Raw genomic sequence first — 108944 nt, 5'->3', positions numbered from 1 at the left:
TACCGTCTCCCGACCACCGGCAGGGGCACGATCTGTCAATAGGACTGCCACGCGTCCTGCAACCGAGAGTGCTCACCCGCCAGCGGCTACCGAACCCGAGTCTGCCGCAACCGACCCGGTAGCTCTCATTAGCAACCGTTGACAGCCGATCGGCAACGCCGAAGCGCTGCTCACTGGTCGTAGACCGCTCCCGATTGCTTCCGAGAGCAGGCGGAAGTAGAGAGTGGAGTTCGGTGCGGGCAAGAACCACGTCCCGTTGACCGACCCCGGATATCACCGACAGCACAGGCGCGGCCCGGCTCCAGCGGATCCTGAAGCGGGCTCCTACGGCCCGGTTTGACGCGCGCCCCGCTAGGGAAGGTTCGCGGACACCTCAATGAAGGAGGCTGTATGGAGACGTCCGCTAGCGTCGGGCGCAGTTACCGACAGTCGACACGTCCATCCGGGGCGGCGCATGTTGCAGGGCCGCCCGCGAGGGGGCGAGCCTGATGGCTCGCGTCGGTCGCTACGGAATCCCAGGGTTCGTGTGGTTCCTGATCTGGCTCGTCGTCTGCATCTTGATCGTCATCCTGTTGGCGATGCTCATTCACCACTTCGGAGGCGCCTCGCTATCCCTCAAGCTCGGCCACTTCTACCTGAACATCGGGGTCACCTGACCCGCCAGATCGTCGACACTTCAGCGCCGGTATTGCACCAAGCCGGGTTAGCCGTCACCTTCGGTGACGGCTAACCCGGCTTGGAGGCGAGCAAGCGTTGGGGCCCTGTCTCGCGGACCGATTCGGCCGGTCCCGCCGCGGCTATGGGTCACATGATCAACGCCGTCCGGTCGTACAGCCATCCGCACAGCGAACGACAGCCGCAGCCATCGACGACGCCCGACAACCACGCACGGACTGACCAGAGGCGCGACCGCCTGACTGGTCTTCCGCGATCTTCTTCTGATCCGGCGGACGACCGGTGGTCAGGGATTCGACGACTGCGATGGTGTCCGGCGATCCGCCGTCTTCCGCTGGTGAACGGGCGGCAGGCTTAACCGGGCCTTGTCGCCTCGCCCACCACCACTTTGCCGACCGACGGAAGCGGCGGTCGGCCGAGACCGGTACGCGAGCATGCGGGAGTGGGAGGAAGCCCAGCACGCGGACTTCCTCGAAGAAGCCCAGTGGCGGTTCGGACGGTAACCCGCACTCGACTCGCTCTGCCTGGTACTCGCCATCGTGTCGGGCCCGGTCGCGGCGAGCGCCACGGCAGGCAGCGCGCCCGCCAGCACGAGGCGGCGCAGCCATGACCGAGGTCAGCGCGGCAGGAGCCGGCCGCGCCCTGGACGAGCACCTGGCCGCTCAGGCAGCCCAGATCCCCCGCGGACGGGTGGACTCACCGCACGATGTGGCCCGAGCCGCCCGGTTCTTCATCGCCGAGGACGCGGACTTCGTCACCGGCCAGGTCCGCTACGTCACCGGAGGCCCGCACGGCTGACCGCGCACGCTGCTCAGGACGCACGGCAGGCTCCGGGCGGGGCCGGGTGGCGATGGCGTAGCCCGTGGTGGTGACGCCCAGTGCCACTCCCCAGCAGAGGAACACCAGCAGGGTGCCGGTCACCGCCCACCCCTCACGCACGTCGGACCAGTGCGTCTCGCCGCGGAGAACCTGCCGCACGAGCACCGCGACGCTCAGGATGCCGTAGGTGACCAGCGCCAGCGCCACCACCCCGGCGGGGACCATCGCGAGGAGCGGGGGAACCGGCCTGTCGCGCAGCCGCGGCAGCCAGTGCGGGAACCGCTGCCCCCAGCGTTGTACCAACCCGAGTACGAGCAGGCCGGCCAGCGGCGGGACGAGGGTGATCGCCACGCCTGTCCCTGTCGAAAGGCTCCGGTGGATGTCGTCCAACTCCCGCTGCGAGATCCCGAACGGAACGCCGAGCACCCACAGCCCGTGCGGGACCGCCCAGCCGGCCACCGGCAGGGCCACCGTCACGTACGCCCAGCGGCGGGTCCACCGCGGCACCGGCTGGTAGCCGGTGGCCCGCGCGCCGCGGTGCGGAGCGCAGGCGTTCGTGAGTCCGGCGAACAGCAGACCGCCGGTCGCCAGCACGAGCCGCGCGCCGAGATCGCGCCAGTCCGAGGGGCGTCCCACCAACGCCGCAGGGATCTCGAAGAGCAGATGCAGCGGGAAGGACAGGACCAGGAGCAGCGCGGCCGCCGCCCCGCCACCGGCGACCGAGTAGCGGCCGGGGAACCTGACCAGGCACACGACCAGCACCGCGAGGGCGACACCGACTCCCACCGCTCCCCACCCCGCCCAGAACGGCAGTGTCTCGACCAGATCCGCGCCGCATCCGCCGGTCGGGTCGACCAGATGGGTGCGGTCGCAGGCCGTGTACCCCCACCGGCCACCCGAAATCCAGTACGCCCGCACGGTCACCTCGAAGACGACGAACACGACGCAGGCCACCGCCCACCGCCGGACCTGAACAGCGGCAGCCGGTCGGGGGGAACGACTCGAAAGACCGGACATGTCGACCCCCTGCGGAGCATCGCGGCAACGTGCCGGACCGGTTGCCATGCCATCAGGGACCCGCACCCGCCCGGGCCGTTGCCGCCCCGTCATCGCGTGGCCCGCTCGGCCACGGCCGGTGTGCGCGGCCCGGGACGGACAGGACAAGGATTTCTGGTCATGAGGCCATGCTCCGTGCCGACCGGCGCGGCTGTCCTCCCACCGCGGCGGGACCCGCTCCCTCCAGCGGGGGAGTGCACACCGGGGGAGATTCCTGGCCCGCCGTGTCGTGCTTCCGCAGGGGGCCGACGGCGCGCGTGGCTACGATCAGGCCCGTCGAGGCCGGGGGTCACCGGCACGAGGGAGGCCACGTTGAGCCCGAGCACCGCGCCGCGGACGGTGGCGGACGCGCGCCGCGCCGGCCGGGACTGGCGACGCCAGGTGCCCCGGGCCTTCGCCACGCTGCTCTGGGTGGTCGCGGTGGTCTGCGCGCTGGCCGCGCTGAGCAGCGCCGTCCGTTCCGACATCCAGCCGGTCCGCACCGCCATCGACGCCCTGCTGCTGCCTGCGCCGGCGAACCTGGCGTACGCGGTCTTTCTCGGCACCCTCGCCTCGGCGGTGCTGCGCCGTAAGCGGCTGGCCTACTGGGTGCTGGTCGTCTACTTCACCCTCACCCTGGTCGTCGGCGTGCTGGCCGGCGTGCTGCTGCTGGTGGTCGGCAGCAACGATCTCACCGACGACGCCGGCGAGCGGCTGTTCACCTCGCTGGAGACGGTCGGGGTCTGGGTCGGCATCGCCTTCGCCGCCGGAGCGCTGGCCCTGCTACTGGCCGCCCGGCGGGAGTTCTACGCCCGGGTGCGCGGCGGCAGCGTCTGGCGCGCCCTCGGGGTCTTCCTCGGGCTGGCGGCGGTCGCGGTCGGGCTCGGCTACCTGCTGCTCCTCGTCGAGCCGGGCAGCCTGCGCACCTTGGTGGACCGGCTCGGCTACGCCGTCGAGAAGGTGTTCGGCGGGGCTGTCACCCTGGACGTCACCCGGCAGGGACAGGCGCCCGGCTGGGTCAACCTGCTGCTCGGCGGCTTCGGCGGGATCGCCTTCGTCGCCGGCCTGTTCACCCTGCTCCGGTCGCAGCGGGCCGCCGCCGTGCTGCACCCCGACGAGGAGGAGCGAATCCGGGAACTGCTCGCCCGCCACGGCGGGCGCGACTCGCTCGGCTACTTCGCCACCCGCCGGGACAAGGCGGCGATCTTCTCGGCCAGCGGCAAGGCGGCCATCACCTACCGGGTGGTCAACGGTGTCAGCCTGGCCAGCGGCGACCCGGTGGGGGACCCGGAGGCGTGGGGGCCCGCCATCGAGGCATGGCTCGAACAGACCGGCGCGTACGCCTGGACCCCGGCGGTGATGGGCGCCAGCGAGGCGGGCGCCGGGGCGTACCACCGGCACGGGCTCAAGGTGCTGCACCTGGGCGACGAGGCGATCCTGCTGGCCCGCGAGTTCGATCTGGACGGGCGGGACATGCGCCCGGTCCGCCAGGCCGTGCACCGGGTGCAGCGGGCCGGCTACGTGGCACGGGTGCGCCGGCACGCCGAGATTCCGGCGGGGGAGCTGTCCGAGCTGGCCAGGCTGGCCACGGCCTGGCGGGACACCGAACACGAGCGAGGCTTCTCGATGGCGCTGGGCCGGCTCGGCGACCCGGCGGACGGCGACTGCGTGCTGGTCGAGGCGCGGGACGCGGACGGTCGGGTGCGGGCGTTGCTGTCGCTGAGCCCGTGGGGCGCCGACGGGCTCTCCCTGGACCTGATGCGCCGGGACCGGTCCGCCGAGAACGGGATCACGGAGTTCCTGGTGGCAGCACTGATGGGCGAGGCGCCCCGGCTCGGCGTCGAGCGGGTGTCGCTGAACTTCGCGGTGTTCCGGTCGGTCTTCGAACAGGGCGCGAGGATCGGCGCCGGCCCGGTCATCCGGCTCTGGCGGCACACCCTGCTCTTCTTCTCCCGCTGGTGGCAGCTGGAGTCGCTGTACCTGTCCAACGCCAAGTACCAGCCGCACTGGACGCCGCGCTACCTGTGCTTCGGGGAGCGCCGGGAGCTGGCCCGGGTGGGCCTCGCCGCGGCGGTCGCCGAGGGCTTCCTCGCCCTGCCGGGCGGCCGCCCCACCCCGCTGCACGGCGTGCCGCCGGCCGGCGGCGCAGTGGGCTACGTGCCGCCGGCCGCCGCGACGGTCCGCGCCGTGCCGCCGGAGCCGGCCGCGACGCAGCTGCCCGAGCAGACCCGGGTACGCCTGGCGAAGCTCGACCGGCTGCGCGCCGAGGGCGTCGACCCGTACCCGGTGGGCTTCGCGCGTACCGACGACTGCGCGGCGGTGCGGGCGCGGCACGCCGGGCTGGCGCCGGACACCGGGACCGGGGAGACCGTGTCGGTGGCCGGCCGGGTGCTGCTGGTCCGCGACCACGGGCGGATCTGTTTCGTGACCATCCGGGACGGCAGCGGCGACCTCCAGCTGGTGCTGGAGCACGACCTGCAGCGGTGGCGCGCCACCGTCGACATCGGCGACCACGTCGGGGCCACCGGCGAGGTGTACGCGACCCGGCGCGGCGAGGTGTCGGTGCGGGTGACCGGCTGGCGGCTGACCGCCAAGTGCCTGCGCCCGCTGCCGGACAAGCACCACGGGCTGGCCGATCCGGAGGCCCGGGTCCGGCAGCGCTACCTGGACCTCGCCATCGATCCGGCGGCGCGGGACCTGCTGCGGGCCCGCGGCACCCTCCTGCACAGCCTGCGGCGCTCCCTGGCCGACCGGGACTTCCTGGAGGTGGAGACCCCGATCCTTCAGCGGGTGCACGGCGGCGCGAACGCCCGCCCGTTCGTCACCCACAGCAACGCCTACGACCTGCGGCTGAGCCTGCGCATCGCGCCGGAGCTCTATCTGAAGCGGCTGGCCGTCGGCGGGATGGAGCGGGTGTACGAGCTGGGCCGAGCGTTCCGCAACGAGGGCGTCGACCACAGCCACAACCCGGAGTTCACGGTGCTGGAGGCGTACCAGGCGTATGCGGACTACCACGTGATGCGCGAGCTGGCCCGGGAGCTGATCGTCGCGGCGGCGGTCGCGGTGCACGGGTCGCCGATGGTGCGCCGCCCCGGGACGCGCGACACCGTGGACATCGGCGGCGAGTGGCCGGTCCGTACGGTCAACGAGGCGGTCTCCGCGGCGCTCGGCGAGGAGGTTTCCGCCGACACCGACCTGGCCGCCCTACGCAGCCTCTGCGACACCGGCGGGGTCGCGTACGACCCGCGCTGGGAGCGCGGCGCGGTGCTGCTCGAGCTGTACGAGCGGCTGGTCGAGGCGCGCACCGACGCGCCGACGTTCTACCGGGACTTCCCGGCCGACGTCTCGCCCTTGACCCGGCAGCACCGGGACGACCCGCGGCTGGCGGAGCGGTGGGACCTGGTGGCGTTCGGGATGGAGCTGGGGACCGCGTACTCGGAGCTGGTCGATCCGACGGAGCAGCGGCGCCGGCTCACCGCGCAGTCGTTGCACGCGGCCGGCGGCGACCCCGAGGCGATGGAGCTGGACGAGGACTTCCTCACCGCGCTGGAGTACGCCATGCCGCCCACCGGCGGCCTGGGAATCGGCGTGGATCGGCTGCTCATGCTGCTCACCGGCCGATCGATCCGGGAGACGCTGCCCTTCCCGCTGGTCCGGGACTCCTCGTGAGCCGGGCCCGGGCGCTGCCGGGGCTGGCGCTCGCACTGACCGGAGTCCTCTACTCGTCGTGGCTGATCGGGCCCCTGCTGAACCCGGCGTTCGGTCTCTTCGACGGGTACGCCAGCGAACTGGCCGCCCGGGACCAGCCGTACCACCTGGTGTTCGGCCTGGGCGACCTGGTCGCCGGCGCGCTCGCGTCGGCGACCGGGCTGGCGCTGGCCCGGCGGGCCCGCGGCGGGCTGCGGCGGGCGTGGTGGGCGCTGGTCGCCTTCGGCGTGGCCACCGCACTGGACGGCACGGTGAGCTCGATGGACTGCGCGCCCTCGGTCGACGTGCGGTGCGCCCGGCTGGCGGAGGTGGGCGCGCTGTCGTGGCGGGACCAGTGGCACTCCGTCAGCTCGGCGCTGGCGATCACCGCCGCGCTGGCCTCCCTGCTCGCGCTGCTGGTGAGCCGGCGCGGTCGCCCCGCCTCGTTCCGCTGGGGGCTCGCGGTGGCCGGGGTGCTGCTGGTGGGCACGGCGGGCACGCTGGTCGAGCTGGTCCACCCGGACGCGGCGCTGGGCGCCTGGCAGCGGGTGCAGCTCCTCGGCCTCTCCGGCTGGCTGCTCTACGCCGGCGCCATCGTCGTCACGCAGGGTGACTCCGCGTCCTCGGCTGGCGCCCGGCCATCGAGCGCCGAGCCCGGTCGGCACGAGTACTGATCGCTCATGGTGTGGTGACAACAGCCCTGATCCGGTCATGGGCGCATGACCGGGCCGAGCCGCCAGGCACGGCTACGCCGGTGGCGCGGCGGTCGTCCGGCGGACGACCAGGGCGGGGGAGAGCTTGATCTGGGCCGTGGGCCGGGCCCGGTGGGCGATGCGGTCGAGCAGGAGCCGGGCCGCGTCGGCGCCGATCTCGTGACCGGCCTGGCCGACGCTCGTCAGTGAGATCGGCCGGAGTGCGGCGAAGGTGGTGTTGTCGTAACCGGCTACGGAGATGTCCTCGGGCACGCGGAGGCCGGCCTCGGCGATGGCGTCGAGCCCCATGGCGACGATGTCGGCGCCGGCGAAGATGGCGGTGGGCCGGACCGTTCGGGCGAGTAGCTGCCGGGCGCCGAGGTAACCGCCTGCATGGTTGTAGCGGCTGGAGGCGATGTCGATCGCGTCGGTCAGCCCGCGACGCGCATCGCCTGCCGGTAGCCCTCGGCGCGGATGGCATTGGGCATCTCGGCGAGGCAGTCGGCGCTGGTCTCGTGGTGTTCGATGTGCGCGATTCGGCGGTGTCCGAGGTCGGCGGGGTGGTTGACGACCAGCGCTGCCCCGCTGAGGTCGTCGTCGGCCACCGTGTCGTAGGCATGGGAGCGGCCGTGCCGGGACGACGACGGTGGGCACGACGCCGGCGACATGTTCGAGGTGGGCCCGCGTGGAGACGGCGCGATGAGGATCATGCCGTCCATGCCACGGTCGATCATGGCGTGGATGACGCGGGCCTCGGCGTCCTCGCCGTTGCAGCCGGGGCAGAGGAGCACCTGGTATCTGGCGCCCGCGATCCGGTCGCTGAGGCCGTCCAGGATCTCGGCGAAGAACGGGTTACGGATGTCGGGCAGCATGACGCCGATGGTGAAGGTCTGCCCCGGCTACTTGTCCCGTGGTGCAGCCGGTTCGAATGGCGAATTCTGTGCCAGTCGAGGTAGTGGTTCCAGGCTGGCTCGAAGAACCAGTCACGGGATTCAGGCACTAGCGAACGACGGCATCTCCTTCGTCGTCCTGGTCGACGATGCTGTTTCCGGCGTCCCAGAACCAGGCCGGGAGCCTGCTATCTGCGCTCGTCCGAAGGCTGCTCTTTCGTCAAGTGGAGCAGCCACCCCTCGCCGGTGCGGATGAGCGCGTATCGCCGGCGGCCGGTGCGGCCGTGCAACGTAAACAGCATGCGGCGCTCGGTGCGGTCGTGCTCCTCCCACGTGCCGATGTCGGCGATCGACTTGTCGGCGTCTTCGTAGGTGAGGTGATCAAGGTGGTGGCCGGGCACGGCGATCGCGAGCCGGTTGTCACTGGGATCGTCCGGCAGGCCGCGAGGCACCGCCCATGAGCGCAGCACTCCATTCTCCTCGAGCCGCAGGTCAAAGTGCGGTCGTGGTTTGCGGTGGTGGTGCAGGACGAAGGCGAGTGGCACCTTTGCCATTGTGGGCGCCCGCCGACTCTGCCGCCCGTCGAATGCGCACGCTGAGTGCGTTACCGCTCAACGGTAGAGGCGACCTTTGCGCCGACGAGGTCCTGGTACAACGCCCAGTCCGGCTCGGTCTCGGCTGCGGCGTGCACACCGACGTTCCCGCCGCCGGCGGTGACGTGCCGTTCGAACGCGGCCCTCCTGACGGGGGTTGAGGACGTCGCCGGCGGTGTTGAGGAACAGGCCTGCTCCTCGTCGCCGCCCTCGACGGCCCGCAGGACTCCGACCTGAGGTGACGATGCCCCTCAGGCGAGGGGGACGGTGGTCGCGATGAAGCGGTCGGGGCGCACGATCGTCGCTTTCCCTTTTGCGAACCTATCCACGTCGGCGAAAACGGCGCCGTGCGCGGTGAGCCACGCCCTGGTGCTGGAGTCGAGGCTGCCGGCCTCGCCGGAGATAACGCCCCACCGGTTTCCCAGCAGCGCGTCGAGGTTGGTGCTCCGGCCGTCAACGACGAGCGGGGCATCGGGCAGCTGCCGGGTGCCGTCGGGGAGTCGCTCAGGCGCTGCGGCTGCCCTGGCTACGCGCGCGTCAAGGCCTGGGAGCAACCCTGCGGTCCGCACGAACCCGCGCAGCGCGGCGGCCGTGAAACGGTTGCGGCCGAGCATGACCCGGCCGGTGAGTAACGCCGTGCGGGTCATCCGTGCCACGGCCGGCCGCCGCTCGCGCTCGTAGCGGTCCACGTCGCCGGGCGCGTCGGCCAGCAGCCAGGACAGGGTCGCGACGTCGCGTAGGCCGGCGCCGAGGCCCTGACCGGTGAACGGCGGCATCGAGTGCGCGGCATCGCCGGCGAGCAGCACTCTGCCGCGGCGCCATGCCGAGGCGGTACGGGCGTGGAACGTGAACACCGCGGCCCGCTCGACGCACAGCGCCGCGGGATCCGCCCATGGCTGGATCAGCTCGTCAATCCGCGCCACCATGCCGACCGGGTCCTCGTCGGGCAGCAGCATCCACTCCCACCTCCGAACGCCGGGTCGCTCGAACGTCACCATCGGCCGGGCCGGGTCGAGCACGTGGGAGAACGTCGGCTCGCCAGTGTTGGGCTCATCGGTGCGGGCGTCGACCACCAGCCACGGCTCCGGGTAGCTGACGCCGTCGTAGGAGGCGCCGATCAGGCCCCGCACGGTGCTCGACGCCCCGTCGCAGCCGACGAGCCACGAGGCGGTCAGCGTCGAGCCGTCGTCGAGCGTGACGGCGACGATGTCGTCCGACTGCTCGAGCGCCGTCACCGACCGACCGGTGTGGAGGTGCACCGTGGGCATCTGCGCCAGTCGGTCGCGTAGTGCCCGCTCCAGGCGGGGCTGGTCGAGCATGACGCCAGCCGGGACGCCATCCGCCAGGCGAAGCGTGAGCAGCGGGCGGAGATCGGGGCCGAGCAGTTGCGAACGGCGCAGCGGGGTCGCCCACTCGTCCCAGCCGTCTAGGCCGTCAATGCGGCGGAGGATTCGCTGCACGTGCGAATCGAGGACCGCCGCCCGCGGGTGGGCGTGCGGCCCAGACCGAGCGTCGGACGCCGGATCCACGACGACGACGCGGATACCACGGTCGCCGAGCAATGCGACGAGCACCGCTCCGACCGGTCCACATCCGGCAATCACCACATCCGCGTCCACGGGTTAATGTTCATTGCCAACGCTCATGTTGGGCAAGGCCAGGGCGTGTAGTAGTCACTTGCCGATCCGTTTGCACAAGCCGGCGGGCCGCCCACGGGCCGGTGTGACTTCAGAGTGAACCAGGCCAACCGGGGCTGTGCCGACCCGGCGAAACGCGGTACCAGAGCCCGATCTGTGCGATTCCCGAGCTGACCGCCTGCGAGCCACACGTGGGAGCCGCCGGGGCGAACCGGGCCGGACGCACAGGAACGGATCGAGTTGCCGAGCGTCGGAGGACCAGGACCAGCGGACCGGACCGGACGGCTGGTCTTGGGAGTCTAAGGATCAGATGGCTACCAAGGGGCGCTGTCAGGACGGAGTACATGACCCTCCGAACCGCCCAAGACGTCATCGAAGCCCTCAGCGCCAAGCAAACCTGAATACCGGAGACCTCGTGGCCAGCCTAGCGGCGGCGGAGCGGCATGACCTGAGCGACATCCAGTGGCAGCACCTGCATCCGTTGCTGCCGGCGGAATCGTCGCGGGGAAGACCGTGCAAGTGGACCAGACGACAGATCATCGACGGCATACGGTGGCGGGTACGCACCGGTGCACCTTGGCCCGCGTCCTGGCCGGGCTGCAAGCGAGCCGGTCGTGTACGTCGAGATCGGTCTTGACGATCTTGCTCGCGAGCGAGCCGAGGCTGCAGCCGGCCTCGAACGGACGCCCCGAGAGGACTTAGAAGTCCGTCCAGTCCTGGAACGCCTCGACGGTGTCGAAGCTGGCAAAGCGTTCGCTGCGATGGAAGCCGAGGACGCTGTCGGCCTGCCAGTCGATGACCGCCAGGACGAGGCTCTCGTTGGTGGGGAAGTAGTGACTCAGCTGCGATCCACTCACGCCTGCAGCAGCGGACGAGCTCGTTGTTGGTTGCGTGGGCCCCTTTGCCGTAGATCAACGCCGCCGCCTGCTCCAGTATCCGCTCGCGCGTGGCCTGGCCCTTGGGAGTGAGCTTCTGGGCCGCCTCCGCCCCGTTGTTCACCTACATGTAATCAACGTAACTCGAACTGGGCTTGAAAACCCACTTTCGATGGTGTTCACTCAAGCGGGTGGACTAAATAGTCCAATAAGTCACGCGTTGGCCCACGAGTGCCGGAATCCGCTCGCGCGTGGCCTGGCCCTTGGGAGTGAGCTTCTGGGCTGCCTACACCCGGTTGGCTCCCTGCTTGTAATCAACGTAACACGAACTGGGCTTGGAAACCCATTTTCGATGGTGTTCACTCAAGCAAGTGGACCAAACAGTCCAGTGGCGTCATCCCCGGAGGTTCATCACCATGTCTCGCCTGACCGCTCCCGCGCGCGCCGACATCGACGCAAAGACGCAGGGCGCCCTCGACGCCATCGCGAAGCAGTTCGGCTTCGCGCCCAGCATGTTCACCACGCTCGCCGCGAACCCGACCGTGCTCGAGATCGTGATGGGCCTGCAGGGCAGCATCGCGAAGCTCCTGGACGCGAAGACGCGCCACACGATCGCCCTCGCGGTCTCTCAGTCGAACGGCTGCCACTACTGCCAGGCACTCCACGGTTTCATCTCGTCGAACCTCGGCGGTATGTCGGCGGAGGAGATTGAGCTCGCCCGCATGGGCACGTCCAGCGACCCGAAGCGCGCCGCCGTCGCGAAGTTCGCGCAGCACGTGATCGAGACGCGCGGCCAGGTCAGCGACCAGGACCTCGCAGCGATCCGCGAGGTCGGGTATATCGACCCGGAGATCCAGGCGATCGTCACGATCGTGGTCGTCACCCTGCTCACGAACTACCTCAACAACGTCAGCGACGCCGTCGTCGACGTCCCCGGCGCCGACCACCAGTCGGCCTGAACTTCCTCTCCGCCCGCCGTTCAAACGAAGGAAAGCACGATGTTGAATCTCGACAAGCTGATCACGAAGCACCTCACCCGCTACTTCGACCCGAGCAAGAGGATCCCGGAGGAGACGTTCCAGCAGCTGCTGCGTTACCTGCGCACCTCGCCGACGACGATCAACATCCAGCCGAACCGTTTCCACGTGCTGGAGACGCAGGATGGCAAGGACAAGCTCGCGGACGCACTGATCGGCCGCTTCGCGGACAACGCGGAGAAGGTGCGCAACGCGTCGCACGCCATCGTCTTCACGACGCGCAAGGACATCCCCGACACGCACCTGCAGGAGATCTTCGAGAAGGAGCGCGCCGACGGGCGCTTCGCCGACCCGGAGATCCAGAAGGGATGGGAGGCGGGCGCCTCCAACTTCGTTGAGATCCAGACAAAGAACTATGGCGGGAACGTGCTCCACTGGCTTGAGAAGAACACCTACCTCGTCGTCGGCGCCACGATGATGGCCGCCGCATCCCTCGGGGTGGACGCGACGCCGATGGAGGGCTTCGACCGCAAGACCGTGGACGCGGCCTTCGACCTGACTGACACCGACTACACGACCACGCTGCTTCTGGTGCTCGGCTACCCCGACGAGGCTCGGATCTCCCGCCAGCCGGTCTCGCGGTTCGACGCGGAGAAGATCTTCACGCACATGTGACGGACGGGGCGGACATCGGACCGCGGTGCCGGCCCCGTTCACTTCGACTCGGTTGCCCGGCGTCCGCACCTCCTCGACGGAGGCTGGGCAGTCGACCCCCTGAGGACTTCGAGGAGGTCAAGATGCAGATTGATAAGGCAGCGCAGGATCGAGCCGCGGCCCGCGCTGCCGAGCTTCCCGGCTCCGAGCACACACACCAGTTCGCCGGCGACTGGGAGGTATGGAAAGTCGGCGGCAAGGTGTTCATGCTGCAGACGTCCATGCCCGGCGAGCCCGTCGTGATCCTGAAAGCGGATCCAACCGACGCGGAGGCGCTCCGCGCAGCTCACGCGAGCATCTCGCCCGGCTACCACATGAACAAGAAGCACTGGATCACGGTGCGGGCGGGCGCGGACGTCGAGCCCGCGCTTGTCGACAATCTCGTGACCGAGTCGTACCTCCTCGTCGTTGCCGGCCTACCGAAGCAGAGCCGTCCCGTCAATCCGGCTTCGTTCCGCGTCCCGCCCTCCGCCGACTGATCACGCTGGCGCCGACCGCGCCCAGAGCGCTGTTGCCCCTCATCCGAGCAGCGCCCGCACCGGCGCATGGCGCCCTTACGTGGCCGGCCGCAACGACGAGGACCTCGCCGTCGGCGTCCTCATCGAGGCACACGTCCTTCGACGACCGCCCGATCGAAGCCCACCTGCCGATGAAATACCCTGGTCAAACGCACGCCGTGTTCCGATCTTCGGTTCCTGACCTTCGAGAAGCCAGAAACCTTTGCTGATCTTGGGACTTCGCCCAACATCAGTGGCCCCTTCGGGGCAGCCTCCCCTGGCGGGTAGGTGCGGTGCCGGCCGGGCGGTCCGTACGGTGTGAGAGTGATCGATGATTTCAGTGCGCGGTACGCGGAGCTGGTAACGGGTTCCTACGACTGTGTGGACCGGCAGAATCTGGCGAAGCCGCAGGTACAGCAACGACGCGCTCATGGGCACGAGCATGCGGCTGCGCAGGGCTCCGGCTCGCACAGAACCGCACTTCAGACAGCCGAACCGAGTATTCGAGCCCCGCACGCCCGCTGCAGCGGCACCCCCCGGCGAGGGCGGTGCGCAGCCGGTCGATGTCCAGCCGCCCGCAGGCGAGGGCGTCATACAACGCCCCGTGACCCCGACGGTGCTCACCCACCAGCGACAACTCCACCAACGACCGGACCGGCCCATCGGCGCACAACGCGGCGTCCGTCAGGTCGAACAACGCGTCAGCACGCACGGTCAAGCAGCGGTAAAACTCCCGCCGGAACTTCTCCAGGCCTCTCGGAGGTTAGATCAAGTTGGGGCTGTGCGAACGGCCCGACTCACCGCAGCGGGCCGTCGCCGGGGCCGTTGGGGTCGTCGACCAGGTGAATCGCGGCTTCTTCGGCGCTCGCGGCACCCGCGTCGATTCCGGCGTCCCACGCCACTAACTCGGCCTCCTCGTCCGCGCCCAGACCCTCGTCGTAGGCGACGAGGCGCCCCGCGCGCGTCTCCCGCTCGTACCCCCGCCGGGCCAACTCATCCTCGTCGTCGGCCACCTCGGCGTACGGATCGAGGTCCGGCTCCTCCTGGCCCAGCAGTTGATCGAGGGACTCGCCCGCCCGCTGCTCGGCGATGGTGGTGCCGAAGCGGTTCGCGCCCGTCCAGTGATCTGCGGCTACGATGCCGGTATCGAGGGGATCACTGACGCGATCGTCGTCCAGCGTGTCCGAGGCGTCCAGGACCCCGTCGTCCTCGATCGCGTCCCACTCCTCGACGGGCTCGATGCTCTCGGTCTGGCTCACGGCCGTCTCTCCTTCGTAAGACTCCAGCGATGGTGGAAACTGGGATGTTTCCTGCCGATCTTGAAACTGGTTGGGTTAGTGAGGTCTGCCGCGGGTGTCAGGCGGCCTCGGGGCGGATGTTCCGGTACCGGCCGTCGCCTGTTTTGCCGATCAAGGAAACCTCACGTGACGAGAGCGACCGCCTGCCCGGGATTGGCCGGCGGACCGGCCCGTCTTCGCGGCTACGGCCCTACCCCCTGCCGAAGCCGATGATCAAAACGTCGGCGTGAAAAGTGCTGTTCGCAGTACCCATGTCTCCGGTTTCTACCGAAGCTTATTCGGCAGTAATGGGCACCCGTACCTGCCCTCTTGCAGGGCGTACGCGCATCAGGTCGGCTGCCGTCGCGATGATCCGAGACCTCGTCTTCGCGCCACGCGCCGTCAACCGCGGGGCCGTGGCCTGGCTTGAGCGCTCCTCCACGCGGCCCTTCTACTGACCGCCCTCCCGCTGACAGGCCTCGTCATGCGGACGAGGAGAGTGCCCTGAGCCAGGCGTCGCGCAACCTCACACGAGGTAACCGAACGAATCGTAACTCGACGTATGGCTGCAATCTCGTCCAGTCACACGTACCGGCCGTCGTAGCGGACTCCGCTCTGGGTATCCGTGAAGCTGACGCCCACCCGCACTCCGTTCTCGACGATCCACCGAATTGTGTACGCCGCCCGGTACGTCGGCGGCCAGAATGAAGAGAAGGTACCGTCACCGGTAACAGACCACTCGCCAGTTGATGGTGTGCCCCTGTCGACGTAAGTCGTTCGACCATCCGCCGTGAACGATTGAGTTGCACCGTCGTGGAACACAAGCTGTGCAGCGGTCAGGGCGGCGATCATGTCCACCGCATCGACCGGCTGGCCATCGACAACGTCCCCACCGGAGGGAACCGGGTCCATCGAACTCTCCTGACATCGGGCAAGACACTGGCCGCCGCCATCTCGCAGCGGCGACGACATGTCGAACGACCAACTCGCAACAATCTCTAGCCGCACCGTATGGACGCTATAGTCCACTATATGCTCGCTGCGGAGGCATCCGCCAGGTGGGGGACGCACCGTCACAACCGTCCGGCTGCTGCTGCAGGCCGCCGGTCAGCGGGGCTTGCAGACCGGTGCCACGCCAGCCTACCCTGGACGCGATGGTCCAGTTAATATATCCCGGAATGCGGGCGACCACGTTCCTACCGGGGAGAATTTCATCACCGGGACACTCGCTGGCGATGACGTCATGGGCGGGTACCACATCGACATCGACCGGCCGAGTGGAAGCACGGGTGGCAGCGGGATCACGGCCGCTCCGCCGCTTGGGGAGGGGCGCATGGCAGTGATCACCCGCGGCTTCGGCGGCCGCAGACGCGACGACACCGACCTCCCGCCCGGCCAGTACCGCACGGACGACTTCCCGGTGCTGTCGGCGGGACCGACACCGCGCATCGGCCTCGACGAGTGGCAGCTCGCCGTGGTGACCGAGACTGGCGAGCGGAGCACGTGGTCATGGGCGGAGTTCACCGCCCTTCCCGCCGACGAGCCGACCGTGGACATCCATTGCGTCACGCGCTGGTCGAAGTTCGGCACGAGTTGGCGAGGCGTCTCGGTGGACACGTTGCTGGCCGACGTCGAGACTGCGGCCGAGTACGTCGTCGCCCACTCCTACGGCGGCTACACCACGAACGTCCCGCTCGAGGATCTTCTCGACGGACAGGCCTGGGTGGCGTACGAGTTCGACGGCGAGCCGTTGGCGCCGGTGCACGGCGGGCCAGCTCGTCTCCTCATTCCTCATCTGTACTTCTGGAAGAGCGCGAAATGGCTGCGCGCACTGGAACTGCGTCTCGACGACGAGCCCGGGTTCTGGGAGACGGCCGGCTACCACAATGACGGGGACCCATGGCGCGAGCAGCGGTACCGGGAAGACTGACCTGGCAGCCGGCGACCATCGCCGCCACCCGCGCGGAGAACGCGACGGCGCGGACCCTGATCCTCGACGTTGACGGCTGGACAGGCCACGTGCCGGGCCAGCACGTCGACGTCCGGTTGACGGCTCCCGACGGCTACACGGCGTACCGCAGCTACTCGATCTCGTCCGCCCCGGGGCCCGACCGCTTCGAGGTGACCGTCCAGGCGGTGACCGACGGTGAGGTCTCGCCGTACCTCGTCGACGTTGCAGAGCCGGGTGACCAACTCGAGATCCGTGGACCGCTCGGCGGCTGGTTCGTACGCCGACCCGCCGATCCGCGCCCGGCGTTGCTGATCGGCGGCGGGTCCGGCGTGGCGCCCCTGATGTCGATGGTGCCTGCGGCAACGAATCCCACCAGGCTGCTCTACTCGACCCGATCCCCGTCCGATGCGCTGTTCACCGCGGATCTTGCAACTGCACGAGCCGCAGCCGATGGGCGCGTCGCCGTCACACACGTCTATACCAGGGTCGCGCCCCCCGGCTGGCCGGCCCCACCCCGACGACTGGACGCGGACGCCCTCGCCCGCGTCGCCTGGCCCCGCGACGCCGACGCTGTGGCGTTCGTCTGCGGGCCCACCGGATTCGTCGCGACCGTTGCCGACCTCCTCGTCGACATCGGCCACGATTCCGCGAACATCCGCACCGAACGTTTCGGACCCACCGGAGGATGACCATGTCTGTGAGCGCTGTCTGACGACAGGCGAGCGGCCTCTGCGATCAACGCAGCCATTCCCAGCCTAATATCAGCAGGTCGACGAGTTTGTTGGCGGCCTTGCACCACACGCCACTGGCACCGTCAACGACTGCGCGGCGTGGCCTCACCCCAACAGCGTGCCGGAATGTGGTCACACGGTGGCGCGCCGGCGGTAGCGGGCCATCTTGTCGCGGCTGCCGCAGACCTCCATGGAGCACCAACGGCGGCTGCCCGCCCGCGAGGTGTCCAGGTAGAGCAGCGTGCACGTGTCGCTGGAGCATTCGCGCAGGCGGTTGGCGCGGGAGCCGCCCAGCAGGTCAACGCCGTCGCGAGCCACGACCGCCAGCAGCCCGCCGGCGGTGGGTTTCACGAGGCGCTTCGCCGAACCGTCCGCCGTGAGCCGGACCGCGGGTGCCGTCTTGGCCGCCCAGCGGTTCACCACATCGATGGCTCGTCGGTCAAGCGGTTCCTGGAAGACCCGGCCACGCATCAGCCGGGAGAGGGCTTCGCGCAGCTCATGGGCGCTGCGGAGGGTCGAGGCGGAAACCGGCACGGTGATGTCGGTCAGACCCGCCTCGATGAACCAGCGCGCGAGATCGGCCGGGGCAGGGATGCGTTCGACGCTGGGGCCGCGCCAGCGCAGGCCGTGCGTCGCGGTGAAGTCGACCGAAAGCCGCCCGCCGACGAACCGGAAGGCCGCCTCATCCTGAAACACCGCTCGATGATACCGGTTCAACCGGTAACCCAGATCACTCCGCACATGCTGTTGTGTTACCGGATCGACCAGTAACGTCTCGGCGCATGAGGATTCTTGTCGTCGGGGCGGGCGCGACCGGAGGCTACTTCGGCGCTCAGCTCCAGCAGGCCGGCCGGGACGTCACCTTCCTCGTCCGGCCCAGGCGCGCCGCCGTGCTCCGCGAGCGCGGGCTGCGGATCACCGGCCTGGGGACCGAGACCGTGCTCACGCCACGGCTGCTCACCGCCGCCGAGATCGACGGGCATTACGACGTCGTGCTCGTTTCGGTGAAGGCCACCGCGCTGCCGGCGGCGATCGACGACATCACCGCTGCGGTCGGCCCGCGTACCACGGTGATCCCGTTCCTGAACGGCATGGCGCACTTGGACGCGCTGAACGAGCGGTTCGATGCGGACGCCGTGCTCGGCGGCGTGGTCCGCGTCCTGACCATGCTCGACGCCGAGGGTGACATCGTCCGGCTGGGCGCCCTTGCCGAGATCGTCATCGGCGAGCAGCAGGGTGGCGCGTCGCAGCGCGTCGAGGAGATCGCGGAAGTGCTGTCCGGCGCGGGATTCGACTTGTCCGTCTCGCCGGACATCCGCAGAGCCATGTGGCACAAGTGGGTCTTCATCAGCACACTCGGCGCCCTCAACACCCTGGTACGCGGTTCGGTGGGCGACGCCGAGGCAGTCCCCGGAGGTGACCGCCTCGGCGCGCAGATCGCCGCCGAGGCCGCGGCCATCGCCGCAGCTGCCGGGTACCCGGTGCCGAAGCAGGTCCTCGACAACGTCCAGGCCTTCGTCACCCGGCCCGGCTCGGCCGACACCGCCTCGCTCTACCGGGACCTGATCGCCCGGCAGCCGACCGAGGCCGAGCACATCTTCGGCGACCTCACGGCGCAGGCCCGTGCGCTCGGCGTACCCACTCCTCTGCTGGACGCCACGACGGTGGCTCTGCGCGTGCACGAAGAGCGCCTCAGCTGCGGATAGTCTGCTGTCACCCAGGCTCAGCCGCCGCCTGGCCCACGTCTGTCGTCCCTAGCTGATTAATGCCCTGAAGATTCAGCGGTCGTAGGCGATGAGTGATCGCTTCACGGGTGCGTCGATGGTCCAGTTGTGCCAGATGACAGTGGCATCGGCGCGTGCGGCGAGCTGATCGTGGTCTCAGTCGGGTGGGTGGCGGCTTGCCGAGGACTCGCCGGGCACGCGGCGCAGGCGGAGCAGCGTGGCGCCGGCGGTCAGGACGAGCAGCGCGAGGGCCGTCGCCGCGACCGTCCACGGGCCGAGGCCGGCAAGCCAGCCACTGGCCCCAGCGCGTACGCCACGAACAGTCCGACGCCGGAGAAGGCGGAGCCGGCGCGGAAGCCGCCGACCACGACGGCCAGGAACGGGCCGATGGTGCAGCCGAGCGAGGCGACCGCGTACGCCGCCGGCGCGGCGAGCGGCCCGAACGTGCCGAACACCGCGACGAAGCCGACGGTCATCGCGCCGGTGAGCGCGAGCGCCCGGCCGATCGGCGGGAACGGCCCCGATCGGCCGCCGGTTCATCGCTCAGCACCAGCATCGACAGGTATGCGGGCAGCAGCGGCGAAGCCGCACGGGTTGACCGCGGCTAGCAGCCCGGCGCCCAACGCCCAGCGAGTGGACGACCGTCCCGGCGGAGCCCAGCAGCATATAGTGCTCCTGACCGGTCACCTTGAACCGGCGCCACACCTGGCCGTCGTCGTCGGCCAGGTTGGGGAAGCGGCCGATGCCGGTATCCTGCGCGAACCGCCGCATCGCCTCGTCGCCGCTACCGAGTCCGCCGACACCGGCAAGGTTGACCCTGCCGGCGTTGTCCCGCTGCACGACTGCCACCTTGTCGGCCACCGCACGACGGCGGGTGCACCAGGCCGCCCAGAACCACACCACCGCGGGCTTGCCGGCATGGCTGCCGCCCGCGAAGGTGCCGCCGTCGAGCGTCCGGGCACTGAACGAGATCGTCTCGGGCGGTGCGGTGGCGTTCCACCGGACGGCATGGCGGCCGGCGTGGTCGTGGTGGTCGGCTTCGCGGCGGTGCTCGCGCCGCGGGGGCGCTGTTCGGCGGCTCCCTGGCGCCGCCGCGGGCGCGGCAACGATGGGGTGTCTGTGCGCGCACTCCAGCATGGCCGGCCGCGGCGGGGCCATGGTGTCAGGCGTGGGAGCGCAGGTAGCGCACCAGCCCGGCGACGTCCTCCGGTACGAGGCGGCCGATGGCGCCGCTGGAGTAGACGGCGTTGAGTACGGAGCCGTCCGGGCCGAGGACGAAGCCGGTCGACTGCAGGTGACGGCGGTCGTCGTTGAGGTACGCGCCGGTCAGGGCGGCGACCTGCTCGGCGTCCGCGCTGTGGCCGACGGGGAACGCGAGGTGGTGCTTATCGACCAGCGCCTTGGTGGTTGGTTCTTCGTCGACGGAGAGCGCGGCGACCCGCACGTCGAGTGCGGTGAGGGTGTCGGTGGCGCGCTGGAACGCCGCGAGCTGGGCGGTGCAGTAGGGGCACCAGGAGCCCCGGTAGATCAGTACGACGCCGTAGTGCCCGGCGAACTCGTCGGGTAGCCGGAGGGTGCCCCCGCCGGTACGGGGCACCTCGAGGGTCGGAAGGTCTGGCCGTTGTCGAGTCGAGCCATGGTGTGTCTCCTTGTCAGCCGGTCCACGATCACCTTGAGTCAACGCCGCGAAAACTGGACCGACAAGTCCAGTTAAGCTATCGTGACGGACACGACGGCGACGAGGTCGACCGGGCTGACCGCCCGCGGTGCCCGGACCCGGGAGCGGATCATCGAGGTGACAGCCACCCTGGTTTTCCGCCGGGGTGCCGCCGGAACCAGCCTGGACGAGGTCATGGCCGAGGCGGCGGTCAGCAAATCGCAGCTCTACCACTACTTCGCCGACAAGGACGACCTGCTGCGGGCGGTGATCGACCGACAGACCAGCCGTATTCTGGAGGCGCAGCGCGCCCAGCTTGACGACCTCGACTCGATCGAGGGTCTCCGGCGCTGGCGGGATCTGGTCGTCGCGACCCAGGAGGCCGCTGGCTGGGTCGGGGGGTGCCCGCTCGGTTCGTTGGCCAACGAGTTGGCCGACCGGGACGAGAACACCCGCGGTGTCCTCGATTCCTCGTTCGGGCGGTGGGAGGCGCGGCTGGCCGATGGGCTGGCCGCAATGCGGGCCGACGGGCAACTGGTGTCCGAGGCGGATCCCGCGGCCCTCGCCGAGGCGCTCATCGCCGCCCTGCAGGGCGGCCTGCTCCTGGCCAAGACCCGGCGGACCGCCCGACCGCTGGCCCGGGCCCTTGACATGGCCATCGCGCACATCAACACCCTCACGCCCAGCGGGCGGCGACACGGATGACGGACAGGGGCCATCGCGGACGGCTGTCCCGAACCGGTGGCGACACCGAGCAAGGCGCGTCGTGACGGCGTCCCGTGCCTGCGCCGATGCGTGGGCGGTTCGGCCGCGGAGTCGTCAGTGGACGCGGTGGTCCTGAATCGTGATACGCGGGCCGAATCGGGGTTTGCGCAATCCGCTGGCGCCGATGAGCCGCACGATTCGTTGCCGGTGCCCACGCCACGGCTCGAGCAGCTCGAGCATGCCGTCATCGTCGACGGGGCTGCCGGTGAACGCCCAGCCGACCTCCTTTGCAAGGTTGTAGTCGCCGACGCTCACCGAATCCGGATCGCCGTGGGACCGCTGGGTGGTTTCGGCCGCCGTCCACACGCCGACGCCGGGGATGCTGCGCAGACCGGCGCCGACGCGCTCGTCGCCGGCGTCGAGACTTGCCAGACGATCCACGGAGGCGGCGACTCTGCTCGCGGCGATGGCTGTGCGGGACTGCGACGGCTGTACACCGGCGCGGTGCCAGGCCCAGGATGGGATGGGGCTCCACTCCTGCGCGCTCGGCGTGACTCGCAGCCGTGCGGCGCCGGTCCCGGCGCGGCAGTGCCGTAGCGGGCGACGAGGTGGCGCCAGGAATGGTGCGCCTGCCGAGCGGTCGTCTTCTGCCCGAAGATGGCAGCGACGAGCGCGGAGAACACGAGTCCAGTTCGAGTGAGGTGCAGGCCGGAACACCGGCGGCGTACCTCAGCGAGCCGCGCGTGACCGGAGAGGTCGAGCCCACTCCAGTCGTCGTGAGCGCCAAGCAAATCCGGCACGGATTTTCGCGCCCACTCGGCGCCGTCTCCCCACGCCCGGATCCGGAACGCACCCCGATCCGCACCCGCCCCCATCTGGACGTGCAGCGTCGCGGGGCCGTCGGGGGTGCGCACCGCGCGCCAGAACCCATCCGGCGTCGAGAGGAACGTGGGGTCGCCGTCACCGGAGAAGATCGGCCGCACCGTCGCCCGCAGGTCCACCTCGTGGCGAGGCCGGTACACGTCCTCGTGGACGAACTCGGGGTCCGCGTCGAGGGGCATGATGTGAGCGTAGAGCCGGGGAGAGTAGCTCAGCCGAGGTCGCGTTCGGGCGCGGTGAGCTGCTCGTCGTCCTGGCCTCCCACGGGTTCGTGCTTGGGGTACGCGCCGGAGCCGGGATGGATCTTGTCGATGAGGTCGGTGTACTCCGGGTTGCGGGCAATGAACTCACCCACGACCGGGCAGATGATGGTGATTTTCTTCCCGCTCCCGCGGATCTCGTTCAGGACGCGAGAGACGAGTTCCGTGGCTACCCGATGGTTGCGGTAGGCGGGATCGACCCAGGTCGTCAGCAGAACGACACGGCCGCCCACGAACCGGTACGAGAGCTCGGCGATCGCTTCGGCACCGAGGGTGGCGATCCATCGCCCGTGCTCCGCGTCGTTGATGACATCGAGCTCCCAGCTGGACTCCACCTCGCTGAGGCCTGACTTGTCCAGAGCGGCGATGATCAACGCGTTGTTCTCTTCACGGGCGACCGCCTCGGCCTCGGGATTGATCGTCATCGTTACACTTTCTGTCGGGGAGCTAATGGGTGGGTCTAGGACCGGTGTCAACCTTTGGTCACTCCCGGGTGCTCAGGGTCGACGAGGTCGGCGTACTCGGGGTTGCGCTCGATGAAGGTGCGCACGATCGGGCACAGGATGGTAACGGTCTTGCCTTGCGCGCGCACGTCGTCCAAAACGCGTCGGATCAGTTCGGTGGCGATTCCCTGTTTGCGGAACTCGGGGTACACCAAGGCGGCCAACAGCACGAGTCGGTCGTCGCCGGCGACATTGTAGGTCAGCCCGCCGACCTCGCGGTCGCCGACGATGGCGTCGTAGATGCCGGTTTTCTCGTCGTTGACGACGGCGAAGTCGAATGCGGGGGCATGGGGAGCATCGAGGACCTCGTCGATGAGGACGGCCCGCTCCTGACTGACGGTGCCTTTCTCGTCGGGGTGTCCGGCCTCGTCGGGGTACTCGACGGCGTGGCGGGTCGGCTCGGCTGGGCCGGTCATGTGGGTGTCCCTTCGTTAATGGTCATCAGATCGGTCCCGGCACGCGGCGGCAGTCGTACTCGTCCAGCCGCATGCCGTCGACGAGGGCGTAGGCGCTGGGCGCACGCGGATCATCGTCTTCCCCTTGACGCGCTCGGTCGCCGCAAGGGTCCGCAACGTCCTTCTACCGCGGACGTCGGAACTCGAGGACGTACTTGACCCCACCAGAGCGGCCGCCCGCGACCTGGTCCGCGATCGCGGTGCCGTCCTTGATTGGCGTCGTCTGGACATCAATTCTCAGTTTGCCGGAAGCGGCGAGTGCCGCGAGTTCGCCGAGTGCATGTCCGTCGGGCTGCACGTAGAGGTTCGAGGTGGTGATTCCGCGAATCGGATCGGGTGCGTCCGAGGTGATGGAGGTGAGGCGGCCTCCGTCGGTGAGCAGTCCGATCGCGTCCTCGGCGGTGCCTGTCGCGGCGATGAGGACGGCGTCGAATCGGCGATCGATCTTCTGCGCCCAACCGTCAGCGTGGGTGTCGATGACCTCGCTGGCACCGAGGGCGCGGAGCTGATCGGCGCGGGCCGGCCCGGCACCGGCGACGATGTCGGCGCCCCGAAGGTGGGCGAGTTGCACGGCCAGTGACGCGGTGGGGCCGGACGCTCCGACGACGAGCAGGCGGGTGGTGGCGTCGACCCGGAGCTCGTCGAGGGCCTGCTGGGCGGTGAGCCCGGCGACCGGGAGTGCCGCCGCAATCTCCGGAGCCAGGTTCTCGGGCAGTCGTGCGACGTGCGCGGAACGGACCAGGACGCGCTCTGCCCAGGTGCCGCTGCCGCCTGGCAGGGGCGCCTCGTGGACCAGCACGAAGTCTCCCGCGCGGAATTCGGTCTCGTCCGGGCCGGTCGCGGTGACGCGGCCGACGGCTTCGACGCCCAGAGCTGCGGGCGGAACGAGGCCGACGTCCCATCCGCCCGTGTGAAGCAGGGCGTCCCACGGCCCGATCCCTGCCGCGACCACCTCCAGGACGAGCTCGCCCGCGTCAGGCTGGCGGGGGTTCGGAAGGTCGAGGATCTCCAGAGCGCCGTTGGCGGCTCGAACACCGAGTCCGATCATGATTTGTCCTTCTGTGTTGATTCTGTTCGTTCGTGTTTCGGGTTTCAGGCGGCCGGGTTCGTGCTCGGGTCCACGGGCCGCTTGGATTTCGGGAGTTTGTCGACCACGAGCCGGTAGGAGTCGGTGACGAGTTCCTTCACCAGGTTCTCGTCGAGGCTGGGCCCACCTGCTGCCGTGATCCAGTGCTTCTTGTCCATGTGGTAGCCGGTCGTGATCTCCGCGTACTGCTCGCGCAGCCCAACGGCCTCGTCCGGATCGGCCTTCAGGATCACGACGGGGTGTCCCGGCATGTCGGTCATGAGCATGAAGACCTTGCCGCCCACCTTGTACAGCTCCCAATTCGGGCCGACACGGTGCTCGAACGTCACGTCCGGCAGCCCTGTCGCGTACTCGTTCGCGACCTTCTGTAGTTCCTGTCCGTCCATAGCTGATCAACTCCTCTAGCAATCGGTTCGCCCGGGCCGGGCCGCTCAGGCGAAGGTGAACAGACGCTCGGGCTCGAACCGCGACACCGGGGTCTTGTACTGCTTCGCCTCGTCGGGGTAGCCGAGCGCGAGCAGCACGGTGGTGGTGTATCCGGTCGCGCGGATGTTGAAGGCCTTGTCCACGCTGATCGGGTCGAAGCCTTCGAGCGGCATGGCCTCGACGCCGAGCTCGGCGGCTGCCATCATCGTCAGACCCATCACCATGTAGGTCTGCTTCTCCATCCAGTGGTAGGTGTCCTTGTAGCTGTACCTGCGCAGGCTCACGAAGTCACGGGTCATCGATTCCCACCGCTCCTGCTTAGCCTCATCCGCGAACCGGCCGTCGGCCCGCTCCTTGGCGAAAACCGCTTCGAGGTGGTGCTCGGGCACATCGGCCCGAGTGGTGAGGATAATGGTGTGCGAGGCGTTGAGGATCTTCTCGGCGTTGTCCTGGAATCGCTCGCCGAGGCTGGCCGCCAGCCGCTCCTTGCCCTCCTGAGTGGACACGACGTAGAAGTGATTCGGCTGGATGTTCGTCGACGTGGGAGCCGAGCGCAGGAACCTCAGCAGCTGCTGAAGAGTCTCATCCGGGATCGTCTTGCTGCCGTCGAAATACCGGCTGAGGTGCTTGCTCATGAGCTTGTCGAGATCCATGTCATCGCGCTTTCTGTGCGTTGTGCGTGATGAGTTGAGGGGTTGTTGTGGTGAAAGTCGGATACGGCTAGGGCTTGCGGGCGAGGAGTTCGTTCACCCGGTCGAAGCTGATGCCTGTCGTGGCCGAGGCGATGTCGCCGGCCTTGAGCGCCGTGGCCGCCTGTTCGAGAGCACCCATCGCATGCGTGTAGAGCGCAGGGCCCAGGCTGATGCGCTTGACCCCGGCCTTCTGCAGTTCAGAGACGGTCAGCACCTGGTCCGCCGGTGAGATGAGAACGTTCACGGGTGTCGGCGCGACGGCGGTGACGATAGCGACCAGGGACTCGAGGTCGGGCGGGAACGGCGCGTAGAGCACGTCGGCGCCGACCTCGGCGAAGGCCGTCAGCCGTCGGATGGTGTCATCGAGGTCAGGCCGCCCCTGGATGAAGTTGTCGGTGCGAGCGGTGACGACGATGCGTCGCTTCGCCGCGGCGACCGCACTGCGAACCCGGCCTACCGCGTCGTCGAAGTCGCGGATCGGGTCATCGGGATTCCCGGTGGTGTCCTCGATCCCGATGCCGGCCAGCGCGTGCGCGACGGCACTGTCCACAGTCACTGCGACGTCCTCGGCGGTGACGCCGTAGCCGTCCTCGAAGTCACCGTTGACGGGCAACCCCGTGAGCCGGCCGAGCAGCTGTGCGTGGTCGAGATGCTCGTCGCGGGAGATGCTGTGGCGTCCGTCGATGCGGCCGAGCGCGGCCGCCAGGGCCGCCGACGACGTGCCGATGGCCTCGAAGCCGGCATCCGCCAGGACCAATGCCGACACGCCATCCCAGGCATTCGGCATGACGAGGCCCCCTTCTCGGGTGTGCAGCGCCATGAACTTCTCATATAGCTCAGAACCGGGCATGTCGTTCCTTTCCAGTGCAGCCGATCAGGGCGAGGGTTCGACCGGTCAGGCCGCTGTGCTCGTGAGTTTGGTAAGCGCTCATGGGAGGTCGGGGGCCGGGATGTCGACGTCGGTCAGGTTCACGTTGTTGAGGTAGTTCGTCAGCAGTGCTTCGCCGCCGCCCCGCCAGCTCGATGTCCTCCGCGGACATGCCGCCCTTCAGGGACCCGGCCGTGTGCGGCGCCAGGCAGTAGGTCGCAGCCATCGGCTTCGGACACGGCCAGCGCGATCGTGTGGCGCGTCCTCGCGTCCAGGAGGCTGCTCGCCTTCGTCTGCACCGTCATGACGAGATCGAGGACGGTCGGGCTCGAATCGAGCATGGTGAACATATTCGGTACGAAGCCGAACTGCGCTCCGACCTCGTCAAGAGTGCCCCGCACGTCGGCGGAGGGCTCATCGGCGGGAAGAACGTTCAGGCGTGGCACGGGAGATCCACTCCGGTTCGTGTGGGTGGTGGTCGGTAACCGACCCAGGTCAAGTTTTGGGCTGCGTAGCCCACTCCGTAGATGCAACACTACACATGACTGGGCTGTCAAGCCCACTTTTGCTAAGATGTGAATCATGAAGTCCACGACGGCAGCGCCAGCGCCTCGCCAGCTCACCGAGAAGGGGCAGGCGACGCGTGCCCGGATACTGGAGCACGCCGCCGCGCTCATCTACGCCGAGGGCGTCCACGCCACGAACAACGACAAGCTCCGGCGCGCCGCCGGCGTCAGCGGGTCGCAGATCAACCACTACTTCCCGACCAAGGAGAGCCTCGTCCTGGCGGTGATCGAATGGCAGGCTGAACGCGTCCTCGGGTTCCATCGCGGCGAACAGTTCGACGGCTTCGAGAGCCTCGAGGGGTTTCGGAAGTGGGCGGCGTTCTATATCGGGTATGAACGCTCCTACCAGGAAGGCTGCAGCCTCGGGTCGCTCGCCAGCGAGATCATCAAGACCGACCTCGACGTTCACGATGAGCTTGCGGATGCGTTCGCCCAGTGGCGAGAGATCTTCCGCGACGCGCTCCTCCGCCTGCAGCGGCAGGGCCGTCTGAGCGACGAGGCCGACCCCGAGCAGCTCGCGAGCCTGCTCCTCGCCGCGTTCCAGGGCGGCATGCTCCTCGCACAAGTCGCCCGGGACATCTCGCCCCTCAGGGACGCCCTGGAAGCCGCTCTCGACTACATCGAGACCTTCGCGATCCCACACGACGCATAGGCAGTTGGAACCGAATCCGCCGCTCGACTTCCCTAGATCGGCCGTCCATCATCGGCGCATCCCGACACCGATGCCGAGAGCGACGTGCGGCTCCGGTGCATTCGCCCGGGCGTCGATGATGACCGGCCGGATCTCGGGGGGTTAAGACCAAGCTAGCTGGCGCCCCCGGCGTCCCGATCACTGAGCCGCGCTCGATGATCGGCTGGTGGAAGCGGCGGCGTCAACAGGGTTCACACCCTCTGAAGCGGCCATCGCGTTCTTCCCTCCTTCTCTGACTTGGTCGTCTTGAAGGATCGACGCGATGGCCGTCGCTCATCTACGCAACAAGCCCATCACGGGCCAGTCGTGCACCACTTCTGCGCCACCGCGACCAGTGGGCTGCGCTTCTGCGCCATCACACTGCCGCGACCTCGAGCACGGTCGCCTGCGGTTCGACCACCGGCGGCTTAAGGTGCTCCTTCGGCAGCAGGTCGGCCACCGTACGCCCCTCGGCGCCGCGCAGGAACACGTCTGCCGACGGCTCGTCGATCATCCGCGCCAGGGTCGGATCCTCCCGGCAGTAGCCCGGAATCACCAGGCGCAGCACCGGCGTGCCGGGCAGCACGGTCACCGGGCAGCCGCGCCCGTCGACCACGATCAGACCGGGGAGATTGTGCGCGGCCAACACCCGGGCCGCCTCCAGCACCGGAGCGTCAACGGTGATGGACGGGATCGGAACGGCCAGATCTCGGGCTCGTGCTCGTCGACCTGATGCTGCCCGGCCGCGACGGCCTCGAGTGCATCCGGCAACTGCGCCGCGAGGATGATGTGCCGGTCGTGGTGGTGAGCGCCCGGGACGACACCCACGACATCGTCGCCGCGCTGGAGGCGGGCGCCGACGACTACCTCGTGAAGCCGGTGGCGATCGAGGAGCTGTCGCCGTGCACAACATCTCCACCCACTGGCTGCGGCACGCCACTCCACTCACCTGGGTGGAACGCCACTTCCGCTACGGAATCGTTCGCGCCGACGCCGGACACACCGACAGCCCGCAGCGGGCCCGGCCGCGAGCCCGCGGTAACGCAGCAAGGCATAGCTGAGCACGGCGAAAGGCCGGCACGTGCCGATCACCCGCCGGGAGGGATGGCGTGCGACGGTCAGCTGGGCCGCGTCGAGGGCGAGCAGGGCGCCGATCAGACCGTTGACGGGACGGAGCTGGTTCTCGGCGAACCGCTCGTCGGGCGCGCTCAGGCCCTTCGCGTCCGTCGGCTGGACGACGAAATCGCGAACAAGGCGGCAGATCTCCACGGCCTCGCGCGGGAGGGCCGCCAGCGCAGGCTCATGGACCGTGTCGATCCTCGTCAGTGGACCTGCCACCGCGTAGTCGATCACCCTTGTCGTGCCGGGCATGAAGAGAGCTGCACGAGCCACCGCAGCTTGGGCCTGCAGTGGACGCGGGCGACGGTGCTGACCGTGTCGGCCTGAGCCTGGGCGGCCGACGGGGGCGCGCTGATCACCAAGCGCAGGGCGCGTAGTCCTTCAGGAAGCAGCCGTAAAGGTCTTCGCCCTGCTCGCCGCGGACGATCGGGTCGTACACCCGGGCCGCGCCGTCAACCAGGTCCAGCGGGGCGTGGAAGCCGGCGTCCGCCAGTCGCATCTTCGTCGGGTGGGGCCGCTCGTCGGTGATCCAGCCGGTATCGACGCTGGTCATGAGGATGCCGTCGGCCAGCATCTCCTGGGCGCTGGTCCGGGTCAGCATGTTCAGCGCGGCCTTGGCCATGTTGGTGTGCGGGTGCCCTGGCCCCTTGTAGCCGCGGGCGAACTGGCCCTCCATCGCCGACACGTTCACCACGTACTTGCGGCGGGCGGTCGCTGCGGCCATCGCCGGTCGCAGCCGGCTGACTAGCACGAACGGGGCCGTCACGTTGCACAGCTGCACTTCGAGCAGCTCGACCGGGTTCACCTCGTGTACCCGCTGTACCCAGCTGTTGACCGGGTCGAGGTCTGGCACCAGACCGCCGGCGTCGATGGCGGTGGCTGCCGCGATGCGTTCTGGCGAGGCGGAGCCGCTGGTCAGCGCCAACGCGGTGAGCGCCTGCGGGGTGATCGTGGCCGACTTCGGCGGGGCGGTCAGGCTGCCCGTCGGGTCGCCCCGGCCGACCGGTTTGGCGAACGTGATCATCTCCGGCAGCGGGCCGTCCGGCAGGGCCGCCGCCTCCGCGGCGACGAGCTGCGAGTACGCCCCGGGCGTGCGGCGGACGGTCTGCGCCGCGTTGTTGATCAAAATGTCGAGTGGTCCCTGGCCGCTGACCGAGTCAGCGAGGGCGATCACCTGGGCGGGGTCGCGCAGGTCGATCCCGACGATTCGCAGGCGGTGCAGCCAGTCACCGCTGTCTGGCATCGCGGCGAATCGGCGGACCGCGTCGTGGGGAAACCGCGTGGTCACCGTGGTGTGCGCGCCGTCGCGCAGCAGCCGCAGCGCGATGTACATGCCGATCTTCGCCCGGCCGCCGGTGAGCAGCGCGCGCCGGCCGGTCAGGTCGGTGCGGGCGTTCCGGCGCTCCCGGTTGAGCGCGGCGCAGGGCGGGCAGAGCTGATGGTAGAAGGCGTCCACCTCGCGGTAGCGCTGCTTGCAGACGTAGCAGCCGCGCGGATTGTGGAGGAAGCCCGCCGTGGCACCCACGGTGGGGGAGGCGAGCGGGATGCCCTGGGTCTCGTCGTCGATCCGGCCCGGGGCGCCGGTGGCGGTGGCCGCCGTCACCGCGCGGTCCGCCGCCGCGATGGCATCCCGCCGTTCCTCGCGTCGCCGCTGCTTGATCACCTTGTAGAACTTCGCGGTGGCCCGCTGCACCCGCACCACGTCGGGGTGATCGGGAGGCAGGTTCTCCAATGCCTCAAAGACGCTGAGACAGGTCTCGAGCAGGCTCCGATCGATGCCGTATTGACCGGTTTCCGTAATTTTGTCCGCCGCCATGCCGTCGCTGTCTCATCCCGTTCCGGCGCCGGATCTCCCCGGCCCACCCCAAGTCCGACCCGGAACTGTACGCACCGCAGGGCCTCCGACGCACCCCGCGTCGCGGTCGGGGCCGTCGGCGACGTCGAGGTCACACCCGCTAGGGAATATGCGCAGGTCACGGTGGAAAGGAGCCGCTGGATGGCTCGGCCTTGCGCGTGGGGGCGGAGTGGGTGCAGGGATGCGCCGACGCGCAGACCGCGGGCTTGCGATGAGGCCGCACAAGCCCAGTACATTCGGCCCCTTGATCACTCACGCCGTCGTCTGGGACCGAGGCGTCCCCGGGGCTGGGGGTAGAGGACATCTCGGACCCTCTGAGTTGTCTCATCCGAACGAGATTGGCGACGCCCCCAGGTGAACCTCTGCGACGCTACGCTGGTAACTCAAGGATGATCGCTGTCAATCGAGCAATGCCCGCAGGAACATCCGTTCGTTCTCGGGGACATATGAAGCGTAGTAGTCGTAGAGATTCTGGCGCGCGATACGTGCCGCGGCGGTGCCGTCGCCAGCTCGAACCGCCTCAAGCACCTCGGCATGGTGGGCGATGCTCTCCTCCATCTGCGCGGTGCGGTCGAGCGCGTGCACAATCTTCTCGGCGATGAGGGTGAGCGCCACCGACCGCACCACCTGATTGCAGACCTGGAGCAGTCGATTGCCGCTGGCTCTCGCGACCGCGTCGTGGAACGCCACGTCGGCCCGGCTGAACTCCTCGTATCCGAGGGACACGCTGTCGCGCATCACCTTCAGCGCTGTGTCCATCTCGCTGAGCTGCTCCTCTGTGCGCAGCTGGGCAGCGAGCAGGTTGGCGGTCGCATCCAGCAACATGCGGAACTGAATAAGCTCGGTGAGGGTCAGCTCGGAGAGTCGGGCCAGAGTGGTCATCGACTTCTGCAAGGTGGCCGGGGAGAATGGCATGATCTCCGCACCCGCCGGGTCGCCGGCCCGCGAGCGGACCATGCCATTGCTCTGGAGAACCCGCAGCGCCTCGCGCACGGTGGCGCGGCTGACCGAAAACTGCTGGACCAGGTCGCGCTCGGACGGCAGTCGTTCGCCCGGGCGCAGGTCACCGCGGAGGATTGCCTCCTCGATCTGCTGCACGATCCGTTCGTACGCCCGCACGGGTTGGACCGGCTGAAATCGCGGCCGTTGGGCCACTGGCTACCCCTCGTCTTCAAAGTCTGCAGAAGCGCTCGCGATGCAGCGGCATCGCCGTGGTGGGGCGAAGCGATCCGACCAAATACGGCCGTCTGCCCGGGAATGGTAACGCCCACGGCGCTCGGCAGGCGCGACGGTCAGGTCGCGCCTGCCGATTCCGCGAAGTGTCGTTCTCCGGGTCGGGATCAACTCCTGGTGGCTGCTCGGCGTCGGATCAACAAGCCGCCGGCCAGCCCGGCGAGCCCGACCAGGGCCAGCCCTCCGTTGACGAGCAAGGGGGAGGGGCCGTTGCCGCCGGCAGAGGCGGGGCCGGTGAACGAAACCGGTTGCCGCGATCCGTCGGTCTTCTTCTCCTCGGCTGCGGGGGCGCTCGACTGGGCGGCCGGCCCCGTGGTCGACGAGCCGCCGACCGACGGAGTGCCGCCGGAAACCTTCGCGGCGGCCGCGGCCAGCGAATCGGCCGTGACCTCCGGCGCCGCGCCGCGCTGGTCCGCCGGCAGTGGGGAGAGCTTCTTGCACGCCGAGGGATACCGGTCGCAGTAGCTCTGTGCCGTCCCGACGGTGGTGGCGTTGAGAATCGCGTGCCCGACCGCCCGGGTGAGGGTATCGGCGGCCGCGTTGAAGATGCGGTTGAGCTGGCCACCGTCGGCGTTGACGCGCAACGGGGTGCCGTCGCCGGTCGAGGTCGCGAAGACCGTGTCGCCGTCGCTCAGCGTGTGGATCGGGTTGATCGCCCGGGCAAGGCCGTCGTGCGCGTTGGTGGCCATCCGGGCGGCGGCGGCCTTCTCCAGCGGCGCGTTGGTCGCGACCACCGCGATCGTGGTGTTCATCGACGGTTCGTCCGCCTTGGCGCCGGACGCGCCGGGCGGGTTGCATTCCTGCTTCTTCGGCGTCTCCAGGCCGCGGAACTCGCCGGCCACCTCGTATCGGGCGGCGAACAGCGAGCAGTCCCGCGGGTCGACCGGGGACCCGACCGAGTTCACCACGACGATCGCGCCGACGACGATGCCGTTGTCGAGGACCATGCTGGCCGTGCCGACACCGCCTTTCAAACCACCCGAGCGGGCCCCGGTGCCGCCGCCGACCACACCCTGTGCGACGGCGCTCGCCTTGGCGTTCTCGGCTGCGAGCCAGCCCCAGGCGGGGGTGGTGCGGGCGCGGAAGTCGCCGCCCCGGCCCAGATCGAAGATGTCGGCGGCCGGCACGATCGGAGCGACTCCGTTGCCCACGCGGACGCCCTCGCCGCGTTCCTCGAGCCAGCGGATGATGCCGTCGGTGGCGGACAGCCCGTACATGCTGCTCCCGCCGAGCATCACCGCGTTGACGCCGGGGTTGGAGTTGAGCGGGTCGAGCAGGTCGGTCTCCTTGGTGGCCGGCGCGCCGCCTTCCTGGTCGACCCCGGTCACGGACATGCGGGGGGTGTAGACGACGGTGCTGCCGGTCAGGTACGGGGCTCGGGTGGACTGGACCTGGCCGACGTGGATGCCCGGGACGTCGGTGATCGCGTTGTACCTGCCGGGCAGACCGGGGGTGTCCGCCGCCGCGGCGGGACCGGGAACGCCGACGGTGACGACCGAGAACATCAGCGCCCCGGCGAGCAGTGCGGCGGACCGCGAAGCCATGGATGTCATGAGATCCCCTTTGTGTGGAGTGGGTGCCGGATCCGCTCCTGGGTCCGCAGCGGTGGGCCCCGATTCCGGCGAAGACCGTCGGGTTGAGCTCTTGACCTTCCCTGCGGGCGAGTGAGAGCGTGGGGGTCCACTGAGGCTACTGGTCAGACCAGGCAAGGTAAAGAGCGTCCGCATAGAACGGAGAGCTCGGCGTGCAGGACCTCCGCGTGGCAGTGATTCCCGGCGACGGCGTGGGCCCCGAGGTGGTCTCGGCGAGCCTTCCCGTGCTCCGAGCGGCCGCCGGGTGCGCCGGCAGGACGCTGGACATCGTCGAGTTCGACTGGGGCGGCGACCGGTATCTGCGTACCGGACGAGCGATGCCCGCGGACGCCGCCGACGTGCTCCGCGACTTTCCCGCGGTGCTGTTCGGGGCGGTCGGCCGGCCGGACGTGCCGGACCACGAACTGATCTGGGGTCTGATCATCGGGGTGCGGCAGGCCTTGGACCTCGCGGTCAACGTCCGGCCCGTCCAGTCCTGGGCCGGCGTGACGACCGCGCTGCGCGAGCCGGAGGGGATCGACCTCGTCATCGTCCGGGAGAACACCGAGGGGGAGTACGCCGGCATCGGCGGTCGCGCGCACACCGCCACTCCACACGAGGTCGGCATCGAGGTGGCGGTCCACTCGCGGCCAGCCATCCTGCGAGCCGCCCGGTACGCCTTCGACCTCGCACGGACCCGGCGGGGCAGGGTGAGCCTGGTGACGAAGTCGAACGTTCTTCGCCACGGCTACACGCTCTGGGACTCCGTCGTCGCAGAGGTGGCGGCGGAAAACCCCGACGTCGCGTGCGAGAACGTGCTGGTCGACGCAATGGCCGTCCGGCTCGTGCAACGGCCCCGCGAACTCGACGTACTGCTGTGCAGCAACCTGTTCGGCGACATCCTCTCCGACCTCGCGGCCGCGCTCGTCGGCGGCATGGGCATGGCGCCGAGCGCGAATCTGCTGCCAGGGGGCGACGTGCCGGCGCTCTTCGAGCCGGTGCACGGCTCGGCCCCGGACATCGCCGGGCGTGGCGTGGCCAACCCGGTCGCGTGCATGCTGTCCGGAGCCATGCTCTTCGACCACGTCGGCCTGCCGGCAGCCGGGCGAATCGTGCGCGACGCGGTCGCGACCGCGCTTCGCGATCCTTCCCTGCACACCCCCGATCTCGGTGGCATCGCCACCACGAAGGAACTCGCGGCGGAGATCCTGGCCGTCGTGGAGACCAGCACCGCACCGTGATCACGTCACACCAGTCCGCTCGCCAGCCCGGACCGGCCCGCCCGGCCCCTGTACCAGGAGAAAAGCCGTGACACGACCGCTCGCCCGGCTCGTGACGGTGACCGCGACCGTCACGCTCGCGATTGCCGCCGCGGGATGCTCATCGGGAACTTCGGGAGATTCCGCCACCACCTCGAGTCTGTCGGTCGGCTTCGTCGCCGAGCCGGCCAACCTCGACTTCACCAGCACCGACGGCGCCGCGATCCCGCAGGCGCTGCTCGTCAACGTGTACGAGGGCCTGGTCAAACTCGACCAGGACGGCAAGGTCGTGCCGTTGCTCGCCGAGTCGTGGGAGGTCAGCCCCGACCGCAAGACCTACACCTTCCACCTACGCGACAATGCCACCTTCACCAACGGCAAGAAGTTCACCGCCGACGACGTCGTGTTCAGCATCAACCGCGTCAAGACCGACTGGAAGGTCTCGTTGAAGTCGGCGATGGACGTCGTGGCCAACGTGGAGAAGAAGGACGACACCACGGCAGTCGTCACCCTGGCCAAACCGAGCAACTCCTGGCTGTACAAGATGACCACTCGGATCGGCGCCATGTTCAGCCGGGACGGGGTCGCCGACCTGGCCAACAAGCCCGTCGGCACCGGCCCCTACAAGCTGGAATCGTGGCGTCGCGGCGACGCCATCACCTACTCGGCCAATGAGAACTACTGGGGCACGAAGCCGAAGGTGAACAAGGTCGTGCTCAAGTACTTCAAGGACGCCACGGCCTTGAACAACGCTCTGCTGACGGGCGGCATCGACGTCATCTCCGCCGTCCAGGCCCCCGAGTCGATCCAGCAGTTCTCCGACACCTCGAAGTACGAGGTCATCGAGGGCACGACGACCGGCGAGGTCGTGCTCAGCTTCAACAACTCGAAGCCTCCGCTCAACGACAAGCGGGTCCGCCAGGCGATCCGGTACGCCATCGACCACAAGGCGCTGCTGGACACCGCCTGGGCCGGGCGGGGTCAGCTCATCGGCACCATGGTTCCGCCGACAGACCCCTGGTATGAGGACCTGACCAACCTGTACCCGCACGACCCGGCGAAGGCCAAGGACCTGCTGACCCAGGCGGGACAGAGCAACCTCAAGCTGCGGATGCGCATCCCCAACCTGCCCTATGCCGTGGCGTCGGCCCAGGTGGTCAAGTCGCAGCTCGCCGCGGTGGGGATCACCGTGGACATCGAACCGCTGGAGTTTCCCGCCAGGTGGCTGGACGTCGTGTTCAAGCAGGCCGACTACGACATGTCAATCATCAACCACGTCGAGCCGCGCGACGTCACCGCCGTCTTCGGCAACAAGGACTACTACCTGCGCTACAACAACCCGAAGGTGCAGGAGCTGTTCGCCAAAGCCGACGCCGGCACGGAGGACGAGCAGGTCGCCGCGATGAAGGAGGCCGCGCGGATCATCTCCGAGGACGCCGCCGGTGACTTCCTGTTCCTCTTCCCGAACCTCATCGTGGCGAAGAAGGGCATGACCGGTCTGCCGAAGAACGTGGTGTCCGAGTCCTTCGACCTGAGCGTGCTGTCCCCGTCCGAGGCCTGACCCGATGGGCCTGTACCTGCTGGTCCGCGCGGCGGTGCTCGTCGTGAGCACCGCCGTCGCCTCGGTCGTCGTCTTCGCGGTCATGGCGGTGCTTCCCGGCGACCCGGCCGAGGTCGCGCTGGGTGTCAACGCCACGGCGGAGGCGGTGGCGGCCAAACGCGCCGAGTTCGGCACGGACCGGTCCCTGACCACCCAGTTCCTGGACTGGGTGTCGGGCCTACCGACCGGTGACTTCGGCGTCTCCTACGTCACCTCGGACCGCGTCGGTCCGCAGATCGTGGACCGGCTGGGCGTGACGCTCTGGCTGGTGCTGTTCGGGATGCTGATGGCCATCGTGGTGGCGGTGCCGCTCGGCACCGCCGCCGCGGTACGCCACCGCAGCGTCGGCGGGCTGCTCCTGTCCGGGCTCAGCCAGGTCGGCGTGGCCGTGCCGGCGTTCCTCGCCGGCATCCTGTTGGTGTTCCTGTTCGCCGTCACCTGGCAGGCTCTTCCGTCGGGTGGCTACACCCCGCTGGGAGAGGACCCGGCCACCTGGTTCCGGCAACTGCTGCTTCCGTCCCTCTCTCTCGGCCTGGTGCAGGGCGCGGTACTCAGCCGGTACGTCCGATCCGCGGTGCTCGACGTCATGCGGGAGGACTACATCCGTACCGCCCGTGCCAAGGGACTCGGGCTGTACCGGGCGCTGTGGAAGCACGGCGCGCGCAACGCCGCGATCCCCGTGGTCACCGTGCTCGGTCTGCAGCTGGCCACGCTGCTGATCGGGGCCGTCGTGGTGGAGCGGGTCTTCACCCTGCCCGGCCTGGGCAGTCTCCTGCTCGACGGTGTCGCCAACCGCGACCTGCTGCTCGTGCAGGGCACCGTCATGGTGCTCGTCGTCGCCGTACTCGGCATCAACTTCCTGGTCGACGTCCTGTACGCCCTGCTCGACCCGAGACTGCGGGGGGTCCGATGACCGCACTCGACAACCTTGCCGCCCCCACGGACCGCGCCTACCGGCGATGGCGCCGTGTCAACGCCAGCATCATGGTCGGCGGCACTCTGGTGGCACTGGTGGTGCTGGCCGCCCTGACCTCGTTCGTCTGGACGCCGCACGACGCCGTGCACGTCGACGCGGCGCACCGGCTGGCACCCGCGTTCAGCGACGGTTTTCTCCTCGGCACGGACAAGTTCGGCCGGGACGTGGCGAGCCAGGTGATGGTGGGTGCCCGCACGACGCTCTTCGTCGGGATCGTGGCGGTGGGCGTCGCCGCGGTCATCGGCACGCCGCTCGGTGTCCTCGCCGGCATGGCCGGCGGCTGGCTCAGCGAGGTGGTCATGCGGGCCAACGACCTGCTCTTCGCGTTCCCCGCGCTGCTGCTCGCGATCATGCTCGGCGCGGTCTTCGGCGCGAGCACCCTCACCGCCATGATCGCGATCGGGGTCGCGACGATCCCGGCGTTCGCCCGCGTCGCCCGCGGCCAGACCCTCGGCGTCATGCACACCGAGTACATCCTCGCCGCCCGCGCCGCCGGGCGCTCCCGCCTCGCGATCGCACTGCGCCACGTGCTGCCGAACATCGCCAGCATCCTCATCGTCCAGGCGTCGGTGTCGTTCGCCATCGCCATCCTGGCCGAGGCCGCGCTCTCGTTCCTGGGCTTCGGCACCCGACCACCCACCCCCTCCTGGGGCCGCATGCTCCAGGAGTCGCAGGAACTCCTGTTCTCGACGCCCCGCCTGGCGTTCGTGCCCGGCGTCGCCATCGCCCTCGCCGTACTCGGCTTCAACCTGCTCGGTGACGGGCTGCGCGACTGGCTGGACCCCAAGCTGCGGGAGCACCGATGACGGCCACGGCGCAGGCATCCGGCACCGGGACCGCGACGGACGCCGTGCTGGCGGTCGACGACCTCGGCATCCGGGTAGGTCCGGTTCCCCTCGTGGAGGACGTCTCGCTCACCATCGGCAGCGGCGAGCGGGTGGGGTTGATCGGTGAGTCCGGGTCTGGCAAGTCCCTGACCGCGCTGGCGCTGATGGGCCTGCTGCCCGAGGGCCTGCGGGCCACCGGATCGATCCGCCTGCGCGGAATGCCCGAGAACCTGCTGCGGACCGGCGAACGCCAGCTCGCGAAGGCCCGCGGCAGGACCGTGTCCATGGTGTTCCAGGAACCGATGACCGCGTTGAATCCGGTGATGCGCATCGGCGACCAGGTCGCGGAAGTGATGCTGCTGCACCGCACGCGAAAGAGCCGGGCCGAGGCGGCCGCGGCGGCGGTCGAGCTGCTCGACAGGGTGCGCCTGCCGGACCCTAGGGCGACCGCCCGGGCCTTCCCGCATCAGCTCTCCGGCGGCCAGCGCCAGCGTGTGATGCTCGCGATCGCCCTGGCCAACGACCCGGCGCTGCTGATCTGCGACGAACCCACGACGGCCCTCGACGTCACGGTGCAGGCGCAGATGCTCGACCTGATCCTGGAGCTGGCCGCCGAGCGGGACACCGCGCTGCTCTTCATCACCCACGACCTGGCTGTCGTGGCCACGGTCTGCCAGCGCGTCCTGGTCATGTACGGAGGCCGGGTGGTGGAGACCGGCGACGTGTACGACGTGTTCACCGCGCCCCGGCACCGCTACACCGAAGGTCTGATCGCCGCCTCCGACCTGACCGTCGTCGACGAGCGCGGCCGTCTCCGGACGATTCCTGGAGCCGTGCCCAACGGCGGCGAGTTCCCGGACGGATGCGTCTTCCGCACCCGGTGCGGCAGCGCGACCGACCGGTGCGAGCGGGCACCGGACTGGTCCGGCACCCCCGCGCGGGGGTTCGCCTGCTGGCACCCGGTGGGGGAGGACCGATGACCGAGACGCCCCAGATCGGCCCGCCCGAGTCCGCCCGCCTCACCGCTGACGCGGCGCCGGTGACCGGGAGCACCGGACCGGACCTGGTGATCAGCGCCCGGCAGGTGACCCGCCGCTACCGGCGTCCCCGCCGCTCGCTGACCCGGCCCGGCCCGGTGGTCGATGCGCTCCGCGGGGTCGACCTCGACGTCGCCTACGGGCAGCGGCTCGGCATCGTGGGCGAGTCGGGCTCGGGCAAGTCGACCCTCATCCGGCTCCTCGCCGGGCTGGACCGCCCGACCTCCGGTTCCATCAGCTTCGCCGGGCGGGACATCACCCGGCTGCCGGACCGGTCTCTGAAGTTCCTACGCCGTGACCTGCAGATGGTCTTCCAGGACCCGATGAGCTCACTCGACCCCCGCATGACCGTCCGTGACATCGTCAGCGAACCCCTCGTGGCGCTCGGCCACCCGAACCTCAAGGCCCGGGTAGCGGAACTGCTTGACGCCGTCGGGCTCCCGGCGGCAGCCGCCAACCGGTACCCGCACCAGTTCTCCGGCGGTCAACGACAGCGGATCTCGATCGCCCGAGCGCTCTCCCCGCATCCGAAGGTCCTGGTCGCCGACGAGCCGGTCAGCGCCCTCGACGTCTCGGTCCGGGCGCAGATCCTCAACCTGCTGATGGACCTCGTCGACGACTTCTCGCTGACGCTGGTCTTCGTCTCCCACGACCTCTCGGTCGTCCGGCACCTGTGCGACACGGTCGTCGTGATGCACGAGGGCGAGATCGTCGAACGCGGCCCCACCACCGCCATCTACGAGCGCCCGACCCACCCCTACACCCAGGCGCTGCTCGCCGCCGCGCCCACGCTGCGCCAGGCCCTCGCGGCCCACGCGGCGGACAGAGACCGGAAGGAGCCGCAGCACCGATGAGCGTCTCGGCCCAGGTTGACACCATCCGCATCGACGAGGAGGGCGTGGTCGCCTTCACCCAGGCTCTGGTACGCATCCCCAGCGTCAACGACCCCGCCAGCGGCCGGTCCGAACAGCCGGCCGCCGACCTCGTCACCGCCAAGATGCGCGAGTTCGGCTGGGATCCCGTCGTCTCCGAGGCCGCGCCCGGCCGCCCCAACGTGGTGGCCGTCGTGAACGGCGGCGGTGGCGACGGGCCGACCCTCATGTTCGAAGGGCACACCGACGTCGTCACCGAGGGTGCTCTCGACACCTGGACCGTCGACCCGTACGGGGCGGAGATCCGCGACGGGCGGCTCTACGGCCGTGGCTCCGCGGACATGAAGGCCGGTGTGGCGGCCATGCTGTACGCGGTCCGCGCCCTGCAGCTGGCCGGGCCGTTCCCCGGCCGGATCAAGGTGTGCGCTCTTGCCGACGAGGAAGGGCTGATGCTCGGCGTCCATCACTTCGTGGACTCCGGGCTCGCCGCGGACGTCGACGCGGCGATCGTGTGCGAACCCGAGGCCGGCGAAATCTGCCCGGTGTCCAAGGGGGCGATCCGGTTCCGGGTGGACTTCCACGGTCGGATGGCGCACGGCGCCATGCCGCAGCACGCCCGCAACCCCATCCGTACGGCCGGAGCCTTCGTGCTGAAACTGACCGAGCTGGAGCAGGAACTCCAGTCCCGGCACGGCGAACATCCCCACCTCGGCCTGCCGTACGTCACCCCGACGGTGGCCACCGCGGGCGACCTCGACCAGATCAACGTGATCCCCGCGTACGCGACCGTCGCGATCGACGTCCGCACCGTGCCCGGAGTGGACCACCCGTCCCTGGTCGAGCGGGTCCGCGGCATCGCCACGGCGCTGGGGGCGGACGAGGAGGTGCGCGCCGAGGTCGCGGTCCTGGTCGACCGGCCGCCGGTCGACACGCCCGTCGACGCCCCGGTGGTCGCCGCGCTCGCCGAGGCGCACACCGTCGTGACGGGTGAGGAGCCGACGTACGGGGGAGTGCCGGGCACCACCGACGGCACGATCCTCACCGCCCGCGGCGGCGTGCCGAGTGTCGTCTACGGGCCCGGCGGCAAGTGGATCGCCCATCAGGCCGACGAGTACGTCGAGCTCGCCGACATCGTCCGCTCCACCAGGGTCTACGCCGAGGCGGCCCGCCGGTTCCTCAACGCGCCCCACCCGGTCGGTGGGCGGTGACCGCCCCGATGCGACCCGGACCGAGCAACACCCTGACCGACGTCGCGGGTGTCCGCGCCGGTCACCATCAGCGGACCGGCGGCGGCTGGCTCACCGGGACGACGGTGGTGGTCGCGCCGCCCGGCGGGGCGGTCGCCGGCGTCGACGTCCGTGGCGGCGGCCCCGGCACGCACGAGACCGACGTGCTCGACCCGCGAAACCTGGTCGACCGGGTGCACGCGATCGTGCTCGGCGGCGGCAGCGCGTACGGCCTGGCCGCTGTCGCCGGTGTGGTGGACCGCCTAGCGGATGCCGGGATCGGCTTCCCCGTCGGCACCGAGCCGGGCCAGGTGGTACCGATCGTTCCCGCCGCGGTCCTGTTCGACCTCGGTCGCGGCGGCGACTTCCGCGCCACGCCCGGCCCGGACTTCGGGGCCGCCGCCTACGACGCCGCGACCGACGGGCCGGTCACCCTCGGCACGGTCGGGGCGGGCACCGGTGCGGTGGCCGGTGGCATCAAGGGCGGTGTCGGCTCGGCCAGCGTGGTCGTGGACGGCGTGACCGTCGGTGCGCTGGCCGTGGTGAACGCGGTCGGCTCGACCGTCGACCCCGCCACCGGCGAGCTGTACGGAACACGGTTCGGCCTGGCCGGCGAGTTCGACGGCGTTCGCCCGCCCGACCAGCGCGAGCGTGCCGCTGCCCTGGAGGCTGCCGAAGCGCCGGCGGCCGCCAGCCGCGGCGTCGCCGCGTCGTTCCACACGACGATCGGTGTCCTGGCGACCGACGCGACGCTCACCAAGGCCCAGTGCCAGAAGCTGGCCGGCATCGGGCACGACGGCATGGCCCGCGCCATCCGGCCGGTCCACTCGATGTTCGACGGCGACACCGTCTTCGCCCTGGCGACCTGCGCCGGTCCGGGCCTCGACCCGGTGGCGTTCAACGCGGTGCTCGCCGCGGCCGCGGACGCGTTCGCCCGGGCGGTGGTCCACGGCATCCTCGCGGCGGGCAGTGCCGGGGGTTACCGCGCGTACGCCGACGTCTTTCCCAGCGCCGTTCAGGGATGGAGGCGATGATGAGCCTGTCCGAGGCACCGTTCCCGGCCGGCCTGCCGGTCGGCGATGGTTGGGTCCCGGCGCCGACCGCGCCCGTGCGTTTCCCGTACGACGGGTCCGCGGTCGCCGAGGCACCGCTCGGCGACGCCGAGCTGGCGCGTACCGCGCTGGACGCCGCGGTGGCCAGTGCCGACACGGTGGCGCGACTTCCCTCGCACGTCCGCCGGGCGGCGCTGCTGCACACCCGCGACGCGCTCGCCGCCCGGCGCGAGGAGTTCGAGCGACTGCTCGTGCTGGAAACCGGAAAGCCGTTGGTCGACTGCCGGACGGAGGTGGCCCGTACCCTCGTGACGCTGGAGACCGCGGCCGAGGAGGTGGCCCGGCTGCACGGCGAGACGGTGCCGCTGGACCTGCTGCCCTCCGGCGAGGGACTGATCGGGTTCTGGACGCGCCGGCCGATCGGCGTGGTGGTCGGCATCGCCGGGTTCAACTATCCCCTGCTGCTCGCCACCCACAAGATCGCGCCAGCCCTCGCGGCCGGCTGCCCGGTGGTGTGCAAGCCCGCGCCGCAGACGCCACTTGCCACGCTCTGGCTGGTGCACCTGCTGCGCGAGGCGGGCGCGGCGGTGGGGCTGCCGCCGGAGGCGGTGCAGCTCGTCACCGGTGGCGTGGACGTGGGGGAGACGCTGGTGACCGACCGGCGGGTGGGAGCCGTGTCGTTCACCGGGTCAGCCGCCGTGGGACACACCATCGCCCGGGCGGCCGCACCGACCAAGGTCCTGCTCGAACTCGGGTCCAACGCCGCCCTGGTGGTGGCCGCCGATGCGGACCTCGCGGCCGCCGCCGACGCCGTGGTGCGCGGGGGCTACTACGCCTCCGGCCAGGCGTGCATCTCAGTGCAGCGGGTGCTGGTGGAGGCGCCGGTCGCCGCGGAGTTCCTCGGACTGCTGACCGATCGGGTCTCCGCCGTGACCGTGGGCGACCCGCGTGACGAGGCGACCCGGGTCGCGGCGCTGATCGACGCGCGGTCGACCCGGCGGGTCCGCGACTGGATCGGCGAGGCCGTCGCGGCGGGCGCGAAGATCGTGGCAGGCGGTGACGGCGACGGGCAGATGCTCCGGCCGACGGTCCTCGCCGACGTGCCGGACGGCTTGGCCGCGTGGGACGAAGAGATCTTCGGCCCGGTGGTGTGCGTACGCGAGGTCCCTGACATCGACAGCGCGTTCGACGTGGTCAACCGATCGAGGTACGGCCTGCACGCGAGCGTCTACACCCGGTCGCTGGCGACCGCCTTCGCCGCGGTCGAGCGGCTGCAGGTGGGCGGGGTCGTGGTGAACGAGGTGCCGGGATTCCGCGCCGACAACATGCCCTACGGCGGGATCAAGGACTCCGGCATCGGCCGGGAAGGTCCCCGTTTCGCGGTGGAGGAACTTACCGTGACCCGGATGGCGATCATCCGGCCGGCCTGAACCCCCTGTCGACACCATGGGCGCGCACCACGAGGCCTGCCCATGAGCAACTGCCGAAGAGGATGAGGAGTGAGCCATGCCCGCGTACGAAAAGCTGTTCCGGCTCGACGGTCGAAGGGCTGTGGTGGTTGGCGCCGGCAGCGGCATCGGCCGCGAGTGCGCCCGGGCGCTGACGGCGCACGGTGCCGAGGTCATCTGCGCCGATCGCGACGCTGAATCCGCCGCCCTGACCGCCCAGATGGCCGACGGTTCCCCGTACGTTCTGGATGTTCTGGATCCTTCGGCAGTGTCCCTGGCCGCGGCTGACCTGGGCGATGTGGATGTCTTGGTGTTCACCGCCGCCACGAACGTCCGTAAGCGTCTGCTGGACTACACGCAGGAGGAGTTCGACCGGGTCGTCGGGCTCAACCTTGCCGCCTCCTTCGCGCTGGTCAGGGCGTTCGGCGCCGGGATGGCGGAGCGAGGTAGGGGCAGCATCATCGGCTTTTCCTCCATCCGCGCCTACACGGTGGAACCAGGTCAGGGCGTCTACGCGGCGACGAAGTCCGGTCTGGTGCAGCTGCTGCGGACCGCCGCCGCCGAACTCGGGCCGCGCGGTGTCCGGGTCAACGCGGTCGCCCCCGGTGTCGTGGAGACGCCCCTCACGGCGCAGATCAAGGCCAATCCGGAGTGGTACGACGCATACGCCGCCAAGAGCGCACTCGGGCGCTGGGCACGACCGGAGGAGATGGCGGGTGCTGTGGTCTATCTCGCCAGCGACGCCGCGAGTTTCGTCACCGGCGCCTGCCTGATCGTGGACGGCGGATGGACCGCAATCGACGGCCGTTTCGAGCCTCCCAACTGAACCTGCTGAGGCGACGGCCCATTCGCGGCGCTGGAGATCCCCGGGTAGTTGACCGAGTCGCGGCGTGGTTGCTCGGCCAGCCGGGAGCCAACGCGCAGCCGCACTTCGTGGTCGATCAGGCTGCCCGGATGGTCCTCGAGTTGCGCAAGGACGGCCATACCGTGCTGCAGCACCGCGCCGCCGGTCAGAGCACGCCGGCGTCGCCGCCCGCCGAACGCCCTTGACGCCGGCGCACCGGCCCACCGCACGATGGCCGAGCTGCGCGGGTGAGCCGTAAAGCCGGTATCCCTGGTGAAGGAGGCCGCTGACGCGGGCGCAGAAGTCGGCGTCATCGGGTCCGGTGACAAGCCGGTAGCCCGCACCCGGCGAACGGGTTCACGTACGCCCGCTGTGGCTGGGGCGTATAGCCCCCGCCTCGGGGCCGGGCGATAATTCCCGTGTGCTCGCGCCGTATGGAGAACACTCCGCCTGGGCTCGTATCGTCCTGGCCGCGAGCGTCGGTGCCTTCGTGGTGGGCGAGGCTCCGCAGGCGTTCCGCGTACGGCACGGCGCGACCCGTATCAATCTGCGGGCGGAGACACTTTTCCGGGCGATGTTCTTCGGTGGAATCCTGCTGCTACCTGCCGGACGAGCGGTCACACCCGGCGCCACGATCGGCGGGCCGTGGCTGTTCTCGCTCGGGGTGGTGATCGGGTGGCTCGGCCTGCTGCTGCGTTGGTGGGCCTTCGTGACCTTGGGAAAGTACTTCACCGTAGTGGTGAAGACCAGTGAAGACCAGCCCGTCGTGGACAGCGGCCCGTACCGGGTGTTGCGGCACCCGAGCTACACGGGCCTGCTGCTCGCCTTCGCCGGATGCGGCCTGATGCTGGGGAACTGGGTCGGCACTGCCGGTGGGGTGGTCGTAATCTCGATCGCTCTCATCTATCGGCTTCGGGGCGAGGAGCGCGCCCTGATTGCTGCGCTCGGCGACCGCTACCGAGACTTTGCAGCAGACCGTGCTCGCCTCATTCCCCATGTCTGGTGACTTCCGGAGTCGGTCGCAAACAACCTTGCAATATCAACCCGACTTAACGTCAGGGCGAGCCTGACACCGGGCGACGTGGCGTGGTTGGCCGACAACCACGCAGCGCGCCGGCGTCCGGGACGGTCAACTCGTCCAGTTCGGCGCTCCCCACGACGGCAGGCGATGCCGCACTCCACGGCGTGACGCTGTTGGTAGACCTGTGGGACGAACGACCGTGGCCGGCCGCCGCGGGATCCTTTGTTGCGCCGGTGGGCGTCCTGGTCGACCTTACTCGGCATGCATGCCTTGATTCCGCGCCGGCGCAGGTGGTCGCGGTTGCCCCGGAAGGTGTAGGCCCGGTCGGCGATGACGCGGCGAGGTCTGTGCCTTCCTCGACCGGGTCGCCGCCAACCTGCCCGCCGCGCAGCGCCGGCCCTGGTGGTCGGCCGCTGGCTGCTCGTTATGCCGCAGACGGGAGGTCTTGCGGAGCAGTTCGTATACAACATACGCTCCCCGAATCGCCCACTCGAGGAGCTCCCAATGACGAACCTCAGTGAACCGAGCCTGCGAAGGCTCCATCCATTCCGGGCAGCTGTGGCGGCGGTCGCCGTCGCCTGCACCGTCGTAGCGTGCTCGCCGGTGTCCAAGGACGAGGGCGGCGCCAATTCCGGCGACAACCAGGCGGCAGGACAGGACAACTTCGGTACGCCGGCGGACCCGGCCGCGGTGAAGAAGGGCGGCAAGCTGGTCATCGCCCTCTCCGCGGAGCCCGACGCGCTGGACCCGACGTTGTCGCGCAGCCTCTACTCGCGCTACGTCTTCCAGGCGATCTGCCAGAAGCTCTACGACGTGAACGAGCAGGCGCAGGTCGTGCCGCAGCTGGCCACCGCACTACCGACCGTCAGTGGTGACGGTAAGACGGTCACCATTCCGCTGCGCCAGGGCGCGCGCTTCGCGGACGGAACGCCGTTCGATTCCGCCGCGGTCAAGGCCACCCTGCAACGGCACCTGACCAACGCCCGGTCCGCGCGAAAGAGCGAGCTCGGTCCGATCGACACCGTCGACACGCCCGATGCCAACAGCGTCGTGATCCACCTGAAGCAGCCGTTCGCGCCCCTGGTCGGAGCGTTGGCGGACCGGGCCGGCATGATCATGAGCCCGAAGGCGCTGCAGAGCCTGGGCGACAACTTCGCCAGCGCGCCGGTCTGCGTCGGGCCCTTCAAGTTCGCCAAGCGGGTGCCGCAGAACTCCATCGACGTGGTGCGAGACCCGAACTTCTACGACGCCACCAAGGTCAACCTCGACGCCATCTCGTGGCACATCCTCAGCGACGCGAGCATTCGGGCCGCCAACCTGCGTTCCGGCGACGCTCAGGTCGCCGACAGCATCTCCACGCAGGACTACGGGGCGTTGCGCGGAGACTCGTCGCTCAGCGTCCTGCAGTCGCAGTCGCTCGGGTACCAGGGGCTCACCTTCAACATCGGCAATGTCGACGGCGTCGGCACCACGCCGAAGCCGATCAACCGCCCGATCGCGCAGAACGCCAAGGTCCGGCAAGCCTTCGAGTACGCCCTCGACCGGAAGGCACTGGTCCAGGCCGTCTTCAACGGACTCAACGCCCCCGCCTGCTCGCCGGTCTCGCCCGCGAGCCCGTTCTCGTCCGAGGAAGCGCAGGCGTGCCCCCAGCACGATCCCGCCAAGGCCAAGCAGCTGCTGTCCGAGGCCGGCGTTCAGACGCCCTACCCGGTGGCGATGCTCATCTCGAACACGCCCGACTCGCTGCGCCTCGCGCAGGCGCTGCAGGCCATGGTCAAGGACGGCGGATTCGACCTCAAGATCAACCCGGTGGAGTACTCCTCTCTCCTCGACGAGCAGGACCGCGGCAACTTCGAGCTGCTGCAGCTGGGCTGGAGCGGGCGGATCGACCCGGATGCCAACATCACCAACTTCGTCGGCACCGGCGGCAGCCAGAACGTCTCCGGCTACAGCAACCCGCAGCTCGACGCCGCGCTGACCCAGGCTCGGCAGTCGAACGACCTCGAAGAGCGCAAGAAGCTGTACGGGCAGGCGGTGACGATCCTCCAGCAGGACGACGCGCTCATCTACCTCTACCGGCAGCGGAACCTGACCGCCGTCTCCAAGACGATCCAGGGCCTGCAGGTCTTCCCCGACGGCGTGATCCGCGCGGCCTTCGCCGGATTCACCAAGTAGGTCGCCCCGTGGCTCGGTATCTGCTCACACGCGCCTGGCACTCAGCGTTGACGCTGCTGCTGTCGACGGTCGTGGTGTTCCTCGGGGTGCGGGCACTGCCCGGGGACCCGGCCCTCGCCCTCGCGGGCGAGGACCGGTCCCCGGAGGCACTGGAGGCCATCCGGCATCACTACGGGCTCGATCAGCCGCTTCCCATCCAGTTCGCGCAGTACGTGGGACGCGTCGCGCAGGGCGACTTCGGGGTGTCGATCCGAACCGGGATACCGGTCTCGTCGATGCTCACGACCGCCCTACCCGTCACGGTCGAGCTGTCCCTCCTGGCGATCCTCCTCGCCGCCGCGCTGGGTGTCGGGGCCGGGGTGCTCGCGGCGGTCCGCCGCGGGCGTCCCGCCGAGTGGCTGGCCAACGGACTGGCCCTGGTGGGATTGTCCGTGCCGCACTTCTGGCTCGGACTGCTGGCGATCCTCTACCTTTCCGTGGCGGCGGGGCTCTTCCCGGCCTCCGGATTCGTGCCACTGCTGCAGGACCCCGCGGGAAACCTGCACCACATCGTCCTGCCGGCCGTCATTCTCGGCACCGGCCTCGCCGCCATCATCATGCGGCAGACGCGGTCGGCGATGCTGGAGGCGCTCTCCTCGGACCACGTCCGTACGGCGAAGGCGAAGGGTCTCCGGCCACGGGCGGTCATCACCCGGCATGCCCTCCGGAACAGCCTCATCGTGGTGGTGACGATCGTGGGCCTGCAGCTCGGCGGCCTGATCTCCGGGGCGGTCGTCACCGAGCAGATCTTCGGGCTGCCGGGCTTCGGCAAGATGACCATCGACGCGGTGTTTCAGCGGGACTATCCGGTGATCCAGGCGGTGGTCCTGCTCACCGCGACGGCGTACATCGTGATCAATTTCCTGGTGGACCTGCTCTACTCGGTCATCGACCCACGTATCCGGGTGACGGGGGAGCCGGCATGACCGTCCTCACCGTACCGATGGCGGAGGCCGGCGCGGCCGGCATCAGCCGGCGCACCCGGGTCCTCCGGCGACTGCGCCGGAACCCGCTCGCCGTCGTGAGCTTCGTCGTGCTCGCGCTCGCGGCCGCCGTCGCCCTGCTCTCGCCCTGGATCGCTCCCCACGACGTCCAGCAGACCGATTTCGCCCACACGTTCTCGCCGCCGGGCACCCCCGGTCACCTCTTGGGGACCGACGACCTGGGCCGGGACGTCCTGTCCCGCATCATGCTGGGGGCGCGGGCCTCCCTGCTGGTGGCACTCCTGGCGGTGGCCACCTCCTTGATCATCGGGGTGCCGCTCGGACTGGCCGCGGGCTATTTCCGGTCCTGGGACGCGGTGATCTCGCGCTTCACCGACCTGCTGCTCGCGTTCCCGTTCCTGATCATGGCGGTAGGGTTGGCGGCCATCCGGGGCGCCAGCCTCACCAACGCGGCCGTGGCCATCGGGATCGCGCAGATCCCGGGCGTGATCCGGGTGGTGCGCTCGGACACCCTACGGCTCAAGTCGCTGGACTTCGTCGCCGCCGCCGTGGTGGACGGGGCGAGTGACCTGTGGGTGCTCGCCCGGCACGTCCTGCCGAACGCGACGTCGGTGATCCTGGTGCAGGCCACCGTCGCGATCCCGGCCGCGATCCTGGGCGAGGCGGTGCTGTCGTTCCTGGGCCTGGGCATCCAGCCCCCGTCCCCCAGCCTGGGCACCATGCTGGCCTCCGCCCAGCAGTTCGCGGCCCGCGCGCCCTGGGCAGCGGTCCTGCCCGGCGTCGTGATCATGGGTCTGGCGCTGGCGTTCAACGTCTTCGGCGACGCCCTTCGGGACGCCCTCGATCCGAAGGGAGACCGGCGATGACCACTGTCGAACGGGCGGCCGCATCCTCCGCCGCGGTCGGGACGCCCGTCCTGGACGTACGCGATCTGTCGGTCTCGTTCACCACCGAGGGCGGGACCGTCTCGGCGGTGGACCGGGTGAGCCTGGAGCTCGCCTCCGGAGAGATCGTCGGGATGGTGGGCGAGTCGGGCTGCGGCAAGAGCGTCACGGCGATGAGCATCGCCGGCCTGCTGCCCGACAGCGCCCGGGTCTCCGGCTCCGTCCGGCTGGAGGGCACCGAGCTGGTCGGCGTTCGGGAGTCGGTGCTGCGCCGCGTGCGCGGCAAGGAGATCGCCTACATCTTCCAGGAGCCGATGACCTCGCTGAACCCGGTGCTCACCGTGGGGCGGCAGATCGGGGAGGTCCTGCAGGTACACGAGCGGATGTCCAAGCGGGCCGCCCGGGCCCGCGCCGTCGAGCTGCTCTCGCTCGTCGGAATCCCGTCCGCCGCGAAACGCGTCGACAACTACCCGCACCAGCTCTCCGGCGGCATGCGCCAGCGCGTGATGATCGCGATGGCGGTGGCCTGCGGCCCGAAGGTGCTGGTGGCCGACGAACCCACCACCGCCCTGGACGTCACCGTCCAGGCCGGCATCCTGCAGGTGCTCCGGGACCTGCGGGACCGGCTCGGCACCACCATCCTCGTCATCACCCACGACCTCGGCGTGATCGCCGACATCGCCGACCGCGTCGTCGTCATGTACGCCGGGCGGGTGGTGGAGCGGGCACCGGTCACCGACCTGTTCGCGCATCCGTACCACCGGTACACGGCCGGGCTCCTGGCGGCTTCGCCGACACCGGGCAAGCACGCCGGTACCGAGCGGCTGCAGGAGATTCCCGGCCTCGTACCCGTCCTGTCCACCCAGCCCGACGCCTGCACCTTCGCGGATCGCTGCCCCGCCGCCGACTCGCGGTGCCGGGAGGCCGCGCCGCCCCTCGAAGCGGTCGGAACCGCGGTGACGGACCACCTAGCGGCTTGCTGGCATCCCTGCCCGGCGCCGCGGACGCAGCCCCAGGAGACAACCGCATGACGCCGCAACCGCACGCCCTCGAACTCGAGGGCCTGGTGATGCACTTCGGGCCGGTACGGGCCGTGGACGGGATCACCCTCACCATTCCCAAGGGCCGGGTCACGGCGCTGGTGGGGGAGAGCGGCTCGGGAAAGTCGACAGTGGGCCGGTGCGTGGTCCGGCTCGAGAAGCCCACCGCGGGCGTGGTCCGGATCGCCGGGACCGATGTCACCCACCTGACCCGGCGACAGCTACGCCAGCACCGCAATGACGTGTCGATCGTCTTCCAGGACCCCGCCGGCTCGCTGGACCCGCGCATGCTGGTCGGCGAGATCGTGGCCGAGCCGTTGCGGCTGTCCGGTAAGCGGATCACCCGACGCGACCGGGAGGCCCGCGTCGCCGACGAACTCGGCAGGGTGGGCCTGCGGGCGGAAGTTGCGCGCCGGTATCCGCACGAGCTCTCCGGGGGCCAACGTCAGCGGGTCAGCATCGCCCGGGCGCTGATCTCCGAGCCCAAGCTGCTCATCGCCGACGAACCCACGAGCGCCCTCGACGTGTCGGTGCAGGCGTCGGTGCTCAACCTCCTCGCCGACCTGCAACGCGACATCGGGTTCGCCTGCCTCTTCATCACCCACGACCTGTCCGCGGTCGAGTACCTGGCCGACGACATCGCCGTCATGTACCTCGGTCAACTCGTGGAGCAGGGCCCGCGCGAGCGGATCTTCGCGCGCCCGGCCCACCCCTACACCCAGGCGCTGCTGGCGGCGGCGCCGGTGGCCGACCCGGTCCGTCAACGGCAGCGTCAACCGGTGCTGCTCGGCGACGACCTGCCCTCCGCGCTGGATCCGCCGTCCGGCTGCCGCTTTCGCACCCGGTGCCCGCTCGCGTTCGACCGGTGCGCCACGGAGGTACCCGCACAGGTGGCGTTCGGCGGCGGCATGGCCGCCTGCCACCTGGTCCAGCCCGACGGCACCCGGCCCGACGTCCGGGCCGCCGCCGACTCGAGTGAGGTGTTGTCATGACGTTCACCACCAGGCCGACCCTGCAGGGAACCTTCGGGATGGTGTCCTCGACGCACTGGCTCGCGAGCCAGTCCGCCATGGGGATCCTCGAGCGCGGTGGGAACGCCTTCGACGCCGCGGTCACCGCCGGATTCGTGCTGCACGTCGTCGAACCACACCTGAACGGGCCCGGCGGTGAGGTGCCGGCAATCGTCGCCACCGCGCACGACCCGACCCCGAGGGTGCTCTGCGGGCAGGGGCCGGCGCCGGCCGGCGCCACCATCGCGCACTTCCGCTCCCTCGGGATGGACCTCATCCCCGGGTCCGGCCCGCTCGCCGCGGCCGTCCCCGGCGCCGTGGACGCCTGGCTCCTGCTGCTGCGCGACCACGGCACACTCTCCCTCGAGGAGGTGCTGGAACCGGCGATCGGCTACGCCGGCGCGGGCCACCCCCTGATCGGCCGGGTCGGCGACACCGTGGCCGCCGTGCGGTCGCTGTTCGAGGAGCACTGGCCCACCTCCGCCCAGCTCTGGCTCCGCGACGGCCGGCCGCCGGCGGCGGGGGAGCTGTTCACCAACCGGGCGTACGCGCAGACCCTGCAACGGCTGGTCGACGCCGGCCGGGCAGCGGGCTCGGACCGGGAGGCGCAGATCGAGGCCGCACGTCGCGCCTGGGGTGAGGGCTTCGTCGCCGAGGCGGTCGACCGGTTCAGCCGGGAACCCTTCCAGGACTCCAGCGGACGCGCGCACGCCGGTCTCGTCACCGGCGCGGACATGGCTGCCTACTCGGCCACCTGGGAGGAAGCGACCACCCTCGACTGGCACGGCTACACGGTGGCGAAGACCGGCTTCTGGGGGCAGGGGCCGGTGCTGTTGCAGACCCTGGCGGTCCTCGACGCGCTCGACGACACCGGGGCGTACGACCCGTCGACCGCGGCCGGCATCCACGCCCAGGCCGAGGCCCTCAAACTCGCCTTCGCCGACCGTGAGGCCTGGTACGGCGACGGTCCCGTGCCCGCGAAGGCGCTGCTCTCCCGCGAGTACGCGCGGGAGCGGGCCGGCCTCATCGGGGACCGCGCGTCAGCGGAACTGCGACCGGGCCGCCCCGAAGGCGCCGAGCCACGCCTCCCGGCTCACGTACGACGCGGCGCCGGACGCCGGGTCGACCTCGCGGACCCCACGACGGGCGAGCCGACGGTGCAGTCGGACGGGGTGACCCGGGGCGACACCTGCCACGTCGACGTGGTCGACCGCTGGGGCAACATGATCTCCGCCACGCCGAGCGGCGGCTGGCTGCAGAGCTCTCCCACCATTCCGGACCTCGGCTTCCCCCTCGGCAGCCGGCTCCAGATGTTCTGGCTGGAGGAAGGTCTCGCCTCGTCGCTGGCGCCGGGACGCCGGCCGCGCACCACGCTGAGCCCGACCATGGTGCACCGCGACGGGAAGCCCGTCCTGGCGTTCGGCACTCCTGGTGGCGACCAGCAGGACCAGTGGCAGCTGCTGTTCCTGTTGCGTCATCTCGCCGGAGGTCGGCCCCTGCAGGAAGCCATCGACGCGCCGATGTGGCACACCCTCAGCCTGCCGGCCTCGTTCTACCCGCGCGACAACGAGCCCGGTGTCCTCGTGGTCGAGGACCGGCTGGACGAGGATGTCCTGGCGGCGTTGCGCGCGCAGGGGCACGAGGTGCGGCTGTCCGGCGCGTGGAGCCTGGGTCGCCTCTGTGCGGTGACCCGCGATCCGGACACCGGCGTGCTGGCGGCCGGAGCGAACCCGCGTGGCATGCAGGGCTACGCCTGCGGCCGCTGACGCCTCAGCGGGTTCCGTATCCGGCCTCGGCGTTCTCGTACGCGGCAGCGGAAGCGGCATCGAGATGGGCCAGTGCGGCCCGCTCGGCCCGGTCACCGTCACCCGACTCGATGGCGTCGACCAGTTGGATGTGCTCGGCCCACGAGTGTGGTGCCCGTTCCGCGGCGCCCAGCCGGAAGACCCACTGCACATGGAGGTAGAGCGCCTTGGCGATCGACAAAAGCCACGGGTTGCCGCTGATCTCGAGGATCCGCAGGTGCAGGGCGCTGTTCAGCTCGGCGACCCGGGCGAGGTCCTGCTGCTGCGTCGCCTCGCGGCCCTGCTCCAGCAGGCCCCGCAGGGCGGCCACGTCCGCCGCCGTCGCCCGCTCGGCCGCCAGCCGGGCGGCCAGCGACTCCAGGCGCTGGCGGACGGCGAACATGTCCGCCACGGTCGCACTGCTCGGGGAGGCGACCACCGCCCCGCGGCGGGGCAGGATCACGACGAAACCCTCCGCCTCCGCGACGCGCAGTGCCTCCCGGACCGGGTTGCGGGAGACGGCGAAGTCCTCGGCCAGCCGATCCTCGGTCAGCCGCTCGCCCGGAAGGTAGTCGCCGTTGATGATGGCGGTCCGCAGTGCGGCGAGGACCTGATCGCGTAGCGGCAGGTGTTGAGCGCCCAGCTTGCCTCGCAGGTCATCTGCCAACCTGACCGCCTCTCCGTGAATCGTCCAGGCAGAGCGTATACGAAGAACAATTTGGGAAGGATAGCCGACCGTGCTGAAAACAGTGCCATCCGTCATGCGCCTGCGCGCCGCGGTGACGGGGAACCGGAACCTCGCGCGGCGGCGGCAGGCCCTCGTTGTCGTGCTCACCTTCCTGACCGGTAGCGCCGACGCCATCGGCTTCCTGGCCCTCGGTGGAGCTTTTTCCAGCGTCATGACGGGCAACATGGTCCTGCTCGGGCTCTCGGCGGGCAGCGGCGACGCCGACCTCGCCCTGACCTCCGGCTGCGCCATTCTCAGTTTCATCACCGGCGTCCTCGCCGGCGCCCGCCTCGCCGGCTCGGCGCAGCCGGACGACCCCGTCTGGCCCCGCCGGGTCACCCACACGCTCGTCCTGGAACTCCTGGTGTTCGTCGTCTTCCTCGTCGTCTGGGTGGTCAACCTGCACAGTCGTTCGGAGCAGGTCGATCTTGGGCTCTTGATGCTGTCGGCAGCGGCGCTGGGCGTCCAGAGCAGTGCCATCCAGCGCTTCGGCGTACCGGGCCTCTCCTCCACGTACCTGACCGGCACGCTCACGAGCCTGATCGCGGGGGTCGCTGCCCGGAACCCATGGCACAGCCTGCGGCCCAAGGCCCACGTCCTGCTGGCCCTGATCACCGGCGCCGTCGTCGGTGCGCTGATGGCCAGGCACCTGCCCGCATGGTCGCCGGTGCTGTTGATCGCGCCACTCGTGCTCGTCATCGCCGCGTCGACGCGCATGGCGGAATAGCATCGAGGCGGTTGCCGAGCTGACGCAGGGCGGTGTGGTGGCCGGTGCCGCGGTGGCGTTGCTGGTCGTAGTAGGTGGAGGCGATCAGCGCGGCGAAGGCCTGCGCGCTGGTGTCAGCTCACCGTGCGCCGCACATGACCGCCAGGATCAGAGACCCTGCGCGAGCCGGTGGTAGGCGTTGTTCCACCTCAGCTCGCGGGTGAAGCCGCGCGTCGTGGTGGTCTCGTCGATGTAGGCGAGCTCGACGCCCGCCATCTCGGCGAAGTCCTCCAGGTGTTCACGGGTCAGCGCGGTGGAGAGCACGGTGTGGTGGGGGCCTCCGGCGGTGAGCCAGGAGGTGGTCGAGGTGCGCAGGTCCGGACGGGGCGCCCAGACCGCTCGGGCGACGGGGAGCGCGGGAAGTGCCTCGAGCGGCCGGACGAGATCGATCGCGTTGCCCACGAGGCGGAAGCGGTCGCCCATGTCGGCCATGCCGACGACGAAGCCGTCGCGGGGGGCGGCGTCGAACACGAGCCGGACGGGGTCCTCGCGGCCGCCGATACCGAGCGGGTGGATCTCGAGGCGGGGCCGGGCCGCGGCGATGGACGGGCAGACCTCGAGCATGTGTGCGCCGAGCACGAGCTGACGGCCGGGCTCGAGGTGGTAGGTGTAGTCCTCCATGAAGGAGGTGCCGCCGGGAAGGCCGTCGGCCATCACCTTCAGGGTGCGCAGCAGGACCGACGTTTTCCAGTCGCCCTCACCGCCGAAGCCGTAACCGTCGGCCATAAGCCGTTGAACGGCGAGGCCGGGCAGCTGGCGCAGGCCTCCGAGGTCCTCGAAGTTGGTGGTGAACGCCCCGTAGCGGCCCTCGGTGAGGAACTGCCGCAGGGCCAGCTCGATCCGGGCGCCGTAGCGCAGCGACTCGCGCCGCTCCCCACCGGCCCGCAGCTCGGGACTGACGTCGTACAGCTCGTCGTACTCCTTGACGAGGGTGTCGACGTGGGAGTCGGTGACGGCCTCGACGACGGCGACGAGGTCGTTGACCCCGTGAGTGTTGACCGAGACGCCGAAGCGGCGCTCGGCCTCGACCTTGTCGCCCTCGGTGACCGCGACGCCCCGCATGTTGTCGCCGAAACGCACCAGCCGCAGGCCGCGCACCTCGGCGAGCCCGACCGCCGCGCGTGCCCAGACTGCGACGGCGGCAACGGTATCGGGATCTGAGACGTGGCCGGCCACCGTCTTGCGCACGACACCGAGGCGGGACTGGATGTAGCCGAACTCGCGGTCGCCGTGTGCGGCCTGGTTCAGGTTCATGAAGTCCATGTCGATCGTGCGCCAGGGCAGGTCGCGGTTCGCCTGGGTGTGCAGGTGCAGCAGCGGCTTCTGCAGGCGCTCGAGACCGGAGATCCACATTTTCGCGGGGGAGAAGGTGTGCATCCAGGCGATGACCCCGGCGCACGCGTCGTCGCTGCTGGCGTCGAGCATGACCCGGCGGATCGCGTCGGTGTCGGTGAGCACCGGTTTGGCGACGACGTCGGCGACGATCGCCTCGCTGGCCGCGAGGGCGTCGGAGATCACCTTCGACTGCTGGGCGACCTGGGCGAGGACGTCCTCGCCGTAGAGGCCCTGACTGCCGGTGAGGAACCAGATCTGGGGGCGCGCGCTCATGGGACGGCGTTTCCCTTCTGTCCGTAGACGTTCTGATAGCGGTCGTAGAGGATGTCGATCGCGGCGGGGGCGAGTCGCGGCGTGACGCCGAGCTGCTGGGCGATGTGGACGGTGCGGGCGACGTCCTCGAGCATCACGGCCACCTTCACCGCGTCGCGCGGAGTCGCACCGATGGTGAACGGGCCGTGCCCGCCCATGAGCACGGCCCGCGAGCGGCTGTGGCGGAGGGTCTCGACGATTCCGTGGCCGATCGAGTCGTCGCCGATGAGGGCGAACGGCCCGACCGGTATGTCACCGCCGAACTCGTCGGCAACCATGGTGAGCACGCACGGGATGGGCTCCCGGCGCGCGCACCACGCGGTGGCGTAGGTCGAGTGGGTGTGCACCACGCCACCCACCTCGGGCAGGTGCCGGTAGACGTAGGCGTGTGCCGCGGTGTCGGATGACGGTTGGTGCTCGCCGTGCACCAGACGTCCCTGGAGGTCGGTGACGACCATCGTCTCGGCCGACAGTTCGTCGTAGGAGACACCTGACGGCTTGATCACCATCAGGTCGGTGTCGGGCACCCGGGCCGAGACGTTGCCCGCGGTCCAGATCACCAGCTCGTTGCGGGTCAGCTCGGCGTGCAGCCGGACCAGCTCCTCGCGCAGCACCTCGATGGCGTGCCGCACCTGTGCGGTCGTGGTGGTGGTCACCGGAGGGCCCTCCTGCGGATCGCCTTGAGCCGCCGCATGACGTCGGTGCCGCCCCGTCCGAAGTGGTCGTGCAGCGCGCGGTACTCGGCGTAGAGCCCGTCGTAGGCGGCTGAGTTCTCGGCCACCGGCCGGTAGGCGCCCACCTCGCGGCCGCCCATGGCGGCCGCCGCGTCGCGGATGTCGGGGTAGGCGCCCGCGGCGACCGCGGCGTGGATCGCCGACCCGAGCGCCGGGCCCTGCTCGGAGGTCACGACCGACAGGGGCATGCCGAGCACGTCGGCGTAGATCTGCATGAGCAACGGGTTCCGGAGCAGGCCGCCGGCGACGATGAACTCCTCCACGGGTACGCCCGCGTCGCGGAACGCCTCGACGATGGTGCGGGCGCCGAACGCCGTGGCCTCCAGGAGCGCCCGGTAGGTGTCCTCGGGGCGGGTGGCGAGGGTCTGGCCGACGACGAGGCCGGAGAGCTCGTGGTCGACGAGCACCGACCGGTTGCCACTGTGCCAGTCGAGGGCCATGAGCCCGTGCTCGCCGATCGCCTGCTTCGCGGCGAGGTCGGTGAGGTGCTCGTGTACCGAGATGCCCTGCTCCTGGGCCGCGGCGTGGTACTCCGGCGGCACGCCGGTCCGGACGAACCACCCGAAGATGTCGCCGACACCCGACTGACCCGCCTCGTAGCCCCACAGGCCGGGGACGATCCCGCCGTCCACGACACCGCACATGCCCGGGATCTCGCGCAGCACGGCTCCGCTCACCACGTGGCACGTCGAGGTGCCCATGATCGCGACCATCTGGCCCGGCTCCACCGCCTGCGCGGCGGGAGCGGAGACGTGGGCGTCGACGTTGCCCACCGCCACCGCGATGCCCTCCGGCAGCCCCGTCCACGCCGCGGCCTCGGCGGTCAGCCGACCGGCCGCCTCGCCGAGCTGGCCGATCGGCTGGGCGATCTTCTCCGCCACGAACCCGGCGAAGTCCGGGTTGAGCGCGGCGAGGAACTCCCGGGACGGGTACGACCCGTCCTGGTAGATCCCCTTGTAGCCGGCCGTGCACGCGTTGCGGACGTACCTGCCGCACAGTTGCCACACGATCCAGTCCGCGGCTTCGACGAACCGGTCCATCGCGCTGTACACCTCGAGGGCTTCCTCGAGGATCTGAAGGCCCTTGGCGAACTCCCACTCCGAGGAGATGAAACCGCCGTAACGGGCCAGCCACGGCTCCCCGCGCCCGGCGGCGAGGGCGTTGATCCGGTCCGCCTGGCCCTGCGCCGCGTGGTGCCGCCACAGCTTGACGTACGCGTGCGGGTTCGCGGCGAACTCCGCCGTCTCGCACAACGGGGTCCCGTCCGCGAAAGTCGGGACCATCGTGCACGCCGTGAAGTCAGTCGCGATCCCGATGACGCCGGCCGGGTCCACGCCCGCGGCGCGCACCGCCTGTGGGACCGCGGTCCGCAGCACGTGCAGGTAGTCGGCCGGCACCTGCAGCGCCCACTCCGGCGGCAGCTTGTCACCCGTGCCCGGCAGCACCGTGTCCACCACGCCGTGTGGGTACTCGCACACCGCCGAGCCCAGCTCCGCACCGTCGGACACGCGCACCACCACCGCGCGACCGGACAGCGTGCCGAAGTCCACGCCCACCGTGTAGGTGCCGGTAGGTGCTGTCATGACTCCTCCGAGCCCGGGTCGGGGGTGTCGAGGCCCGACGGTGCGGCCACGGGCAGCCACACGCGCATGGTGGACGGGCCCCGCTCGGCCCAGTCGTGGTACGGGATCAGCGGGACGTCGAACGACCTCGAGGGCACGGGCTCCAGCGAGTGCTCGGCGTAGGGCCAGGGGAGATCGGGCCCGGGTTCCGGTGCCGCCGCTACGAGACGTACCCGTGGTCGGCCGTCGTGGTCGTCGAGGCCGGCTCCGGCGTCGATCCGGACGTCCGCGACGTCGGTGACTTCTCCGCTGCTGACGACCTCCAGGTCGATGGACTCGAGGCAGTAGACCTCGGGCCCCCGTTCGACGGCGACCTGGCCGCGCACCGCGTCGATGCGGGGATCGGGGTGGGTCAGGCGCGGTCGCATCGGCAGAACCAGCTCGACCACGTCGCCGGCGTGGAAGGAGCGACGCGCGGTCACCCACCCGGGCTCGGCGTCTGTGGTGCTGACTCCACCGGCTGCCGTGGTCACCGTCAGCCGGGCCCCACCGGCCCACTGCGGCACCCGGATCGAGAGGGTCCACGGGTCAGCGGCGTCCCGGGTGGCGGTGAGGCGAACCGACCCCGAACGGGGGTAGTCGGTCTGCACGTCGAGGGCGACGGACTCCCCGTTGTCCAACCGGGTCCGGATGCTGCAGCTGGCAAACTGGTGGATCTGGACGCCCTGTGCGTCCGCGGTGGCGACCAGCGCGTCGAGACTGGCGAGAGTGCGCGCGACGTTGGGCGGGCAGCAGGAGACCGAGAACCAGGGCGCCCGTAGGGAGGATTCGGCGCGCAGTGAAACCGTGTCCGGGTCCGGTACGGCCCCAGGACTGCGCTGGTGCAGGGTGTTGGCGTAGTAGAACGCGGTCCCGGACGCGGAGGGCGACGTGGCGACCACGTTGTAGAGCGTCCGCTCGATAAGGTCGCCGTAGCGCGTTTCGCCGCAGGCCAACAGCAGGCGCCAGCTGAACATGATCGAGGCGATGCTCGCGCAGGTCTCCGAGTAGGCCCGGTCCGGCGGGAGCACCCAGTCCTCACCGAAGGCTTCGTCCTGATGGTGGGAGCCCTGGCCGCCGGTGAGGTAGGTACGCCGGGCCACCGTGTTGTCCCACTGGGTGGCCAGGGCGGAGAGAAGCTCGTCGTCGCCGGTGTCGACGGCGACGTCGACCGCGCCGGCCGCCAGGTAGTTGGCCCGGACGGCGTGGCCGCGCAGCACCTCGGCCTGGCGCACCGGGATGTCGTCCTGGAAGTACTGCTGGCCCCACTCGATCGGACGCAGCGAGCCGGTGCCGCGCCGGGCGACGAACAGCTCGGCCTGGCGCAGGAAACGCTGCTCTCTGGTGACGCGCGCCAGCTCCGCGAGCCCGACCTCGATCTCGGGATGTCCGCACACGCTCTGGATGCCCTCGTCGCCGAAGACCTCGCAGACCAGGTTGGCGGCGCGGCGGGCGATGGCCAGCAGGTCGTCGCCGGCGTCCGGTCGCGTGCGGGCTCGGGCCACCGCGGCCTGGAACAAATGGCCGAGGCAGTACAGCTCGTGGCCCCACTCGAGGTCGGACCACCGTGGTGCCTGCCCGGGCCGCCCGAAGTTGGTGTTGAGGTACCCGTCGGGTTCCTGCGCCGGGGCGATCCGGCCGACCACGTCCCGGAAGGCGGCCTCCAGCGTGTCGTCACCGGTACGGCCGATCTCCCAGGCCAGCGCCTCGAGGTACTTGTAGATCTCCGAGTCGGCGAACTCGCGCCCGCGCCGGCCGTCGGGCAGGGAGCCGGCGGCGGCGAGCTCGAAGTTCCTGATCCAGCCCTCCCGCTCGAGCCAGTGACCGATGTGCGCCAGGGTGCGCTCGCCGTTGACCGACTGGCGCCTGGCCCAGAAACCCCCGGTGATGCGGACCTCGTCCAGGCCGAGCGGGCGCAGCCGCCCGGTCCTGGGGGCGGCGGGGACGAACCCGGTCCGACGGCGGCCGGTCGTTGGATCTGTGATCGTCATCGTGGGGTTCATCCTTTGAAGGCGCCGGACATGAAGCCGCGGACGTAGTGGCGTTGCAGGAGGAGGAACAGGACGATGCAGGGCAGGGCCAGCACCACGACCCCGGCCTCCGTGGCGCCGTAGTCGATGACTCCCTGTACCTGGACGCGCAGGTTGGACACGGCCAGCGGGAGCGTGAACTTGTTCGAGTCGTTGATCAGAATCAGCGGGGCCATGAAGTCGTTCCACGCCGTGAGGAAGGCGAAGAGGCCGACGGTGATCAGACCGGGCTTGACCGCCGGCAGCAGCACCCGCCACAGCGCGGCCCAGGACGAGCAGCCGTCGACGAGGGCCGCCTCGTCCAGTTCGCGCGGGATGGCCTCGAACGAGATCCGCATCATGAAGATGGAGAAGGGCAGCTGGAACATCGTCAGGACCAGGGCTACGCCGATGAGCGAGTTCTGCAGGCTGAGCTGGTTCAGCAGGACGTAGAGCGGGATCAGCATGGTCGCGTAGGGGACCATGAGGATCGCCAGGGTGGTCAGGAACAGGAGGTTCTTGCCGGGGAAGCTGAACCGTGCGAACGCGTATCCGCCCAGCAGGGAGATCGCCAGGGTGAGGAAGACCGTGCTCAGGGAGACGAACGCCGAGTTGGCGAGGTACTGCCAGATGCCAGCCTGGTAGTGGGTCAGCGTGCGGTAGTTGCCCAGGCCCCACCCGTCGGTCTGGTTGGTGCCGGCGTGCGGCGATACGGAGGCAATCGCCGTCCAGGCCAGCGGGAACAGGAAAATGACGGCCAGGCCCCCGGTGAAGATCCAGTACGGCGTGCGGAGGACCAGGCCAGCGATGCTCGTCGTGCGGGGACGGCGCCCGGGGCGGCGACGGCGGGTCGCCGTCCTGACGGCGGTGCCACCGCCTGCCGGGGAACGGTCGGGCCGGCGCGTACCCGGGTCTGTTGCGGTGTGAGCGCTGGCCGGCGTTGGTGCATGGGTGCTCATGTCGCTCTCACTTCCCATCCGGGTTGTGGAAGGCCCGTAGCTGCACGGCGTTGATGACGACCAGGGCGATGAGGGCGATGACCGACAGCGCTGCGGCCACTCCCAGGTCGTTCTGCCCCTGGAAGGCCATCGTGTAGATGAGTTGGACGACGGTGATGGTGCTGTTGTCCGGGCCGCCCTTGGTGAGGATGTAGAACTGCTCGAAGGCCAGCAGGGAGCCGGTGACGCACATGATCGTGGTCAGCGCCAGCGTCGGCCGCAGCAGCGGAAGGGTGATCCGGCGGAAGGTCTGCCAGCGGGACGCGCCGTCGATCCGCGCCGCCTCGAAGATCTCGCTGGGGATGCCCTGCAGGCCGACCAGCATGAGGAGCATGTAGAAGCCGGCGAAGCGCCAGACGATGAGGAACACCGTGGAGAACAGGGCGGCGTTGGGGCTGCCGAGAAACGTCCAGCCCAGCTTGGTCATGAGATCCGCGGCGGGACCGGCGATCGGCGAATACAGGACGTAGAACAGCAGGGACGCCGAGGCGAGCCCGAGAGCGCTGGGGATGAGGAACGACGCCCGCAGCAGGCCCTTCCAGCGGGTGGATTCCTGTACCAGCAGGGCCAGTCCCAGGCCGAGACCGATGAGCAGGACGGTGGCCACGACCGTGTACTTGACCGTGAAGACGACCGAGTCGGCGAAGAAGCGGTTGTCGAGAACCTTGCTGTAGTTGTCCGGGGCGTTGACGCCCTGGTCGCCGCTGAGCAGCGGCCAGCGCGAGAGCGACATCTTGACCACCAGCAGCAGCGGCAGGATGAACAGGATCGCTACGAACACCGCGGTGGGCGAGACGTAGAGCCACCCCTTGACCGCCTCACCGCGGCGCGCGGGTGATACCGCGTTCGAGCGTCGGCGGGAGCGTCTGGCTCGGCCGGACATCAAGGACATATTCACGGCACGGCCCTTCAGTAGACGTGCACAGCGCGGGGGAGTGGGTCACCGCTGCCGGACCCGGTCGCTCGACGACCGAGTCCGGCACCAGGGCGGTGGACTACTGGGACAGCACCGAGGTGATCTGCTCGTTGTTCGACTGCAGCTTGGTTCCCTCGCCGAGGACGGCGTCGCGGACCAGGCTGAGCCACGGGCTGTTCGCGGCGTTGTACGCCTGCTGGAAGTTCAACGCGACGGGCGTCTGCCCCTTGCCGGCCACCTCGTTGATGGTCACCAGCCGCGGGTCCTTGACGGCGTACTTGTTGCTGGCCAGGTCGCCGCGGGAGACCACGTCGTTGTCCTTGGCCAGGACCTCGACCTGGGCCTCCTCGGACATCATCCAGTTGAGGAAACTCCAGGCCTGTGCGGCCTTCTTGGAGTCCTTGGAGATGCCGATGCCGTCACCGCCGACGAACGTGGACGCCCCGCCGCCGGGTCCCGGAATGCCGGCGACGCCGACGTCGAACTTGGTCGACGACAGCAGCGTGGCCGGGTAGAACATCAGGCCGACCTTGCCCTCGGTGAACCCCGCGGTCCAGGTGGCGCCGGTCTCGTCCTTCGACGAGGGCAGAACGGCGCCGGACTTCCAGAGGTCGCGCCAGGTGTCGAAGATCTTCTTGCTCTGGTCGCTGGTGTAGTTGGCCTGCGTGCCGTCGCCGTTCATCACCTGGCCGCCGGCGGCCCAGACGCTGGGGAACCAGGTGAAGACGAGACACCCGCCGCAGTTGAGTCCGGTCGCGGTGCCGTACACGTCCTTCTTGCCCAGGGCCTGGATCTTCTTTGCGGCGGCCGCGTACTCCTCCAGGGTGGCGGGCGCCTTCTCCGGGTCGAGCCCGGCTTCGGTGAACAGCGCCTTGTTCCAGAAGAGCATCGACAGGTCCAGCACGAACGGCAGGACGTGTTCCTTGCCGTCGACGGTGCCGGCGCCGAGGTGACCCTTGTTGATCGAGTCCTTGAAGCTCAGCCCGTCGACGTTGGCGCTGATGTCGCGGAACAGGCCCTGCTTCACCCAGTTCGGCACGTAGACGATGTCGGCGGCGAACAGGTCCGGCAGGCCCTTCGACCCGGCTGCGGCCCCCACCTTGGCGACGTAGTCGTCGTTGGGGACGACGGTGAGGGTGACCTGGTTCTTGTGGCTCTTGTTGTAGGCCTCGACCAGAAGCTTGGCCTGCTTTTCCAGGGGGGCTCGCGTCCAGAGCGTGAGCTGGCTGCCGTCGTCGGTTCCGTCCGGGCCGACGCTGACCGCTGCCCCCGGCGACCCGTCGCTCCCGCCGCCACAGGCGGCCAGCGCGAGGACCGCCGCACTGAGGCCGAGTGCCAGGACGGCGCGGAGACCGCCCCGCCGGTGGAATATCTTCATCGCTACTCCTCTGCCCATCGATGAGCGGGAGCCGCTGCACGGCCCCGGTGGTGGTGTGGTGAGAGCCTTGCCGTGTGCTTTTGTCGCTGACAGGTCGACGCCGGTACGGGTCGTGGCCCAGGAATGCGTCCGGGTCCCCGTGGCGGTGGGAGGATCGCGGGACAGGTGGTGACCGAGGTGTCGCTATGAAAAGACCGAAACCCTTTTCGTTGCGTGTAAAGTAGTGGCCGACGTCACCGTCGTCAAGCACTTGGTGCGGTGGCTGACGCAGGGCTCGGCCCGTTGGCGAACCGCGGGCCGGAACGATGGAGGGGTGCGCATGGCGGGCAAGGACCATGTCGGCGGGAGCAAGGCGGTGACCCTGACAGAGGTGGCCCGCCTCGCCGGCGTCTCGGTGGCCACGGCGTCGAAGGCCCTCAACGGGCGCAGTCAGGTTGCCGCTCGCACCCGGGCGCGCGTGCTCCAGGCGGCCGAGCAACTGTCCTTCGTGCCCAACACGCTTGCGCAGGGGTTGCTGGTGGGCCGCACCGGAACCGTCGGTCTGCTCACCAGCGACCTCCAGGGTCGGTTCGTCCTCCCGATCCTCATGGGCGCCGAGGACGCGTTCGGCGCCGGCCGCGTGAACGTCTTCCTGTGTGACGCGCGCGGGGACACGATCCGCGAGCAGCACCAGCTCAAGGCGCTGCTGAGCCGTCGGGTCGACGGTCTCATCGTGGTCGGGAGCCGGACCGACTCGCGCCCATCGGTCGGTCACGACCTCCCCGTCCCCGTCGTGTACGTCTACGCGCCGTCCGACGACCCGGAGGACCTGTCGCTCGTCCCCGACAACGTGGCGGCGGGAAGACTCGCCGTCGAGCACCTGATCAGCTGCGGGCGCAGCCGCATCGCGCACGTGACCGGGGACCCCTCCTACGCCGCCGCGCAGGACCGGGTCACCGGCGCCCGGGCGGCGCTCGACGCCGCCGGGCTGGAGCTGGTCGGCGAGGTGATGTACTCGGAGTGGTCGGAGCGCTGGGGTCGTGACGCGACCGCGGTGCTGCTCGAGCGGTACCCGGACATCGACGCCGTCCTGTGCGGCTCGGACCAGATCGCCAGGGGAGCGTTGGACACCGCGCGTGACCAGGGGCGGAAGGTTCCGGGCGACATCGCCGTCATCGGGTTCGACAACTGGGGCGAGATGGTCACCAACTCCCGGCCGGAGCTGACGAGCATCGACCCCAATCTGCAGTTGCTCGGCCGATCCGCGGCTCAGCGGGTGTTCGCCGCCTTGGACGGCGAGGAGCTGGGCAGGGGCGTGCACACCCAGGCGCCCCGCCTGGTCATCCGTGGCTCCACGGTGGCCCGCCGGTGAGCTGAGCCGTCACCCGTTCGGCTGGGTCGCCCGGCCGGCTCGGGTGCCGTTGGTGTGTCCCACCGGCTCGCCTCAAGCCCTTTCGGGCGTCGTTCGTCGGCGGTCCGGTCGGCGGCCATGAATTGACCTGGCCCGACATCTTGCCGAAAAGGTTTTCGTAGGTCAGGGTGGGCGCTAGTGACCGGGGTCACGCCAACCAGCCGGAGATGACGCACGTCAGCTTCCGACCCCACCGGCGGCTGGCCGGTGACATCTCCCGCGGGACCGCACCGCCACCAAGGAGATTGAGCATGATCAGTAGACGCAGAAGGAGACTGCCCGTCTGGTCGGCCGTGGCCGCGCTGGTGCTGGGAGGGGTGGTCGGCCTGCCGTCCGCGGCGCACGCCGACACCCCGATCCTGCCGGGCAATGAGGGCGACATCGGGCTCTACACCAACGGGCAGAGCCACGTCATGGAGATCGGGGACCCGGCGTACACCAACGTCGGCGAGGTTGCCGCGCAGCTCGCGCCCGGCGTGCCGTTCACCGCGAAGAGCATGCACCAGTCGATCTTCGACAAGGATCTCGCGGCCGGCGGCACCGACTACTACCTCGACCGCGTGCTGGGCGTGCGGGGCACCCTCGGATCGGCGGTCCTGATGACCAGGGGCCGCTCGCTGTACATGCGCGGCGCGAGCAACAACAACTTCACCACCATGGGCTTCGCCGGCAGCACCTACGTCGGCGGCCCGAACAACCTCGGCAACCTGTACACGGTCACCGTGCCCGGGCAGACCGTCACCGAGGTCAACGCGAACCGGTTCAACGCGCCGAGCCACGCCAAGGGCCGCTACACGATCGGCGCCACCGGAGTCACCGCCGATCTGACGAAGTTCATCACCTACGACAACGTCGCGGTTACGGCCATCGACTTCACCAACCCCGGCGGCTCGGCGGCGACGTTCACCGTCCGCGCCGCCTCGCCACTGGCCACCCAGGCCGGAGACGGTACGGCCGAACTGACCGGCACCCGCACCATCACCAGTGGCGCCAACAACGGCCTCATCGACACGCCGTGGAACACCGTCACGATCGACCTCACCGGCGCCGGCTTCACCCGCAGCGGCGCCAACCTCGACCGCCAGATCACCGTGCCCGCCGGCGGCTCGGTGTCGCTGTCGGTCGTCGGCGCCGTCTCCTCGGCCACGCTGCCCGACACCATCGAGAGCTACCAGGAGTACGCCGCGATGCCGCCGGCCCAGGCCGTGCGCATCGGCATCACCGGGTTCAACCGCCGTTGGGCCGAGGACATCCCCTACATCGACGTCCCCGACCCGGCCTTGGAGAAGGCCATCGTCTACCGCTGGTGGGGCGAGCGCTACAACACCCTCGACGCCAACGCACCCGGCTACGCCTACCAGTACCCCACCACCGTCGAGGGGTCGAACCTCTACCAGAACGCGATCGCGCTGACCCAGCCGATGCACCTGCAGGACACCAAGTGGCTGCGCACGCCATACCTGCCGTACGGCCAGATCCTCAACATCGGCGAGCTGTCCGGATCCTCGGCGTTCCTCGACAGTCCCGGTCACACCAGCTGGAACAACCACTACTCGCAGTACATCGGCACGGCCGGGCTCGAGGCCTACAACGTGCACGGCGGGGGCAAGGAGATCGCCGGCAGGTTCGCCCGCTACTTCGAGGGCGACGGGGTCGGCCAGCTCGAGCACTACGACGGCAACAAGAACAAGCTCATCGCCTACGACACCAACTTCATGCCGGGCAACGACGCGGACGCCATCTCGTTCGGGTTCCCGAAGGCCAACGCCGGCGCCCCCGGCGCACGCACGATCGAACGCCCCGAGTCGGCGTACGTGTGGGGCGCGCTCGACGCCGCTCGGCAGCTCTACCAGATCGCCGGCTCCGGGCAGGCCAAGGTCGACGAGATGGCCACCGCCGCCAACGGCACCCGGGACGCGATCCTCAGCCAGCTGTGGAGCCCCGACATGCGGATATTCCTGGCCCGCACGTCCTACGGCGCGACCAGCGCGGCCAGCTCCAACGGCACGGCCAACCCGCTGCCCGCGTCGGCCCGTGCCCTGATCCCGGCCAAGGAGTCGAACCTCTACGACGTCTACGCCGAGGACCTCATCCCGTTCGACCAGTGGCAGAAATACGTCGACGGGTTCCGGTTCCTGACCTACGGCGACAACTTCCCGATCTTCCCGTTCTACACCGCCAACCAGTACGACCGCGCTGCCTACGGGATCGGCGGCTCCAACAACTTCTCCAACATCAACTTCACCGTGCAGTACCGCGGTGTCCGTTCGGCGCTGCGCCACTATGACCCGGAGCAGAAGTACATCACCCCGGCGTACGCCAAGCGGCTGCTGGACTGGATGGCCTGGAGCATCTACCCGAACGCGGACCTGCGCGCCCCGAACCAGGCCGAGTACTACTCCAACTGGAACCCGGCCGCGAAGACCTACAACCGCAACAACCCGAACCACGTGATGCTCGGCAACATGAACTACATCTTCGTCGAGGACATGGCGGGCCTCCAGCCCCGCTCCGACGACAAGATCGAGCTGTCGCCGATCAAGTTCGGCTACGACCACTTCATGGCCAACAACCTGCGCTACCACGGGCACGACGTCACGATCGTCTGGGACCCCGACGGCAGCAGGTACGGTCTGGGCGCCGGCTACAGCCTGTTCCTGGACGGCGAGAAGAAGGTCAGCACCGACAAGCTCGGCACGCTCACGTACGACCCGAACACCAACAGGGTCCAGGCCGAGGACGGCCTGACCGTCACCTTCACCGCGACGGCAGGGACCACCTTCCCGAGCGCGGTGGACACCGCCATCAAGGACGACCGCGTCGTCGAGTACCTCAAGACGGCCGGCATCGACCTCACCGAGGACGCGCCGAACCTCGCGGCGGGTGCCACCCTGCACTCGTCGTACACCCAGCAGGGCGCACGGCCGACGCCGTGGCGCCAGTTCCACACGCCCGGCTGGAGCACCACCACGATGAACTACACCCCCGGCGCCATCGCGGAAACCGAGCGGCCGGTGTCGCTGGCCGCCGTGACCGACGGTGTCACCGCCAACGAGCCGTACTGGGGCAACTACGGAACCACCGACAAGAACGGGTACGTCGAGCTCGATCTGGGATCGGCCAAGGCGTTCGACAACGTGAAGGTGACCTTCGTCAGCGACCGTCAGGCCGGGGGCTACCACGAGCCCTCGCGCTGGTGGGTCCAGGTGCCCGACGGCAGCGGGGGATGGAAGGAGGTGCCGAACCAGTTCAAGAACCCGACCGTTCCGGCAGCCAAGTTCAACGAGGCGCTCTTCAAGACCGTGACGTCGAACAAGGTGCGCATCGCCTTCACGAACAGCCCGACCTTCTACACCGCGATCGCCGAGATCCAGGTGTTCAACTCCGGCCGTGAGGTGCCTGCCGTCTCCAACCAGGCACCCGTGGTGACCGCCACGCGCGACGGCTCCTCGGACGGCAACCTGTCCACCCGACTGGTCGGCACGGCCTCCGACGACGGCATCCCCTACGACAGCGAGCTCAGCTTCGGCTGGGAGACCGTCTCGGCGCCCCAGGGAGCGGGCGTGATCTTCGCCGACCCGAAGGCGCTGGCGACCCGGGTGACCGGCACGGTCGCCGGTGACTACGTGTTCCGGTTCGTCGCCAACGACGGCGACAAGCGGTCGGAGGCAACCGTTGCGGTGACCCTCACCAAGCGGGCGGTCACCGCGGAATTCGGCTCCTCGGCAGCGGTCACCACCAGCGGTACCGCGTCGTGGGAGAACCACCAGCGAGTCAACGAAGCCAGCAACCCGAGCAGCTCGAACCCGGGTGCCGGCAACGGCTGGGGCAACTGGGGCCAGACGCAGAACGGCACCAGCGTCGCGCGGGAGGCGTGGATCCAGTACAGCTGGACCTCGCCGGTGCGGCTGTCGTCCACCGACATCTACTGGTACGACGACAACGGCGGCACCCGCCGACCGACCGCCACGACCTACGCCGTCGAGACCTCCGCGGACGGCACCACCTGGAAGCCCGTCACCCTCACCAAGGGCTCGACGTACGCGGGCGGGCTGGCCGCCAACGCCTACAACCACTTCGACTTCGAACCGATCACGACGAGCCGGTTGCGCATCCGCATCTGGGGTGTCATGGGCAGCGGCGCGGGCACCGGTGTGCTGCGCTGGCGCGCCAACGGCGAGACGGTCGACTCGGTGCGTTCGCCGGTGCTGATGCGGACCGGCGTGGGCCAGGTGCCCACCCTGCCGAGTGAGCTCGACGCGGTCTACGCCGGCGGCGCCCGCGGCAAGGTCGGGTTCACGTGGCAGGAGATCACGCCCGAGATGGTCGCGGAGCCCAACGTCGACCCGTTCGTGGTCTACGGCACGAACGACGCCTACGGCCTGATCGCCGAGGCCCGCATCTACGTGCGGCCCGAGATGTCCCAGGGCGGCATCTCGATCCAGGGCGCCGAGACGTTCGAACAGACCCTGGAGGTGGGCGAGCTGCCCTACCTTCCCGACAAGGTGGCGGTCTCCTACAACGACGGATCCCGGGACAACCAGGCGATCGGCGTCGACTGGAACTTCGACGAGACCATCGTCCGGACCCCCGGCCGCCACACCGTCGTCGGTGACCTGATCCTGCCCGACTACGTCAGCGAGGCTGGCACCACGCGGACCACGTTGACCCTCACCGTGGGCGAGGACACGGTGGCCCCGACGACGACCCTGACCTGGTCGCCGGCGGAGCCGAACGGCGACAACGCGTGGTACACGACGGCCCCGTCCTTCACCCTTCAGGCGCAGGACGCGTTCGCCGTGGCCAGCACCCAGTACCGGCTCGACGGCGGTCAGTGGACGGCCTACCCGGGTACGCCCGTCACGGTCGACCGGGACGGCACCGTCCGGGTGGAGTTCCGCTCGATCGACACCAGTGGCAACGCCGAGGAGCCCAAGGAGTCCACGGCCAAGGTCGACACCGGCGCGCCGACGGCGAAGTTCTCCTCGACCATCGGCGAGGTGTACTTCGGCTCGGTTCCGCCCGCCCCCACGTGCACCGCGAGCGACGCGCTCTCCGGTCCGGCGGACTGCGTCGTCAGCGGCTACCGCACCGAGGTCGGCACGCACATCCTCCTTGCCACGGCAACCGACGCCGCGGGCAACGTGGGCACGGCTGTCCAGTCGTACACCGTGCTGCCGTGGACGCTGAAGGGCTTCTCCAGCCCGGTCGGCATGGACGGGGTGTACAACACGGTCAAGGGCGGCAGCACCGTGCCCATGAAGTTCGAGGCATTCTCGGGCGCCACCGAGCTGACCGACCCCGCGCTCGTCACGATGAACGCCAAGCAGGTCACGTGCGGCACCGGCGCACAGGCCGACGACATCGAGGTGCTGGCCACTGGTGCCACTTCCTTGAGATACGACTCGACCGCCGGCCAGTTCGTCTACAACTGGAAGACCCCCGCCACACCCGGCGCCTGTTACACGCTCAGCGCCACGACACGTGACGGGTCGAGCCTCAACGCACTGTTCACGCTCCGGTAACCGCCAACGATTGCAGCGGAGGGACTGCTACCCGCAGCCCCTCCGCTGCCTGGCTCGACACGCCTGCGATGACGGCCGAGGGGACGCGATCCCACCGGCGCGGCCACCGGCGGTGACGGGTCGAAGTTGATCGGGTCGGCGGGTCATCGGTGTGGTGCCTCCCATCCTCCTCACTCAGCTGGCGGTGGGTCGTCCTCCGTCGGGGAGGACGTTGCCAACGCGCCGAGGGTGAGTGGAGACGAGACGGGGCGTTCGGCGAAGCCGGAGGTGCCGGAGGGTTCCTGACCGAGGATGCAGCCGACGGCGTAGCCGCAGGTGCGTGCCTGGCAGTAACCCATGCCGGCTCGGGTGAGCATCTTCGCCGACCGGCCGTCGTGCCCGACGAGGTCCTGCCGCATGGACCGCAGTGCCCCGAAGGGAACCTCCTCGCAGCGGCAGACGGTCGTGTCGTCGGACAACCGGTCCACCCAGCCAGGGGGCACCGGGTGGGACCGGTGCATCGCCTGCGCGAAGCGGCGGAGCGCCGCCCGCGAGCGGCGCAGCCGAGGTGCGATCGACGAGGCGCCCGCCGCGACGGTACCGGCGATCTCGCCTTCCACCGTCGCAAGCGCGGCGCCGCCCACGCCGCAGGCTTCGCCGGCGACGAAAACGCCCTCGACGGATGAGCGCTGCGCGTCGTCGACCTCGCACACCAGCGACCCGTCGACATCCACGCGCGTCGCGCAGCCGAGCGCCAGCGGCAGCTCCAGTTGCGGCGTGAAACCCCACCCCACGGCCAGCACGTCCACTGCGCTGGTGCGCTCACTTCCGGGTACCACCCGGCCCCTGCGGTCCAACCGCACGGTGGTGACCCGTTCCACGGCGTCCGTGCCGTGGGCGGATACCACGACGGACCGGGTCAGGACCGGAACGCGGTGCCGCGCCAGCACCCGGGCGTAGCCGGCGCCCTCACCGAGCTTGCTGACATTACGGATCACGGCGTCGAGCTCACCCAGCCACGCCAACGGGGAGGCGGCCTCGTGAACGCCCACGACGGTCGCACCCGACTCGGCCAGGCCGGCCGCGACCGGAAGCAGGAAGGGGCCGGTTCCGGCCACCAGCACCCGCTGTCCGGCAACGACGCCGTGACCCTTGAGCAGAGCCTGCACACCCCCCGCCGTCATGACGCCCGGAAGATCCCATCCGGGGAACGGGATCTGACGGTCGTACGCCCCCGGGGCCAGGATGAGCCGACGGCTGCGGAGCTCGGTGGCTTGTTCGCCTCCACCGGTGCGGTCGACCACGTGCACGACGAAGCCGCCCCGGTCGCGGGTGACGGTCCACACGTGGTGCTGGGAGAACTGGGCAACGGCCGGGAGTCCGGCCACGAGACGGTGATAAGTCGCCAAGTCGTGATGAAGGTGGGCCACCTCGGCGGCGGACACGCCATGCTCGCGGGGTGCCGGGTGGCGCCAGTACTGGCCACCGGGTGCCACGCCGGCGTCCACGATGGCCGTGCGCGCGCAGGCGCGGGTGGCGCTGGTCGCGGCGGCCAGCCCGGCCGGCCCGGCGCCGACCACGAGCACGTCGAACGTCCGCTCAGACTTCGAGGTCACCGCGACCGGTTCCTTCCTGCGTGCTGACCTCCATGCCCGGTTCGGCGAGCCGGAGGCAGGCGCGTTCGTTCGGGCGTCCGTCGACGACGATGAGACAGTCGAAGCACACGCCGATGCCGCAGAACAACCCCCGCGGCCGGCCGGCGCGTCGGGTGCTGCGCCACGACCGCACTCCGGCCGCGGTCAAGGCGGCGCCCACGCTCTGCCCGGGCCGGAAGGGGATCTGGCTGCCGTCGAAGGAGAAGTGTGGCTGGCTCATCCCGTGGTCACCTGCGCGAACCTCGATGGCGCGAACGCCGAGGGGTCGACGTCCGGCTGACCGTTGGTCAGCACATGGCTGATCAGCTTGCCGGTCGCCGGGGCGAGACCGATGCCGGCGCCCTCGTGCCCGCAGGCGTGGAACACCCCGGGAACCCGCGGGTCTGCACCGATGACCGGCAGGTGGTCCGGGCAGTACGGGCGGAACCCGTGGTAGGTGCGCATCAGCCTCACGTCGGCGAGGAAGGGGAAGAGGCGTATCGCCAGCGCGGCCAGCCGCCGCAGCGCCTCCACGGACATGGTGTCGTCGAACCCCACCCGCTCCCGGCTCGCGCCGATGAGGACCGTCCCGCCCTGGGTGCCTTCGACGACGGTGGACGTCTCAAGCCCGGCGACGTCGGACGCGACGTTCTCGACGTAGTCGGCGGAGTACACCTTGTGCCGGACCACCCGGGGCAGCGGCTCGGTCACCAGGATGAAGCCGCGGCGGGGGAGGATCGGGATCGGCGCGCCGAGCCGCTCGCTGACCTGACCACCCCAGGTTCCGGCGGCGTTGACGACCGCGTTGGTGGGATAGCTGCCGGTGCGCGTCCGGACCGCCGTGACGCGCCCGCCCGGACCTCGTTCGGCCGCCACGACCTCCTCGCCGCAGGCCACCGTGGCGCCGAGGGACCGGGCCGCCGCGAGGAGTGACACCGCCGCACGTACCGGCTGTACCTGCATGTCCTGGGGGTAGAGGACTCCTGCGGGCAGGTCGCGGGCGAGGTTCGGCTCGTGGTCGTGGAGCTGGTCGGCGCTCACCGCGACCGTGTGCACGCCGGTGGCCCGTTGCCCCTCGGCGAACCGGGTCAGTGCTGCGGCACCCGGATCCGAGGTGGCCACGACCAGGCCACCCTTCTCTTCGAGTTCGAACGGGTCGGGGCCGAACTCGGCGGCGAGTTCCAGCCAGCGCGTACGGGATGCCAGAGCCAGGCTCAGTTCGGGGCCGGGCTCCTTGTCCGAGACGAGGATGTTGCCCTCACCGCGGCTGGTGGTGCCGCCGGCCAGCTTTCCCCGTTCGAGGACGGTCACCGACAGCCCCTCGCGCGCGGCGTAGTAGGCGCAGGCGGCCCCCACGATGCCCGCGCCGACGATGACCACGTCAGGCATGGGCATGCCCTTTCTCGGTCCAGCGCTGGTAGGCCAGATCGGCCACCACGAGGTCCTGCCAGCCCATGCCGACGCTCTTGAAGACCGACGAACCGGTGGTGGGTGTCAGGTGTACCGCATCGCGAAGCTCGATGAGGCTGTCCTCGCGGACGACGCCGGCGCGTACGGCCTGGATGATGTCACCAGCTTCGCGCAGGGCGACGCCGTGGGACTCGACCACCACCCGCTCGGCAGAGCTGAACGTCGCGTCGTCGAGCTCACGGGCGTCCGGCTCGTGGGAGCCCACCGCGACGACACAGGTCCCCGGGCGCAACCGGCGGCCGTCGAAGAGCGGCTGGCGGGCTGTGGTGGCGCACACCACCACGTCCGCGCCCGCGACGTCGTCGTGGCTGCCCACGCGCGCGTCCAGACCGCTGTTCCGGACCCTGCCCACCAGGGCCGCCGCGCGGTCGGCGTCCCGGCCGACCACGGTGACCCGGCCGAGGGGGCGAATGGCTCGCAGCGCCTGCACATGCCCCCACGCCTGTGGGCCGGAGCCGAGCACGACCAGATGTCGCGCCTCGCGCGCGGCGAGGTGGTCCATCGCGACCGCGGAGACTGCGGGGGTTCGCAACGTCGTCAGGGCCGTGCCGTCCAGCAGCGCCACCGGCGTCAGCGTGACCCGGTCGTAGAGCACGTACAGCGCCTGGACGCGTGGGAGCCCATGGTCGACGTTGCCCGGAGCCACCGTGCTCAGCTTCACTCCCACGACGGTTGCGGTCTCGGCGGGCATCAGCAGCAGCTGTCCGTGCTCCACGTCGTGGATGGAGCGCTGCAGGGACGCCCGCGGATCGAGTCCGCCGGACAGGGCCTTCGCCAGTGCGCTGACGGCATCGGCGAACGGCACCAGGCCGAAGATGTCAGCCTCGTCGAGATACGGCAGTGCCGCGGTCATCGGCTTGTCGCCGTCACGGTCGCCGCTAGGGGTGCGATGTGGGCAAGGACGGCGGCTCGGGTGCCGGTGTGCAGTCGTGCCAGATCGTCGTCGGCGAGCTGCACGATGGGCAGCGTGGTGCCGTAGATCTCGGCGGCGACAAGGGCCCCGATCACCAGGATCGCGTCGCACTCGGCCAGGAGAAGGGCCGCCGGCGCGTGCCCCGACCGGATCAGCTCCGCGAGCACGGCCGTCGAGGAGCTGGAGCCGCGCCCGGCCCGCATCGCGAGGACCCGCCCGGCGACCGTGGAGCCGCGTTGCGGATGGTGGGCGTCGACGATCACTCCGCAAGGGTCGACCCCGCCCCAGAACGAGAGCGGTTCGTCGAGCGCGAGTACGACGCCGTTCGCCCGTCCCGGATGAAGGGAGCGGCCGGACAGCGTCACCGGGTCATCCCCACAGCCGCTCATCGCGCACCACCGTCCCGGCTCTCGCCGAGGCCACACACTCGGCCAGGCTTCCCAATACGGTGTCGATTCCGAGGTTGGCCGGCGCGTACCAGGCCCACTTGCCCGAGTTCGTCATCACGGTGCGGATCCCGTCGCGCAGCACGGGCGTCACGTACGTGCATGTGTCGGTGAGGATGCGGCCCCCCGCGTCGCGCACGGTGTCGGCGTACCCGCGTGCCTCCGCCTCGGCCAGCACGGCCCGGCTGGTCGACACGAACACGTCAACCGCCGAGCTGAACGACGGGCCGGCCCGCAACTCGCGCGCCAGCGCCGCGAACTCGGACAGCGAGAAGTGCGGGGTGCCCAGGCTGACGGCGTCGAGCGACTTCGTGGCGGCGGTGCTCAACCGCTCGCGCGCTCGCCTGAGGTCCTGTGCCGTCACCGCCACGGTGGTGGCCCCAGGCCCGAGCACCGCGTCCAGCGTCGGCGCCTCCGGGGTCATTCCCACAACGTGGAACAGTGCGACGCCGCCGGCGGACGCGGCGGTCGCGCCGAGGGCCTTGACCCGGTCCTCGGTGACCCCGCCGTCGTTCAGGTCGCCCGGCAGGCCGGTGAGCGCCGCGACCCGGGTTCCGGCGAGTTCGCCGAGCAGCGCCCCGATCGCGGGCCAGGCGACGTCGTCGTCGAGCAGCGCGGCGGGGACCGCTGAGAAGTCGAGCACCAGCGCGGCGGCACGGTTTCGCGTCAGGTGCAGGCCCGAGTAGGGGACCCGGCCGGCAACGCCGGCGGCGATGTCGATGAAGTCGCCGTACCGGTCCGTGCGCGCCCCGAGTACCGAGTTGACGAAGGCGATGGCGTTCGACTCCGCCCACGCCACGTGGCTGCCCTCTGTCGGGCGGTGGCCGGACTGGTACGGCGCGCACGACCAGATCGGCTCGCAGCCGAGTGCCACGTGCGCGTCCATGAGACGCCGGCCGTTCCCGGTCACCTCGGGGTCGGCGCGTACCAGTCCGGGATGCAGCAGATCGAGCGAGCCGACGTTGAGCGTCGTGCGCACCCGCACCCGGGCGCCGAGGGAGACCAGCCGCTCGGTGAACTCCAGCCCCGCGACGCCGTGGTACAGGCAGCCGTCGGCGTGCGCTGACTCGATCGGCACCAGTCGTTCGGCCCCGTTCGCGCGCGCGACCCCGACGATCAGACGCATGCACATCGCGGTGGCCTGGCCCTGCTCTCCGGCCAGCATCGACTGTTCCTCGGCCGTGAGGACCAGGCGGTCGTCGCCGGGCATCAGGCTCCTTCGCCGGGGGCCAGCGTCACGGTGTGCAGCGAGGTGAAGAAGTCCTGCGCGGCCTTGCCCTGCTCGCGGCCGCCGACACTGGATGCCTTCTCGCCGCCGAACGGCAGGTAGAAGTCGACCCCGGTGGTCGGTGCGTTGACCTTCACCAGGCCGGCCGCCAATGCGTCCGCCGTCGCGAGCGCGGCGGTGAGATCGCGCGTGTACACGCCGGCGGCCAGCCCCTGCGGCACATTGTTGGCCACCGCCACCGCCTCCTGGAGCGTAGGCACCGCGCGCAGCGTGGCGATCGGCCCGAACACCTCGTCGCACGAGAGCGGGTGGTCGGCGGGGACGTCCTCGAGCAGCGTCGGGCGGACGAACCAGCCGGGGTCGTCGGTCGCCACGCCGCCGGTCAGGAGGCGGGCCCCGGCCGCGGTCGCGCTGCCGGCGGCGGCCAGCACCCTGTCCCGGGCGGCTTCGCTGATGACCGGCCCCACCGCGGTCGTCGCCTGCGCCGGGTCGCCGAACCCCAGCGCCTCGATCGCCGCGACGAGGGCGTCCCGCATCGGTGCGACCTCCCCAACGACGATCACCCGCTTGGTCGCCGTGCACTTCTGGCCCGCGAACCCCATCGCGGCCGCGGCGATCTGCCTGGCGGTGGACTCCACGTCGGCATCGGGCAGGACGATCGCCGGGTTCTGGCCGCCCATTTCCGCCTGCACCCGCACCCCGCGGGCCGCGGCCGAGCGCACCACGTCGCCACCGACCGCCGTGGATCCGGTGAACGACACCACGTCGGCCTCGGCCACGATCGCCCGGCCGGTGTCACCGTCACCGGGAAGGACCGTGAACAGTCCCTCGGGCAGCACCTCGTCGAGCAGGGCGGCCAGCCGCAGCGCCGTCGCCGTGGCGTCCGGCGACGGCTTGAGCACCACGGCGTTGCCGAACGCCAATGCCGGTGCGGCCTTCCACAGCGGGATGGCGATGGGGAAGTTCCACGGGGTGACGAGCCCGGCGACGCCGAGCGGTCGGCGCCGGGTGAAGAGCAGACCGACCGTCGACGGCTCGTGCATCGCGCCCACCGGGTCGTACACCTGCTGGGCGTAGTAGCGAAGGATGGCCACCGCCCGAGCCACCTCACCGCGCGCTTCGCCGAGGGGCTTGCCGACCTCGCGAACCGCCAGTCCGGTCAGTTCGTCGGATGCTGCCGCCACCGCGTCGGCAGCGTCGGACAGTGCCTGCGCCCGGGCGGCCGCCGGGCCGCGCCCCCACTGGTCCTGGGCCGCGCGAGCGCGGGCGAACGCCTTCGCCACCTCGTCGGCACTGGTGACGGGCGCCTCGGCAACGAGGTCTTCGGGTGCGTGCGGTGAGTAGCTCTTGATCACGAAGGCTCCCTCAGCGTCGGTACGTGGGCCAGGTGGTGACGAGGTCACGTCACAGCAGGAAACCCGCCGGGAACGGGTCGTCCGGATCGAGGAAGTACTGTGCCGTGCCGGTCAGCCAGGCGCGCCCGGTGATGGTCGGCACCACTGCGGTGACGCCGCCGGCGAGCCGGGTCTCCTCGATGAGCCGGCCGACGAAGCGCGTCCCGATGAAGGACTCGTTGACGAAGTCGGTGTCCAACGCCAGCTCGCCACGCGCGTGCAGCTGCGCCATGCGGGCGCTCGTGCCGGTACCGCACGGGCTCCGGTCGAACCAACCCGGGTGGATGGCCATCGCGTGGCGCGAATGCCGGGCATCCGAGCCGGGAGCGATGAGCTGTACGTGGTGACATCCGCTGATGTCGGGGTCGTCGACGTGGACCGGGCGGTCCTGTTCGTTGATCGCTTCCATGATCGCCAGCCCGGCGTCCAGCAGTGCCTGCTTGTGTCCCCGGTCGAACGGCAGGCCGAGGTCGTCGAGGTGGACCATGGCGTAGAAGTTGCCGCCGTAGGCGAGGTCGTAGCGGACCGTCCCGAAACCGGGCACCTCCACCGTCGCGTCCAACTGCTGGGAGTAGGACGGTACGTTGCGGATCGTGACCGCCCTGGCCGCGCCGTCGCTAACGGCGACCTCCGCGACCACGAGGCCGGCAGGCGTGTCGAGGCGGATCGTCGTGACCGGCTCGGTCACCTCCACCATGCCGGTCTCCACCAGCACGGTGGCGACCCCGATGGTGCCGTGTCCGCACATCGGCAGGCAGCCGGACACCTCGATGTAGAGCACGCCCCAGTCGGCGTCGGGCCGCGTCGGCGGCTGCAGGATCGCTCCGGACATGGCGGAGTGCCCGCGTGGCTCGTACATCAGCAAGGTGCGCAGGTCATCGCTGTTGTCGAGGAACCAGCGCCGGCGCTCCATCATGGTGGCGCCGGGCAAAGGCGCCACGCCGCCCGTGATGACCCTGGTCGGCATGCCCTCGGTGTGCGAGTCGACGGCGTGCAGTAGTCGGCGGGCCCGCATGTCTCAGGCCAGTCCGGCTTCGAGGGCTGCCTCGGTCGCGACGCGCACCGACTGCTCCTGCTCGGCGGTCAGCGGCTGCCGCGGCGGCCGACAGACGCCGCCGTTGCGGCCGACGATGTCCATGGAGAGCTTGATCGCCTGTACGAACTCGGTCTTCGAGTCCCAGCGCAGCAGGGGATGCAGCAGCCGGTACAGCGGCAGCGCGGTCTCCAGGTCCCCTGCCACCGAGGCCTCGTACAGCGCCACGGTCGAGCGGGGAAAGGCGTTCGTGTATCCGGCGACCCACCCCTTGGCGCCCGCGATGCCGACCTCGAGCACGACGTCGTCGGTGCCGATCATCAGGTCCAGTCCGGGCGCGAGCTCCGAGATCTCGTAGGCCCGGCGCACGTCCCCGCTGAACTCCTTGACGCCCACGATGAGGCCCTCGTTGTACAGCGTGGCGAGGATCCGAGGCGTCAGATCGGTCTTCGTGTCGATCGGGTTGTTGTACGCGGTCACCGGCAGGCCGGCCTTGGCGATCTCGCGGTAGTGCTCCAGGACGGCCCGCTCGTCCGTGCGGTACGCGTTCGGGGGGAGCGCCATGACGGCCTGCGCACCGGCCTCGGCTGCCTGCTCGGCCCAGCGCCGTGACTCCAGGGCGCCGTAGGCGCCCACACCCGGCATGACGACGAAGCCCGCGGGTGCGGCCTGGACCGCCACCTCGACGACCTTCGCACGCTCCTCACTGGTCAGCACCTGGTACTCGCCCAGGGATCCGTTCGGGGTCACGCCGTGGGCGCCGTTCTCGGCCAGCCACCGCACGTGGTCGGCGTAGGCGTCGAAGTCCACGGACAGGTCGTCGCGGTAGGGCAGGGCGGTCGCGACGAGCACGCCGCGCCAGGGGCGGGTACGGGCAGCGGGGGAAGCAGTCATCTCGGAAAGCCCCTTTCGTGACGGTCAGTAAAATATTACACACGGGTCCGCCGGGCTCAAGTCACGCCTCGATAACGCCCTGGCAAGCGCCTCTAGAGCGACGATGTGTCCTGTGCCATAGTTCAGTGCTACGTCACACAGCAGTGCTACCAGTCGCTACCTGGGCCGTCCGCGTGTCGGTCCTTGAGGGAAGTGGGTTTGGCAATGACGGCATACCTGACCCGCCGGCTGTCGCGAGTCGCCCTCGTGGGCGGCGCGGCGGTTGCGGCCATGATGCTCTCCGCCTGTGGCAACGGGCTCGCCTCGGGAGGGGGCGAGAAGTCGTCGGACAAGGGGCCGATCGTCCTCGGCATGCTGACTCCGCTGTCCGGCAGCAGCTCGGCCATCGGCCCGTACATGAAGAACGGGGCGCAACTCGCCGTCGACGAGATCAACGGCAAGGGCGGCGTCAACGGGCGCAATCTCGAGCTCAAGGTCGAGGACGAGGCCTGCGACGCCAAGAGCGCCACGGCGGGCGCCAACAAGCTGGTCACCGCAGGTGTGAAGATCTCGGTCGGCGGCTACTGCTCGGGTGCGACGCTCCCGACGTTGCCGATCTTCGAGAAGGCCGACGTGCCCATGCTCATTCCGGCCGCCAACTCCAACGAACTGGTCAAGCAGCACAAGAAGAACGTCTTCCTGATCAACGGCACCGGCGCGCAGCAGTCCGATGCGGCGTTCGCGTTCATGAAGAAGGTGGGCGCCACCAAGGTCGCCCTCATGGACGACAACACCAGCTACTCCAAGGACATCGCCGACACCACCGCCAAGCTGCTGACCGGCTCACCGGCGCTCGCGGGACGCGAGTCGGTCACCGCCGGTGAGAGCGACTACAGCGCCAACGTCAACGCCATCCTGAAGGGACAGCCGGACTTCATCTACTGGACCGGCTACTACCAGGAGGGTGGCCTCATCATCCGTCAGCTGCGGCAGGCCGGCTACACGGGCAAGGTCATGGTCGCCGACGGGTCCGTCGACCAGAAGCTGGTGGACATCGCCGGCGCCGAGGCCGCCGAAGGCGTGTTCGCCACCATGACGCAGACCCCGGAGACGATTCAGGGCGCCGACAAGTGGATCGCGGACTACAAGAGCAAGTTCGGCGCCGCCCCCGGTCCGTACTCGACCCAGGCCTACGACGCCGTCCGGGTGGCCGCCGAGGCGGTCAAGCAGGCCGGCTCGACCGACGGCAGCGCCGTCATCAAGGCACTCGAGGGGATCGACGGTTTCCAGCTGTTCTCCGGGCCGCTGAAGTTCACGCCCGACCACACGCTCTCCAGCGGTGGCTTCCAGATCCTCACGGTGGAGAAGGGCAAGATCGTCCTCAAGGACACCCTGCAGTAGACCGCCTGCTCCCGGCGGCGCCCTCCCAGGAGCGCGCCGCCGGGGCGTTCCCCGGAGGGCTCCCATGACCCAACTCCTCTGGAACGGTCTCTTCGTCGGATCGTTCTACGCCCTGGTCGCCCTGGGCTACACCATGGTGTACGGCATCATCAGGCTCCTGAACTTCGCCCACGGCGACCTGTACATGCTCGGTGCGTTCGTCGGTTTCGGCGTCCTGAGCGTCGCCGGCGGGCTCGTGACCGGCCTCGGCTTCGTGGCGCTGCTCATCGTCCTGATCATCGCGATGCTGGTGACCGGAACGGCCGGCCTGCTGCTCGAGCGGATCGCCTACCGTCCCCTGCGCAGCGCGCCCCGGCTCTCCGTACTGATCACCGCGGTGGGCGCCTCGTTCGCCATCGAGTACGGGATGCGTCTGGTCGCCGGGCCCAACCCGGAGGTCTACCCGGTCCGGCTGGCGGGCGACTCGATCAATCTGCTCGGCGCCCGCATCACCATCCAGCAGGCCAGTCTCATCCTGATCGCGGTCCTGCTGATGGCCGGCCTCCAGTGGCTCGTCATGGGGACCGAAAGCGGACGGGCCATGCGCGCCATCGCCCAGGACCCGACGGCAGCCCTGTACATGGGGATCAACGTCGACGCCGTCATCGCGCGCACCTTCTTCATCGGCTCCGCCCTCGCCGGCGCCGCCGGCGTGATGGCCGGCGGCTACTACGGGAAGATCGACTTCCTGATGGGGTTCATCATCGGGCTCAAGGCGTTCACCGCGGCCGTCATCGGCGGCATCGGCAACATCAAGGGCGCGATGCTCGGCGGCCTCGCGCTCGGTCTGCTCGAGTCGATCGGCACCGCCTGGATCGGCGGGCAGTGGCGCGATGTCTTCGCCTTCAGCTTCCTCATCATCTTCCTCACGCTCCGCCCGACCGGCATCCTCGGCGAGCGCGTTACGGAGCGTGTCTGATGACCACCAACTTCGCCACGTCACCCACCCGCGCCAGCGCGCTCTTCGACCGAATCCAGCAGAACCGCTACCTGGGTCTGATCGGACTGGCCGTCGCGGTGCTGGCGCCGTTCATCACCGCGACCAACTACGCCCTGTCGGTCATGACCTCCGCGCTGCTCTTCGTGATGCTCGCGGTCGGCCTCAACATCGTCGTCGGCTACTGCGGCCTGCTCGACCTCGGGTACGCCGCGTTCTTCGCCATCGGCGCCTACGTCAGCGGGGTCCTCGCCACCCGGTACGGCTGGCCGCTGCTTGCCACGGTGCCCGCCGTCATCGTCGCGGCGGTGGTCGCGGGCATCGTGATCGGTGGGCCCACCCTGCGGCTGCGCAGCGACTACCTGGCGATCGTGACACTCGGCTTCGGGGAGATCATCCGGATCACGGCGAACAACCTCCCCATCACCGGTGGGCCGTCCGGCATCTACGGGATCCCCGGCATCACGTTGCTCGGGATCGACCTGAGCGGCCCGGTCGGCCTCTACTACACCTGTGTGGTGGTCGTCGCCCTGGCCGTCCTCGGCGCCGCGCGGCTCGGACGCAGCCGGCTCGGACGCGCCTGGCGGTTCATCCGCGAGGACGAGGACGCCGCCGAGGCGATGGGCATCAACACGTACCGGGTGAAACTCGCCGCGTACGTCGGCGGCGCCATCTGGGGTGGCCTCGCCGGCATCCTCTTCGGCGCCCAACTGTCCGCCATCTCCCCACCGAGCTTCACCTTCCTGTGGTCGGCCCTCATCCTGATGGCCGTCGTGCTCGGCGGCATGGGCTCGACGCCCGGGGTGGTGCTCGGCGCCATCTTCATCAGCGTGCTGCCCGAGCTTCTCCGGGAGGCCGCGGACTACCGGTACTTCGTGTTCGGGATCCTGCTCATCGTAGTGATGATCTTCCGCCGGCAGGGACTGTGGCCGGCGCGGGCCGTGGAACGCCAGTCCCGGCGTGACCTGCGCAAGGCCGAGAAGCATGACGTGCGGAAGGCCGAGGAGGTAGCGCCGTGAGCACGCAAGGACTCGTACCGCTCCTGCGGGTGCAGGATCTGCACCTGGACTTCGGCGGCGTGAAGGCCGTCGACGGGCTGACCTTCCAGGTCAACGAAGGCGACCTCCTCTCCCTCGTCGGACCCAACGGCGCCGGCAAGACCAGCGCGTTCAACTGCGTCACGGGCTTCTACAAGCCCACCGGCGGCTCCATCACGCTGCAGGGCGCGGACATCACCGGCCTGCGGCCGTCCGCGATCGCGGCCCGGGGGATGTCGCGCACCTTCCAGAACCTGCGCCTGTTCGGTGAGCTGGCGGTGCTCGACAACGTCCGCGCCGGGATGCACCTCCGGCTGCGGCAGAACGCCCTCGACGCGCTCCTGCACACGCCGCGGTTCCGGCGCTCGGAACGGGAGGCGACCGACGAGGCGAACCGTTGGCTCGACTTCGTGGGCCTGCGCGGTGACCGCGGTGGCCTGGCGCGGAACCTTCCGTACGGCGAGCAGCGGCGCGTCGAGATCGCCCGCGCCCTCGCCCGCGGGCCCAAGGTCCTCCTGCTGGACGAGCCCGCCGCCGGCCTCAACCACGGCGAGAAGAACGAGCTGCTCGAGCTGCTGCACCGCATCAGTGGGCTGGGCACCGCCATCGTGCTCATCGAGCACGACATGGATCTCGTCATGCAGGTGTCGCGCCGGATCGTCGTGCTGAACTTCGGCCGGGAGATCGCCGACGGCACTCCCGAAGAGGTACGCCGCGACCCGGCCGTGATCGAGGCGTACCTCGGCAAGGACGACGAGGAGGAAGCCACGAGCGAGGAGATGATGAGCCGTGAGTGACGCCGCCAGCCGCTGGGCACTCGAAATCGACGCCCTCGACGTCCACTACGGCCGCGTCCACGCCCTCCGGGGCCTGACCCTGACCGTCGGCGAGGGCGAGATCATCACTCTGCTCGGCAACAACGGCGCGGGCAAGACCAGTACCCTCGCCACGGTTTCCGGTGTGGTGCGGTCCACCGGCGGCAGCGTGCGCGCGTTCGGCACGGACATCACCAGGGCCAAGCCCTGGGAGATCGTCGGCGCCGGGGTGGTGCACGTGCCGGAGGGGCGCCGCATCTTCCCCCGGATGACCGTTCACGAGAACCTCCAGCTCGGCGGTTACCTGGTGAACGACAAGGCCGCGGTCAGCCGCCGGATCGACGAGGTCTACTCTCTGCTGCCCCGGCTCGCCGAGCGGCGCAGCCAGCAGGGCGGGAACCTGTCCGGCGGCGAGCAGCAGATGCTCGCCGTCGGTCGCGCGCTGGTCGCCGGGCCCAAGCTGCTGATGCTGGACGAGCCCTCGATGGGGCTGGCGCCACTCGTGGTGGCCCAGATCATGGCCCTGATCCGCCGCATCAACGCCGACGGCACCTCGGTGCTGCTCGTCGAGCAGAACGCCCGTGCCGCGCTCAAGATCGCTCACCGCGCGTACGTGGTGGAGAACGGTGTGATCACGCTGGAGGGAGCGGCCCGCGAACTCGCGCGCGACTCCCGCGTGGTCGAGGCGTACCTGGGGGCCTGAGGCGATGCGGGACATCCGTGCCACCGACTACCACACCGCGGGAGAGCCGTTCCGCATCGTCACCGACGGCGTCCCGGAGATTCCCGGCGCCACCGTGCTGGAACGGCGCGAACACGCCCGGCGCGATGAACAGGTCGACGCGGTGCGCCGGCTCCTGGTCAACGAACCTCGTGGCCACGCCGACATGTACGGCTGCTTCGTCGTGCCACCCGACGACGACGGCGCACACTTCGGGGTGCTGTTCTGGCACAAGGACGGCTACTCGACGGCGTGCGGACACGGCACCATCGCGCTGGGTGCGTGGGCCGTCCGGAGCGGGCTCGTGGACGCCGCACCGAACGGGGAGACCGACGTCGTGATCGACGTACCGTCGGGCCGCGTCATGGCCACGGTCTCCTGCGTGGCCGGCGAGGTCCGCGGGGTCAGCTTCCGCAACGTGCCCGCGTACGTCCTGGGGCACGGCGTCGCCGTGGACACCAGCCGGGGCCCGGTATGCGCGGACATCAGCTACGGGGGAGCGATCTACGCCTCCGTCGACGCCGCGGTCCTCGGGCTGTCGGTCGACCCCGAGCATTACGGTGACCTGCTGGCACTCGGCCGCGAGATCAAATGGAAACTCAACGGGACGGAATGGGCCCGGCATCCGAGCGAACCGCGGCTCGACGGCATCTACGGCACGATTCTGTTCGAGGATCTGGGCCGACGATCCGACGGCCCACACCAGCGCAACATCACCGTCTTCGCCGACGGGGAGGTCGACCGGTCGCCGTGCGGGTCCGGCACCTCGGCGCGGGTCGCGCTGCTAGCATCATCGGGGCAACTCGCCCCTGACCAGGTGCTCACCCACGACTCGGTGGTCGGAACACGGTTCCTGGGCCGCGTCGTGCAGGAGTTGGAAGCAGAAGGCCGCCCGGCCTACGTTTCGGAGGTGCGGGGGATGGCCCACCGGACCGGTGAGCATCTTTTCGTTCTTGAGGCCAACGACCCCGTCGGACTGGGATTCACGCTGCGATGAAGGAGAAAAGGGCTGACACCGCGACCGGGCGCCTGGCCCCGGACGCCCTCTCTCTGCCCCAGTTCGGCGGCCGGCCCAACCTCCGGCAGGAGATCGCCCACATCCTGCGGGGCGCGGTCATCACGGGACAGATGCGACCCGGCGTGCTCTACTCCGCGCCGACCCTCGCCGAGCAGTTCGGTGTCTCCGCCACGCCGGTGCGCGAAGCGATGCTCGACCTCGCCAACGAGGAACTGGTCACGATCGTTCGGAACAAGGGCTTCCGGGTCAAGGAGCTCAGTGACCGGGACCTGGACGAGATCACGTCGCTGCGCGCACTGATCGAGGTGCCCACCGTGGCCGAGATCGCCCGGGCCATCAACGAGCCCACCCGGGCGGCGGTCGAGGAGCTGCGTCCGCTGGCAAAGGAGGTGGAGCGGCTCGCCGAAACCGGCGACCTCATCGGCTATGTCGAGGTCGACAGGCGTTTCCATCTATCGTTGCTCGCCCTCGCCGGCAACCGCCATCTCATCGACGTGGTGGGGAACCTACGGGCCCGCAGCCGCCTGTACGGCCTGCAAGGGCTCGCCGAGCGCGGCGAGCTGGGGCGCTCGGCCGCCGAGCACGAGCAGATCGTCGATCTGGTGGTGGCCGGCGACGCGCCGAAGGTGGCGGAGCTGATGCGACGCCACATCGGTCACGTTCGCGGCTCCTGGGCCGGCTACCACGAACCCTGACTGCCAGCCCTGCACTACGTTCGGCGCGCTCAACCGCGCCAGCCTGAGTGATCGTCGGCGAGGTTCCGGTGATGGTCCATCGGCTACGAGGAACCGAGCTCGACCTCCACCACCGGATCCTCAACACCTCAGCGTCCTTGTGACAGCTTCCGCGTGCCGCGGGCGTTCAGCACGATGGCGGTGGTGATCAGCCCCGCGCCGACGAGCCCGGTCGGGCCGAGACGATCGCCGAGGAACAGCGTCGCCAGGAGCGTGGCGACGAGCGGTTCCAGCAGTGCGATCAGCGCTGCCGTACTGGCCGGGGCGCTACGCAGGCCCCGGAAGTACAGGGCGTACGCCACCGCGGTGGGTGCGGTGCCCAGCAGGAGCAGCAACCCCACGGATGCCCGGGTCGGGACGAAGTCCATACCGGATGTCACTGCGGCCGCAGGGGCGAGCACGGCCGCGCCGATCGCGAAGCTCACGCCGGTGGCGGTGAGGTCAGGCAGACCGGCGACGGGCCGGGTGCCGATGAAGGTCATGGTGGCGAAGCCGGCTGCCGACAGCAGCGCGAATCCGGCTCCGGCCAGCACAGTCGTGGCGGCGAGGTCCCCGGACGGCGTGCCGACGAGCAGGACCAGACCGCTGACCGCCAGCGCCACCGTGGCGAGCATTCGCGTGCTGACCCGCCGCCGTCCGGTGATCCATTCGGCGGACAGGACCAAGGCAGGTGAGGTGCCGATCGTGAGGAGGGTGGCGAGACTGACGGTGGTAAGTGACACCGCGGCGAAGAAGCCGGCCTGGAAGACTGCGGCGAGCAGCCCGTTCACGAGCATCCTGGCCCAGGCGCGACGGCCGCGTGGCAGCGGCTGCCGGGTCAGACAGAGCCAGGCGATGACGAGCGCGCCGCCGGCGGCGAGCCGGTAGGCGGCCACAGCCAGCGGCGACAGCCCCGTTTCGTGGGCGAGGAGGCTGCCGGTGGGACCACCGGTGCCCCACAGCAGGCCTGCGAGGACAAGCGACCACAGGCCGGTGGCGGCGCGTCGGGCGGCCACCGGGTGTTCGGAGACAAGCATGAGGAAACGCTCCTGCGACAAGAGGAATTGGGGTCGCGGAAGCGGGGCGTACCGGACTCAGCGATGCACGGACCGCGCGTCCAGCCGGCACAGGCTGGACACGACGAGCAGAGTCGCCCCGCTCAGGAGCGCGGCGGGCTGATGATGTCGAAGGTCCGGACCATGATCCGATCCTAGCTACGTCGGTCGGACGACACGAACCTATTGTCGTGGGCGCCGAGCCAACCGGTCCTCCTGTCCACCTTGCAAGCGACGTTCGCCGCGAAACGATCATGATGGCGTCATCGGGACGGCCGGATTGACATCACATAGACGTACTGTTATCTGTTAACAAGGTTTGCTGACGCCCAAGGCGTCAGTCCGAGCCCGACGGACCCGCAGGCCCTCGACCGGGGGACGGCTCCTGCCCCTTCCCATCCCAGGAGAGCTGATGCTTCCCAAGCGGACAGTCGCCCACCTCGCAGCGGCGCTGCTGATGTCCGCCGCGGCGCTGGGCTACGGCCTGTCGTCGGCCAGCGCCGCGACGGCCGGGCCGATCACCGGCCTCGGCGGGAAGTGCGTCGACGTGGCCGGCGCCAACCCGGCCAACGGCACGCCGGTGCAGCTCTGGGACTGCAACGGCAGCGCGGCCCAGGCATGGACGGTCGGCAACGCCGACGGCTCGGTCCGCGCCCTCGGCAAGTGCCTGGACGTCACCGCCGCGTCCACTTCCGACGGCGCAAAGGTGCAGCTGTACGACTGCAACGGCACCGGCGCGCAGAAGTGGGCTGCCAGCAACGGCGCATTGGTCAACACCGGCTCCGGCAAGTGCCTCGACGTCACCGGCGGGAGCACGGCCAACGGCACCCGCCTGCAGATCTGGAGCTGCGTCGGCAACGCCAACCAGCGGTGGGTCCTGCCCGGCGGCGGCACCACACCCAGCCCGTCCGCCCCGGCCGGCGTCGCCCTCGACGACCCGGCGAAGAAGGACATCGCGATGCAGATCGTCTCGGCGGCGGAGAACTCCTCGCTCGACTGGCGCGCGCAGTTCTCCTACATCGAGGACATCGGCGACGGGCGCGGCTACACCGCCGGCATCATCGGCTTCTGCTCGGGCACCGGCGACATGCTCGAACTGGTGGAGGCCTACACCAGAACCAAGCCGGGCAACGTGTTGGCCGCGTACCTGCCGGCCCTGCGGTCCGTCAACGGCAGTGACTCCCACGCCGGCCTCGACCCGAACTTCCCCCGCGACTGGCGGACCGCCGCCACCGACCCAGTGTTCCGGGCCGCGCAGGAAGCCGAGCGGGACCGCGTCTACTTCAACCCGTCGGTCCGCGACGGCAAGACCGACGGGGTACGGGCGCTCGGCCAGTTCGCCTACTACGACGCGGCCGTGATGCACGGCTACGAAGGCATGCGCGCGATCCGCAGCCGCACCCTCACCCGGGCGAAGCCGCCGGCGCAAGGCGGCGACGAGCGGACCTGGCTGCACGCCTTCCTCGACGAGCGCGTCGCCGAGATGAGGAAGGAAGAGGCCCACTCGGACACCTCCCGCGTCGACACCGCCCAGCGGGTCTTCCTCAACAACGGCAACTTCGACCTGAACACGCCGCTGGTCTTCGCCGTCTACGGCGACCAGTACCGCATCGGCTGACGCCCCGCCTCTCCCGATCCGCTCCCTCGCGCCATGCGCCCGGACAGGCGCACCCCTTGCACGGCCGGCGCCGTTGACGCCGACGTACGCCCAGGCCGGCGCCGCGGCACCGTCGGCTGCCACACTGACCTCACCGTGACGGCGTTGACGTCGCCGACGCAATCAGCGCGTAGATCGCCGCGACCGCCCTACCATGGCCGACATGGCCATCGCTCGCTTCCCCAGCATCGTCATCGACTGTTCCGATCCTGCTGCGCTCGCCGGATTCTACGGCGCGCTGTTGGACTGGAAGGTCGAGGTCTCCTCCGACTGGGCCGAGGTCCGCGCGGAGTACGGTCAGTGCATCTGCTTTCAGCAGGTGGACGGGTACACGCCGCCGGTGTGGCCAACCCAGGAGCTGCCCCAGCAGATGCACCTCGATGTGATCGTGGACGACCTCGATGCCGCCGAAGCGGCAGTGCTCGATCTCGGCGCAACCAGGCACCCCCATCAGCCCGGCACGTCCTTCCGGGTCTTCCTCGACCCGGCGGGTCACCCGTTCTGCCTCTGCGTGAACTGATCCGGACAGGCGATCCTTCAGCACAAGAGGCCGTGGGCGGCTCGGGCGTGGTGTCGCGATCATCGGCGGTTTCGCGCGGCGACACACGGCGCCGAGTCACGCTGCGTGACGCGCGGATCGCGGCAGAAGCGGATGCGGGCATGACCCCGATCTGTTGACGGACGTACGGCACGACGAACGTTCCGCTCGCCGGTTCTTCCTCTGCTTAGATCGTTCTGACGATCGAGGAAGGGAACGGTACGCCGTGACGCCGGAGCTTCAGGAGCAGGAAGAACGCCTCCAGTTCGACCGCTTTGACCATGACGACGCCTGGGACCTGGGGACTCGCCTGGTCGAGCTGGCCAGAGAGCGCGGCCACGCTGTCACCGTCGACATCCGCCTCGGCGACCACCAACTCTTCCACTACGCACTGCCCGGCACCTCTGCCGACAACGACGACTGGATCGAACGCAAGATCCGCGTCGTCCGCCGGTTCGGACACAGCTCATACCTCGTGGGCCAGACCTACCGCGACCGCGGCACCACCTTCGAGGAGAAATCCCACCTCGACGCGGCCCGGTACGCCGCGCACGGCGGCTGCTTCCCGATCATCCTCAGGGGCACCGGCCCGGTCGGCACCGTCACCGTCTCAGGGCTGCCCCAACTCGACGACCACCGCCTCGTCGTCGAGGCCCTCGGACTCTTCCTGGATTCCAAGGGCGTTGAGCCTTCCGATCGCCGCCACGCCACCGCTGCTGACGCGTGAGTAACCACCGACCATGGCCCGAGGCAGCGGATGCGCAGTTGGACGAGGCCGCCCGCCCGGAACGTCCTCCCCATCTCGGTTCTTCGGGCCGGCCGAAGGACCAGGCGGCGGCCGACGCGTTTCCTGGCTTCGCGGTCGCCGTTCCCCATCCGTGACGTCCTGCACGTCACAATGGCTACGGCGGGTAGCGAAGCCATCCGCTCACGTGGACTCGGCCGGGATGAGATCGTGCTGTCGGCGAATACGAAGGCGCGGCCATCGAGGAGATCCACGTGCGGCCCGCCGAAATCTACGGCGCTTCGGTCGGCCGGAAGACGGTCTCCCGATCACCGCCAAGGTGATCGATGAAACGGGGTACGCCCTACGACGGTGTGGACGACGCCGCGCGCATTTCCAGCTGCCCGAGTTCGTGGGTGCAGCGAGTGAGGGCGACGTAGAGACCGTTCCAGCCTCGGGGCTCGGCGGTGATGCCCCGCGGGTCGACCAGCAGGGTGGCGTCCCACTCCAAGCCTTTTGCCTCGGTCGCGGTGAGCACCGGTATGTCGCTCAGCGCGGCTCGTAGCTCGGCGATGCGGCTGCCGGGGGCGATCACGGCGACCGTTCCGCCCGCCCACCGGTGCCGTAGGTCTGTCACGGCCTGTCTCGCGGCGGTAGGCAGCTCGGCGGGCGTGACAGTGAGGGTCCATGGGGTGATGCCGGAGGAGCGGACCGCACGTGGGGGAGAGTTGTGGCTGCCGGCCTTCTCGAGGACGGCGGCGGTGAGGTCCATGACCTCGCGGGGAGTGCGGTAGCAGATGGTGAGCTGTGCCGCAGTCCATCGTTCGCCGAGGGTTGCCTTCACCGCCTGGGCCCAGCTGGTGTGCAGGTGTGACGCCTCCACCTGATCGATGTCGCCGACCGCGGTGATGGATCGGCTGGGGCAGCGGCGCAGGACCATGTGCCATTGCATCTCGGACAGCTCTTGCGCTTCGTCGACGACGATGTGGCCGTACACCCAGCCGCGCTGGCCGCGGGCGCGCTCCGCGAGGAATTCGCCCTGGGGTTGCGGGTTGTCGGCGTCGCCGAGCAGTTCTGCCAGAGCGTCGAGCAGCGGGATGTCGCTCGCGGCCCACGGTGCCGGTTCGGCCACGACGAGTTCGATTTCCTCCGCAGCAAGCTCCGGAGCGAATCGGCCCAGCCGGGCGGAGCTGGTCAGGAGTTCCCGCAGCGCGACTTCGGGGTCCCGCGTCGGCCACCATGCCTCGATGAACCGAGCGATGCTCGTGTCGGCGGCGATTCGGTCGCGCAGTTCCTCAAGTTCCTCATCGGAGAGCAGTCCGTCGACATCGCTGCCGGTGGACGTGGGTTCGGGGAGGTGGTCGCGGTCCGTGCCTCTGTCGAATCGGGCGAGGATGTCCTCGTAGCCTTCCTCCATCTTCTCGAGCAGCGCTTCGCGCTGGTCGGCCACGGCATCGGCCAGCAGGTGGTGCAGCTGTTCGGCGAATGCCGCGCGGGCTCGGTGGTACGAGCGTCCCTGCGTCGCCGAGGTGGGCGCCCGGTCGACCGCTTCCGCGCTGATGAGGTAGAACTCGCCTTCCCAGCGCAGTTTCATCTCACGGGCGCGGGGCAGCAGCGATCCCGTGTAGCGCTCGAGCACGGGTTGCCACAGGGCGCGGCCTTTGATCTCGGAGACCCGCCGGCTCTCGGCGCGGCCCACGGCAATTCCCGGAACGAGGGTGTCGCATGTCGCCGACACGACGGCGGTCTCGCCGAGTGCGGGCAGGACCTGGGATATGTACTCCAGGAAGCGGGGCGATGGGCCGAGCACCAGGACGGCCTGGTCGGCCATCTGGCGATGGGTGAACAGCAGGTACGCCACCCGGTGCAGCGCGACGACGGACTTGCCGGTGCCAGGACCGCCTTGAACGATCAACGGGCCGGTAGCCTCGGCGCGGATGATCTCGTCCTGCTCGCGCTGCAACGTCGAGATCGCACTCGACATGCGGCCGGTGCGTCGCTCGTCCAGAGCCGCCAGGAGTGCACCCTCGCCGACCAGCTCGGAAGCCGTGGACCCGTCCAGCGGTTCGTCGTTCACATCCACCACTACGTTGCCCGCCGTGCGCACATGGCGGCGCCGCCTTTGCCCTTGCGGGTCGAGGGCGGTCGCGGTGTAGAACGGCCGGGCGGCCGGAGCGCGCCAGTCCACGACCAGAGAGTCCATGTTGTCGTCGCGGATGCCGACACGGCCCACGTGCCGCACCGCGCCGTCGAGTCCGTCCAACCGGCCGAAGACGAGGCCGTCCTGAGCCCCCGACAACTCCTCGAACTGCCGGCGGAGCACGCGTTGCCGACCCCGTTCTGTCTCGTCCAGAGCCTCGGCCGCCAGTTCGGCCTGCAACTGCTCCGCCAGGCGGTCACGCCGGGCAGTAGCCACGTCGAGGAAGCCTTGTTCTTCGGCAATAGCGGAGTGGCGGGCAGCCTCGTCCACGGTGACCGCTTCTTCCGAGGAGGTGGAGCGATGGTGTGTGTTCCGGCGCATCTGCACAGCCCTTTATTGGTGGGTCGCCTTGCCTTGACCAGGCCGACAGGAATCTGCCGGCAAGAGTAGGGGCTATGTCAGGCGTCGGCCAGTTCGCCGACTGTTAATTCGATTGGTCGAGACAGAGGTCTCAACGCCTTGAGAATCCGCTGTATGTGTGGCCTCTCTCGAATCTTGACTCTGTGCGTCCTGTGTGCCCCGGCGACGGTGGAGCAGGTGCAGTGCCGACGAATCGCGGCGTCGAGTGCGGTAGAAGCAAAGCGGAAAGCGATTCGAGCGAAGAGGTGCCGGCAGCAGAGCAAGCCTCCTGCAGCATCTAGTGCCGCATCAGGCAATGTTCGCCCTGTAGTTCGTGACGCGCCCGGTCGGGTTGCTGGCCGCCGCCATCGAGGAGGGCCGGTCCTCGATGGCGGCATCGTGGCCCGGCAGTTCCTATCGTCTGCTGCCGGCCCGACGGGTTGGCCTCACTTCAGGTGCCGGGCGAGGAATCGGCCCGCTTCGTCGCCTGCGGACTGCGGGACGCCGGTGTGCCCGCCCATGTTGGCGTGCAGTGTCTTCTCCTTGGAGCCGAAGGCGTCGAACAGGTCCAGGGCCGCCTGCCGGTCGTTCCCTTCGTCGTCCCACTGCAGCAGGACGTGCAGCGGAATGGTGACCCGGCGGGCCTCCTCGAACATGGCGCGGGGCACGAAACTCCCGGCGAACAGGACGGCGGCCGCGATGCGCGGCTCGACCGCTGCCAGCCGGGTCCCGATGGAGATCACTCCCCCCGAGTACCCGACCGGGCCGCCGATCTCGGGCAGCGAAAGGAGGGCGTCCAGGGCGGCCTGCCATTCCGGGACCGCCTTGTCGACCAGGGGGAGGATGAGGGCGTCGATGATCTCGTCGCTGACCGGCTCGCCGGCCTCCATCGCCCGGCGCAGGTCGGCGAGGGCCTGCTCGGCGGCGGGCCAACGGGGCCGGTCGCCGCTTCCGGGGAGCTCGATGGTGGCCGTGGCGAAGCCGTCCGCCGCGGAGTGTCGGGCTCGGGCCACCAGGCGGGGGTACGTCTTGCGCAGCCCGAGAGGAGGGGGGCTGAGTAGGATCAGCGGGGCCGGTGCGGAGGCGGAGGCGGGCGTCCACAGGATGCCGGGGATCTCGCCGAGGGTGAATTCGCGCTCGAGGACGCCGTCGTCGAGGCGTTGTTCGGCAGTGAATTGCATGGTCGTGCCTTTCGGGAGTGCTCATGAGACGGCGCTCCCGGACGACCTATCGCTATCGCCCGACCGTGACCCCGGAGGGGAGCACCCATGTCGATACTGCGTTCACGGGTACCACCTCCTTGTTCTCTCGCACGGCCTCCGGAAAGGTAGCAGTGGTCGCCGTGGTCCGCCAATGGGTTTTGCGGGCCTGTCCGGTCACGTGTCGGCCGGTCTCGAAGGCATCAAGCAGGCGCCGAGCTTCTTCCTGTTCAGCCACGGACCGATCACCCGTCGTCTGTCCAACTTCACGACGGCCAGTATCCGGGCGGATGCACGTCGCCCGTCGAGCGGCGTCGGTGCCGTCGAGGGTGAAGTAGCGCAGGGCCGTGAACTGGGCCTCGATGCGGTTGAGCCAGGAGTTGTTCGTCGGGGTATAGGCGATCTCAACGTTGTTCGACGCGGCCCAGTCGGCCACGCGGCGGCACTTGACCGGCTTGATGTCGCCGTAGAGTTTGTCCTTGCCCAGGTCATAGGCGCTGGGCGGACAGCAGTACCGTCTGCGCCCGCCGCCAGGTCACCACTGAACCACTGCCCCTGCGGATGATCCGCAGAAGCTTGGCGCCTTCGTCCTCGTCGATCTCGCGTACACGTACTCGTTCAGCCACCCGCACACAGATGACCGCCGCCCGGCAGACCGTGCGGGACCCCGGGCGGCGCGTCACATCACAACAGGGCAAACGTTGCCTGCTACGGCACTAGTTGGGCGACCGGATCGCGTCCCAGCCGGTGACGTCGCACTGACCGTGCTCGTTGTTCCCGGCAGCGACAACTGTTCCGTCCGCATGTAGTCCGAGAGTGTGGGTGGATCCGGCCGCCACCGCGACGATGTCGCGCCAGTCGGCTACGTCGCACTGGCCGGAATCGTTGCTGCCCACGGCCACGACCCGGCCAGCCGCGGTGACTCCGACGGTGTGGTAGCTCCCAGCCGCCACCGCCACAACGTGCCTCCAAGCACTGACGTCACAGGCGCCCGCCGATTGATCCCCGACCGCAAGGACGCGTCCGTCGTTGGTGAGACCGACCGTGTGAAGGTAGCCGGCGGCGACGGCGGCAACGTCACGCCACGTGCCGACCGCGCACTGCCCACGGCGATCGTTCCCCACGGCAACGGTGGTCCCATCGGCTCTGAGGCCCACCGAATGCCAGTCGCCGCACGCCAACGCCACGATCTCCCGCCATTGGCTCACGTTGCATGCTCCCTCGCGGAGCCGTCCCACAGCCAGCACGGTGCCGTCACCAACTAGCCCCAAGGTGCGGCGCCAGCCCGCGGCGATGAGGATCATGTCGCGCCATGACGCGACGTCGCACTGTCCGTCACCGTTCCAGCCCGTCGCCATCACAGTGCCGTCCGCGCGGAGGCCGACGCTGTGGGACCGTCCGGTGTTCGGCGCCGTATGCACGTTGCCCGCCGCCACCGCGACCACTTCGACCCAGTCCTCGACTCGACACTCACCAGATGTCCCCGTCCCGGCCGCGACCACGCTGCCGTCGGCACACAGCCCCAACGAATGTCGCCGTCCAGCAGCGATGACAGGACTACTCATGTGCACAGCATTACGGATTACCTGACCCTGGGGAGACCCAGCCCGCTCCAATCATGGCCCTGTGGAGCGTTAGTGAGTGCTGCTCGTGTCAGACTCCGCGGGTGCAGGTGAACGAGTTCTGGTCGCTGGTTGAGACGGCCCGCGAGGACGTGTCTGGCGGTGGCGGGGATTGGATGCCCCGTCTACTCGCCCTGTTTCCTGAGCGCGCACGTGGCGAGCCGTGATCCAGTGGTTGAAGGCGCGGTGGACGGCTACGTCGGATCGTGGAGCGGTGCTGGTACACGCTTCGTCGGCGGCCTTCCCGGTACGTTCGATCCGTTCACCCCGCGGGTACCGCGCATCGGGTTTCCCGCGGATGTCGGCCGAGCGGGTAGGACGGGTGAGAACATGGACCAAGGTGCTCGCGACGAGATGCTCGGCCGCCTGGCCGAGGCGGTCCGGTCCGTCACGGTCACACACCCGACGCGGGTTGCCATCGACGGACCACCCGCCGCAGGCAAAACCACGCTCGCCGACGAGCTGGCCGGCGTCTTGCGCAGACAGGGTCGCGACGTCATCCGCGCGGCAATTGACGATTTCCTCTTCCCCCGGGCACAGCGTTACCCGCGCGGCGAGTACTCGGCCGAAGGCTGCTACTTCGACACCCACGACTACAACGCGCTGAACCGCGTCCTGCTCGATCCGCTCGGTCCGGGCGGAGGTCGACGTTTCCAACACGCGGTCTACGACCGCACGGCGGATACCGTGCTGTCCCCGCCGGTCACGACCGCCCCCGCTGATGCCGTGCTGGTCTTCGACGGCGTGTTCCTCATGCGCCCGGAACTGATTGATCGGTGGGACCTGCGCGTCTTCGTGTCGACCGCGCTCGAGAAGACCGTGGACCGTGCTGTGATCCGAGAGCGCCGGGTGTCATCTCGGGCCGAAGTCGAACGACGCTGGCGCGAGCGGTACATCCCCTCCCAACAGTTCTACTTCAATACGGTCCGCCCGACCGATCATGTCGACATCATCGTGCACAACGACGAGCCGCGGCAGCCGGCCTGGGAGACCCGGACACACTGACCGCACTCAATTCGGTACGTCCGGCCGCGCTACTCTCACCGGATTCGTCGACCGGCCGGAGTGGATGCCGGTGCGGCGGCGCGGCCCGGCGTCGCCCGCATGACGACTGACGGCAGTGCAAATCATGGCGGACGGGCCGATTCCAACCACGGCGAGGGGACGTCGATGACCATGCTGGAGACCATGATGACGCAGGTGCCGGCGCTGATCGGCGTTGTGGTCGGCACTGTCGGCACGATCATCGCCACGACAGTGGCCGAACGGGCCCGGTGGCGGCGCGGTCAAGTGGTGCGATGGGACGAGCGGCGGCTGGACGCCTACGCCGATTTCACGCGTGCCGTGAAGGAGATCCACCTGCTGGCGCTGGGAATGCTCAGCGCACACCGGCCCGGCGCCCGTACCCCGGTACTTGGCCGCGAGGAGGGTTTAGCCCGGTTGGCTGAGGCGGATGTGCGGCACACGCTGACATGGGAGGCGGTTCTGCTTCTCGGTGATGAGGTCACCGTAGGGGCGGCCTCCGCGTGGCGTCACGCCGTACGAGCGCTGGAGCAGGCGGCGCGTTCCTTGCCGGACACGCCCGACGATCTTACGGACCTGGTTCGGCGGGCCGATGAGACTCGTGACGGCTTCTACCGGGCCGCGCGAGGCAGCCTCGGTGTCCGCGGCGGCATCGTCGACCAGGTGCGGCGGCCAGCCGACAATCGGGTGAGCCCCTCGCCTCTGACGTAGTTCCTGGGCACGAGCTGGTCGCGGGTGCCTGTTCCGGTGTTCGTCGGCGATCTGGCGTAGCGTCCGGGCGAGGACCTCATGCTCATGGGACCGAACGGGACGAAGGCCGTCAGGCCCGGTCTGCCTGAAAAGGATGACGCATCCGGGACGGTGCTTGGGTAGCGTCCCGGGCGTGATCGAGCTTGTCGAGCGGCATACGGTTCTCGCCGTTGTGGTCGGGTCGCGGGCGTACGGGCTGCATGGCCCGGGCTCCGACTACGACCGGCGTGGTGTGTATGTGGCACCGACACGGGCATTCTGGCGCCTCGACAAGCCGCCCACCCATCTCGACGGTCCGGCGGTGGAGCAGTTCTCCTGGGAGTTCGAACGCTTCTGCGTCCTAGCCCTGCAGGGCAACCCGACGGTTCTGGAGGTGCTCTGGTCCCCGCTGGTCCAGACGATCACCGTCGACGGGGAACGGTTGCTGGCGGCGCGGCAGGCGTTCCTGTCGAGGCGGGTGGCGGAGACCTATGGCAGCTACGCCCGGGATCAGCTCAACCGGGTGGCGGCCCGCCGCGAGCGCACCGGCGAGACGAATCACAAGCAGGCTATGCATATGATCCGGCTGCTGGTCGCCGGGGCGCACGTGCTGCGTACCGGGGAAGTGCTGGTCGACGTTCGTCACCTGCGTGACCGGCTGCTCGCGGTGCGGCGCGGCGAGTTGCCCTGGGATGAGGTCGCCGCCTGGGCGGCGGACCTACTCGTCGAGCTCGGCGACGCAGCCGCCGGCACCGGGCTGCCCGAACAGCCCGACCGGGATGAGGTGGATCGGCTGCTCACGGCCGTGCGGGAAAGGAACCTGTCGTGACCACCGAGGTGCCGTCGTGGGCCGCCGAGGCAGCCCGCGCCCTGCCCCGTCCGCTGCTGTTCGCCACCGTCAGCGGTGCGCATCTGTATGGGTTCGCGTCCATCGATTCCGACCTGGATCTGCGGGCCGCGCACCTGCTCTCGCCCGAGGAGGTGGTGGGGTTGCGCACCGGGCCGCAGACGTTGCAGCACGTGGGCGTGCGCGATGGTGTCGAGTTGGACGTGGTCAGCCACGATCTGCTGAAGTTCGCCAAGCTGTTGAACAGCCGCAACGGGTACGTCCTGGAGCAACTGCTGTCGCCGCTGGTGGTTGTGACCACCGCGGTGCACGCCGAGCTCGTTGCGCTGGCCCCGCGACTGGTCACCCGTCACCACGCGCACCACTACCTCGGATTCGCGGCCACCCAGGAGAAGTTGTACGCCAGGACCGGGCAGCTCAAGCCTGCGCTGTACACGCTGCGGGTCCTGCTCACCGGGATCCACCTGATGCGGACCGGCCGCGTGGAGACGGAGCTTGGTGTGCTCGGGACGAGGTTGGCGTACGTGCCGGATCTCATCGCCGCCAAACGGGAGGCCGAGCACGGACCGCTCCCCGCGGGCGCCGCGGAGCGACTCGCCACTGATGTGCCGCGGCTGCGCGCCGAGCTGGAGACGGCCCGGGATACCTCGGCGCTGCCCGAGCGTGTAGACCCGGCAGCCGTGGACGCGCTGCACGACCTGGTGGTGCGTACCCGACTGGGTTGAGCTCGTTTACGCAGGTCAGCTGCCGGCACTCGTCCGGCGGTCCACTGACGGCAATCAAGAGTGCCTTGCTGCATCGACGTTCGGCTCTGGATGTCGTCGGGTGGCGTCGGCATGCTTCCCGGAAGCTGAGACTCGAATCCATCGGCAGCCTTCCGAGCGGGGCTTCCTGCTCGATGAGCCCTTTGGCGTACCCGAAAGCGTCAGCAACGGCGGCTCCGCTTCACAGGCCGACGACGTCCGCTCATGCCGAGTAGAGCGCGCGTTGGACCAGCGTGAGGACGCGGGCCACGACTTCTTGTGATGCGGGTAGCCTGTCGTCGGTGAAGGATCGGGGGCGTATTCGTGGAGTGATGTTTGACGCCGGCGGTGTCCTGACGCGCCCGATCGGTGGGCGGTGGAATCCCCGGTACGACTTTGAAAGCATCGTCGCGGCGCACCACCCCCACGTGCGGGAGGACTCGTTCCCGCAGGCCATCGATATCGGGCAGCGTTTCCTGGACGCGGGAACGGCAACGGCGAACCGGACCGACTATCACCGGACGATGCTGGCGGTGCTCGGCATCGACCGCCCATCCGAGCAACTGCTGCGGCAGTTGGAGGCTCCAGCCGTGGGCCCCGTGATCGAGACCTACCCCGACGTACGACGCGTCCTCGACCAGCTCCAGTTGTGGGACGTTCGCATGGCGGTCGTCTCCGACACCTGGGTCGGGCTGGAGGAAATGTTCGCCGAGCTGGGCATCCAGCACTACTTCGAAGGCTTCGCGATCTCCGAAGTTCTTGGCTGCCGTAAGCCCGACCTGCGGATGTACGCCGAGGGCAACCGCCTACTCGGTCTTGAGCCGCACGAGTGCCTGTTCATCGACGACGACCCGCAGCTCGTGACCGCTGCCATGGATCTCGGATATCACGGCGTCACGCTCGACCGCGATGCGCAGCGTGGTACCGCGAGCGATGTCATCGTGTCGTTGGACGAGCTCCTGCCCATCATCGGGACAGGGCGCGCCGCTGACAGGGATGGATGAGCCGCGCCAAGATCGAACGCACTGATCCGTCGCCGTGCTCAGCTTCGCTGCCGCCTGGGCCGTGGTCGTGGATGATCTCTACGATCATGTCGAACAGCGTCTGCCCTTGGCCACGCTTCGCGTTGCTGACCCTGGCCTCGATGCTCGCGCGGTGCGATGGGTGGCAGGTGAGAAGGATCTGCTCCAGCCATCGGACCGTGGCGTCATAACCGAGCGCGACCCGGGACGAGTCAGAGTTGACCCACCTGAGCACCCATGCGGTCTCGGGGGTGCCGAAGCCTCCGCGGAGGATGTCGTTGAAGGCATCGAGGCTTCCGTTCCAGGTGCCGTGACAAAGCAGCTGCGAGAACTCGTGTACGAAGCCGGCGAAGTCGACGAACGAGGCTCCGTCGATGACGAGCACGGGAAGGCCAGCGCTCTGGTTGGTCACGATGCAATTATGAGCGATCCACAGCATCCGGATCTGCCGCCGACCGGGCGTGCAATGCGCGGACGCGCGGTCGTGCCGATGAGCGGTTGCGTCGGCAGCGGTCAACCAGCGTGCGGCTGGCATGCCCAACGGATAGACGAAGGGGTAGTTCTCGGGACGTTCCCGGACTGAGGTTCGCTGTCGCCACCGTCGTCCCGACGCGGCGGTTGACGCCTCCACACACTGCGACTTGACGCATCCCGAGTTCGTGATGGGCGACCTCATCCGGCCGAATCAGTCGTCAGCGCTCCGCCTGTCGTGCGAGCGCCGCCGGCGATCGGACAGGGCTGTCGTTCAGTGCCCGAGAGGGCGGTAGCGAAGGTGTACGACGCCGTTTCGGAATCGGCGCTCATCGAGGAGCTCAAGGTCGGCGCGCATGCCGGTCGGCAGCCCTGGCTTGCCCCCGCCGACGACAATGGGCAGGATGAACAGCTGGCACTCGTCGACCAGCCCTGCCGTGAAAGCCTGCGTCGCGAGGTCGGCACCTCCTACGGTGAGATCGCTGCTGGCGGTGGCCTTCAGTTCGTGTACCGCGGCGGGGTCGAAACGGCGTTCGAGTCGAGTGTCGGCAGTTGACACCGCGGCGAGGGTCGTGGAGTAGACGACTTTGTTCGCCGCCTGCCAGGCGCTCGCGAAGTCCGCCGTGAGGTCCGACTGCGCGGCCAGGGCGGCGTTGGTTTCCCAGTGGGCCATCGATTCGTACAGGCGCCGACCGTAGAGGAACGTGCCCACGGACCGCAGGAGGTCGGTGGTGAACGCGAATACCTCGTCGTCGATTGGGAACCAGTCGAATGCGCCGCGCTCGTCCTCGATGTAGCCGTCAAGCGACACGTTCGTCACGTAGATCAGCTTGGCCATGCCTCTACCTCCCGGTGCACGTAGGACCCGATCGGGATGTCACCGTCGCCTGCTCGCCGGTTGAGCATCACGTCTGCTTCGGGTCGGGCGGAAGAATCCGCCTCTCGCCCGTTCTACGAACGACTCGGCCCGGATCCGACACCATCCCGAGAAAAAGCTCCACGGGATCGTCGGCCGGTCGGCGTACGCCAGCGGTGTCCGCTTCTGCCGCCGATCGGGCGTGGCCTGGGCGGACGCCCGGTCGTGCCGAGAAGAGTGCGTTACGGAGTGACATTCCTCGAGCGATGCCGGGCGGCTGAATCCCCGGATCCGGATACGCACGTCGCCCGTGTTGGCTGGCTGCGCTCCTGCGCAATGCCGAACCGGTGGTGCAGCCACGGCCTGTGATTTCCCTGTGTGGACGGCCCCTCAGCATTCGCGGCCTCGGTGGAGCGGTTCCTCGCACGTAGCCAGACGGCAGGCCACGCAGGTCACTCCGACCGCGTTTGGCTTCAGCTCGCGTACGCCTGCATTGAAGTGATCATGGCCTGGTCGTCGAACGTCATGGTGTCGATGACCTCTCTGGTGGGGCCCTCGGCTGGTGTGGCGCGGAAGTGGAACGCGGCGTGGTGGTCGGCGATCGCCACCATGACGAGTTCCATCGTCCGTTGCTCGGTGAGCACGCCGGCAAAGTGCTGCTCGATGGCCGTTCGGCCGGTGACCGGGGATCCGCCGGCGGGGTCATGCAGGCGGGCATCCGGTGTGTAGAGATCTGCCAGTGCGGTAGCGTCGGCGGCGCCGACGGCGGCGAGGTGAGCCTCGATGGTGGCCCTGATCTGCTCCGTGCTGGCCACGATCAACCGGCGCTTTCCGCCGAAGGACCCGCAGCCGAGGCAGGTCGCCCTCGCCGGTCGAGGACGACGCAGAGGACTCCGGTGTAGCCGGTCGTCGGATCTCCGTGCAGGGCCAGGATCATCTGCTCACCGCCGTCGGCGAAGATGCTGTCGGTGGCGTTGGTGGTGTCGCGCCGCGGCCGGCCCCGATAGGGCGGGCGACTGAACACCTCGTCGGTGACCGTGTCTGGGAAGTAGAGCTGCGTGGTCACCGAGCGGTCGCCGAGGTGCGCGATGAGGTGGATGTGCACCGTGCGGCTGGCGTACCAGCCCGGGTAGATCGTGTTGAACGCGCACATCCCGCGCTCGTCGGTGCGCTGGCTGCCCCGCAGGTACGTCTCACCGGCGGCGATCACATCGTGCGGCACCGACTCCGAGGTGACCACCTGTCCCGGCCTCGCTTCGAATGGCTGGAAGCCGGAGTATCGGCCCACGTGGTCGGCCTGCCAGACCTCGACGAGGACGTCCGCGAGGGGGGTGGTGGCGTCGGCCGCCAGTAGGCGTAGCCCGAGGCGCAGCGGGAGACCATCGCGGTCCTCGGTGATCTCCCGACGCTCGGGATGCACAGCTCGGTGGTATGGGCCCTGCGTCTGCTCGACCAACAACCGGCAGGTGACTCCGGTCGAGGCCAGTAGTTCGACGAGGTCCTCCTCCACGGTGCCAGTATGGTCCGCCGTTCGTTGCGGCGCCCGCGGTTTGCCGCCCGCCACCCGCGTAACCGATGCTTCTGCCCACGCGGGCGGTGGTGGCAGATGAGACACCCGACTACTTCGAGCCCGAGGGCGGGCGCGGATCGCTTGATGTCTCAGCTGAGAACGATGGGCGGGCCGAGGTCGACCACTCCGCCGATTCTCGCGACGATGCCGGATCCGGTACGGGTCGCGCTCGCGGAGATCGATGATGGCATCTTGAGCGTGTCACCCTGGTGGACTTCGATGTCGCCGTTGCCGGAGGTGTCGAGGAGGTGGGCGGCGAGGCAGCCGACACTGTTGGCGTTCGCGATGTCCTCGTTGACCCCGATCGCGGGGGCGAACATGCGGGCTGCCGCCGTTCTTGTGGTCGGCGAGAGTGCGTAGGTGAAGCAGCCGAGATACCCGAGCCGCCGGCACTCGGTTGCCAGCCGATCGAAGTCGGGCTGCATGGACTGCAGCGTCCCGTGATCCTGGACGGGGACGAGCAGTCGTGGCGTGCCCGGCGAAGCGACTCGTACGCCGGCGGCGATGTCCGCTCGTTGCAGGCCGAGGGCCGCGATGATGCGACCACCGGTGGCGTCGCCGTCGTCGGCCAGGGCGATGGCGCCTTGGTCGAACCAGACTTCGACGCCTTCGCGACGGCGGATGGCGGTCGTGGCGAAGGTGCGGCCAGCGGTGTGCTGGCGCCCGTGGTGTTCGGTGGCGCCGCTGCGGTGCAGTAGGACGGCTTGCGCGGCGATGGTGCCATGGCCGCAGTTCGTGAGTTCCCCGGCGTTGGTGAAGAAGCGCACCGTGGGCGTGCCGGCTGTGCCGGTGTCGACGAACGCGGTGTGGGAGGTGCCGGTCCTACGGGTGATGGCGTGCCGGTCGCCGTCGGTGAGCGTGGCGTCGTCGATCACGACCGCGGTGGGGCTGCCGCCGTGCCCGTCGCGGGTGCAGGCGTTCACCACTGCCACCGGTGGGCCGGCCATCAGGTGGGTGTGACGTCGGCGAAGCGGGGAGCACCGGCCTCGAGGTCGACGCGAGCGGCGCGGGCGGCGAAGCAGATCGCGTGGTACCACCCGCACAGCAGGAGCACGTCGAGCAGTTGCCGCTCGTCGAACGACTCCTGCGCGGATCGCCACAGTGCGTCGTTGATGTCGCACGAGTCGTGCAGGGCGTCCACCATCCGGATGAGCGTGGCTTCGCGGCCGGCCGTCCAGCAGGGATCGTCAGGGCGCCCGTGGGTGAGCGAGGTGACCTCGGCCGCCGTGAGTGCAGCGCGGTCAGCGAAGACCATCACGTGGACGCCCCACTCGTATTCGCAGCCGCAGCGCGCGCAGGTGCGCAGGATGGCGATCTCCCGCTCTCGGAGTGTCAGGGTCAGGTCACGGCCGAGTTCATACCTGCCCAAGTGGCTCATCGCGACGGTCATCGGCAAGTTCTTGGCCAATGTCCGGAAAAGGCCGATGGGAGGCACGCCAGCCGGCGTCATCGTGGCGAGTTGTGCCGCCACGTCTGGCGTGAATGGCGGTTCGAGCGCTGGGATGCGGGCCACAGCCCCCTCCAGGTGATTCGGATTCAGAAGCACCGTAGCGATTTGGTTTCCGAAGCGCCAGGGGTCGGCGCTTCAGGGTTCAGTGTTCGCCGTCCTCGCCCAAGGCCGAGGCCCACGCGTCGGACCAGCGGGCGAGCGGGCGCAATGCCTGGTAGGCGCCGCGGCCCAGCTCGGTGAGCGTGTAGGCCGCGTCCGGCTGCTGGGCGACGAGGCGGGCGTCAAGGAGCTCGGTCAGCCGTTGCCGCAGGACGCTGGAGGACATGTTGTCGCAGCGCTGCTGCAACGCGCGGAACCCGACCGGCTCGTGCCGCAGCTCCCAGACGATGCGCAGGTTCCAGCGGCGGCCGAACAGGTCGAGGGCGGCCATGAGGGGTCGCCCGGTGCTCGATCCGCGTACCGGCCGGCCTGGCCTGGGTGCCGTCATCGCCTGTGCCGCCCCTCTTGATGCTTCGAACTTCGATACAGTACCGTCCGCTGTGGTGATTCGATTTCCGAAGCGATAGGGGAAGGCTTCGTGAGGCGACTGCGCGGCGTGGCGGTGCGATGACGCTCCCGCCGCTGCCGGAGAAGGACCACCACTGCGAATCGTGTGGTCTGCGATACGGCGACTTGACCCCGTCGGCGGCCCTCCGGTCGGCGCTGGAGTACGCCTGCCATGTCCGCGACGTCTACGACGTCTACGAGACCCGGGTTCGCCGCGCGCTGACCGAGCACGAGCCCACGCTCGAGCCGATGCGCAACGACGAGGGCGCCGCACAGCGCGCCTACAACCAGCAACCGCTGGCCGCCGTACTGCTGGACCTCGAACGGAACGCTGACCGGTTCGCCGCCCTCGCGAGCGAGATCAGCGAACCGCAGTGGAGCCGCTGCGCCGTCCGGCTCCCTCGGGAACGCCGCTGCGTCCTGTGGATGGTGCGGCAGGCCGCGCACGAAGGGCTGCATCACCTCCACGACATCGGCGCGGGCCCTACCGACAGGGCAGTGTTGTTCGACGTCGACGGCGTGCTCGTCGATTCGTACCCCGCGTACCGCCGGATCTGGAGCCGATGGGCGGACCACCGCAACCTCGATCCAGATCTGGTCTGGTCACACACCCACGGCCGCCGGGCCGTGGACACCATCCAGGTGGTGGCGCCACACCTCGACGCCGCCGCCGAATACCGGCTGATCAGGGAACTCATGACCCACGAAGACGGCAACTTTCCCGTGTACCCCGACGCCGCCGCCGTGTTGGGCCTGCTGAAGGACCGGCGGTGGGGCGTCGTGACCTCAGGCCGAACGGCCACGGTCCTACACCGCCTGCGTGCCGGTGGGCTACCCGATCCTCCGGTCCTGGTCGACAGCAGCCAGGTCCGACGCGGCAAACCCGATCCGGAGGGCTACCTGCGCGCGGCCCAACTCCTCAACGTGGCGGCGTCCGACTGCCTGGTGATCGAGGACGCTCCCGCCGGCGTAGCAGCAGCCCGTACCGCAGGCATGACGGTGATCGCCGTACGCACCACCCACCGTGACGACGAACTCGCCGACGCACACCACCGCGCCGACACCCTCAGCGACGCCATCCCCCTCATCACCGACTGGCTGGACAGGACGCACCCGTAGACCAAAGGAGCCGAACGATTCGATCTGATCGTCGCCGATGCGGGCCGTTGGCTCCGTGCCCGCGATCCGCGCCGCCCAACCCAGGCTCACACCGCCGTCGTCGAAGGCAGCCGGTGTTCGCGGTGGTACCCGTACAGGCAACGGCTCGAAATCCCCGGGTGTACCGGTCGCCAGCTACTCAACGGAGGTTCTCATGCACAAGCTGGTGGTCCTGTACCCCCACCCCGCCGACCCCGACCACTTCCGCGACCACTACGTGACCAACCACCTTCCGCTGGTCACCCGCCTGCCCGGGCTGCTCGCGTGGCGCTACAGCTTCGACGTCGCAGCCACACAGGGACAAGCGCCATACTTCGCGATCTTCGAAGCCGAATTCGCTGACGCTGCGACCATGAACGCGGCGAGAGCGTCGCCGCACGGCCAGCAGGTGACCGCCGATGTCGCCAACTACGCCACCGGTGGTGCGGTCGTCATCCACTACACGGTGCAACACGGCACCGGCTGAGCCTGATCCCGGACGAAGCGCCCCACGTCCAAAGAGCGCCACCTCGGCCTCGACACCAACGGCGCCACGAGTCGGAGTGTGTCGACGAGGCCGGCCGACAACAGGGCGTTGCCGAGTCGCGCACTCCCGTGGATCTGGAGCTGGCTCGTGCCCTATCTGGACAAGCTCTTCGTCCCGCGCACCGCTGACTGGCTAGGTCTCGCTCCGGGCGTTTCGTCGACCGTGCCGGTGAGACCAGGTGGTCTTGAACCGCTGATCGCCGGTGGGCGCGCCGGTGGGCAGCGCCCCCCGTCGGACGACGTGTCCCCTAGAAGCTGCGTGGCCACGCGACGGCTTGGTGGTCCGCTTCTCGCAGTAACAGGAGCCGCCTGCACGGGGGTGGGTCCGGCGGTTGCGCACGGGTGGGTCCCACTGTCGCGGAGAAGGCCAGTCAGGGGACGCGTGACCGAGCGACATCCGCATCTGCCGACCGGGTCACAGACGGTGACCGCTTCCCCCGGCGTCCTGCTTCCGGACGTGCCGAGAACAATGCGCCCCTGTCGCGCGGAGGAACGTCCGGTCTCGCTACGCTTTTCCTGTGGCTGATCTGCCAGAGACGCGGTGCGTTCCGGTCGTACGTGCGGACTTCAGCGACGACGGTCTGTGGGAGCAACTCAAGGACGAGATCGTCAGCCCCACGGAGGAGGGTTTCGTGGCCGGTGTCGAGTTCGTCGAGGACCGAGCGCTGATTGGCCTCAGCGAGACGGCAATCGCAGCCGGCTATCCTCGCGCTTACCCGCGTCGGTACCGGCACCCGGTCGTGTTCGTCGTCGACACCGTCACCGTCTCGCTGCCGGAACGTCCCCTGCTCGTGGTCAATCTGAACGACGGGGACGAAACGGGTCCCTTCAGGACGCTGCCACGGCAGGTCCAAGCGATCGAAAACAACCTGTCGATCGCGAACATGGACTTCTTTGAGTTCGCGCGGTCGGCAGGCCCGGACGGCGTCTTTCGAGGCTTCTGAGCACAATGCCGTCCGGCACACCGCCGCGCCCGGATGCACTGACCTGCCGCGGGACGCGCCCCGGCGTCCGGCCATCCGTCGCGCTCCGTTCGCAGGGTGGAAGACGGTAGAGCACACCCATGGCCGTGGTCTTGGGCAGATGAAAACAAGTAGCCGAGATTCGGTGTGCAGCCGTGCCGGGTCACTGGTGCTGTGGCTCGCTGCGGGACGCGACTATAGGGCCGCCAGCCAGGCATGGCCGGGATGCACCTGTGCCAGCAGCCTGGACAGCATCTGGCGTTGGGTCGGAGTCAGCAGCGGCAGCGTGCCGTCGAAGTCGGCCTGGTCTTTTGGGCGTACGTGCTTGGCCTTGAAGAGCAGAACGAGCTCAGGGACCAAGTATGGGATCCGGTTCGGGGTGTGCCGGATGATCTCTGCGTAGGGCCGCCTGATCGTCTCGTCTCTCCGGCAGATCCAGAAGTCGCCGTCGTGCGGCTCACGGAAGACATCGAGTAGATAGCGTCCCGTCGCCGGGTCGCGCAGCCACGTTTGTCGAGTGGCACTCAGCACCTGCGGCGTCGCTGATTCCCAGATCCGAGCGTCGCCGACCGCGTCGAAAGCGAACTCGGCAAAGCGCTCGCGAATCTCCTGGAATTGCCCGCCCGGCACGCCGATCTCAATGTCGTGGTGCTCGCGGGTTTGGCTACCGCGGAACAGGTCCAGAGCCCAACCTGCCGCCACGTACCAAGGCACGGAGATTCCGGCCAGGCGGCGTGCGACATCCTGCGGCGTCCAGCATCCCGCCCAGCGGGCTTCGAGTGCCTCGACGTCGCCGGGCGACACCTCGATACCGCCGCTGGGCAACTGGTCGCTCATCCGCCGAACATATCCGGGTCGGCTTCCGCCTCGCCCCAGGCATCCTCATCTGGCTCCCCTCTATGTCAATAGACCGGGTTCAGGGCGTTAGGAGAGGTGCGCTTCCGGGAGCGGATGGGCCGGCGTAGCGTCGGTGTTGCGGGTCCGGGAAGTGGCTGATCCGAAGTGTCG

102 protein-coding genes and 9 pseudogenes are annotated in these 108944 nt (G+C 69.6%); 52 read left to right on the top strand and 59 right to left on the bottom strand.

The genetic code is table 11. The features are described from left to right. The first annotated feature begins 524 nt into the window (after positions 1-524). Together NFX44_RS29825 and NFX44_RS33400 are read left to right on the top strand one after the other, a co-directional pair. Positions 525-656: a hypothetical protein gene (locus NFX44_RS29825; RefSeq protein WP_255509887.1), complete on the top strand. Its 132-nt coding sequence runs from the start codon at positions 525-527 to the stop codon at positions 654-656. Positions 657-981: 325 nt separating this feature from the next. After that, positions 982-1473: an SDR family oxidoreductase gene (locus NFX44_RS33400; RefSeq protein ID WP_369015350.1), complete on the top strand. Its 492-nt coding sequence runs from the start codon at positions 982-984 to the stop codon at positions 1471-1473. Here NFX44_RS33400 and NFX44_RS29820 read toward each other — a convergent pair. Next, positions 1372-2448, bottom strand: a complete 1077-nt coding sequence (locus tag NFX44_RS29820) for a hypothetical protein (RefSeq protein WP_262286925.1) — start codon at positions 2446-2448, stop codon at positions 1372-1374. The two genes, NFX44_RS33400 and NFX44_RS29820, sit on opposite strands and share 102 nt — an antisense overlap. 414 nt (positions 2449-2862) lie before the next feature. Between NFX44_RS29820 and lysX the strand changes: the two genes are divergently transcribed. Continuing rightward, positions 2863-6198, top strand: coding sequence for a bifunctional lysylphosphatidylglycerol synthetase/lysine--tRNA ligase LysX (lysX, locus tag NFX44_RS29815; RefSeq protein WP_262286924.1), 3336 nt, complete (start codon positions 2863-2865; stop codon positions 6196-6198). Further along, a complete protein-coding gene (locus tag NFX44_RS29810) occupies positions 6195-6890 on the top strand; it encodes a DUF998 domain-containing protein (protein WP_262286923.1) in 696 nt (231 codons plus the stop codon). The genes lysX and NFX44_RS29810 overlap by 4 nt, the downstream gene beginning before the upstream one ends. 72 nt (positions 6891-6962) lie before the next feature. Here NFX44_RS29810 and NFX44_RS33310 read toward each other — a convergent pair whose 3' ends face one another. The 5 genes from NFX44_RS33310 to NFX44_RS29790 all read right to left on the bottom strand — a co-directional run bounded on the left by NFX44_RS33310 (position 6963) and on the right by NFX44_RS29790 (position 10010). Beyond that, positions 6963-7325 (bottom strand): substrate-binding domain-containing protein, encoded by a 363-nt coding sequence (locus tag NFX44_RS33310; RefSeq protein WP_315974653.1) that lies wholly within the window; start codon positions 7323-7325, stop codon positions 6963-6965. A 14-nt stretch (positions 7326-7339) separates the two neighbouring features. Beyond that, positions 7340-7780, bottom strand: coding sequence for a substrate-binding domain-containing protein (locus NFX44_RS33305; RefSeq protein ID WP_315974652.1), 441 nt, complete (start codon positions 7778-7780; stop codon positions 7340-7342). Between the two features lie 206 nt (positions 7781-7986). Beyond that, a complete protein-coding gene (locus NFX44_RS29800; RefSeq protein WP_262286922.1) occupies positions 7987-8352 on the bottom strand; it encodes a DNA polymerase ligase N-terminal domain-containing protein in 366 nt (121 codons plus the stop codon). A gap of 50 nt (positions 8353-8402) precedes the next feature. After that, positions 8403-8615, bottom strand: a complete 213-nt coding sequence (locus NFX44_RS29795) for a ThuA domain-containing protein (RefSeq protein ID WP_262286927.1) — start codon at positions 8613-8615, stop codon at positions 8403-8405. Between the two features lie 27 nt (positions 8616-8642). Further along, complete coding sequence (locus NFX44_RS29790; protein ID WP_262286921.1) at positions 8643-10010, bottom strand: FAD-dependent monooxygenase; 1368 nt, start codon at positions 10008-10010, stop codon at positions 8643-8645. A gap of 433 nt (positions 10011-10443) precedes the next feature. Here NFX44_RS29790 and NFX44_RS29785 point away from each other — a divergent pair. After that, positions 10444-10608 (top strand): annotated as a pseudogene (locus NFX44_RS29785) (transposase); the annotation flags it as partial. Between the two features lie 118 nt (positions 10609-10726). Here NFX44_RS29785 and NFX44_RS29780 read toward each other — a convergent pair. Next, positions 10727-10885, bottom strand: coding sequence for a hypothetical protein (locus NFX44_RS29780; protein ID WP_262286920.1), 159 nt, complete (start codon positions 10883-10885; stop codon positions 10727-10729). Between the two features lie 434 nt (positions 10886-11319). On the opposite strand from NFX44_RS29780, the gene NFX44_RS29775 reads away from it, so the two are divergent. The 3 genes from NFX44_RS29775 (at position 11320) to NFX44_RS29765 (ending at position 13073) form a co-directional block, all read left to right on the top strand. Continuing rightward, positions 11320-11862 carry a carboxymuconolactone decarboxylase family protein gene (locus tag NFX44_RS29775; protein WP_262286919.1) on the top strand — a complete coding sequence of 181 codons (543 nt, stop codon included), beginning with the start codon at positions 11320-11322 and terminating at the stop codon, positions 11860-11862. Positions 11863-11901: 39 nt separating this feature from the next. Beyond that, positions 11902-12555, top strand: coding sequence for a nitroreductase family protein (locus NFX44_RS29770; RefSeq protein ID WP_254336821.1), 654 nt, complete (start codon positions 11902-11904; stop codon positions 12553-12555). Between the two features lie 122 nt (positions 12556-12677). Further along, positions 12678-13073: an MmcQ/YjbR family DNA-binding protein gene (locus tag NFX44_RS29765; protein WP_254336335.1), complete on the top strand. Its 396-nt coding sequence runs from the start codon at positions 12678-12680 to the stop codon at positions 13071-13073. Positions 13074-13606: 533 nt separating this feature from the next. On the opposite strand, the pseudogene NFX44_RS33300 reads toward NFX44_RS29765, so the two are convergent. The 3 genes and pseudogenes from NFX44_RS33300 to NFX44_RS29750 all read right to left on the bottom strand — a co-directional run. After that, positions 13607-13842, bottom strand: a pseudogene (locus NFX44_RS33300) (transposase); the annotation flags it as partial. A 46-nt stretch (positions 13843-13888) separates the two neighbouring features. Next, positions 13889-14350: a DUF5709 domain-containing protein gene (locus NFX44_RS29755; RefSeq protein WP_254336331.1), complete on the bottom strand. Its 462-nt coding sequence runs from the start codon at positions 14348-14350 to the stop codon at positions 13889-13891. Between the two features lie 600 nt (positions 14351-14950). Next, entirely contained in the window at positions 14951-15280 is a 330-nt protein-coding gene (locus tag NFX44_RS29750; protein ID WP_262286917.1) for a hypothetical protein, read from the bottom strand. Positions 15281-15701: 421 nt separating this feature from the next. On the opposite strand from NFX44_RS29750, the gene NFX44_RS29745 reads away from it, so the two are divergent. Together NFX44_RS29745 and NFX44_RS29740 are read left to right on the top strand one after the other, a co-directional pair. Next, complete coding sequence (locus tag NFX44_RS29745) at positions 15702-16298, top strand: molybdopterin-dependent oxidoreductase (protein ID WP_262286916.1); 597 nt, start codon at positions 15702-15704, stop codon at positions 16296-16298. Continuing rightward, positions 16268-17008 carry an FAD-binding oxidoreductase gene (locus NFX44_RS29740; RefSeq protein WP_262286915.1) on the top strand — a complete coding sequence of 247 codons (741 nt, stop codon included), beginning with the start codon at positions 16268-16270 and terminating at the stop codon, positions 17006-17008. The genes NFX44_RS29745 and NFX44_RS29740 overlap by 31 nt, the downstream gene beginning before the upstream one ends. Positions 17009-17182: 174 nt before the next feature. Here NFX44_RS29740 and NFX44_RS29735 read toward each other — a convergent pair whose 3' ends face one another. Continuing rightward, on the bottom strand, positions 17183-17746 hold the full coding sequence (locus tag NFX44_RS29735; RefSeq protein ID WP_262286914.1) for an ABATE domain-containing protein: 564 nt from the start codon (positions 17744-17746) through the stop codon (positions 17183-17185). Positions 17747-17832: 86 nt separating this feature from the next. Between NFX44_RS29735 and NFX44_RS29730 the strand changes: the two genes are divergently transcribed. Further along, on the top strand, positions 17833-18756 hold the full coding sequence (locus NFX44_RS29730; protein WP_262286913.1) for a ketopantoate reductase family protein: 924 nt from the start codon (positions 17833-17835) through the stop codon (positions 18754-18756). Between the two features lie 72 nt (positions 18757-18828). Here NFX44_RS29730 and NFX44_RS29725 read toward each other — a convergent pair. From NFX44_RS29725 to NFX44_RS29710, 4 pseudogenes are all read right to left on the bottom strand, one after another. Further along, positions 18829-18927: pseudogene (locus tag NFX44_RS29725) on the bottom strand (IS982 family transposase); the annotation flags it as partial. Between the two features lie 3 nt (positions 18928-18930). Beyond that, a pseudogene (locus NFX44_RS29720) lies at positions 18931-19442 on the bottom strand (hypothetical protein). Beyond that, positions 19405-19796 (bottom strand): annotated as a pseudogene (locus tag NFX44_RS29715) (redoxin domain-containing protein); the annotation flags it as partial. The pseudogenes NFX44_RS29720 and NFX44_RS29715, both read right to left, overlap by 38 nt. A gap of 140 nt (positions 19797-19936) precedes the next feature. Further along, positions 19937-20412, bottom strand: a pseudogene (locus NFX44_RS29710) (peroxiredoxin family protein). A gap of 82 nt (positions 20413-20494) precedes the next feature. Between NFX44_RS29710 and NFX44_RS29705 the strand changes: the two are divergent. Further along, positions 20495-21136 (top strand): TetR/AcrR family transcriptional regulator, encoded by a 642-nt coding sequence (locus tag NFX44_RS29705; RefSeq protein ID WP_262286912.1) that lies wholly within the window; start codon positions 20495-20497, stop codon positions 21134-21136. Positions 21137-21250: 114 nt separating this feature from the next. Here NFX44_RS29705 and NFX44_RS29700 read toward each other — a convergent pair whose 3' ends face one another. The 8 genes from NFX44_RS29700 to NFX44_RS29665 form a co-directional block, all read right to left on the bottom strand. Continuing rightward, positions 21251-21577: a hypothetical protein gene (locus tag NFX44_RS29700; protein ID WP_262286911.1), complete on the bottom strand. Its 327-nt coding sequence runs from the start codon at positions 21575-21577 to the stop codon at positions 21251-21253. 649 nt (positions 21578-22226) lie between these two features. Further along, a complete protein-coding gene (locus NFX44_RS29695; RefSeq protein WP_262286910.1) occupies positions 22227-22700 on the bottom strand; it encodes a GNAT family N-acetyltransferase in 474 nt (157 codons plus the stop codon). 47 nt (positions 22701-22747) lie between these two features. Beyond that, positions 22748-23194 (bottom strand): GNAT family N-acetyltransferase, encoded by a 447-nt coding sequence (locus tag NFX44_RS29690; protein WP_262286909.1) that lies wholly within the window; start codon positions 23192-23194, stop codon positions 22748-22750. Positions 23195-23357: 163 nt separating this feature from the next. Further along, positions 23358-24281: an NADP-dependent oxidoreductase gene (locus NFX44_RS29685; RefSeq protein WP_262286908.1), complete on the bottom strand. Its 924-nt coding sequence runs from the start codon at positions 24279-24281 to the stop codon at positions 23358-23360. A gap of 44 nt (positions 24282-24325) precedes the next feature. Beyond that, a complete protein-coding gene (locus tag NFX44_RS29680) occupies positions 24326-24706 on the bottom strand; it encodes an MmcQ/YjbR family DNA-binding protein (RefSeq protein ID WP_262286907.1) in 381 nt (126 codons plus the stop codon). Between the two features lie 45 nt (positions 24707-24751). Then, entirely contained in the window at positions 24752-25399 is a 648-nt protein-coding gene (locus NFX44_RS29675; RefSeq protein ID WP_262286906.1) for a nitroreductase family protein, read from the bottom strand. 67 nt (positions 25400-25466) lie between these two features. After that, positions 25467-26258: an isocitrate lyase/phosphoenolpyruvate mutase family protein gene (locus NFX44_RS29670; RefSeq protein WP_262286905.1), complete on the bottom strand. Its 792-nt coding sequence runs from the start codon at positions 26256-26258 to the stop codon at positions 25467-25469. Between the two features lie 170 nt (positions 26259-26428). After that, positions 26429-26752 carry a hypothetical protein gene (locus NFX44_RS29665; protein ID WP_262286904.1) on the bottom strand — a complete coding sequence of 108 codons (324 nt, stop codon included), beginning with the start codon at positions 26750-26752 and terminating at the stop codon, positions 26429-26431. Positions 26753-26888: 136 nt separating this feature from the next. Here NFX44_RS29665 and NFX44_RS29660 point away from each other — a divergent pair, with 136 nt between their 5' ends. Then, a complete protein-coding gene (locus NFX44_RS29660; protein ID WP_262286903.1) occupies positions 26889-27524 on the top strand; it encodes a TetR/AcrR family transcriptional regulator in 636 nt (211 codons plus the stop codon). 394 nt (positions 27525-27918) lie between these two features. Here the strand turns inward: NFX44_RS29660 and NFX44_RS29655 are convergent, their stop codons facing one another. Next, the gene (locus NFX44_RS29655; RefSeq protein ID WP_262286928.1) at positions 27919-28209 is read right to left on the bottom strand and encodes a hypothetical protein; all 291 of its coding nucleotides are present in this window, start codon (positions 28207-28209) and stop codon (positions 27919-27921) included. Between NFX44_RS29655 and NFX44_RS29650 the strand changes: the two are divergent. Then, positions 28202-28442 (top strand): annotated as a pseudogene (locus NFX44_RS29650) (response regulator transcription factor); the annotation flags it as partial. The gene NFX44_RS29655 and the pseudogene NFX44_RS29650 overlap by 8 nt on opposite strands. A gap of 574 nt (positions 28443-29016) precedes the next feature. Here the strand turns inward: NFX44_RS29650 and NFX44_RS29645 are convergent. The 3 genes from NFX44_RS29645 to NFX44_RS29635 form a co-directional block, all read right to left on the bottom strand. Then, positions 29017-30477, bottom strand: a complete 1461-nt coding sequence (locus NFX44_RS29645; protein ID WP_262286902.1) for an SDR family oxidoreductase — start codon at positions 30475-30477, stop codon at positions 29017-29019. Between the two features lie 438 nt (positions 30478-30915). Beyond that, complete coding sequence (locus NFX44_RS29640) at positions 30916-31614, bottom strand: FadR/GntR family transcriptional regulator (protein WP_262286901.1); 699 nt, start codon at positions 31612-31614, stop codon at positions 30916-30918. A gap of 242 nt (positions 31615-31856) precedes the next feature. Continuing rightward, positions 31857-33293, bottom strand: a complete 1437-nt coding sequence (locus NFX44_RS29635; RefSeq protein ID WP_262286900.1) for a P1 family peptidase — start codon at positions 33291-33293, stop codon at positions 31857-31859. Between the two features lie 215 nt (positions 33294-33508). On the opposite strand from NFX44_RS29635, the gene NFX44_RS29630 reads away from it, so the two are divergent. The 10 genes from NFX44_RS29630 to NFX44_RS29585 all read left to right on the top strand — a co-directional run bounded on the left by NFX44_RS29630 (position 33509) and on the right by NFX44_RS29585 (position 44443). Beyond that, positions 33509-34561, top strand: a complete 1053-nt coding sequence (locus NFX44_RS29630) for an isocitrate/isopropylmalate dehydrogenase family protein (RefSeq protein ID WP_262286899.1) — start codon at positions 33509-33511, stop codon at positions 34559-34561. Positions 34562-34628: 67 nt separating this feature from the next. Then, the gene (locus tag NFX44_RS29625; RefSeq protein ID WP_262286898.1) at positions 34629-36140 is read left to right on the top strand and encodes an ABC transporter substrate-binding protein; all 1512 of its coding nucleotides are present in this window, start codon (positions 34629-34631) and stop codon (positions 36138-36140) included. Positions 36141-36144: 4 nt separating this feature from the next. Continuing rightward, on the top strand, positions 36145-37092 hold the full coding sequence (locus tag NFX44_RS29620; RefSeq protein ID WP_262286897.1) for an ABC transporter permease: 948 nt from the start codon (positions 36145-36147) through the stop codon (positions 37090-37092). Further along, a complete protein-coding gene (locus tag NFX44_RS29615; protein ID WP_262286896.1) occupies positions 37089-37961 on the top strand; it encodes an ABC transporter permease in 873 nt (290 codons plus the stop codon). The genes NFX44_RS29620 and NFX44_RS29615 overlap by 4 nt, the downstream gene beginning before the upstream one ends. Next, positions 37958-38962 carry an ABC transporter ATP-binding protein gene (locus tag NFX44_RS29610; RefSeq protein WP_262286895.1) on the top strand — a complete coding sequence of 335 codons (1005 nt, stop codon included), beginning with the start codon at positions 37958-37960 and terminating at the stop codon, positions 38960-38962. The genes NFX44_RS29615 and NFX44_RS29610 overlap by 4 nt, the downstream gene beginning before the upstream one ends. Beyond that, positions 38959-39873, top strand: a complete 915-nt coding sequence (locus NFX44_RS29605) for an ATP-binding cassette domain-containing protein (RefSeq protein WP_262286894.1) — start codon at positions 38959-38961, stop codon at positions 39871-39873. Before NFX44_RS29610 ends, NFX44_RS29605 begins: the two co-directional genes overlap by 4 nt. Continuing rightward, entirely contained in the window at positions 39870-41099 is a 1230-nt protein-coding gene (locus NFX44_RS29600; RefSeq protein WP_262286893.1) for a M20 family metallopeptidase, read from the top strand. Before NFX44_RS29605 ends, NFX44_RS29600 begins: the two co-directional genes overlap by 4 nt. Before the next feature lie 8 nt (positions 41100-41107). Next, positions 41108-42151 carry a P1 family peptidase gene (locus NFX44_RS29595; protein WP_262286892.1) on the top strand — a complete coding sequence of 348 codons (1044 nt, stop codon included), beginning with the start codon at positions 41108-41110 and terminating at the stop codon, positions 42149-42151. Continuing rightward, positions 42148-43599, top strand: a complete 1452-nt coding sequence (locus NFX44_RS29590) for an aldehyde dehydrogenase family protein (protein WP_262286891.1) — start codon at positions 42148-42150, stop codon at positions 43597-43599. Before NFX44_RS29595 ends, NFX44_RS29590 begins: the two co-directional genes overlap by 4 nt. A gap of 76 nt (positions 43600-43675) precedes the next feature. Then, positions 43676-44443 carry an SDR family NAD(P)-dependent oxidoreductase gene (locus NFX44_RS29585; RefSeq protein ID WP_262286890.1) on the top strand — a complete coding sequence of 256 codons (768 nt, stop codon included), beginning with the start codon at positions 43676-43678 and terminating at the stop codon, positions 44441-44443. Between the two features lie 270 nt (positions 44444-44713). On the opposite strand, the pseudogene NFX44_RS29580 reads toward NFX44_RS29585, so the two are convergent. Continuing rightward, positions 44714-44785 (bottom strand): annotated as a pseudogene (locus NFX44_RS29580) (DUF1737 domain-containing protein); the annotation flags it as partial. A 97-nt stretch (positions 44786-44882) separates the two neighbouring features. On the opposite strand from NFX44_RS29580, the gene NFX44_RS29575 reads away from it, so the two are divergent. After that, on the top strand, positions 44883-45467 hold the full coding sequence (locus NFX44_RS29575) for an isoprenylcysteine carboxylmethyltransferase family protein (protein ID WP_262286889.1): 585 nt from the start codon (positions 44883-44885) through the stop codon (positions 45465-45467). Positions 45468-45625: 158 nt separating this feature from the next. On the opposite strand, the pseudogene NFX44_RS29570 reads toward NFX44_RS29575, so the two are convergent. Beyond that, positions 45626-45817: pseudogene (locus NFX44_RS29570) on the bottom strand (IS5/IS1182 family transposase); the annotation flags it as partial. Positions 45818-45986: 169 nt separating this feature from the next. Here NFX44_RS29570 and NFX44_RS29565 point away from each other — a divergent pair. The 6 genes from NFX44_RS29565 to NFX44_RS29540 are packed head-to-tail and all read left to right on the top strand — an operon-like array spanning position 45987 to position 53340. After that, positions 45987-47657: an ABC transporter substrate-binding protein gene (locus NFX44_RS29565; RefSeq protein ID WP_262286888.1), complete on the top strand. Its 1671-nt coding sequence runs from the start codon at positions 45987-45989 to the stop codon at positions 47655-47657. An 8-nt stretch (positions 47658-47665) separates the two neighbouring features. Continuing rightward, entirely contained in the window at positions 47666-48622 is a 957-nt protein-coding gene (locus NFX44_RS29560) for an ABC transporter permease (protein ID WP_151460301.1), read from the top strand. After that, the gene (locus NFX44_RS29555; RefSeq protein WP_262286887.1) at positions 48619-49506 is read left to right on the top strand and encodes an ABC transporter permease; all 888 of its coding nucleotides are present in this window, start codon (positions 48619-48621) and stop codon (positions 49504-49506) included. The genes NFX44_RS29560 and NFX44_RS29555 overlap by 4 nt, the downstream gene beginning before the upstream one ends. Further along, on the top strand, positions 49503-50555 hold the full coding sequence (locus tag NFX44_RS29550; protein WP_262286886.1) for an ABC transporter ATP-binding protein: 1053 nt from the start codon (positions 49503-49505) through the stop codon (positions 50553-50555). The genes NFX44_RS29555 and NFX44_RS29550 overlap by 4 nt, the downstream gene beginning before the upstream one ends. After that, complete coding sequence (locus NFX44_RS29545) at positions 50552-51556, top strand: ABC transporter ATP-binding protein (protein ID WP_262286885.1); 1005 nt, start codon at positions 50552-50554, stop codon at positions 51554-51556. Before NFX44_RS29550 ends, NFX44_RS29545 begins: the two co-directional genes overlap by 4 nt. Further along, positions 51553-53340, top strand: coding sequence for a gamma-glutamyltransferase family protein (locus NFX44_RS29540; RefSeq protein ID WP_262286884.1), 1788 nt, complete (start codon positions 51553-51555; stop codon positions 53338-53340). The genes NFX44_RS29545 and NFX44_RS29540 overlap by 4 nt, the downstream gene beginning before the upstream one ends. Positions 53341-53344: 4 nt before the next feature. Here NFX44_RS29540 and NFX44_RS29535 read toward each other — a convergent pair whose 3' ends face one another. Next, positions 53345-54025 carry a GntR family transcriptional regulator gene (locus NFX44_RS29535; RefSeq protein ID WP_262286883.1) on the bottom strand — a complete coding sequence of 227 codons (681 nt, stop codon included), beginning with the start codon at positions 54023-54025 and terminating at the stop codon, positions 53345-53347. 70 nt (positions 54026-54095) lie between these two features. On the opposite strand from NFX44_RS29535, the gene NFX44_RS29530 reads away from it, so the two are divergent. Further along, positions 54096-54812, top strand: coding sequence for a YoaK family protein (locus NFX44_RS29530; protein ID WP_262286882.1), 717 nt, complete (start codon positions 54096-54098; stop codon positions 54810-54812). Between the two features lie 147 nt (positions 54813-54959). On the opposite strand, the gene araA is transcribed toward NFX44_RS29530, so the two are convergent. The 7 genes from araA to NFX44_RS29495 form a co-directional block, all read right to left on the bottom strand. After that, positions 54960-56459, bottom strand: a complete 1500-nt coding sequence (gene araA, locus NFX44_RS29525) for an L-arabinose isomerase (RefSeq protein ID WP_262286881.1) — start codon at positions 56457-56459, stop codon at positions 54960-54962. Then, entirely contained in the window at positions 56456-57154 is a 699-nt protein-coding gene (locus NFX44_RS29520) for an L-ribulose-5-phosphate 4-epimerase (RefSeq protein ID WP_262286880.1), read from the bottom strand. Before NFX44_RS29520 ends, araA begins: the two co-directional genes overlap by 4 nt. Next, entirely contained in the window at positions 57151-58815 is a 1665-nt protein-coding gene (gene araB / locus NFX44_RS29515) for a ribulokinase (protein ID WP_262286879.1), read from the bottom strand. The genes NFX44_RS29520 and araB overlap by 4 nt, the downstream gene beginning before the upstream one ends. Beyond that, positions 58812-60824, bottom strand: coding sequence for a glycoside hydrolase family 127 protein (locus tag NFX44_RS29510; protein ID WP_262286878.1), 2013 nt, complete (start codon positions 60822-60824; stop codon positions 58812-58814). Before NFX44_RS29510 ends, araB begins: the two co-directional genes overlap by 4 nt. Positions 60825-60832: 8 nt before the next feature. After that, positions 60833-61801: a carbohydrate ABC transporter permease gene (locus NFX44_RS29505; RefSeq protein WP_262286877.1), complete on the bottom strand. Its 969-nt coding sequence runs from the start codon at positions 61799-61801 to the stop codon at positions 60833-60835. A 7-nt stretch (positions 61802-61808) separates the two neighbouring features. After that, a complete protein-coding gene (locus NFX44_RS29500) occupies positions 61809-62621 on the bottom strand; it encodes a carbohydrate ABC transporter permease (RefSeq protein WP_262286876.1) in 813 nt (270 codons plus the stop codon). A 214-nt stretch (positions 62622-62835) separates the two neighbouring features. Further along, a complete protein-coding gene (locus NFX44_RS29495; RefSeq protein ID WP_262286875.1) occupies positions 62836-64134 on the bottom strand; it encodes a sugar ABC transporter substrate-binding protein in 1299 nt (432 codons plus the stop codon). A 355-nt stretch (positions 64135-64489) separates the two neighbouring features. Between NFX44_RS29495 and NFX44_RS29490 the strand changes: the two genes are divergently transcribed. Both NFX44_RS29490 and NFX44_RS29485 read left to right on the top strand, forming a co-directional pair. Continuing rightward, a complete protein-coding gene (locus tag NFX44_RS29490) occupies positions 64490-65485 on the top strand; it encodes a LacI family DNA-binding transcriptional regulator (protein ID WP_262286874.1) in 996 nt (331 codons plus the stop codon). Positions 65486-65775: 290 nt separating this feature from the next. After that, positions 65776-71049, top strand: a complete 5274-nt coding sequence (locus NFX44_RS29485; protein ID WP_262286873.1) for a PxKF domain-containing protein — start codon at positions 65776-65778, stop codon at positions 71047-71049. Between the two features lie 170 nt (positions 71050-71219). Here NFX44_RS29485 and NFX44_RS29480 read toward each other — a convergent pair whose 3' ends face one another. The 9 genes from NFX44_RS29480 to NFX44_RS29440 are packed head-to-tail and all read right to left on the bottom strand — an operon-like array spanning position 71220 to position 80040. Further along, positions 71220-72614 (bottom strand): FAD-dependent oxidoreductase, encoded by a 1395-nt coding sequence (locus NFX44_RS29480; RefSeq protein WP_262286872.1) that lies wholly within the window; start codon positions 72612-72614, stop codon positions 71220-71222. Between the two features lie 13 nt (positions 72615-72627). Continuing rightward, entirely contained in the window at positions 72628-72903 is a 276-nt protein-coding gene (locus tag NFX44_RS29475; protein WP_262286871.1) for a (2Fe-2S)-binding protein, read from the bottom strand. Continuing rightward, positions 72900-74051, bottom strand: a complete 1152-nt coding sequence (locus tag NFX44_RS29470; protein ID WP_262286870.1) for an FAD-binding oxidoreductase — start codon at positions 74049-74051, stop codon at positions 72900-72902. The genes NFX44_RS29475 and NFX44_RS29470 overlap by 4 nt, the downstream gene beginning before the upstream one ends. Then, complete coding sequence (locus NFX44_RS29465) at positions 74044-74985, bottom strand: ornithine cyclodeaminase family protein (RefSeq protein WP_262286869.1); 942 nt, start codon at positions 74983-74985, stop codon at positions 74044-74046. The genes NFX44_RS29470 and NFX44_RS29465 overlap by 8 nt, the downstream gene beginning before the upstream one ends. Continuing rightward, on the bottom strand, positions 74982-75410 hold the full coding sequence (locus NFX44_RS29460) for a DUF126 domain-containing protein (protein WP_262286868.1): 429 nt from the start codon (positions 75408-75410) through the stop codon (positions 74982-74984). Before NFX44_RS29460 ends, NFX44_RS29465 begins: the two co-directional genes overlap by 4 nt. Before the next feature lie 4 nt (positions 75411-75414). Then, the gene (locus NFX44_RS29455) at positions 75415-76701 is read right to left on the bottom strand and encodes an aconitase X catalytic domain-containing protein (protein WP_262286867.1); all 1287 of its coding nucleotides are present in this window, start codon (positions 76699-76701) and stop codon (positions 75415-75417) included. Then, positions 76701-78074 carry an aldehyde dehydrogenase gene (locus NFX44_RS29450; RefSeq protein WP_262286866.1) on the bottom strand — a complete coding sequence of 458 codons (1374 nt, stop codon included), beginning with the start codon at positions 78072-78074 and terminating at the stop codon, positions 76701-76703. Before NFX44_RS29450 ends, NFX44_RS29455 begins: the two co-directional genes overlap by 1 nt. A gap of 49 nt (positions 78075-78123) precedes the next feature. Beyond that, positions 78124-79128 (bottom strand): proline racemase family protein, encoded by a 1005-nt coding sequence (locus tag NFX44_RS29445; protein WP_262286865.1) that lies wholly within the window; start codon positions 79126-79128, stop codon positions 78124-78126. Between the two features lie 3 nt (positions 79129-79131). Continuing rightward, complete coding sequence (locus tag NFX44_RS29440; protein ID WP_262286864.1) at positions 79132-80040, bottom strand: dihydrodipicolinate synthase family protein; 909 nt, start codon at positions 80038-80040, stop codon at positions 79132-79134. A gap of 204 nt (positions 80041-80244) precedes the next feature. Here NFX44_RS29440 and NFX44_RS29435 point away from each other — a divergent pair, with 204 nt between their 5' ends. The 7 genes from NFX44_RS29435 (at position 80245) to NFX44_RS29405 (ending at position 86682) form a co-directional block, all read left to right on the top strand. Next, a complete protein-coding gene (locus NFX44_RS29435) occupies positions 80245-81420 on the top strand; it encodes a branched-chain amino acid ABC transporter substrate-binding protein (RefSeq protein ID WP_262286863.1) in 1176 nt (391 codons plus the stop codon). Positions 81421-81484: 64 nt separating this feature from the next. Then, complete coding sequence (locus NFX44_RS29430) at positions 81485-82378, top strand: branched-chain amino acid ABC transporter permease (protein WP_262286862.1); 894 nt, start codon at positions 81485-81487, stop codon at positions 82376-82378. Next, positions 82378-83415, top strand: coding sequence for a branched-chain amino acid ABC transporter permease (locus tag NFX44_RS29425; protein WP_262286861.1), 1038 nt, complete (start codon positions 82378-82380; stop codon positions 83413-83415). Before NFX44_RS29430 ends, NFX44_RS29425 begins: the two co-directional genes overlap by 1 nt. Then, the gene (locus NFX44_RS29420) at positions 83412-84230 is read left to right on the top strand and encodes an ABC transporter ATP-binding protein (RefSeq protein ID WP_262286860.1); all 819 of its coding nucleotides are present in this window, start codon (positions 83412-83414) and stop codon (positions 84228-84230) included. The genes NFX44_RS29425 and NFX44_RS29420 overlap by 4 nt, the downstream gene beginning before the upstream one ends. Next, on the top strand, positions 84223-84951 hold the full coding sequence (locus NFX44_RS29415) for an ABC transporter ATP-binding protein (protein ID WP_262286859.1): 729 nt from the start codon (positions 84223-84225) through the stop codon (positions 84949-84951). Before NFX44_RS29420 ends, NFX44_RS29415 begins: the two co-directional genes overlap by 8 nt. Positions 84952-84955: 4 nt before the next feature. Further along, positions 84956-85966 (top strand): proline racemase family protein, encoded by a 1011-nt coding sequence (locus tag NFX44_RS29410; protein WP_262286858.1) that lies wholly within the window; start codon positions 84956-84958, stop codon positions 85964-85966. Beyond that, positions 85963-86682 carry a GntR family transcriptional regulator gene (locus NFX44_RS29405; RefSeq protein WP_262286857.1) on the top strand — a complete coding sequence of 240 codons (720 nt, stop codon included), beginning with the start codon at positions 85963-85965 and terminating at the stop codon, positions 86680-86682. The genes NFX44_RS29410 and NFX44_RS29405 overlap by 4 nt, the downstream gene beginning before the upstream one ends. 128 nt (positions 86683-86810) lie before the next feature. On the opposite strand, the gene NFX44_RS29400 is transcribed toward NFX44_RS29405, so the two are convergent. Further along, complete coding sequence (locus tag NFX44_RS29400) at positions 86811-87758, bottom strand: DMT family transporter (protein WP_262286856.1); 948 nt, start codon at positions 87756-87758, stop codon at positions 86811-86813. A 409-nt stretch (positions 87759-88167) separates the two neighbouring features. Between NFX44_RS29400 and NFX44_RS33295 the strand changes: the two genes are divergently transcribed. The 3 genes from NFX44_RS33295 (at position 88168) to NFX44_RS29380 (ending at position 90677) form a co-directional block, all read left to right on the top strand. Beyond that, complete coding sequence (locus NFX44_RS33295) at positions 88168-89373, top strand: lectin (RefSeq protein WP_315974651.1); 1206 nt, start codon at positions 88168-88170, stop codon at positions 89371-89373. 202 nt (positions 89374-89575) lie between these two features. Next, entirely contained in the window at positions 89576-89932 is a 357-nt protein-coding gene (locus tag NFX44_RS29385; RefSeq protein WP_262286855.1) for a VOC family protein, read from the top strand. A 244-nt stretch (positions 89933-90176) separates the two neighbouring features. After that, positions 90177-90677, top strand: a complete 501-nt coding sequence (locus NFX44_RS29380; protein WP_262286854.1) for a heme-degrading domain-containing protein — start codon at positions 90177-90179, stop codon at positions 90675-90677. A 361-nt stretch (positions 90678-91038) separates the two neighbouring features. Here NFX44_RS29380 and NFX44_RS29375 read toward each other — a convergent pair whose 3' ends face one another. From NFX44_RS29375 to NFX44_RS29360, 4 genes are all read right to left on the bottom strand, one after another. After that, positions 91039-93144, bottom strand: a complete 2106-nt coding sequence (locus NFX44_RS29375; RefSeq protein WP_262286853.1) for an AAA family ATPase — start codon at positions 93142-93144, stop codon at positions 91039-91041. Positions 93145-93659: 515 nt separating this feature from the next. Then, positions 93660-94394: an alpha/beta hydrolase gene (locus tag NFX44_RS29370; RefSeq protein ID WP_262286852.1), complete on the bottom strand. Its 735-nt coding sequence runs from the start codon at positions 94392-94394 to the stop codon at positions 93660-93662. A gap of 52 nt (positions 94395-94446) precedes the next feature. Beyond that, the gene (locus tag NFX44_RS29365) at positions 94447-94848 is read right to left on the bottom strand and encodes a hypothetical protein (protein ID WP_262286851.1); all 402 of its coding nucleotides are present in this window, start codon (positions 94846-94848) and stop codon (positions 94447-94449) included. Between the two features lie 280 nt (positions 94849-95128). Beyond that, positions 95129-95977 (bottom strand): hypothetical protein, encoded by an 849-nt coding sequence (locus NFX44_RS29360; RefSeq protein WP_262286850.1) that lies wholly within the window; start codon positions 95975-95977, stop codon positions 95129-95131. A 387-nt stretch (positions 95978-96364) separates the two neighbouring features. Here NFX44_RS29360 and NFX44_RS29355 point away from each other — a divergent pair, with 387 nt between their 5' ends. From NFX44_RS29355 to NFX44_RS29335, 5 genes are all read left to right on the top strand, one after another. Further along, positions 96365-97039, top strand: a complete 675-nt coding sequence (locus NFX44_RS29355; protein ID WP_262286926.1) for a uridylate kinase — start codon at positions 96365-96367, stop codon at positions 97037-97039. Between the two features lie 165 nt (positions 97040-97204). Beyond that, a complete protein-coding gene (locus NFX44_RS29350) occupies positions 97205-97768 on the top strand; it encodes a hypothetical protein (RefSeq protein WP_262286849.1) in 564 nt (187 codons plus the stop codon). A gap of 172 nt (positions 97769-97940) precedes the next feature. Beyond that, positions 97941-98615, top strand: a complete 675-nt coding sequence (locus NFX44_RS29345; RefSeq protein ID WP_262286848.1) for a nucleotidyltransferase domain-containing protein — start codon at positions 97941-97943, stop codon at positions 98613-98615. Continuing rightward, entirely contained in the window at positions 98612-99358 is a 747-nt protein-coding gene (locus NFX44_RS29340) for a nucleotidyltransferase domain-containing protein (RefSeq protein ID WP_262286847.1), read from the top strand. The genes NFX44_RS29345 and NFX44_RS29340 overlap by 4 nt, the downstream gene beginning before the upstream one ends. Before the next feature lie 320 nt (positions 99359-99678). Continuing rightward, positions 99679-100380, top strand: coding sequence for an HAD family hydrolase (locus NFX44_RS29335; RefSeq protein WP_262286846.1), 702 nt, complete (start codon positions 99679-99681; stop codon positions 100378-100380). On the opposite strand, the gene NFX44_RS29330 is transcribed toward NFX44_RS29335, so the two are convergent. The 7 genes from NFX44_RS29330 to NFX44_RS29300 all read right to left on the bottom strand — a co-directional run bounded on the left by NFX44_RS29330 (position 100343) and on the right by NFX44_RS29300 (position 105175). After that, positions 100343-100810 (bottom strand): barnase inhibitor, encoded by a 468-nt coding sequence (locus tag NFX44_RS29330; protein ID WP_262286845.1) that lies wholly within the window; start codon positions 100808-100810, stop codon positions 100343-100345. The two genes, NFX44_RS29335 and NFX44_RS29330, sit on opposite strands and share 38 nt — an antisense overlap. A 333-nt stretch (positions 100811-101143) precedes the next feature. Next, entirely contained in the window at positions 101144-101707 is a 564-nt protein-coding gene (locus NFX44_RS29325; RefSeq protein ID WP_262286844.1) for a dihydrofolate reductase family protein, read from the bottom strand. 491 nt (positions 101708-102198) lie between these two features. After that, entirely contained in the window at positions 102199-102540 is a 342-nt protein-coding gene (locus NFX44_RS29320; RefSeq protein ID WP_262286843.1) for a nuclear transport factor 2 family protein, read from the bottom strand. Positions 102541-102542: 2 nt separating this feature from the next. Next, positions 102543-103235 (bottom strand): hypothetical protein, encoded by a 693-nt coding sequence (locus tag NFX44_RS29315; protein ID WP_262286842.1) that lies wholly within the window; start codon positions 103233-103235, stop codon positions 102543-102545. Positions 103236-103384: 149 nt separating this feature from the next. Continuing rightward, positions 103385-104242, bottom strand: a complete 858-nt coding sequence (locus NFX44_RS29310; protein WP_262286841.1) for a PhzF family phenazine biosynthesis protein — start codon at positions 104240-104242, stop codon at positions 103385-103387. Beyond that, positions 104242-104841 (bottom strand): carboxymuconolactone decarboxylase family protein, encoded by a 600-nt coding sequence (locus NFX44_RS29305; RefSeq protein ID WP_262286840.1) that lies wholly within the window; start codon positions 104839-104841, stop codon positions 104242-104244. The genes NFX44_RS29310 and NFX44_RS29305 overlap by 1 nt, the downstream gene beginning before the upstream one ends. Before the next feature lie 46 nt (positions 104842-104887). Beyond that, positions 104888-105175 (bottom strand): helix-turn-helix domain-containing protein, encoded by a 288-nt coding sequence (locus NFX44_RS29300; protein WP_262286839.1) that lies wholly within the window; start codon positions 105173-105175, stop codon positions 104888-104890. A gap of 176 nt (positions 105176-105351) precedes the next feature. On the opposite strand from NFX44_RS29300, the gene NFX44_RS29295 reads away from it, so the two are divergent. The 3 genes from NFX44_RS29295 (at position 105352) to NFX44_RS29285 (ending at position 107918) form a co-directional block, all read left to right on the top strand. Further along, entirely contained in the window at positions 105352-106410 is a 1059-nt protein-coding gene (locus NFX44_RS29295) for an HAD family hydrolase (RefSeq protein WP_369015349.1), read from the top strand. 193 nt (positions 106411-106603) lie between these two features. Continuing rightward, positions 106604-106915, top strand: coding sequence for an EthD family reductase (locus tag NFX44_RS29290; RefSeq protein ID WP_262286837.1), 312 nt, complete (start codon positions 106604-106606; stop codon positions 106913-106915). Between the two features lie 577 nt (positions 106916-107492). Then, entirely contained in the window at positions 107493-107918 is a 426-nt protein-coding gene (locus NFX44_RS29285; RefSeq protein WP_262286836.1) for a hypothetical protein, read from the top strand. Positions 107919-108131: 213 nt separating this feature from the next. On the opposite strand, the gene NFX44_RS29280 is transcribed toward NFX44_RS29285, so the two are convergent. Then, positions 108132-108773: a hypothetical protein gene (locus tag NFX44_RS29280; RefSeq protein ID WP_262286835.1), complete on the bottom strand. Its 642-nt coding sequence runs from the start codon at positions 108771-108773 to the stop codon at positions 108132-108134. Positions 108774-108944: the final 171 nt, after the last annotated feature.

It is taken from the genome of Micromonospora sp. MA102 (assembly GCF_025460765.1).
Taxonomy (GTDB): domain Bacteria; phylum Actinomycetota; class Actinomycetes; order Mycobacteriales; family Micromonosporaceae; genus Micromonospora; species Micromonospora halotolerans.
This window is presented reverse-complemented; position numbering and strand designations above follow the sequence as displayed.

Coding starts and splice junctions, on each gene's coding strand:
- araA (WP_262286881.1), bottom strand. CDS start 56,459: ATGAGCGCGCGCCCCCAGATCTGGTTCCTCACCGGCAGTCAGGGCCTC.
- NFX44_RS29325 (WP_262286844.1), bottom strand. CDS start 101,707: ATGGCCAAGCTGATCTACGTGACGAACGTGTCGCTTGACGGCTACATC.
- NFX44_RS29550 (WP_262286886.1), top strand. CDS start 49,503: ATGACCACTGTCGAACGGGCGGCCGCATCCTCCGCCGCGGTCGGGACG.
- NFX44_RS29370 (WP_262286852.1), bottom strand. CDS start 94,394: ATGCAATTCACTGCCGAACAACGCCTCGACGACGGCGTCCTCGAGCGC.
- NFX44_RS29695 (WP_262286910.1), bottom strand. CDS start 22,700: ATGACGATCAATCCCGAGGCCGAGGCGGTCGCCCGTGAAGAGAACAAC.
- NFX44_RS29485 (WP_262286873.1), top strand. CDS start 65,776: ATGATCAGTAGACGCAGAAGGAGACTGCCCGTCTGGTCGGCCGTGGCC.
- NFX44_RS29620 (WP_262286897.1), top strand. CDS start 36,145: ATGGGCCTGTACCTGCTGGTCCGCGCGGCGGTGCTCGTCGTGAGCACC.
- NFX44_RS29430 (WP_262286862.1), top strand. CDS start 81,485: ATGACCCAACTCCTCTGGAACGGTCTCTTCGTCGGATCGTTCTACGCC.
- NFX44_RS29385 (WP_262286855.1), top strand. CDS start 89,576: ATGGCCATCGCTCGCTTCCCCAGCATCGTCATCGACTGTTCCGATCCT.
- NFX44_RS29730 (WP_262286913.1), top strand. CDS start 17,833: ATGAGGATTCTTGTCGTCGGGGCGGGCGCGACCGGAGGCTACTTCGGC.
- NFX44_RS33400 (WP_369015350.1), top strand. CDS start 982: ATGGTGTCCGGCGATCCGCCGTCTTCCGCTGGTGAACGGGCGGCAGGC.
- NFX44_RS29425 (WP_262286861.1), top strand. CDS start 82,378: ATGACCACCAACTTCGCCACGTCACCCACCCGCGCCAGCGCGCTCTTC.
- NFX44_RS29545 (WP_262286885.1), top strand. CDS start 50,552: ATGACGCCGCAACCGCACGCCCTCGAACTCGAGGGCCTGGTGATGCAC.
- NFX44_RS29350 (WP_262286849.1), top strand. CDS start 97,205: ATGACCATGCTGGAGACCATGATGACGCAGGTGCCGGCGCTGATCGGC.
- NFX44_RS29280 (WP_262286835.1), bottom strand. CDS start 108,773: ATGAGCGACCAGTTGCCCAGCGGCGGTATCGAGGTGTCGCCCGGCGAC.
- NFX44_RS29595 (WP_262286892.1), top strand. CDS start 41,108: ATGCGACCCGGACCGAGCAACACCCTGACCGACGTCGCGGGTGTCCGC.
- NFX44_RS29495 (WP_262286875.1), bottom strand. CDS start 64,134: ATGAAGATATTCCACCGGCGGGGCGGTCTCCGCGCCGTCCTGGCACTC.
- NFX44_RS29540 (WP_262286884.1), top strand. CDS start 51,553: ATGACGTTCACCACCAGGCCGACCCTGCAGGGAACCTTCGGGATGGTG.
- NFX44_RS29310 (WP_262286841.1), bottom strand. CDS start 104,242: ATGGCCGGCCCACCGGTGGCAGTGGTGAACGCCTGCACCCGCGACGGG.
- NFX44_RS29775 (WP_262286919.1), top strand. CDS start 11,320: ATGTCTCGCCTGACCGCTCCCGCGCGCGCCGACATCGACGCAAAGACG.
- NFX44_RS29475 (WP_262286871.1), bottom strand. CDS start 72,903: ATGAGCCAGCCACACTTCTCCTTCGACGGCAGCCAGATCCCCTTCCGG.
- NFX44_RS29465 (WP_262286869.1), bottom strand. CDS start 74,985: ATGACCGCGGCACTGCCGTATCTCGACGAGGCTGACATCTTCGGCCTG.
- NFX44_RS29590 (WP_262286891.1), top strand. CDS start 42,148: ATGATGAGCCTGTCCGAGGCACCGTTCCCGGCCGGCCTGCCGGTCGGC.
- NFX44_RS29555 (WP_262286887.1), top strand. CDS start 48,619: ATGACCGTCCTCACCGTACCGATGGCGGAGGCCGGCGCGGCCGGCATC.
- NFX44_RS33295 (WP_315974651.1), top strand. CDS start 88,168: ATGCTTCCCAAGCGGACAGTCGCCCACCTCGCAGCGGCGCTGCTGATG.
- NFX44_RS29645 (WP_262286902.1), bottom strand. CDS start 30,477: ATGGCGGCGGACAAAATTACGGAAACCGGTCAATACGGCATCGATCGG.
- NFX44_RS29680 (WP_262286907.1), bottom strand. CDS start 24,706: ATGGACGGACAGGAACTACAGAAGGTCGCGAACGAGTACGCGACAGGG.
- araB (WP_262286879.1), bottom strand. CDS start 58,815: ATGACAGCACCTACCGGCACCTACACGGTGGGCGTGGACTTCGGCACG.
- NFX44_RS29685 (WP_262286908.1), bottom strand. CDS start 24,281: ATGATCGGACTCGGTGTTCGAGCCGCCAACGGCGCTCTGGAGATCCTC.
- NFX44_RS29290 (WP_262286837.1), top strand. CDS start 106,604: ATGCACAAGCTGGTGGTCCTGTACCCCCACCCCGCCGACCCCGACCAC.
- NFX44_RS29690 (WP_262286909.1), bottom strand. CDS start 23,194: ATGACCGGCCCAGCCGAGCCGACCCGCCACGCCGTCGAGTACCCCGAC.
- NFX44_RS29670 (WP_262286905.1), bottom strand. CDS start 26,258: ATGGCGCTGCACACCCGAGAAGGGGGCCTCGTCATGCCGAATGCCTGG.
- NFX44_RS29565 (WP_262286888.1), top strand. CDS start 45,987: ATGACGAACCTCAGTGAACCGAGCCTGCGAAGGCTCCATCCATTCCGG.
- NFX44_RS29615 (WP_262286896.1), top strand. CDS start 37,089: ATGACCGCACTCGACAACCTTGCCGCCCCCACGGACCGCGCCTACCGG.
- NFX44_RS29800 (WP_262286922.1), bottom strand. CDS start 8,352: ATGGCAAAGGTGCCACTCGCCTTCGTCCTGCACCACCACCGCAAACCA.
- NFX44_RS29765 (WP_254336335.1), top strand. CDS start 12,678: ATGCAGATTGATAAGGCAGCGCAGGATCGAGCCGCGGCCCGCGCTGCC.
- NFX44_RS29445 (WP_262286865.1), bottom strand. CDS start 79,128: ATGCGGGCCCGCCGACTACTGCACGCCGTCGACTCGCACACCGAGGGC.
- NFX44_RS29745 (WP_262286916.1), top strand. CDS start 15,702: ATGGCAGTGATCACCCGCGGCTTCGGCGGCCGCAGACGCGACGACACC.
- NFX44_RS29675 (WP_262286906.1), bottom strand. CDS start 25,399: ATGGATCTCGACAAGCTCATGAGCAAGCACCTCAGCCGGTATTTCGAC.
- NFX44_RS29360 (WP_262286850.1), bottom strand. CDS start 95,977: ATGAGTAGTCCTGTCATCGCTGCTGGACGGCGACATTCGTTGGGGCTG.
- NFX44_RS29295 (WP_369015349.1), top strand. CDS start 105,352: ATGACGCTCCCGCCGCTGCCGGAGAAGGACCACCACTGCGAATCGTGT.
- NFX44_RS29750 (WP_262286917.1), bottom strand. CDS start 15,280: ATGGACCCGGTTCCCTCCGGTGGGGACGTTGTCGATGGCCAGCCGGTC.
- NFX44_RS29610 (WP_262286895.1), top strand. CDS start 37,958: ATGACGGCCACGGCGCAGGCATCCGGCACCGGGACCGCGACGGACGCC.
- NFX44_RS29300 (WP_262286839.1), bottom strand. CDS start 105,175: ATGGCCGCCCTCGACCTGTTCGGCCGCCGCTGGAACCTGCGCATCGTC.
- NFX44_RS29585 (WP_262286890.1), top strand. CDS start 43,676: ATGCCCGCGTACGAAAAGCTGTTCCGGCTCGACGGTCGAAGGGCTGTG.
- NFX44_RS29660 (WP_262286903.1), top strand. CDS start 26,889: ATGAAGTCCACGACGGCAGCGCCAGCGCCTCGCCAGCTCACCGAGAAG.
- NFX44_RS29410 (WP_262286858.1), top strand. CDS start 84,956: ATGCGGGACATCCGTGCCACCGACTACCACACCGCGGGAGAGCCGTTC.
- NFX44_RS29455 (WP_262286867.1), bottom strand. CDS start 76,701: ATGCCCGGCGACGACCGCCTGGTCCTCACGGCCGAGGAACAGTCGATG.
- NFX44_RS29635 (WP_262286900.1), bottom strand. CDS start 33,293: ATGGCTTCGCGGTCCGCCGCACTGCTCGCCGGGGCGCTGATGTTCTCG.
- NFX44_RS29605 (WP_262286894.1), top strand. CDS start 38,959: ATGACCGAGACGCCCCAGATCGGCCCGCCCGAGTCCGCCCGCCTCACC.
- NFX44_RS29435 (WP_262286863.1), top strand. CDS start 80,245: ATGACGGCATACCTGACCCGCCGGCTGTCGCGAGTCGCCCTCGTGGGC.
- NFX44_RS29355 (WP_262286926.1), top strand. CDS start 96,365: ATGGACCAAGGTGCTCGCGACGAGATGCTCGGCCGCCTGGCCGAGGCG.
- NFX44_RS29440 (WP_262286864.1), bottom strand. CDS start 80,040: ATGACTGCTTCCCCCGCTGCCCGTACCCGCCCCTGGCGCGGCGTGCTC.
- NFX44_RS29470 (WP_262286870.1), bottom strand. CDS start 74,051: ATGCCTGACGTGGTCATCGTCGGCGCGGGCATCGTGGGGGCCGCCTGC.
- NFX44_RS29510 (WP_262286878.1), bottom strand. CDS start 60,824: ATGACGATCACAGATCCAACGACCGGCCGCCGTCGGACCGGGTTCGTC.
- NFX44_RS29770 (WP_254336821.1), top strand. CDS start 11,902: ATGTTGAATCTCGACAAGCTGATCACGAAGCACCTCACCCGCTACTTC.
- NFX44_RS29600 (WP_262286893.1), top strand. CDS start 39,870: ATGAGCGTCTCGGCCCAGGTTGACACCATCCGCATCGACGAGGAGGGC.
- NFX44_RS33305 (WP_315974652.1), bottom strand. CDS start 7,780: ATGCTGCCCGACATCCGTAACCCGTTCTTCGCCGAGATCCTGGACGGC.
- NFX44_RS29505 (WP_262286877.1), bottom strand. CDS start 61,801: ATGAGCACCCATGCACCAACGCCGGCCAGCGCTCACACCGCAACAGAC.
- NFX44_RS29405 (WP_262286857.1), top strand. CDS start 85,963: ATGAAGGAGAAAAGGGCTGACACCGCGACCGGGCGCCTGGCCCCGGAC.
- NFX44_RS29740 (WP_262286915.1), top strand. CDS start 16,268: ATGGCGCGAGCAGCGGTACCGGGAAGACTGACCTGGCAGCCGGCGACC.